This window comes from Salegentibacter profundi (genome assembly GCF_054121475.1).
Genome location: NZ_JBSYGG010000006.1, coordinates 57,672 through 172,508 on the forward strand (window position 1 = coordinate 57,672; position 114,837 = coordinate 172,508).

At 39.1% G+C, this 114,837-nt stretch carries 98 protein-coding genes, 2 tRNA genes and 1 pseudogene (1 of these 101 cut by a window edge); 50 read left to right on the forward strand and 51 right to left on the reverse strand.

Going from position 1 to position 114,837, the window contains the following annotated elements; translation table 11 throughout:
- The 12 genes from hflX to ACW6NC_RS09735 form a co-directional block, all read right to left on the reverse strand.
- A protein-coding gene (gene hflX, locus ACW6NC_RS09680; RefSeq protein ID WP_457865590.1) for a GTPase HflX crosses the window boundary here: on the reverse strand, window positions 1-248 show its start. It extends 976 nt beyond the left edge of the window; the window shows 248 of its 1,224 coding nt (coding positions 1-248); its start codon is at window positions 246-248; the stop codon falls past the left edge of the window.
- Between the two features lie 138 nt (window positions 249-386).
- Window positions 387-1,283, reverse strand: coding sequence for a DUF3078 domain-containing protein (locus ACW6NC_RS09685; protein ID WP_457865592.1), 897 nt, complete (start codon window positions 1,281-1,283; stop codon window positions 387-389).
- Between the two features lie 45 nt (window positions 1,284-1,328).
- Window positions 1,329-1,841: a DUF2480 family protein gene (locus ACW6NC_RS09690; RefSeq protein ID WP_457865594.1), complete on the reverse strand. Its 513-nt coding sequence runs from the start codon at window positions 1,839-1,841 to the stop codon at window positions 1,329-1,331.
- A 10-nt stretch (window positions 1,842-1,851) separates the two neighbouring features.
- Window positions 1,852-2,175, reverse strand: a complete 324-nt coding sequence (locus tag ACW6NC_RS09695) for an SUF system Fe-S cluster assembly protein (protein ID WP_093407639.1) — start codon at window positions 2,173-2,175, stop codon at window positions 1,852-1,854.
- 1 nt (window position 2,176) lies between these two features.
- Window positions 2,177-2,554, reverse strand: a complete 378-nt coding sequence (locus ACW6NC_RS09700) for a SufE family protein (RefSeq protein ID WP_457865754.1) — start codon at window positions 2,552-2,554, stop codon at window positions 2,177-2,179.
- A 49-nt stretch (window positions 2,555-2,603) separates the two neighbouring features.
- A complete protein-coding gene (locus ACW6NC_RS09705) occupies window positions 2,604-3,020 on the reverse strand; it encodes an META domain-containing protein (RefSeq protein ID WP_457865596.1) in 417 nt (138 codons plus the stop codon).
- The gene (locus ACW6NC_RS09710; protein ID WP_457865598.1) at window positions 3,017-4,255 is read right to left on the reverse strand and encodes an aminotransferase class V-fold PLP-dependent enzyme; all 1,239 of its coding nucleotides are present in this window, start codon (window positions 4,253-4,255) and stop codon (window positions 3,017-3,019) included. Before ACW6NC_RS09710 ends, ACW6NC_RS09705 begins: the two co-directional genes overlap by 4 nt.
- Window positions 4,256-4,300: 45 nt before the next feature.
- Window positions 4,301-5,617 (reverse strand): Fe-S cluster assembly protein SufD, encoded by a 1,317-nt coding sequence (gene sufD / locus ACW6NC_RS09715; protein ID WP_457865600.1) that lies wholly within the window; start codon window positions 5,615-5,617, stop codon window positions 4,301-4,303.
- A gap of 74 nt (window positions 5,618-5,691) precedes the next feature.
- Complete coding sequence (sufC, locus tag ACW6NC_RS09720; protein ID WP_457865602.1) at window positions 5,692-6,441, reverse strand: Fe-S cluster assembly ATPase SufC; 750 nt, start codon at window positions 6,439-6,441, stop codon at window positions 5,692-5,694.
- A gap of 42 nt (window positions 6,442-6,483) precedes the next feature.
- The gene (locus ACW6NC_RS09725) at window positions 6,484-6,870 is read right to left on the reverse strand and encodes a hypothetical protein (RefSeq protein ID WP_457865604.1); all 387 of its coding nucleotides are present in this window, start codon (window positions 6,868-6,870) and stop codon (window positions 6,484-6,486) included.
- A 20-nt stretch (window positions 6,871-6,890) separates the two neighbouring features.
- The gene (sufB, locus tag ACW6NC_RS09730; RefSeq protein WP_457865606.1) at window positions 6,891-8,336 is read right to left on the reverse strand and encodes a Fe-S cluster assembly protein SufB; all 1,446 of its coding nucleotides are present in this window, start codon (window positions 8,334-8,336) and stop codon (window positions 6,891-6,893) included.
- Between the two features lie 52 nt (window positions 8,337-8,388).
- Window positions 8,389-8,718 (reverse strand): HesB/IscA family protein, encoded by a 330-nt coding sequence (locus tag ACW6NC_RS09735; RefSeq protein WP_457865608.1) that lies wholly within the window; start codon window positions 8,716-8,718, stop codon window positions 8,389-8,391.
- 243 nt (window positions 8,719-8,961) lie between these two features.
- Here ACW6NC_RS09735 and thiL point away from each other — a divergent pair, with 243 nt between their 5' ends.
- A complete protein-coding gene (gene thiL, locus ACW6NC_RS09740) occupies window positions 8,962-10,035 on the forward strand; it encodes a thiamine-phosphate kinase (RefSeq protein ID WP_457865610.1) in 1,074 nt (357 codons plus the stop codon).
- On the opposite strand, the gene ACW6NC_RS09745 is transcribed toward thiL, so the two are convergent.
- From ACW6NC_RS09745 to ACW6NC_RS09765, 5 genes are all read right to left on the reverse strand, one after another.
- Complete coding sequence (locus tag ACW6NC_RS09745; RefSeq protein WP_457865612.1) at window positions 10,032-10,283, reverse strand: hypothetical protein; 252 nt, start codon at window positions 10,281-10,283, stop codon at window positions 10,032-10,034. The genes thiL and ACW6NC_RS09745 overlap by 4 nt on opposite strands.
- Before the next feature lie 73 nt (window positions 10,284-10,356).
- The gene (locus tag ACW6NC_RS09750) at window positions 10,357-11,127 is read right to left on the reverse strand and encodes an alpha/beta fold hydrolase (RefSeq protein WP_457865614.1); all 771 of its coding nucleotides are present in this window, start codon (window positions 11,125-11,127) and stop codon (window positions 10,357-10,359) included.
- Between the two features lie 94 nt (window positions 11,128-11,221).
- Window positions 11,222-12,514, reverse strand: coding sequence for an aminopeptidase P N-terminal domain-containing protein (locus tag ACW6NC_RS09755; RefSeq protein ID WP_457865616.1), 1,293 nt, complete (start codon window positions 12,512-12,514; stop codon window positions 11,222-11,224).
- Window positions 12,515-12,620: 106 nt separating this feature from the next.
- Window positions 12,621-12,911: a chaperone modulator CbpM gene (locus tag ACW6NC_RS09760; RefSeq protein ID WP_457865618.1), complete on the reverse strand. Its 291-nt coding sequence runs from the start codon at window positions 12,909-12,911 to the stop codon at window positions 12,621-12,623.
- Complete coding sequence (locus tag ACW6NC_RS09765; protein WP_457865620.1) at window positions 12,908-13,846, reverse strand: DnaJ C-terminal domain-containing protein; 939 nt, start codon at window positions 13,844-13,846, stop codon at window positions 12,908-12,910. Before ACW6NC_RS09765 ends, ACW6NC_RS09760 begins: the two co-directional genes overlap by 4 nt.
- 253 nt (window positions 13,847-14,099) lie before the next feature.
- Between ACW6NC_RS09765 and ACW6NC_RS09770 the strand changes: the two genes are divergently transcribed.
- The 6 genes from ACW6NC_RS09770 (at window position 14,100) to ACW6NC_RS09795 (ending at window position 20,290) form a co-directional block, all read left to right on the forward strand.
- Window positions 14,100-14,762: a succinate dehydrogenase cytochrome b subunit gene (locus ACW6NC_RS09770; protein WP_457865622.1), complete on the forward strand. Its 663-nt coding sequence runs from the start codon at window positions 14,100-14,102 to the stop codon at window positions 14,760-14,762.
- 12 nt (window positions 14,763-14,774) lie between these two features.
- Window positions 14,775-16,778, forward strand: a complete 2,004-nt coding sequence (locus ACW6NC_RS09775) for a fumarate reductase/succinate dehydrogenase flavoprotein subunit (RefSeq protein WP_457865623.1) — start codon at window positions 14,775-14,777, stop codon at window positions 16,776-16,778.
- Window positions 16,779-16,846: 68 nt separating this feature from the next.
- Window positions 16,847-17,590 carry a succinate dehydrogenase/fumarate reductase iron-sulfur subunit gene (locus ACW6NC_RS09780; RefSeq protein WP_457865625.1) on the forward strand — a complete coding sequence of 248 codons (744 nt, stop codon included), beginning with the start codon at window positions 16,847-16,849 and terminating at the stop codon, window positions 17,588-17,590.
- A 96-nt stretch (window positions 17,591-17,686) separates the two neighbouring features.
- Complete coding sequence (locus ACW6NC_RS09785; RefSeq protein ID WP_457865627.1) at window positions 17,687-18,853, forward strand: methionine aminotransferase; 1,167 nt, start codon at window positions 17,687-17,689, stop codon at window positions 18,851-18,853.
- A 9-nt stretch (window positions 18,854-18,862) separates the two neighbouring features.
- On the forward strand, window positions 18,863-19,495 hold the full coding sequence (gene pdeM / locus ACW6NC_RS09790) for a ligase-associated DNA damage response endonuclease PdeM (RefSeq protein ID WP_457865628.1): 633 nt from the start codon (window positions 18,863-18,865) through the stop codon (window positions 19,493-19,495).
- A 6-nt stretch (window positions 19,496-19,501) separates the two neighbouring features.
- Window positions 19,502-20,290: a tryptophan-rich sensory protein gene (locus ACW6NC_RS09795; RefSeq protein ID WP_457865630.1), complete on the forward strand. Its 789-nt coding sequence runs from the start codon at window positions 19,502-19,504 to the stop codon at window positions 20,288-20,290.
- Window positions 20,291-20,299: 9 nt separating this feature from the next.
- Here the strand turns inward: ACW6NC_RS09795 and ACW6NC_RS09800 are convergent, their stop codons facing one another.
- Window positions 20,300-21,658: a dihydrolipoyl dehydrogenase family protein gene (locus ACW6NC_RS09800; RefSeq protein ID WP_457865632.1), complete on the reverse strand. Its 1,359-nt coding sequence runs from the start codon at window positions 21,656-21,658 to the stop codon at window positions 20,300-20,302.
- A 131-nt stretch (window positions 21,659-21,789) separates the two neighbouring features.
- Here ACW6NC_RS09800 and mfd point away from each other — a divergent pair, with 131 nt between their 5' ends.
- Window positions 21,790-25,170: a transcription-repair coupling factor gene (mfd, locus tag ACW6NC_RS09805; RefSeq protein WP_457865633.1), complete on the forward strand. Its 3,381-nt coding sequence runs from the start codon at window positions 21,790-21,792 to the stop codon at window positions 25,168-25,170.
- A gap of 112 nt (window positions 25,171-25,282) precedes the next feature.
- Here mfd and ACW6NC_RS09810 read toward each other — a convergent pair whose 3' ends face one another.
- Together ACW6NC_RS09810 and ACW6NC_RS09815 are read right to left on the reverse strand one after the other, a co-directional pair.
- On the reverse strand, window positions 25,283-26,086 hold the full coding sequence (locus tag ACW6NC_RS09810) for an NAD(P)H-binding protein (RefSeq protein ID WP_457865634.1): 804 nt from the start codon (window positions 26,084-26,086) through the stop codon (window positions 25,283-25,285).
- A 143-nt stretch (window positions 26,087-26,229) separates the two neighbouring features.
- On the reverse strand, window positions 26,230-28,545 hold the full coding sequence (locus ACW6NC_RS09815) for a M20/M25/M40 family metallo-hydrolase (RefSeq protein WP_457865636.1): 2,316 nt from the start codon (window positions 28,543-28,545) through the stop codon (window positions 26,230-26,232).
- Between the two features lie 115 nt (window positions 28,546-28,660).
- Between ACW6NC_RS09815 and ACW6NC_RS09820 the strand changes: the two genes are divergently transcribed.
- Window positions 28,661-29,128, forward strand: a complete 468-nt coding sequence (locus ACW6NC_RS09820) for a CBS domain-containing protein (RefSeq protein WP_457865638.1) — start codon at window positions 28,661-28,663, stop codon at window positions 29,126-29,128.
- A 4-nt stretch (window positions 29,129-29,132) separates the two neighbouring features.
- On the opposite strand, the gene ACW6NC_RS09825 is transcribed toward ACW6NC_RS09820, so the two are convergent.
- The 3 genes from ACW6NC_RS09825 to ACW6NC_RS09835 all read right to left on the reverse strand — a co-directional run bounded on the left by ACW6NC_RS09825 (window position 29,133) and on the right by ACW6NC_RS09835 (window position 30,706).
- A complete protein-coding gene (locus tag ACW6NC_RS09825) occupies window positions 29,133-29,480 on the reverse strand; it encodes a hypothetical protein (protein ID WP_457865639.1) in 348 nt (115 codons plus the stop codon).
- A gap of 75 nt (window positions 29,481-29,555) precedes the next feature.
- Window positions 29,556-30,035, reverse strand: a complete 480-nt coding sequence (locus ACW6NC_RS09830; protein ID WP_457865641.1) for a hypothetical protein — start codon at window positions 30,033-30,035, stop codon at window positions 29,556-29,558.
- Window positions 30,036-30,073: 38 nt separating this feature from the next.
- Window positions 30,074-30,706: a hypothetical protein gene (locus tag ACW6NC_RS09835; protein WP_457865642.1), complete on the reverse strand. Its 633-nt coding sequence runs from the start codon at window positions 30,704-30,706 to the stop codon at window positions 30,074-30,076.
- 199 nt (window positions 30,707-30,905) lie between these two features.
- On the opposite strand from ACW6NC_RS09835, the gene ACW6NC_RS09840 reads away from it, so the two are divergent.
- The gene (locus tag ACW6NC_RS09840) at window positions 30,906-31,244 is read left to right on the forward strand and encodes a single-stranded DNA-binding protein (RefSeq protein WP_457865644.1); all 339 of its coding nucleotides are present in this window, start codon (window positions 30,906-30,908) and stop codon (window positions 31,242-31,244) included.
- A 72-nt stretch (window positions 31,245-31,316) separates the two neighbouring features.
- On the opposite strand, the gene ACW6NC_RS09845 is transcribed toward ACW6NC_RS09840, so the two are convergent.
- Window positions 31,317-32,219, reverse strand: coding sequence for a histone deacetylase family protein (locus ACW6NC_RS09845; protein WP_457865645.1), 903 nt, complete (start codon window positions 32,217-32,219; stop codon window positions 31,317-31,319).
- Window positions 32,220-32,304: 85 nt separating this feature from the next.
- Window positions 32,305-34,392 (reverse strand): methionine--tRNA ligase, encoded by a 2,088-nt coding sequence (gene metG, locus ACW6NC_RS09850; RefSeq protein WP_457865647.1) that lies wholly within the window; start codon window positions 34,390-34,392, stop codon window positions 32,305-32,307.
- 167 nt (window positions 34,393-34,559) lie between these two features.
- Here metG and ACW6NC_RS09855 point away from each other — a divergent pair, with 167 nt between their 5' ends.
- Window positions 34,560-35,129 (forward strand): hypothetical protein, encoded by a 570-nt coding sequence (locus tag ACW6NC_RS09855; protein WP_457865649.1) that lies wholly within the window; start codon window positions 34,560-34,562, stop codon window positions 35,127-35,129.
- Between the two features lie 126 nt (window positions 35,130-35,255).
- Here the strand turns inward: ACW6NC_RS09855 and ACW6NC_RS09860 are convergent, their stop codons facing one another.
- From ACW6NC_RS09860 to ACW6NC_RS09870, 3 genes are all read right to left on the reverse strand, one after another.
- Window positions 35,256-37,325 carry a M13 family metallopeptidase gene (locus ACW6NC_RS09860; protein WP_457865650.1) on the reverse strand — a complete coding sequence of 690 codons (2,070 nt, stop codon included), beginning with the start codon at window positions 37,323-37,325 and terminating at the stop codon, window positions 35,256-35,258.
- 276 nt (window positions 37,326-37,601) lie between these two features.
- Complete coding sequence (locus ACW6NC_RS09865; protein WP_457865651.1) at window positions 37,602-38,111, reverse strand: nuclear transport factor 2 family protein; 510 nt, start codon at window positions 38,109-38,111, stop codon at window positions 37,602-37,604.
- A 49-nt stretch (window positions 38,112-38,160) separates the two neighbouring features.
- Window positions 38,161-38,739 carry a hypothetical protein gene (locus ACW6NC_RS09870; RefSeq protein ID WP_457865653.1) on the reverse strand — a complete coding sequence of 193 codons (579 nt, stop codon included), beginning with the start codon at window positions 38,737-38,739 and terminating at the stop codon, window positions 38,161-38,163.
- Window positions 38,740-38,883: 144 nt separating this feature from the next.
- Here ACW6NC_RS09870 and ACW6NC_RS09875 point away from each other — a divergent pair, with 144 nt between their 5' ends.
- Entirely contained in the window at window positions 38,884-39,840 is a 957-nt protein-coding gene (locus ACW6NC_RS09875; RefSeq protein ID WP_457865655.1) for an NAD-dependent epimerase/dehydratase family protein, read from the forward strand.
- Between the two features lie 73 nt (window positions 39,841-39,913).
- Here the strand turns inward: ACW6NC_RS09875 and ACW6NC_RS09880 are convergent, their stop codons facing one another.
- The 4 genes from ACW6NC_RS09880 to aspS form a co-directional block, all read right to left on the reverse strand.
- Entirely contained in the window at window positions 39,914-40,108 is a 195-nt protein-coding gene (locus tag ACW6NC_RS09880) for a cold-shock protein (RefSeq protein WP_081210415.1), read from the reverse strand.
- Window positions 40,109-40,210: 102 nt separating this feature from the next.
- On the reverse strand, window positions 40,211-40,450 hold the full coding sequence (locus ACW6NC_RS09885) for a hypothetical protein (protein ID WP_457865656.1): 240 nt from the start codon (window positions 40,448-40,450) through the stop codon (window positions 40,211-40,213).
- 2 nt (window positions 40,451-40,452) lie between these two features.
- Complete coding sequence (locus ACW6NC_RS09890) at window positions 40,453-42,243, reverse strand: chloride channel protein (protein WP_457865658.1); 1,791 nt, start codon at window positions 42,241-42,243, stop codon at window positions 40,453-40,455.
- A 77-nt stretch (window positions 42,244-42,320) separates the two neighbouring features.
- A complete protein-coding gene (aspS, locus tag ACW6NC_RS09895; RefSeq protein WP_457865660.1) occupies window positions 42,321-44,069 on the reverse strand; it encodes an aspartate--tRNA ligase in 1,749 nt (582 codons plus the stop codon).
- Between the two features lie 227 nt (window positions 44,070-44,296).
- Here aspS and ACW6NC_RS09900 point away from each other — a divergent pair, with 227 nt between their 5' ends.
- On the forward strand, window positions 44,297-44,638 hold the full coding sequence (locus ACW6NC_RS09900; protein ID WP_457865661.1) for a toxin-antitoxin system YwqK family antitoxin: 342 nt from the start codon (window positions 44,297-44,299) through the stop codon (window positions 44,636-44,638).
- 66 nt (window positions 44,639-44,704) lie between these two features.
- Here the strand turns inward: ACW6NC_RS09900 and ACW6NC_RS09905 are convergent, their stop codons facing one another.
- The 4 genes from ACW6NC_RS09905 to ACW6NC_RS09920 are packed head-to-tail and all read right to left on the reverse strand — an operon-like array spanning window position 44,705 to window position 51,346.
- A complete protein-coding gene (locus tag ACW6NC_RS09905) occupies window positions 44,705-48,178 on the reverse strand; it encodes an efflux RND transporter permease subunit (protein WP_457865663.1) in 3,474 nt (1,157 codons plus the stop codon).
- A 1-nt stretch (window position 48,179) separates the two neighbouring features.
- On the reverse strand, window positions 48,180-49,391 hold the full coding sequence (locus tag ACW6NC_RS09910) for an efflux RND transporter periplasmic adaptor subunit (RefSeq protein WP_457865665.1): 1,212 nt from the start codon (window positions 49,389-49,391) through the stop codon (window positions 48,180-48,182).
- Window positions 49,381-50,736 carry a TolC family protein gene (locus ACW6NC_RS09915; RefSeq protein WP_457865666.1) on the reverse strand — a complete coding sequence of 452 codons (1,356 nt, stop codon included), beginning with the start codon at window positions 50,734-50,736 and terminating at the stop codon, window positions 49,381-49,383. The genes ACW6NC_RS09910 and ACW6NC_RS09915 overlap by 11 nt, the downstream gene beginning before the upstream one ends.
- Window positions 50,729-51,346, reverse strand: a complete 618-nt coding sequence (locus ACW6NC_RS09920; RefSeq protein ID WP_457865668.1) for a TetR/AcrR family transcriptional regulator — start codon at window positions 51,344-51,346, stop codon at window positions 50,729-50,731. The genes ACW6NC_RS09915 and ACW6NC_RS09920 overlap by 8 nt, the downstream gene beginning before the upstream one ends.
- Before the next feature lie 138 nt (window positions 51,347-51,484).
- On the opposite strand from ACW6NC_RS09920, the gene ACW6NC_RS09925 reads away from it, so the two are divergent.
- The 3 genes from ACW6NC_RS09925 (at window position 51,485) to odhB (ending at window position 56,726) form a co-directional block, all read left to right on the forward strand.
- Entirely contained in the window at window positions 51,485-52,459 is a 975-nt protein-coding gene (locus tag ACW6NC_RS09925; protein ID WP_457865670.1) for a polyprenyl synthetase family protein, read from the forward strand.
- Window positions 52,460-52,654: 195 nt separating this feature from the next.
- Window positions 52,655-55,423 (forward strand): 2-oxoglutarate dehydrogenase E1 component, encoded by a 2,769-nt coding sequence (locus tag ACW6NC_RS09930; RefSeq protein ID WP_457865671.1) that lies wholly within the window; start codon window positions 52,655-52,657, stop codon window positions 55,421-55,423.
- 64 nt (window positions 55,424-55,487) lie between these two features.
- Window positions 55,488-56,726 (forward strand): 2-oxoglutarate dehydrogenase complex dihydrolipoyllysine-residue succinyltransferase, encoded by a 1,239-nt coding sequence (gene odhB, locus ACW6NC_RS09935; RefSeq protein ID WP_457865673.1) that lies wholly within the window; start codon window positions 55,488-55,490, stop codon window positions 56,724-56,726.
- A gap of 251 nt (window positions 56,727-56,977) precedes the next feature.
- Here the strand turns inward: odhB and ACW6NC_RS09940 are convergent, their stop codons facing one another.
- Window positions 56,978-57,412, reverse strand: a complete 435-nt coding sequence (locus tag ACW6NC_RS09940; protein WP_457865675.1) for a retropepsin-like aspartic protease — start codon at window positions 57,410-57,412, stop codon at window positions 56,978-56,980.
- Between the two features lie 51 nt (window positions 57,413-57,463).
- Here ACW6NC_RS09940 and ACW6NC_RS09945 point away from each other — a divergent pair, with 51 nt between their 5' ends.
- From ACW6NC_RS09945 to ACW6NC_RS09985, 9 genes are all read left to right on the forward strand, one after another.
- Entirely contained in the window at window positions 57,464-58,231 is a 768-nt protein-coding gene (locus ACW6NC_RS09945) for a TatD family hydrolase (RefSeq protein ID WP_457865677.1), read from the forward strand.
- 50 nt (window positions 58,232-58,281) lie between these two features.
- Window positions 58,282-59,418, forward strand: a complete 1,137-nt coding sequence (locus tag ACW6NC_RS09950; protein ID WP_457865679.1) for a 1-acyl-sn-glycerol-3-phosphate acyltransferase — start codon at window positions 58,282-58,284, stop codon at window positions 59,416-59,418.
- Window positions 59,408-60,436, forward strand: coding sequence for an asparaginase (locus ACW6NC_RS09955; RefSeq protein WP_457865680.1), 1,029 nt, complete (start codon window positions 59,408-59,410; stop codon window positions 60,434-60,436). The genes ACW6NC_RS09950 and ACW6NC_RS09955 overlap by 11 nt, the downstream gene beginning before the upstream one ends.
- A gap of 72 nt (window positions 60,437-60,508) precedes the next feature.
- Window positions 60,509-60,596, forward strand: a tRNA-Ser gene (locus ACW6NC_RS09960).
- A gap of 78 nt (window positions 60,597-60,674) precedes the next feature.
- Window positions 60,675-61,478: a MotA/TolQ/ExbB proton channel family protein gene (locus ACW6NC_RS09965; protein WP_457865681.1), complete on the forward strand. Its 804-nt coding sequence runs from the start codon at window positions 60,675-60,677 to the stop codon at window positions 61,476-61,478.
- Window positions 61,479-61,492: 14 nt separating this feature from the next.
- Window positions 61,493-61,930, forward strand: coding sequence for a hypothetical protein (locus ACW6NC_RS09970; RefSeq protein WP_457865682.1), 438 nt, complete (start codon window positions 61,493-61,495; stop codon window positions 61,928-61,930).
- A gap of 4 nt (window positions 61,931-61,934) precedes the next feature.
- Window positions 61,935-62,543, forward strand: coding sequence for an ExbD/TolR family protein (locus tag ACW6NC_RS09975; protein WP_457865683.1), 609 nt, complete (start codon window positions 61,935-61,937; stop codon window positions 62,541-62,543).
- A gap of 38 nt (window positions 62,544-62,581) precedes the next feature.
- A complete protein-coding gene (locus ACW6NC_RS09980; RefSeq protein ID WP_457865684.1) occupies window positions 62,582-63,064 on the forward strand; it encodes an ExbD/TolR family protein in 483 nt (160 codons plus the stop codon).
- Window positions 63,065-63,163: 99 nt separating this feature from the next.
- Window positions 63,164-63,889: a porin family protein gene (locus ACW6NC_RS09985; RefSeq protein WP_457865685.1), complete on the forward strand. Its 726-nt coding sequence runs from the start codon at window positions 63,164-63,166 to the stop codon at window positions 63,887-63,889.
- Here ACW6NC_RS09985 and ACW6NC_RS09990 read toward each other — a convergent pair.
- The 8 genes from ACW6NC_RS09990 to pyrH form a co-directional block, all read right to left on the reverse strand.
- On the reverse strand, window positions 63,884-64,489 hold the full coding sequence (locus ACW6NC_RS09990; RefSeq protein ID WP_457865687.1) for a hypothetical protein: 606 nt from the start codon (window positions 64,487-64,489) through the stop codon (window positions 63,884-63,886). The genes ACW6NC_RS09985 and ACW6NC_RS09990 overlap by 6 nt on opposite strands.
- Complete coding sequence (rpoN, locus tag ACW6NC_RS09995; protein WP_457865689.1) at window positions 64,489-65,946, reverse strand: RNA polymerase factor sigma-54; 1,458 nt, start codon at window positions 65,944-65,946, stop codon at window positions 64,489-64,491. The genes ACW6NC_RS09990 and rpoN overlap by 1 nt, the downstream gene beginning before the upstream one ends.
- An 85-nt stretch (window positions 65,947-66,031) precedes the next feature.
- Window positions 66,032-66,898 (reverse strand): RluA family pseudouridine synthase, encoded by an 867-nt coding sequence (locus tag ACW6NC_RS10000; RefSeq protein WP_457865691.1) that lies wholly within the window; start codon window positions 66,896-66,898, stop codon window positions 66,032-66,034.
- A 3-nt stretch (window positions 66,899-66,901) separates the two neighbouring features.
- Window positions 66,902-68,344 (reverse strand): asparagine--tRNA ligase, encoded by a 1,443-nt coding sequence (asnS, locus tag ACW6NC_RS10005; RefSeq protein WP_457865692.1) that lies wholly within the window; start codon window positions 68,342-68,344, stop codon window positions 66,902-66,904.
- Window positions 68,345-68,436: 92 nt separating this feature from the next.
- Window positions 68,437-70,857, reverse strand: coding sequence for an efflux RND transporter permease subunit (locus ACW6NC_RS10010; protein ID WP_457865694.1), 2,421 nt, complete (start codon window positions 70,855-70,857; stop codon window positions 68,437-68,439).
- A gap of 75 nt (window positions 70,858-70,932) precedes the next feature.
- Window positions 70,933-73,401, reverse strand: a complete 2,469-nt coding sequence (locus ACW6NC_RS10015; RefSeq protein ID WP_457865695.1) for a DUF5686 family protein — start codon at window positions 73,399-73,401, stop codon at window positions 70,933-70,935.
- 118 nt (window positions 73,402-73,519) lie between these two features.
- A complete protein-coding gene (gene frr / locus ACW6NC_RS10020; protein ID WP_457865697.1) occupies window positions 73,520-74,074 on the reverse strand; it encodes a ribosome recycling factor in 555 nt (184 codons plus the stop codon).
- A 32-nt stretch (window positions 74,075-74,106) separates the two neighbouring features.
- Window positions 74,107-74,814 (reverse strand): UMP kinase, encoded by a 708-nt coding sequence (pyrH, locus tag ACW6NC_RS10025; RefSeq protein ID WP_457865699.1) that lies wholly within the window; start codon window positions 74,812-74,814, stop codon window positions 74,107-74,109.
- 156 nt (window positions 74,815-74,970) lie between these two features.
- On the opposite strand from pyrH, the gene ACW6NC_RS10030 reads away from it, so the two are divergent.
- Window positions 74,971-75,657: a zinc metallopeptidase gene (locus ACW6NC_RS10030; protein ID WP_457865701.1), complete on the forward strand. Its 687-nt coding sequence runs from the start codon at window positions 74,971-74,973 to the stop codon at window positions 75,655-75,657.
- 365 nt (window positions 75,658-76,022) lie between these two features.
- Here ACW6NC_RS10030 and ACW6NC_RS10035 read toward each other — a convergent pair whose 3' ends face one another.
- A complete protein-coding gene (locus ACW6NC_RS10035) occupies window positions 76,023-78,518 on the reverse strand; it encodes a zinc-dependent metalloprotease (RefSeq protein WP_457865703.1) in 2,496 nt (831 codons plus the stop codon).
- A gap of 182 nt (window positions 78,519-78,700) precedes the next feature.
- A complete protein-coding gene (lysS, locus tag ACW6NC_RS10040) occupies window positions 78,701-80,392 on the reverse strand; it encodes a lysine--tRNA ligase (RefSeq protein ID WP_457865705.1) in 1,692 nt (563 codons plus the stop codon).
- Window positions 80,393-80,533: 141 nt separating this feature from the next.
- Between lysS and ACW6NC_RS10045 the strand changes: the two genes are divergently transcribed.
- Together ACW6NC_RS10045 and lipB are read left to right on the forward strand one after the other, a co-directional pair.
- On the forward strand, window positions 80,534-80,692 hold the full coding sequence (locus tag ACW6NC_RS10045; protein WP_457865706.1) for a YqaE/Pmp3 family membrane protein: 159 nt from the start codon (window positions 80,534-80,536) through the stop codon (window positions 80,690-80,692).
- Between the two features lie 3 nt (window positions 80,693-80,695).
- Window positions 80,696-81,412, forward strand: coding sequence for a lipoyl(octanoyl) transferase LipB (gene lipB / locus ACW6NC_RS10050; protein ID WP_457865708.1), 717 nt, complete (start codon window positions 80,696-80,698; stop codon window positions 81,410-81,412).
- Between the two features lie 115 nt (window positions 81,413-81,527).
- Here lipB and ACW6NC_RS10055 read toward each other — a convergent pair whose 3' ends face one another.
- Window positions 81,528-83,972, reverse strand: coding sequence for a hypothetical protein (locus ACW6NC_RS10055; protein WP_457865710.1), 2,445 nt, complete (start codon window positions 83,970-83,972; stop codon window positions 81,528-81,530).
- Between the two features lie 88 nt (window positions 83,973-84,060).
- On the opposite strand from ACW6NC_RS10055, the gene ACW6NC_RS10060 reads away from it, so the two are divergent.
- Complete coding sequence (locus ACW6NC_RS10060; protein WP_457865712.1) at window positions 84,061-85,542, forward strand: SLC13 family permease; 1,482 nt, start codon at window positions 84,061-84,063, stop codon at window positions 85,540-85,542.
- Here the strand turns inward: ACW6NC_RS10060 and ACW6NC_RS10065 are convergent.
- Window positions 85,539-86,558 carry a helix-turn-helix domain-containing protein gene (locus ACW6NC_RS10065; protein ID WP_457865714.1) on the reverse strand — a complete coding sequence of 340 codons (1,020 nt, stop codon included), beginning with the start codon at window positions 86,556-86,558 and terminating at the stop codon, window positions 85,539-85,541. The two genes, ACW6NC_RS10060 and ACW6NC_RS10065, sit on opposite strands and share 4 nt — an antisense overlap.
- Window positions 86,559-87,278: 720 nt before the next feature.
- On the opposite strand from ACW6NC_RS10065, the gene ACW6NC_RS10070 reads away from it, so the two are divergent.
- From ACW6NC_RS10070 to ACW6NC_RS10135, 14 genes are all read left to right on the forward strand, one after another.
- The gene (locus ACW6NC_RS10070; RefSeq protein ID WP_457865716.1) at window positions 87,279-87,614 is read left to right on the forward strand and encodes an arsenosugar biosynthesis-associated peroxidase-like protein; all 336 of its coding nucleotides are present in this window, start codon (window positions 87,279-87,281) and stop codon (window positions 87,612-87,614) included.
- A 138-nt stretch (window positions 87,615-87,752) separates the two neighbouring features.
- A complete protein-coding gene (arsS, locus tag ACW6NC_RS10075) occupies window positions 87,753-88,808 on the forward strand; it encodes an arsenosugar biosynthesis radical SAM (seleno)protein ArsS (protein WP_457865718.1) in 1,056 nt (351 codons plus the stop codon).
- A 25-nt stretch (window positions 88,809-88,833) separates the two neighbouring features.
- Entirely contained in the window at window positions 88,834-89,445 is a 612-nt protein-coding gene (locus ACW6NC_RS10080) for a TIGR04282 family arsenosugar biosynthesis glycosyltransferase (protein WP_457865720.1), read from the forward strand.
- 3 nt (window positions 89,446-89,448) lie between these two features.
- The gene (locus tag ACW6NC_RS10085; protein WP_457865722.1) at window positions 89,449-90,261 is read left to right on the forward strand and encodes a purine-nucleoside phosphorylase; all 813 of its coding nucleotides are present in this window, start codon (window positions 89,449-89,451) and stop codon (window positions 90,259-90,261) included.
- Between the two features lie 5 nt (window positions 90,262-90,266).
- Window positions 90,267-91,235, forward strand: coding sequence for an arsenosugar biosynthesis arsenite methyltransferase ArsM (arsM, locus tag ACW6NC_RS10090; RefSeq protein ID WP_457865723.1), 969 nt, complete (start codon window positions 90,267-90,269; stop codon window positions 91,233-91,235).
- Between the two features lie 8 nt (window positions 91,236-91,243).
- The gene (locus ACW6NC_RS10095) at window positions 91,244-92,530 is read left to right on the forward strand and encodes an NAD(P)/FAD-dependent oxidoreductase (RefSeq protein ID WP_457865725.1); all 1,287 of its coding nucleotides are present in this window, start codon (window positions 91,244-91,246) and stop codon (window positions 92,528-92,530) included.
- Window positions 92,527-94,110, forward strand: coding sequence for a 4Fe-4S binding protein (locus ACW6NC_RS10100; protein ID WP_457865727.1), 1,584 nt, complete (start codon window positions 92,527-92,529; stop codon window positions 94,108-94,110). The genes ACW6NC_RS10095 and ACW6NC_RS10100 overlap by 4 nt, the downstream gene beginning before the upstream one ends.
- A 155-nt stretch (window positions 94,111-94,265) precedes the next feature.
- Entirely contained in the window at window positions 94,266-96,818 is a 2,553-nt protein-coding gene (topA, locus tag ACW6NC_RS10105; RefSeq protein ID WP_457865728.1) for a type I DNA topoisomerase, read from the forward strand.
- 3 nt (window positions 96,819-96,821) lie between these two features.
- Window positions 96,822-97,976, forward strand: coding sequence for a formimidoylglutamase (locus ACW6NC_RS10110; protein WP_457865730.1), 1,155 nt, complete (start codon window positions 96,822-96,824; stop codon window positions 97,974-97,976).
- A gap of 117 nt (window positions 97,977-98,093) precedes the next feature.
- Entirely contained in the window at window positions 98,094-99,458 is a 1,365-nt protein-coding gene (gene porK / locus ACW6NC_RS10115; protein WP_457865732.1) for a T9SS ring complex lipoprotein PorK/GldK, read from the forward strand.
- 59 nt (window positions 99,459-99,517) lie between these two features.
- A complete protein-coding gene (gene porL, locus ACW6NC_RS10120; RefSeq protein ID WP_457865734.1) occupies window positions 99,518-100,180 on the forward strand; it encodes a type IX secretion system motor protein PorL/GldL in 663 nt (220 codons plus the stop codon).
- 55 nt (window positions 100,181-100,235) lie between these two features.
- Window positions 100,236-101,798, forward strand: a complete 1,563-nt coding sequence (gene porM, locus ACW6NC_RS10125) for a type IX secretion system motor protein PorM/GldM (RefSeq protein ID WP_457865736.1) — start codon at window positions 100,236-100,238, stop codon at window positions 101,796-101,798.
- 14 nt (window positions 101,799-101,812) lie between these two features.
- A complete protein-coding gene (porN, locus tag ACW6NC_RS10130) occupies window positions 101,813-102,703 on the forward strand; it encodes a type IX secretion system ring subunit PorN/GldN (RefSeq protein WP_457865738.1) in 891 nt (296 codons plus the stop codon).
- A gap of 103 nt (window positions 102,704-102,806) precedes the next feature.
- Window positions 102,807-103,862: an NAD(P)/FAD-dependent oxidoreductase gene (locus ACW6NC_RS10135; RefSeq protein WP_457865740.1), complete on the forward strand. Its 1,056-nt coding sequence runs from the start codon at window positions 102,807-102,809 to the stop codon at window positions 103,860-103,862.
- Here ACW6NC_RS10135 and ACW6NC_RS10140 read toward each other — a convergent pair.
- The gene (locus tag ACW6NC_RS10140; protein WP_457865742.1) at window positions 103,850-104,248 is read right to left on the reverse strand and encodes a DUF983 domain-containing protein; all 399 of its coding nucleotides are present in this window, start codon (window positions 104,246-104,248) and stop codon (window positions 103,850-103,852) included. The two genes, ACW6NC_RS10135 and ACW6NC_RS10140, sit on opposite strands and share 13 nt — an antisense overlap.
- Before the next feature lie 54 nt (window positions 104,249-104,302).
- Between ACW6NC_RS10140 and ACW6NC_RS10145 the strand changes: the two genes are divergently transcribed.
- The 6 genes from ACW6NC_RS10145 to ACW6NC_RS10170 all read left to right on the forward strand — a co-directional run bounded on the left by ACW6NC_RS10145 (window position 104,303) and on the right by ACW6NC_RS10170 (window position 112,305).
- Window positions 104,303-106,222 (forward strand): ABC-F family ATP-binding cassette domain-containing protein, encoded by a 1,920-nt coding sequence (locus ACW6NC_RS10145; RefSeq protein ID WP_457865744.1) that lies wholly within the window; start codon window positions 104,303-104,305, stop codon window positions 106,220-106,222.
- A gap of 51 nt (window positions 106,223-106,273) precedes the next feature.
- The gene (locus ACW6NC_RS10150) at window positions 106,274-107,410 is read left to right on the forward strand and encodes an efflux RND transporter periplasmic adaptor subunit (protein ID WP_457865746.1); all 1,137 of its coding nucleotides are present in this window, start codon (window positions 106,274-106,276) and stop codon (window positions 107,408-107,410) included.
- 2 nt (window positions 107,411-107,412) lie between these two features.
- On the forward strand, window positions 107,413-110,613 hold the full coding sequence (locus tag ACW6NC_RS10155; protein WP_457865748.1) for an efflux RND transporter permease subunit: 3,201 nt from the start codon (window positions 107,413-107,415) through the stop codon (window positions 110,611-110,613).
- A complete protein-coding gene (locus tag ACW6NC_RS10160) occupies window positions 110,597-111,931 on the forward strand; it encodes a TolC family protein (RefSeq protein ID WP_457865749.1) in 1,335 nt (444 codons plus the stop codon). The genes ACW6NC_RS10155 and ACW6NC_RS10160 overlap by 17 nt, the downstream gene beginning before the upstream one ends.
- The gene (locus ACW6NC_RS10165; RefSeq protein ID WP_457865751.1) at window positions 111,931-112,113 is read left to right on the forward strand and encodes a CPXCG motif-containing cysteine-rich protein; all 183 of its coding nucleotides are present in this window, start codon (window positions 111,931-111,933) and stop codon (window positions 112,111-112,113) included. The genes ACW6NC_RS10160 and ACW6NC_RS10165 overlap by 1 nt, the downstream gene beginning before the upstream one ends.
- 119 nt (window positions 112,114-112,232) lie before the next feature.
- Window positions 112,233-112,305 (forward strand) — tRNA-Met (locus ACW6NC_RS10170).
- A 261-nt stretch (window positions 112,306-112,566) separates the two neighbouring features.
- Here ACW6NC_RS10170 and ACW6NC_RS10175 read toward each other — a convergent pair.
- Window positions 112,567-113,916: a hypothetical protein gene (locus ACW6NC_RS10175; RefSeq protein ID WP_457865753.1), complete on the reverse strand. Its 1,350-nt coding sequence runs from the start codon at window positions 113,914-113,916 to the stop codon at window positions 112,567-112,569.
- 245 nt (window positions 113,917-114,161) lie between these two features.
- On the opposite strand from ACW6NC_RS10175, the pseudogene ACW6NC_RS10180 reads away from it, so the two are divergent.
- Window positions 114,162-114,837: pseudogene (locus tag ACW6NC_RS10180) on the forward strand (transposase); the annotation flags it as partial.

Consider the following 114,837-nt stretch of genomic DNA (forward strand, 5'->3'; position numbering starts at 1 on the left):
ATAGCAGTACCGATTTGGTTTTCTTCAACGAACTCACGTACCTCGTTCATTTTTCCTGAACCAATAAAAGTTTTGGGATTTGGAGAGTCTAGCTTCTGGCTGAAACGCTTTGTGACTTCACCCCCGGCTGTATAGGTGAGAAATTCCAGCTCATCTAGATATTCATCCAGTTTTTCCTCATCCTGATGCTGGGTTATTATTCCTATTAGAACGGCTTTCTCGTGAGTTAAATCGGTCTTTTCAATCATAAAACAAAGTTACAGAATAGATTGCTATTGCAGTTTTTCTTCCATCTAATTCAACATAAATTTAACGAAGCCAGGAAAGTTATCATTAACTAAGACTGTCTTGAGGGTAGGTCGGTTTAAGGGCAACTGGCGTAATAATTATAGGGCATAATTGAATCCTAATCCAAACACTTCACGAATCTGGAAACCTTTTACCGCATTATCATCATAAATTGCCTGAAAGATCAAATTGGTAGATAGATAGTCGTTAATCTTCATATTCATATTCATGGTGTAATCAATATCCACATTTTGCGGTTTTTCCAGGTAGTTGGAATAAAGGTTAAGCAGATTTTCCATCGAAACGTTATCAATAATATTGTATTTGGCATAGGCTGAAATTGAAGCTCCTAACTCCCAGCGGGAAGATTTATCAGCATCAACGCCAAAATAATTCCCGTCAACATATCCAGGAGAAGAGGTAAAATCTGAATCCACCATGATCAGTCTTCCAGTTGCCGGTGAAATATTCAGGTAAAGCTCTTCGCTTTTTTTCCATAGCATCCCCGGTCCAAACTGTAAATAAGCAGGAGAAAGAATGTTGGTGTATTCTGTTCTTATGGTTTGTCCGCTTTGGGCATCTTCACTGTATTTGTAACCTTTGGTGATCTGGGTTCTGAAATTCAAAAATAGTGAATAATACCAGTTGGACTCCTTTAATTGTTTCCCTGCAATGGAATTGAATTCGAGTCTATCACTTGTTTTTCTGGTGTAATCATCACCACTCTGTTTGGTTAAACCGTAGTCTAGTATAATTTTATTTTCCCAGGTTATATCATCTCTTAAGTAATTAAAATTATAATTAAGTAAAAGATTTCCAGCAATATTGGAGGTGCCACCACCGGTCCACTCTTCATTGAATGCCGACTGGTTAAAGAGTAGGGCGAAATTGCCTTCAGTTGTCCAACCTTCCTTCTGCGGTTCCTGTTCCTGCTCCTGAGCTGTTAAATTTAAAATTCCGGCAAAGAAGGCCAGGTAAATCATAAATCTTCTCATAGGTTAGTCTTTTAATTCCTGAATTGAAGTATTTAATAAACCAAGTTATGGTTTTGTCCTTTTATAGAGAGGAACTGAGGAACAGGCTTCCCCATACATCAAACTCTTTACAATTGGTTGAAGTTTCTCGATCAATAGAAGGTAGGCGTTCTTTGGTACCGGTTTGTTGGAACAGCCTTTTATGATAACCGGTTTATCCTTAAGATCACTAGGATCCAAATTGTCTATGATCTCTGTAAAAAGAATGCTTTCCAGGGTTTCCAGGTTTCCAGTTACTACTTTTTTTGCATAAGGTTGGAGATAGGTGGCCAGGAGCATATAAGCCCAGGCTGGAATAATTGCGTCGCTTGAACAAGTCAAGGCAATATATTTTCCTTCATATTTATTCCAGTTATGCGTTTTTGCCTGTTCCCTGAAATCTTTTTCCCTAAGAACAAAACCATCCAACAACCAGTCTTTTATATCAAAAAGGACGCGTTCCCCTTCCGGATAATAATCTTCCAGATTAAAGGTGACCAATTTGCTTGAAGCAACGCGGTTAATGATTTCTTCAGACATATTAAATTTCTTAAAGTAATCCTAGTTCGAGTTTAGCCTCTTCACTCATAAGATCCTGAGTCCAGGGAGGATCAAAAGTAATCTCAACTTCAGCATCCTTTACCATATCGAGAGATTTTACACGCTCCTCAACCTCCATAGGTAAAGATTCTGCTACCGGACAGTTCGGTGTAGTTAAGGTCATAAGGATTTTTACTTCGCTATCGGTATTTACCATAACGTCATAAATTAATCCAAGTTCATATATATCGACCGGGATCTCTGGGTCATAGATGGTTTTTAAAACCTTTACGATTTTTTCGCCGAGTTCCTGTGTGTCTATTTCCTGTTCCATCTTATTTTAATTGGGTTTGGTATGCCACCGCATACATTTTAAGTTGTTTAATCATACTTACCAATCCGTTGGCCCGGGTTGGTGATAGATGTTCTTTTAAACCGATATCGTCAATGAATGATGTATCGGCATCAATTATATCTGCCGGATGCTGATTGGAAAAAGCTCTGATAAGTATAGCTACAATACCCTTGGTGATAATGGCGTCGCTATCTGCAGTGAAAACCAATCTATCCCCCTCTAGTTCAGCGTGAACCCAAACCTTGCTTTGGCAACCTTTTATGAGATTTTCATCGACCTTATACTTCTCATCAATAAGTGGCAAGTTCTTTCCTAGCTCGATCATATATTCATAACGTTGCATCCAATCCTCAAACATAGAGAATTCATCTACGATTTCTTGCTGTATTTCCTTGATATTACTCACTTTATAATGATTTTTCAAGCTTTAATAGCTCATTGTTTTCTTCAGATAAAAATACCAATTCTTCCTCTGAAATTTTTACTTTTTTAATTTTGGGAAGGATGTCCTCAAAGGTTTCTTCATACTCCATCTTTCCCTGGCAAAACATTTTTGTTCCAAAAGGCGGATTAAACTTCAAATGTTTCTTCTCAATTTCATAAGTTACTACAAAATTATTGCACCCGGTCTTCCCTGAAAGTCGTTGCTTTTTACTTTCTAATTCAAGTGTGAAGCCTTCTGAAGAGACGTCTTCTCCATCCAAATTGACCAAGTCATAGTTTCCACTTTTATTTTCCAGGTTGGAGGGATTATCATAATCCGAATCCTTTTTGCAGGAAAAAAACAAGAAGGAAAAACTTAGAACAAAGATCAATTTCTTCATGAAAGCATCATTTTTGCTTTTTTCACCCCGTCGATGAACCTGTCAATTTCGTTCTTGGTATTGTAAAAAGAAAAAGAAGCTCTTACGGTACCTGGAATTTTATAAAAATCCATAATTGGTTGTGCACAATGATGACCAGTTCTTACCGCTATACCCATTTTGTCGAGTAAAGTGCCAATGTCATAAGGGTGCAGGCCTTCAATATTAAAAGAGATCACTGCCGTTTTCTCCTCGGTGTTACCGTAGATTTTCATGCCTTCAATTTCAAGTAGTTTATCCGTAGCATAATCTAGCAGTTCCTTTTCATAAATCGCAATATTTTCAAACCCAAGTGAATTCAAATAATCTACTGCTGCTCCAAAGGCTATTCCACCACATATGTTTGGGGTGCCAGCCTCAAATTTATGCGGTAAATCCGCGTATGTTGTTTTTTCAAAACTAACCGTGGCAATCATCTCACCTCCACCTTGATAGGGCGGGAGTCTTTTGAGCCATTCTTCTTTTCCGTAAAGCAGGCCGACTCCGGTTGGACCACACATTTTATGAGCGGAAACCACATAAAAATCGACATCCAGAGCCTGAACATCCGCTTTAATATGAGGAGCAGCCTGCGCCCCGTCTATCAAAACTGCAGCTCCTTTAGAATGCGCTTTTTCGATAATGTTTTTGATTGGGTTTATCGTTCCCAGAGCATTAGATACATGATTTAGAAAAACGACTTTTGTTCGGTCGGAAATCATATTTTCAAATTCGCTGTATATTAATCCCCCTTCCTCGTTCATAGGGATCACTTTCAGAACCGCTCCAGTCTTTTCGCATAGCATCTGCCAAGGAACGATATTGGAATGATGTTCCAATGCCGAAACCAGGATTTCATCTCCTTTCTTTAAAATAGAGCCAAATCCACTAGCAATTAGGTTAATCCCGTGAGTGGTGCCGGAGGTGAATATAATTTCGTAAGATTTTTTAGCGTTAAAATGCTTTTGAAGGCTTATTCTTGCTTGCTCATATTTTTCGGTAGCTTCCTGGGATAGGCTGTGTACCCCCCGATGAATATTTGCATTATAGTTAGAATAATAATCCACAATCACATCGATCACCTGCTTTGGTGTTTGTGAGGTGGCCGCGTTGTCCAGGTAGACCAATGGGTAGCCGTTAACCTTTCTTTTTAGAATAGGAAAATCTTTTCTGATTTTTTCGATATCAAAAGTTATATTTTCAGTACCCAGGCTCATAAATTTTTTTTTAAGGTCCTTCCAATTTTGACTCAGGTGGAGTGGCTATAGATTAAAACCTACTGCAACACCAAGTTTTTCTGCAATTAGTTTGTTGATCCTTTTCTTTAGTTCAGGTATTTTAACGCTTTCCAGAACATTATTGGCAAAAGCATACGTCATAAGCCCTTGAGCCTCTCTTTTTGGAATACCACGAGATCTCAGGTAAAACAATGCATCTTCATCCAGCTGACCGATAGTGCAGCCGTGACTACACTTCACATCATCGGCAAAAATCTCCAGTTGTGGTTTTGAATTGATGGTGGCCTTATCTGTTAGTAAAACGTTATTGTTAGATTGATAAGCATTTGTTTTCTGGGCTTCTTTTTCTACAAGCACCTTACCGTTGAAAACCCCTGTGGCGTTTCCGTCAAAAATTCCCTTATAATCTTGGTGGCTCTCGCAATTGGGTTCAATATGATGTACCAGGGTATTATGATCCACGTGTTGTTTGCCCTCGATTAGAGTAACCCCCTTTAAGGTAGAATCGATATGCTCGCCTTTTTGATAAAAATTCAAATTATTTCTTGTCAATTTACCCCCTAAAGAGAAAGTATGTACCGAGCAAAAACTCTCAGACTGCTGTTCAATAAATGTGTTATCTATAAGCGAAGCTGATGCGGAATCATTTTGGATTTTGTAATAATCCACAATCGCACGCTTATCAGCAAAGATTTCTGTTACAGCGTTTGTAAGCACTGGTTTGTCAGTAAGGCTTTGGTGTCTCTCGATGATTTGAACGTGAGAATTTTCATCTACCACAATTAGATTTCGAGGCTGTAATAACATCGCCGATTCTTTTCCCGTAGAAAAATTAATGATTTGAATCGGCTTGTCCGCCATTGTATTCCTCTGGATATGGATGTAAGCCCCTTCACGAGTGAATGCCGTATTTAAAGCATTAAGCCCGGTTTTGGGAGCGATCTTATTGAAATAATTATCCACAACCGCTTTATATGGAGATTTATTTAATGCGGAAGACATCAGACATACATCGATTTTATCATGTGTGGTCTGGGAAAGATGAGAAGAATAAACTCCGTCAACAAAAACTAGATCGTAAGTGTCGATATTATCGATCAGATAATCTTTAATATCCCGATATTCGAGGCTATCATCCTTTTTGGGAAAAAAGCTGTAATCGTGTTTTAAAACTGAATTAAGGGAAGTATATTTCCAGGCCTCTTCCTTTTTTCCAGGGAAACCGATACGGTCAAAATCCTTTATTGCCTGGTTTCTTATGTTATGTAGGTCATCATTTTCACCACCGAATTCTTCTTCGAAGGCCAGAAACGAGGACACTAATTTATCTTTTAATTCCATCACAAAATTCTATTTGTTATTTTCGCAAAAGCGAGAACGGTCATTTTAATATTAAGGTTAAAAAAGCTAGGGAGTTATACCTGCTCTGGTTTCAACCAATCATAGCCTTTTTCTTCAAGTTCCAGGGCAAGTTCTTTGCCTCCGGATTTCACGATCTTACCGTCTACCAAAACATGTACAAAATCCGGTTGAATGTAATTTAATAAGCGTTGGTAGTGAGTAATTAAAAGCACTGCATTGTCCTTAGTCCTTAATTTATTGACTCCTTTGGCCACAACCTTAAGCGCATCGATGTCCAAGCCGGAGTCAGTTTCATCTAAGATTGAAAGCTTAGGATCGAGTACTGCCATCTGAAAAATCTCATTACGTTTTTTCTCACCTCCGGAAAAACCTTCATTGAGGGAACGGGAAAGGAATTTACGGTCAATCTCTAGTAATTCAGATTTTTCCTTAATAAGTTTTAACATTTCATTTGCTGGCATATCATCCTGACCATTAGCTTTTCTGTGGGCATTGATAGCAGCTTTCATAAAATTGGTTACCGATACCCCCGGTATCTCGATAGGATACTGGAAGGAAAGGAAAATACCTTTATGAGCCCGCTCTTCGGGGTCAAGTTCTGAAAGCTCTTCTCCTTCAAAAATGATTTCCCCTTGAGACATATCAAATTCCTCCTTTCCGGCTATAACTGAAGAAAGGGTGCTCTTTCCTGATCCGTTAGGCCCCATAATCGCGTGAACCTCGCCGGGATTGATTTCCAGATTTATCCCTTTTAGGATTTCCTTATCGTCTATACTTGCGTGTAAATTCTTTATTTTAAGCATATATTCTAGGTATGCATCCCGCCGTAGGCGGAACAGATTTAATTATTCTTCTATATCTTCGGAAACTTTTTCAGTCTCCAGAATTTCAATTATTTCTCTTATTTCGATGTCTTCTTCCCAGCCTTCCTGGTTGACACTAGGAACAATTTTTCCTTTTATTTTGACTGAAACCATATCAAAATCTTCTTTCTTGTATGGCTTTACTTTTTCTGCCAGGACTTGTGCCATTGAATCTATGGTAACTCCATAAACAAAACTATCTCCTCTAAAAACCGCAGCATCTCCAACATAAATGAATTCTCCACTTAGGGTTGGAATGCTGTCTTGTTCTTTCTGCCTTTGGGTGGGTTCCATTAGTTCCTGCCGACTTTCATCCTGACAGGCCACGGCTAAAATTATGAGAACAAATATGATTAAAAACTTTTTCATCGGTTTTATCATCCCATTTATTAACCTACAGACCCTTCCAGAGAGATCTCCAGTAATTTTTGTGCTTCCACCGCAAATTCCATGGGCAGCTTGTTAAGGACTTCCTTGCTGAATCCATTCACGATTAGGGCAATGGCCTTTTCGGTGTCAATGCCGCGTTGGTTGCAATAAAAAATCTGGTCTTCACCGATTTTACTAGTGGTGGCTTCGTGCTCTACCTGCCCAGATTTGTTCTTGACCTCGATATAAGGAAAGGTGTGGGCTCCGCATTTATTTCCCATCAATAGAGAATCACATTGTGAGAAATTTCTTGCATTTTCTGCACGACCATTAATTTGCACAAGTCCGCGGTAGGAATTTTGTGATTGTCCAGCTGAAATTCCTTTTGAGATAATAGTACTTCGGGTATTTTTCCCTAAGTGTATCATTTTTGTACCAGTGTCTGCTTGCTGGAAATTGTTGGTCACCGCAATAGAGTAAAACTCGCCTATAGAGTTATCCCCTTTTAAGACACAGGAAGGATATTTCCAGGTAACTGCAGAACCGGTTTCGACCTGAGTCCAGGATATCTTAGCATTTTTCTCGCAAAGTCCACGTTTGGTTACAAAATTAAATACTCCTCCTTTACCTTCTTTATTCCCAGGGTACCAGTTCTGTACGGTGCTGTATTTAATTTCCGCATTGTCGAGTGCAATAAGCTCTACTACTGCAGCATGCAATTGATTCTCATCTCGTGTTGGTGCTGTACAACCTTCAAGGTAGCTTACATAACTACTGTCCTCAGCAATTACAAGGGTGCGTTCAAATTGCCCAGTTCCAGCCTGATTGATCCGGAAGTAAGTGGAAAGTTCCATTGGACATCTTACGCCTTTTGGAATGTAGCAGAAAGAACCATCACTAAATACTGCCGAGTTCAAGGCTGCATAAAAATTATCTGTTTTAGGTACCACAGTGCCTATATACTTTTTAACCAATTCAGGATGCTCCTGAATTGCTTCTGATATAGAACAAAATATGATTCCTTTCTCTGCAAGTGTTTTTTTGAAAGTAGTGGTAACCGAAACGGAATCCATTACTACATCTACAGCAACTCCAGCCAACTTCTTCTGCTCATCAAGCGAAATTCCCAGCTTTTTGAAAGTATCCAGCAATTCAGGATCTACTTCGTCTATGCTGTTGTATTTCGGCTTTTTATTGGGTGCTGAATAATAAGAAATGTTCTGAAAATTAGGCTTTTCATAATGCACATTCGCCCAATCTGGTTCTTTCATTTTTTCCCAGGCGCGATAAGCTTCTAGGCGCCACTGTGTCATCCACTCCGGTTCTTCTTTCTTTTTCGATATTGCTCTTACAATGTCTTCATTGAGCCCAATAGGAAAGGTATCAGATTCTATATCGGTATAAAATCCGTATTCATATTCCTTTGTTTCGAGCTCTTTCTTTAAATCGTCTTCAGTATATGCCATTTCAATAATATTAATTCTAATTTCAAAATTCAAATATTGAATTTCGAATCGATTAAAGGGAGAAACTCTCCCCACATCCACATGTGCGTTGAGCGTTAGGATTATTAAACACAAATCCCTTGCCATTAAGTCCCCCGGAATATTCAAGAATAGTTCCGGCTAGATATAGAACGCTACGTTTGTGAACTACGATTTTTACTCCGTTATCCTCAAAAAGTTTATCGTCTTCTGCTTTCTGTTTGTCAAAGTTAAGTTCGTAAGATAAACCCGAACAGCCACCGCTTTTTACGCCCACCCGAACAAAATCCTGAACGCTGTCAAAACCATCTTCGCTCATTAAAGCGGTTATCTTCTTTTTTGCACCTTCGCTAACTTTTATCATAGCTTAACAAGATTAATTCTAAATTGGGGACAAATATACTACAAAACAGGCGTTTTACCATAGAGCCTGCATATGTTTTAAGAATGGCTGAATAAGCCTTGTCAATTAGAGATTTCTCAATATTTATTTGTCTATTTTGCTGATTTTCAATTGATTTTAATAATAAGAATCTCTAATTCTGTTTGAGCTTTATTCTTATAGTTAAATAATATTCACTTATTTTGCAGATTAAAATTTCACTATATGTTTGATGATAGTCCGGGAATGAAGACAAACCTTTCAGAATTAGGAGAATTTGGTTTGATAGACCACCTTACCCGAAGTTTTTCCCCAAAATTAACTTCTACTGTAAAAGCTATTGGAGATGATGCCGCAGTTTTGAATTTTGAGAATAAACATACTGTTGTGACCACCGATCTCCTGGTAGAGGGTGTTCATTTTGACCTGGCTTATATGCCTCTGAAGCATCTCGGTTATAAAGCCGTCATGGTAAATGTTTCGGATGTTTATGCAATGAACGCCAAGGCTACGCAAATAACCGTATCTATTGCGGTATCTAACCGCTTTCCTGTAGAAGCACTTGAGGAATTATATTCAGGAATTGAACTAGCCGCTAAACTTTATAATATAGATGTTGTTGGCGGCGATACAACATCCTCAAGGTCGGGTCTTTTGATAAGTGTGACTGCCCTTGGAGTTGCAGAAAAAGAAGATGTGGTTTTACGAAGTGGAGCTAAGCCAAATGATCTTCTAGTCGTTACCGGAGATCTCGGGGCGGCCTATATGGGCTTACAGGTACTTGAACGGGAGAAACAGGTATTTAAAGCAAATCCAAATGCCCAGCCCGATCTGGATCAATACACCTATCTTATCGAAAGGCAGCTTAAACCAGAGGCCCGAAAAGATATTCCGCCGCTTCTTAAAGAACTTGGTGTAAAGCCTACTTCCATGATAGATATTTCAGATGGACTCTCCTCTGAAGTCATCCATCTGTGTAAGAATTCCCAGGTAGGTGCTAACCTATATGAAGACAAGATTCCTCTGGATCCTGCTGTGATATCGGTTTGCGAGGAATTTGAAATAGATAGCACCACAATAGCCTTAAGTGGAGGTGAGGATTACGAGTTGCTATTTACGGTATCCCAGGGGGATTATGAGAAGATTAAGGCAAATCCTAATTTAACAGTAATCGGCCATATGACCGAGGAGAATGAAGGTATGCACTTAATCACCCGGGCAAATACCAAAATCCCTCTAATAGCCAAAGGCTGGAATTCTATGGAAGATAAAGATGAGGAAAAAGGAAACGAAGATTAAGAGGCCTGTGCAAAGGATTTCCCTTTCCTTTTTCTGTGAATCTTGGCCAGGTAATCATTGGTTTCTTTAAATTTTGGCGTTAATCGCGCCAAAAGGCCATTCGCGGTATCGGTCATTTCCATACCGCATTTGGCACACTTATATTCGTGAATGTGGTCGGTTACATTCTTAGATACTCTTAGCTTGTGCCCGAAAATGCTGCAATAAACCTTTCCGAACGAAAATAAGTTAGGGTTTTTTTTCTTCATAAAGGATTGATTTTCTTGTGTCTGTAAAAACTAAATTATAAAAAAAAGTTAAACTTTCGACAAAAAGTTAAAATTAATCGATGAAATGCAAAAAATTCATCAAACTATTTTTATTTTCCATAAAGGCCAGATGCCCATCAGGATAGCTCAAAAACCCGGTTTTACAGGTAGCTGAAACTTTTTTAATTTCATGGTACTCCAATATAGGATCATTCTTTCCCGCCATAATATATTTGGGAATTTTAATCGATTCAAGCAATCGGCTGTGATCAGCACGAACTTTCATTCCATAGAGTGCGGCAGTAATCCCCCCTTTTGGGAAATTAAGCGCCCGGTGTTTAAGTTCGTCTATCTGTGGTTTGAATTTTTTATTGTTTTCCGGACTTAATAAATTAGAAACTGCCATATTTACAAAGGCTCTTTTGTTCTTCGAAACCATTTGGATAGCTCTATCCCGGTTAATTTTGCGCTCTTCCGTGTCTGCCTTGGGAGTGGAATTTATTAGTGCCAAACCGGTGGGTATGGTAGGAAAAATATTCTGAAATTCCAAATTCACATAACCGCCCATCGAGTGACCGACCAAAAAAGCCTTCTTAATACTTAAGGCGTCTAATACCGCTTTTACGGCATGGGCCATCTCCTTCATAGTATGAATCTTGTCTATACAACCGGACCTACCGTGACCGGGAAGATCTATGCAGATCACCTTTCTTTTACACGAAAGATCGTCCTGAAAATCTTCCCAGATTTCTAAAGACTCCAAAAAACCATGAAGCAGGACCAGGGGTTTCCCTGTCCCTTTCGTGGTAAAATGAATTTCAGTGTTTTTATAATTTATTTTCATAATCGCCTAATACCGAATAAAAAGGAAAAGCCATGGAAACACAGTTATTTTTGTGAAGCCATGGCTTTAAAATTAAATATTTTAGAGAAAAAATTTATGAGTTCATTAGCTCTTCGATCTCCTCGATTTCTATAGGAATGTTACGCATAAGGTTAAATGGCTCTCCTTTTTCCTGGATGACCACATCGTCTTCTAACCGAATACCAAAACCTTCATCTGGCAGGTAGATTCCGGGTTCTACAGTAAATACCTGGTTAGCTTTCATAGGCTCCGTTAAAATGCCATAATCATGGGTGTCCAGACCTATATTGTGAGCAGTACCATGCATAAAATATTTTTTATAGGCCGGCCAATCTGGATTTTCGTTTTGAACATCCGCTTTATCCAGCAGTCCGAGATCCAATAATTCCGAAGTCATCAATTTCCCAACTTCCTTATGATATTCTGCCCATATGGTGCCCGGTACCAGCCATTTCGTGGCTTCTTTCTTTACCCGGTTTACGGCATTATAGATCTGTTTTTGTCTGTCTGAATATTTTCCGGATACAGGAATAGTCCTGGTCATATCGCTAGAATAATTGGCATATTCTGCGCCAGTGTCAATGAGTATAAGATCTCCAGCTTTACATTGTTGATCATTTTCGGTATAATGTAGCACATTTGCATTATTCCCACTTGCTATGATAGGGGTATAGGCAAATCCACGGGAACGATTCCGGATCATTTCATGCCAGTATTCAGCCTCGATCTCGTGTTCCCAAACTCCTGGTTTGGTAAATTTCAGGGCTCTTCGGAAAGCTTTTTCGGTGATATCACAGGCCTTTTGCATGAGGTCCAATTCTATAGGATCTTTTACCGAACGTAACCTTTGCAAAATTGGATTGCTTTTGGCCACCTGGTGAGCCGGGTATTTTTCTTTTGTTTTTTTGATGAACCGCTCATCCCGGGTCTCAGTTTGAACATTAGCCCGGTAATGCTCATTGGTATTGAAATAAATAGTATCGCACTGCGACATTAGCTCAAAAAAGATTTTATCAAAATCCTGAAGCCAGTATACGGTTTTTATGCCGCTTACTTCAAACGCTTTTTCTTTAGTAAGTTTTTCGCCTTCCCAAACAGCTATATGGGGATTGGTTTCAGTTAAGAAAAGCATTTCCCTGTGCTCTGGTTTTGGTGCATCAGGGAATAGGACCAAAATAGCTTCTTCCTGATCTACACCACTGAGGTAGAATAAATCTCGGTTTTGCTGAAAAGGCATTGTGCTGTCAGCACCAATAGGGTAAATATCATTGGCATTAAAAACCGCAAGACTCGATGATTTCATTTTATCGGCGAAATTCTTACGGTTTTTTATAAAAAGGCTTTTGTCTATTTGTTCGTATCTCATATTTAGAAGTGTTGAGACGCATAAATGCATCGATTTGAGTTCAGGTGTACAAAGTTATCAATATCTGAGAGAGAAAAAAGGAATAGCCCGATTCCCTCTTTTGCAATTATTCATATAAACCTAAGCGGTTTTTAAGATTGCGATTTTGGTGCTGTAATTCTTCCAGCTGCCTCAGCAAATGGTCTATGGCCTCCAGACCTTCTAGATTGATGTCCAGCTCATAATGTAATCGGCGTAGTTTTTCGAAATTTGTTATTTCTTCGAGGGGGACATATTGCGATTTCTTTACAGTTATGATTTTTATTAAGCCGCTTCGTGAGAGCGAATGGATGAATGTTTCTTCAACCTTGTAGCGAGTACAAATCTCTTCGGTAGGTATTAAATCTTCTAAATTCATGAGCGTAGTTTTTGAAGTTCCCTGAATAATTCTTTTTCTTTCTCGCTGAGGTTGGTGGGAAGGGTGACATTATAGGTGATGTAGAGGTCTCCATATTGATTTTCTTTTTTATATTTTGGAAAACCTTTGCCTTTTAATTTTACCCTGGTCCCTGATTGTGTTTCAGGTTTAACTTTTAATTTGACTTTCCCACTGAAGGTGTCTACGGTAATCTCCCCGCCAAGCAAGGCTGTATAGAGGCTGATGTTAATCCTGCTATAGAGGTTTTCTTTTTCCCGTTTAAAGGTGGTGTTATTGATGATTTTAAAGGTGATGTAAAGATTACCTCTTGGGCCACCTTGAACCCCTGGGCCACCATGGCCTTTAATTTTAATAGTTTGTCCATTTTCGACCCCGGCGGGAATGGTTAATCTAATATTTTTACCATTGATGGTTAAGGTTTGTTTCTGGCTAGTGTAGACATCCCTAAGATTTAGTTCCAATTCGGCATTGTAATCCTGTCCTTTGAAATGTCTGTGTCTTCTCGAACCATGTGCCCTGGCACTACTGCCAAACATTTGTTCAAAAAAATCTGAGAAAGTATCCTCGTCAAAATTACCGGAGTAGGAGTGCGCTCCTTGCCGAGGACCACCATAACCTTCAAAACCTCTACCATAGCCCGTACTGCCGGAGGCTTGTTGTTGTCTTCTGGCTTCTTCATATTGTTCGGCGTGTTCCCAATTCTGGCCGTACTGATCATATTTTTTACGTTTTTCCGGATCACTGAGGACTTCATGGGCTTCATTGATTTGCTGAAATCTCACCTGGGCATCTTTATTATTAGGATTAAGATCGGGATGGTATTTTCTAGCTAGTTTACGATAAGCCTTTTTGATATCGGCCTGGGAGGCAGATTTGTCAATCTCCAGTAATTTGTAGTAGTCAATAAATTCCATTTTTTCGGAATTAGGTTAGCTTGAATGAGTAACTGAAATTACTAAAAATTGCCTCCATTTTGCGTTAAGTTTATGTAAAAAGAAAACTGCAGTTTAAGACGTTGAATTTGAAGGGTTTCTCGTAACCAAAAGCGGGTAATAAAGAGCTTCTTTGAATTAATTCTAAATTGATGCTGAATTGGTGAGGAAAGTTTGTGAGTAAGTAATTCAAAATGTATTTTTGTTGTTAAAATCTTCATAAATAACTTAACTAATGGGTGGAATACTTAATTCTTCAATAGCAAGAAAAGTTGCTATGGCCTTATCGGGACTTTTTCTTGTACTTTTTTTACTCCAGCATTTCATAATAAATTTCACTTCTGTATTAAGCGCTGAAAATTTCAATGAAATTTCCCATTTTATGGGAACCAATTTTTTTGTTCAGTTTTTATTACAACCTATCCTGATTTTTGGAGTTATTCTGCATTTTGTTTTGGGAATTATTCTCGAATACCGAAACCGAAGCGCCAGGCCAATAAATTATGTGAGTTTCAATGGAGGCTCCAACTCTAGCTGGATGTCCAGAAATATGATCTACACCGGACTGGTAGTTTTGGCTTTCTTAGGGCTTCACTTTTATGATTTCTGGGTTCCTGAAATTGTACACAAATACGTGGAATCTCATCCGGAAGATCCTACAAGATATTACCATGAAACGGTTGCTAAGTTTGAATCTCCGGTAAGAACAGGATTATATGTGCTGTCATTCATCTTGTTAAGCCTTCACCTGTATCATGGGTTTTCATCTTCATTCCAGTCTATGGGATGGGCGAATAAATATGCTAAAGGTTTAAGGGGATTTACAGTGGCTTATGCCATTATTATTCCTTTAGGTTTTATATTTATAGCGCTGTATCACTATTTTAATAACGTTTAATACGTAAGATTTATGTCAGTTTTAGATTCAAAAATACCGGCAGGAACACTTGAAGACAAGTGGAAAAACCATAAGAACAATATCAACCTGGTAAACCCGGCAAATAAACGTAATATTGATGTTATAATAGTAGGTACAGGACTTGCCGGAGGTAGTGCCGCCGCAACTTTGGCCGAACTTGGTTATAATGTTAAAACTTTTTGCTACCAGGATTCTCCAAGAAGGGCCCATTCCATTGCCGCCCAGGGAGGTATTAATGCAGCAAAAAACTACCAAGGAGACGGAGATTCAGATTACAGACTTTTCTATGACACGATAAAAGGAGGGGATTATCGTTCGCGTGAAGCTAACGTGTATCGTCTTGCCGAAGTTTCAGGAAATATAATAGATCAATGTGTTGCTCAGGGTGTTCCTTTTGCACGAGAATATGGAGGGTTACTCGATAATCGTTCATTTGGCGGGGTGCTCGTGTCTCGTACCTTTTATGCAAAAGGTCAAACGGGTCAGCAATTGCTTTTAGGGGCATATTCTGCAATGAATCGCCAGATCAATAGAGGTAAAATAAAGTCCTATACCCGTCATGAAATGCTTGACCTTGTCATTGTCGATGGAAAAGCAAGGGGTATCATTGCCCGTGACCTTGTGACAGGAGAAATCGAAAGACATAGCGCTCATGCTGTTGTAATTGCTTCAGGAGGTTATGGGAATGTTTTTTACCTTTCTACCAATGCAATGGGGAGTAATGTAACCGCTTCCTGGAAAATTCACAAGAAGGGAGCATACTTTGCCAACCCTTGTTTCACACAAATACATCCAACCTGTATTCCGGTTTCGGGAGATCATCAGTCTAAATTAACTTTGATGTCTGAATCTCTCAGGAATGACGGAAGAATCTGGGTGCCAAAGAAACTTGAAGATGCCAAAGCTATTCAGGAAGGGCGTTTGAAACCTACAGATCTTAAAGAGGAGGATCGTGATTATTACCTTGAGCGAAGATATCCTGCTTTTGGTAACCTGGTACCTCGTGATGTGGCTTCAAGAGCTGCAAAAGAGCGTTGTGATGCCGGATACGGTGTGAACAAAACAGGTGAAGCCGTATTCCTTGATTTCAGTGCCGCCTTTATGCGCTATGGTCAGGAAGCCGCTAACACACAACACCTCAAAAATCCGACAGATGAACAGATAAGAGATCTGGGTAAAAAAGTGGTAGAGTCCAAATACGGAAATCTATTTCAGATGTACGAAAAGATCGTAGATCAAAATCCATACGAAACGCCAATGATGATTTATCCTGCGGTTCACTATACCATGGGTGGTATTTGGGTAGATTATAATCTGGAGACCACTATACCAGGATGTTTTGCTGCTGGAGAAGCGAATTTTTCAGATCACGGTGCTAATAGACTTGGTGCTTCAGCTTTAATGCAAGGTTTAGCCGACGGATATTTCGTGCTTCCATATACCATTGGGAATTATTTGGCCGATGATATTAGAACAGGCCCTATCCCAACAGATAGTCCTGAATTTGAGGAGGCTGAAAATGCTGTTCGCAGCCAGCTTGAAAAACTTTGTAATAATAACGGGACAAAATCAGTAGATCATTTCCACAAACGTCTCGGTAAGATTATGTGGAATAAAGCAGGAATGTCCCGTAATGCCGAGGATTTAAAATCCGCAGTGGAAGAAATTAAAGCACTTCGGGAAGAGTTTTGGAATGATGTGAAGATTCCGGGGGATATAAATGAACTCAATACTGAATTAGAGAAAGCAGCTCGGGTTGCGGATTTCCTTGAACTAGGTGAATTATTTGCTGTGGATGCTCTTCATCGTAATGAAAGTTGTGGAGGTCATTTCAGAGAAGAATATCAAACCGATGAAGGGGAAGCCCTTAGGGATGATGAGAACTTTATGTATGTTGCCGCCTGGGAATATACCGGCAAACCGAGTGAGGCAAATTTACATAAGGAAGATCTTAATTACGAATTTATCGAAGTCAAAACAAGGAGCTATAAATAGAATTGAGATATGGGTATTGAGAATTTTGATGCTCAATACTTACTACTCACTACTCAATACTGTACAATATGAATCTTACACTTAAAATATGGCGTCAGAAAAACGCTAAAACTAAAGGAAAACTTCAAACTTATCCGATAAGTGATGTTTCTCCAGATATGTCTTTTTTAGAAATGCTGGATGTGCTCAATGAAGGATTAATCGATAAGGGAGAAGAGCCTGTGGTTTTTGATCACGATTGCCGTGAAGGTATTTGCGGAACCTGTAGTCTCCAGATAAATGGAGAACCCCATGGACCCGATCGTGCCATCACGACCTGTCAGCTGCATATGAGGATGTTTAACGATGGAGATACAATAACGATTGAACCATTTAGAGCAGCGGCTTTTCCAGTTATCAAGGACCTTATCGTAGATAGGAGTTCTTTTGAAAGAATTCAGCAAGCCGGTGGATATGTTTCTGTTAATACTTCAGGAAATACCCAGGATGCCAATTCAATTCCAGTGCCTAAAGATAATGCTGATAAGGCATTTGATGCAGCCACTTGTATTGGTTGTGGTGCTTGTGTCGCTGCCTGTAAGAATGCAAGTGCAATGCTTTTTACGGCTGCCAAGGTAAGCCAGTTTGCCTTATTGCCACAGGGTGAAGTTGAAGCAACCAGGAGAGTTCTTGCAATGGTAGACCAAATGGATAAAGAAGGTTTTGGTAATTGTACTAATACCGGAGCCTGTGAAATTGAATGTCCTAAAGAAATCTCCCTTGATAATATCGCAAGGATGAATAGGGAATATTTGAAAGCCAGCACAAAGTAAAAAAACTGGTTAAAGAATTTATAATAACATCCCGGACTTTGTTAGTCCGGGATTTTTTTTTGACCTTACTAAGAAAGCTTTTTAAGTAAATATATTATGCCCAATTTTCAGCAGTTACCTTCCAAACTTCCCGGTGGAAAAACCAGTATTTTCTCAGTAATGAGTAATTTGGCCAGAAAGCACGAGGCCATAGATATGTCCCAGGGCTTTCCCAATTTCGAAACAGATAGAAAACTTAAAGAACTTGTTTTTAAGGCTATGAAAGATGGATACAATCAGTATCCACCGATGAATGGCATTCTGGAATTAAGGGAACAAATTATTTCAAAAATTGAAAATCTCTACGGGAAGAAGTATAATCTTAACAGCGAAATCATTTTTACGGCAGGGGCAACCCAGGCCTTATACTGTGCCATTTCCGCGTTTGTTCATCCCGGGGATGAGGTTATTGTGTTTAAACCGGCCTACGATTCTTATGAACCCGATATTAAACTGGCAGGGGGGAAGCCTGTTTTTGTCCAATTGAAGGGGAAAGATTTTACAATTGATTGGGAAGAGCTGCAGCAAAAGATAAATTCCAAAACCCGGATGATCGTCATAAATACCCCTCATAATCCAACTGGGACTATTTTGAGAGAGGTGGATATGCTAAAACTAGAGGAATTGTTGAAAGGCACCAATATTATCCTACTAAGCGATGAGGTATATGAACACCTGATCTTTGACGGGGAGCAGCATCAAAGCGCCTCTAAATATCCCGTCCTTGCCGAAAGGGCTGTCGTTTGTGCTTCTTTCGGGAAAACTTTTCATAATACCGGGTGGAAAATGGGTTATTGCGTGGCTCCTGAAGTTTTAATGAGAGAGATCATCAAATTCCATCAGGCTACAGTTTTCTGCGTTAATCACCCAATGCAGCGTGCTTTCGCCGAATATCTGAAGAAACCGGAACATTATCTAGAACTCGGTGATTTTTATCAACAAAAACGCGATAAATTTCTTGAGCTTATCAAGGATACAAGATTTAAAGCTAATCTTTCCAAGGGGACTTATTTTCAGGTTCTGGATTATTCGGAAATCACCGATGAATATGACGTGGATTTTTCTAAAAGATTGATCTCGCAATATGGTCTGGCCAGTATTCCGGTCTCGGTGTTTAATATTGATGGTAAAGACAATAAACAATTGCGGTTCTGTTTTGCCAAAACTGAGGAAACTTTGGAAGAAGCAGCTAGAATATTAATTAAAATCAGTGAGGAGCTCTAGCAGGATTGAATGGAAATCTTACTAAAAAATCAGCACTTCGAACTTCATCCCAGCGGGGTAGCTTTTTGGAAAGAAAAGGAAATTTTGCTTATTAGCGATGTACATTTAGGGAAGATCTCACATTTCAGGAAATTTGGAAGTGCCGTTCCAAATAAAGCGATTAATGCCAATTATATAAGACTGAGCGAAGTGGTTGGAAAGTTCCTCCCGAAAACTGTGTGTTTCTTGGGCGACCTCTTCCATAGTAACCTCAATAATGAATGGAAGTTATTCGAAAACTGGTTGAGTTTTGTAGAGGCCGAGGTGATTCTGATAGCAGGAAATCACGATATCATTTCTCCGCTGAAATATGAAGAGTTGGGAGTGAAGATTCATTCGGAATGGCAAGTCAATGGTTTTCTGCTTACCCATCATCCCGAGCAAAAAGAAGGATTCTTTAATATCTGCGGACATATTCACCCTGGCTATCGCTTAAACGGGAAAGCCAAACAAAGTCTTAAGCTGCCTTGTTTCTTCAGGAGAAAAGATCAGCTTATTTTTCCTGCTTTTGGAGAATTTACCGGAAACTTTATGATGGAACTAAAAGAAGGAGAAGCCGCTTATGCAGTTACCCAAAAAGAAGTAATTTTAATCAGCAAATAAAATACTATGGAAAAGCGCCTGGCAGTTTTGAATATGATCTCTGTGATCCTGGTAATCGCGGTAAGCTATATCTCCCAAACCGGAATCATTAACGGCAATACGATGGGCAGCCTAAGCGCCCAATATTACAATCTTTTCACACCCGCAAGCTATGCCTTCTCAATTTGGGGTGTTATTTTTCTTGGACTCTTGGTTTTTTCGGGATATCAATTGTATCAGGCTTTCGGTCCCCAAAAAGATCTCGATTTTCTCCGGAAATCGGGTTACTGGTTTTTTATCGCTAACCTGGCGAATGTCTTTTGGGTTTTTGCCTGGTTAAACGAGTTCACAGGGCTTTCAGTCCTATTTATGTTTCTCATCTTATTTTCCCTTATAAAAGTGATACTCAATACTTATATGGAACGCTGGGATGCACCTATAAATATCCTTGCTTTTAGCTGGTGGCCAATTTGCCTGTATTCTGGTTGGATTGCGGTGGCGACTATCGCTAATGTTTCAGCCTACCTTGTTAAAATTGGTTGGAATGCCCCGTTTTTTTCTGAAGAAATATGGACGGTTCTTCTTATCATAATTGCCGGAGTAATAAATGTCGCAATAATCTACCTTCGGAATATGCGAGAATTCGCCGCAGTTGGGGTTTGGGCCTTGATCGCTATCTATTTCAGACATTTTGGTGAGATTCCGTTAATCTCCTACGCGGCATTAATCACTGCCGTGATCATTTTCTCCAATATCGTTTACCACGGGTGGATGAATCGAAAAACCAACCCTATGTATAAATTGATAAATAAATAGAATTAAGTACTACAACATTCCTTTAATATCATTTCCCCAGGTTGGATAGGCAAAGATCATCTTTTTAACGTCTTCGCAATTCAGCTTTCCGCACATAACCATTACAAACATATTGATCACTTCTGAGGCTTCCGGACCTATGAGATGCGCACCTATCACCTGGCCGGTTGTATTGTCAATAAGGGTTTTGTAGGCATAAACCTTTTCATTGATGTGCTTTGCATTAAACCAGTCTGTTGCCAGTTTATGTTTTACTTTAAAATCGTATCCCTGTTTCCGCGCTTCTTCCTCCAGTAGTCCTATAGAAGCGAGCTTAGGTAAAGTAAATACTACGGTGGGTTGCGGAGGATAATGAGCTTTTTCGGGCTTGTCTTTGTTGAGTAGGTTAGCGGCTACCACCCGGGCTTCCTGGGAGGAAAGCGGAGTTAAAGGCAAACCTTCACTAGCCGAAACATCTCCGCAGGCATAAACGCTCTTGTTGCTTGGGCTCTGCAGATATTCGTTAACAAGGATCCCTTTTCTGTTGAATTCTACATTGCCTTTTTCCAGATCCAGCTCATCAATAGAGGGAACTCTTCCGGTAGTATTAAATATCAATTCGGCTTTTACTGAAACCTCTTTTCCATCCTGCATTGCCGTCACTCTGAAATTCTTTTTCAGTTTTTCAATTTCAGTGACTTCAGCATTGAAAATAAAATTTATCCCCAATTCTTCTTCTGAAACCTGTTGCAGGTATTTGCCCATATCCTTGTCAAAATTGTAAAGAATTCTGTCCGTCATTTCTAACATAGTGACCTTTACCCCAAGACGAGCAGCAACATGAGCGAATTCCATCCCTATATAACCGGCGCCTATGAAAATCATGGATTCCGGTAGTTTTTCCAGATTCAAAAAGTCCTTACTCTCTAAGGCGAAATTGCGCCCCGGAATGCGCAACTCCGATGTTTTGTGCCCGGTAGCGATCACAATTTTATCAGCGGTTACGGTTTTACCTTCAACCGATATGGTGTTTTCATCGAGAAATTTGGGCGATTGGTGATACATTTCAATCCCCAATTTTTTTAACTTTTTTTCGGTTGCAGCGGGAACCGCATCAACAAAAGTTTTTTTAAAGGCCATCAGATCTTCCCAGGAGAATTTCGGCCCCTGGATGATTCCTTTTCCTTCCATTTTTTTTGTGCGGTCCAGAATTTCGGTGAAACCGGTAAGTACTTTTTTTGGATCACAACCTCGGTTGGCACATGTTCCACCATATTCTACCTTATCAGCAATCGCTACCTTTAACCCTGCATCAACACATGCATAAGCCACTCTTTTTCCTGCAGTACCTGTTCCTATTACAAATACGTCAAAATGTTTAAAGCCCATAATCCTTAATTGGTATTCTGAAAGTAGAAAAGCTTAGTGGTTTTTCCTGTTAGGAAAATGGTAAATCTTTACAACGTTAAAAAAATGTTGACTAGTTGCGCGGCCCAAATTCGCGAATTATCTTTGCGCCAATGAGTAAATCTGTTATCGCCCAAAGCTTTGCACAGTCCCCGCAACAGCAGGAATTGAGGAAAACCCTTGTCTCTTCTAAAAATAATGTTTTAAAAATTCAACTTAAAGGCCTTGTTGGTTCCTCACTTTCTTTCGTGACTGCCAATGCATTTAAGGAGGTTGACAAACCTTTTTTACTGGTCTTTAATGACAAAGAAGAAGCCGCTTATTACCTTAATGACCTTGAACAGTTGCTGGGTGATAAAAATGTACTTTTTTATCCGGGGAGTTACCGACGCCCTTATCAGATTGAGGAAACCGATAATGCCAATGTTCTGCTTCGGGCCGAGGTTTTAAACCGAATAAATTCTCGAAAGAAACCGGCCGTAATCGTTACCTATCCCGATGCTTTATTTGAAAAAGTGGTTACAAGGAAGGAGTTGGACAGAAGTACTTTGAAGATTTCCATTGGGGATGAACTTTCCCTGGATTTTGTAAATGAGGTGCTTTTCGAATACAAATTCAAAAGGGTTGATTTTGTGACCGAACCCGGTGAATTTTCGGTGCGTGGGGGGATAATTGATGTTTTCTCATTTAGTAATGACGAGCCCTATCGTATCGAATTCTTTGGTGATGAGGTAGATAGTATTAGGAGTTTTGATGTGGAAACCCAGCTTTCTACCGATAAGGTGAATAAAATCTCGGTGATGCCGAATGTTGAAGACAAGCATCTGGACGAGATCAGAGATAGTTTTCTGAGGTATATATCTAATCAAACTGTGGTTTTGGTTAAAAACCTTGACCTGGTCACCGCCCAGGCCGATAAACTTTTCAGCAAGGCAAAGGAAGCTTTTCAGAAACTTTCAGAAGAAGTAAAACATAGTGAACCCGAAGCGCTTTTCTGTGACGGCCAACTAATTAAAAGTCAGTTGCAGGAATACACTGTGGTGGAACTTAGTAACCAGGCCTATATGGAGCCTGAAAAAGTTATCGAGTTTCAGACCAAGCCACAGCCCTCTTTCAATAAGCAGTTCGATCTGCTCATTGATAACCTGATTGAAAATCAGGAAAACGGTTATAAAAATTATATTTTCTGCGTTAGCCAGCAGCAGGCTAAACGTTTTCATGACATCTTTGACGACCAGGAAAAAGAAGTGAAATACGAAACCATAACTTTATCTCTTTTTCAGGGTTTTATAGACGAGGTTGGCAAAAATATCTGTTATACCGATCACCAGATCTTTGAGCGGTATCACAAATTTCATCTCAAGAATGGTTACGCTAAAAAACAGGCCATTACCCTAAAGGAACTCAATAATTTAGAAGTTGGCGATTACGTAACTCATATCGACCATGGAATAGGAAAGTTTGGGGGACTTCAGAAAATTGATGTTGAAGGTAAAAAACAGGAGGCCATAAAGCTATTTTACGGCGAACGTGATATTTTGTATCTCAGTATTCATTCCCTTCATAAGATTTCAAAATACAACGGGAAGGACGGAAAAGAGCCAAAGATCTTTAAATTAGGAAGTAACGCCTGGAAAAATCTGAAGAAAAAAACCAAAGCTAGGGTAAAGCATATTGCTTATAATTTAATTGAATTATATGCAAAGCGCCGACTTCAGAAAGGATTTGCTTTTGGGCCAGATTCATATTTACAACATGAGCTGGAGGCCTCTTTTATTTATGAAGATACTCCGGACCAGGAAACTGCGACCAAGGCGGTAAAAGAAGATATGGAAAACCAACGACCTATGGATCGTTTGGTTTGCGGGGATGTTGGTTTCGGAAAGACTGAGGTTGCAATTCGAGCAGCCTTCAAAGCTGTAGACAATGGCAAGCAAGTTGCGGTTTTAGTGCCCACCACCATTCTGGCATTCCAACACCATCAAACATTCACTGAACGCTTGAAAGATTTTCCGGTTACAGTAGATTATTTAAACCGTTTCAGGACCGCCAAAGAACGCCGTGAAACCTTAGCCGACCTGGAAAGCGGAAAGGTGGATATCATCATAGGTACTCATCAATTGGTGAATAAAGCCGTGAAATTTAAGGATCTTGGACTTTTAATTGTAGATGAAGAGCAGAAATTCGGGGTTTCAGTAAAGGATAAGCTCAAAACGATAAAAGAGAATGTTGATACACTCACCCTTACGGCCACGCCAATTCCACGAACGCTTCAGTTTAGTTTAATGGCCGCGAGAGACCTATCTACCATTTCCACTCCGCCACCTAACCGCTATCCCATTGAAACCAATGTGATAAGATTTTCCGAAGAAACGATAAGGGATGCGATCTCTTATGAAATTCAGCGTGGAGGGCAGGTTTTCTTTATTCATAACCGGATTGAAAATATAAAGGAAGTTGCGGGAATGATCCAGCGCGTGGTGCCCGATGCGAAAATTGGCGTGGGTCACGGCCAGATGGAAGGTAAGAAGCTGGAAAAACTGATGTTGAGTTTTATCAATGGCGAATTTGATGTGCTGGTTTCTACGACTATTGTGGAAAGCGGACTCGATGTGACCAATGCGAATACGATCTTTATTAATAACGCGAATAATTTTGGTGTTTCTGACCTGCACCAGATGCGGGGGAGGGTAGGCCGAAGCAATAAAAAGGCTTTTTGTTACTTTATTACGCCACCTTTTTCAGCAATGACCGAAGATGCCCGTAAGCGAATAAGCGCGCTGGAACAATTTTCTGAACTAGGAAGCGGAATAAACATCGCGATGAAAGATCTTGAAATTCGTGGCGCTGGAGATCTATTGGGCGGTGAGCAGAGTGGATTCATCAATGAAATAGGCTTTGAGACCTACCAGAAGATCCTTAATGAAGCCATTGAAGAGCTGAAGGAGAACGAGTTTAAGGATTTATATTCCGGCGATGAGGATATTGAAGATAAGACCTTTGTAAAAGAAACCCAGATCGACACCGATTTCGAGATCCTTTTCCCCGATGATTACATCAATAATATCACTGAAAGGCTGAATCTTTATACCCAGCTCAATAAGATCACTTCGGAAGAGGATTTACAAAAGTTTGAAGCAGAACTCACAGACCGCTTTGGAGAACTGCCCGTGCAGGCAGTAGATTTATTAAACAGCGTGCGCATCAAATGGATCGCATCAAAAATTGGCCTTGAAAAAGTAGTGCTGAAACAAGGGAAAATGATAGGTTATTTCATTGCCGACCAGCAATCGCGTTTTTACCAAACCAATAATTTCACCCGTGTGCTGCAATATGTGCAAACCCATCCGCAAAGCTGTACCATGAAAGAAAAGAAAACCCGCAGCGGGTTGAGGTTATTACTGACCTTTGAAAAGGTTAATTCCATAGACCAGGCTTTAAAGGTTATGGAGCCTTTGGACTTTAAGGCGAAAGTGGAGGTAGAGGATAAATAATATCTCGTAAAGATGGTATTTTGAGAGGTTTTTTAAAGCACCAAACAGGTTATCCATTTCGAAACAGGTTATTTTTAATTAGATGTTTTCAATGCCTGGTGCCTTATTGTTTTTAGATATCCTTCTTGAATTGATACCCCAACATTTCCTCTAATCTCACTGAGCTTATCTTCTTCCCCTTGGAAACCTTGTTTTGGTCAAATTTTGGAGGATTTAGATTCTGGTCTTTGGCTGCCCGGGTATAGTAATTCTCTTTGGTTGGATGTTTAGGGTAAGTGGCATTAAATGTTATGTTCCAAATATCATTTTTAATGATTTGCAGAATGATTTCTATACAATCTTCCTGCCTGATAAGATTTACCGGGGCTTTCGGGTTATTTATTCCTGTCTTACCGGCCAGGTATTTAACCGGATGCCTGCCGGGGCCAAGTAACCCCCCAAAACGAACAACCGTGGTTTGAAAATGCTCATTCTTCAGTAACATTTTTTCTGAGGAGGTTAATTGTCTGGCTGCTTCTGAGGTGCCGTTTGCTTCGTCTTCCTCAGTGTATTCGGGGAGATCTTCCCGGTCTTCATAAACCGAAGTAGAACTTACGAAAATTACCTTTTCTACAGGGGATTTCTCCACATAATCGATGATACGGCCTATTTTGCTTACAAAATCGGCTTTAGGATCACTGCGAAGTCCAGGTGGGATGTCGATGATTAAAACTTTAGCATGAGCTAAAAAGGAGGTGAGATCGCCCTGTACGCCTTCAATAAAGATCTTGATGTGGTAGGGAGTAATTCCTGCCTGTTGCAGTTGCTCCATTTTTTCCCGCCGGGTGACCGAGCCTTTAACAATGTGATCAGCTTCTAAAAGTGCTTCGGCCAGGGGCAAACCAAGCCAACCGGTTCCTAATATTGATATATTCATAAGTTCCTTTCCTGCCTCCCTAATGGAGAGATTTTATTATTTTAATATATAAGCTTTAATCATTGTGATGAGATTCAATCAATCCCGATAAATTTCGGCAAAGAATGACGAATCTTTGCTGCTCAAAACTACAAAATACAAGCTTACTCTAGGCTTATGGTTCTTTTAAGAATTACTGCATCATTTACTACAAATGGCCTTGGGATCATACTTTCAGATCTTTCCGGGACATTTAATTTTTGATTTTCCAGGAGATCGAAGCTGGATTCATACAGGGTGAATTCTGGATTTTTATCACTTTTCAGACTGAATTCAACACGTAAGGTATCTCTTGCTGAAACATGCCAGGTCAGGAGTCGGTCGTGCCATCGGCGAGTATGTACATTAAATCTGTTTTTTCCCAGCCAGGTGTCATCAGCTTGGAGCCCGTTCACTGTAAAGGCTTCAAAATCCACACCGCGATCGGCGAAAAGCTCCAGGCGATGAATTTTCCGGTTGGGGGCGATCTTCAATGAGTAATGAGTAATTTCATTTGCTGTATCCAGGCTGTCAAAAATTATAGCAGGAGCCTTGAGGTTTATGGAAGGTGCTTCAGCACTCCAGGTGAAATCGGATCCATATTTACTGTTGAAGGTTTTTTCGCTGGTTGGGATGATCACCGGTTCTTTTCCAAAGAAATTTTGAGTCCATTTATCAGTCATTTTATCGTAAGAACGCCAATGGGCTGTATTTTCATCGGTATCAAAAAGGTAGACCAGGGAATTAGGTTTTGGCCTTTCCTTATCAAATTCAGAGTTGAAATGCGCGAAAAAAAAGAGAATATTAAAGATGAGGAAACTAAGCACTGCCAAAGCTTTCTTCCTTTTAAAATAAGCGAAAACCGGGAGCATTAATGTAAAAAGAAAAACGCAGAGCAGGGCAGAGACAAAAAGGATCTTTAAGCCCAGAGCCACCGGAAATTGAACAAGAAGCGGTAGAAAAATGACAATCGCCGGAAGGCTTAAAAAAGCCATAAAAAGATTGTTTGGCTTTTTCTGTCTTATCATCACAAAGAACTGAAGCAAACCAAAATAAACCAGGATGATAAAATAAGCAGCCCCTTTCAGGTAAAAAGCCAGGAGGGTGCAAAGCAAAATCCAGAAAAATAGTGGAAAAACAAAAAGAGAGGCCTTGCTGGTGTTTTTATGATACCGGTGGTAGGTGAAAAAGGCCACCGTAAGACTCAGAAAAAGAAAAGCGGCGATATAATAATATCCGTTATAGGTGAAACCCTGTTCCATTTCCGAATATTCCGGGTAGATATAGAGGTTGAATTTCCAGAGAAGATAAACCAAAAGCCCCCCAAAAGTAAAACTGAGTAAAAATGCCAGAAATCCCTTAAAAACCGATCTGCTTTCGAGACTATTTCGGGAAAATCCATAGACCAAAAGCAGGATAAAGATCACCACCGCGATCAATAACATAGGGGTGATCCAGGAAAAAGGATAACTTATCACTGCCCCTCCCGGCAGACTGAAAAATACCAGGTCTTCCTGAGTTTCAAAATCAGAGAGGTTAGCATCTTTAAAAGTTGCGAGCAAGGGCATAAGATAATTGCCTTGATGCGCAAGACTCTCTTTATCGAGGTTTTCGGGTGTATCAGTGGCCGTGTGATAATCGTAGTGGTCATCGATAAAAGCGAAATTAAAACCTTGAATATTTGCCTGTTCACGAAGGACCGTAAGATCGGTATCGTTTGGAAGCATTTTGTAAATGCTATACACAAGGGAGTTGGTGACCGGATATTCGGGGTTTGCTTTCTGGAAAGCTTTTACCAGTTTAGCATTTCCGGAATTGGTTTCGAGAAACATAAAGGAATCACCTCCGCTCCCCCGGGCTTCGAAGTTTAGTACAAGTGCGGCATCCCGGGCCCAGGGATGATCTTTCACAAAGAGCTCTGCTCCATTGAGTCCAACTTCTTCAGCATCGGTAAAAAGGATGATGATGTCGTTTTCGTGGGATATGTTTTCAGCTAAAAAAGCGCGAATTCCTTCCAGGATAGCAGCTACACCACTGGCAGCATCGCTGGCGCCCAGGGAGGAATGTGGATTGCTGTCGTAATGAGACATCAAGACCAGCGCCTGGCCATCGCCATCACCTTCAATTCGGCTTAGGATATTTTGAGGCCTTACCAGGCTTCCATGTTTATTTAAAGTATAATCTTCCTGGGTTTGCACCAGCAGATCCATTTTTTGAAGTTCATTTACTATATAATTCCGCACCCTGCTGTGCTCAGTAGTCCCAATATAATGAGGCTGCTGAGCCATTGCTTCAACGTGTTGGAACGCGCGATGGGTAGAAAACTCCGTTTCAGGTAAATCTTCATCAGTTATATTTTCAGGCTGGCTATTATAGAAAGTAAACCAGGCAGCAACGGCTATAAGAAAAAGTGAAAAAATGGGAGGTATTCTTTTTAGCATAAGAGACCTTGAAATATTCAGCAATAAAGATAATCAAGATTTTAAGATGAGCACCGCTTTAGCCCTAATTGGAAATTTCTTATATTTAAGAGATTAATACATAAATTTTTATGCTATGGCTATCAAAAGTTATCAAGGAAAGCAGGCGGCTCCCGAAAAACCGGAAGGTACGCCAATGCTGGTTAAAGACTATATGACTACTGACCTGATTACATTTAGGGAAAATGAGAATATTATGGATGTTGCAGAAAAGCTTCTCAAACATAAAATTTCCGGGGGCTGTGTGGTGGATGAAAAAAATAATTTAAAAGGAATGATCTCTGAGGGGGATTGTATGAAGCACGTTTCAGATAGCCAATATTATAATATGCCCCTGGATGATACCACAGTAGGAAAACGTATGAACTGTAGGGTAGAAACCATCGACGGGAATATGAATGTGATCGATGCCGCCAAAAAATTCATCGAGAAACGTTATCGAAGATTTCCAATTGTTGAAAATGGTAAACTTGTTGGGCAAATTAGTCAAAGTGATGTTTTACGCGCGGCGACTATATTAAAAAGTAACAACTGGCATTCTTAAAAACTTAGGTTCTCTTGACCAGAGCATAAAAACCGTTGTCTAATGGAAGATAACCCTGATCATAAACAAAATAATAAATTTTGCCACTTTTGGTGGTGTAGATACTTGTGATATAATCGAAGTTGAATCCTTTTGCCAGGAGCTTGTTTTTTGTTGTCGTGGTCTTTTCGGTAGGATTGCATTCTTCCAAAATGCGATAATTTTTGCGTAGGCGGTTATTGACATTTCTAACCAGATTTTTTCGGTCCTTGTTAAGGTTGTTGTGATATGCATTACGACAGTAATCGCTGCAGAATTTTTTATCTACGCGGCCTAAAACTTTTTCTCCACATTGCAAACAGGCTTTTTGCATATCCTAAATATAATAAAATGCTTCAAAATATCTGATCACCAATTATTTAAGAGCTTGGTTTTTTTGAATCATAAATTAATCCAGGCCAAAGTTTGCTATTAATAGCCGGTAATCATACTGCAGATCCTCGTGGAGCTTTTGCAATTTAGTATCGATAAGCCGCATTTGTCGCTCATAAAGTTTTTGTAGGGTTTTATTACGATCTATAGGTTTTGGAAAAGATTTTAATTTGGCACAAAAGTAAATAAGAAGCTCCACCTCGGTTTCTATTTTTCCTGAATAACGGGCGTACTTTTTTACATCCTTTAGAATTTTCCTTACGCTCTTTTTTATAAAATACCAGGTACTGGTGTTGATACCGGCAAACTGCTCGTCTATTTCTTTTTTTACTTCGGAAATAAATTTTGCTTCATTCTCGGATTCAAACAATAAATAGGTGAGCAGCTCTTTGTTCTCTTTTTTAAATTTTGAGAGCCTTAAACAAAACCCCAGGAGTTCGTCTTGAGACCTAAAGGAGAGTTCTTTTTTTAGCTGACTAACACTGGCTGCTTTCATGAGTTTTAAGATCGAGGTGAGATAATAAAAATAGGTATTTAATTTCCAATAAGTTCAGGCAATTCTTTCTCAATGAAGGTGTCTTTAATTCCTGTTTTATTTTCCAGGTACTTTTGAATTTCTGAAGGAGCCAGCTTGTAGGTTTGATTTAATCCTTCTATAATAATCTTTAAATAATGCTCGTTCGGAGCATTGATGTCGTTTTCAAGATATTCCTCATTGGTAAAAGTAAAAATGGGATGACCTTGGTCATCACCCAGGTAAATAATTTGCCCATACCAGGAATCGTTTCTCATATTCAAAGAACCTTCTTCTATAACTTTTTCGAGATCTATATTAAAATTCCCTTCAAACTTTATCTCTTGCTGCACCAGGTCAATAAATTGCTGGCGGGTTATATGATACATACGTCCCAGGGTTTTTACATCTTTATTAACTTCTGATCTTATAAAAGCAGCGCCTCCACCATTCCAGGTTTTTGAAATTTTCGCAAAATACATTTCCCGGTTAATCGTAAGAGGCTTGGTGTGGGAAGGAAATGTCTTGTTGGTACATCCGGGATAAAGGCGATTTGCACCTTTTGGCTGGCCGCCACTTATATAACAACGAAAACGCTCCTCTAATAGGTTTGAGCCATAACAAGCATACCAGACTTTTCGTTCTTCCATCATTTAACTTTTGTGCTAAGTAAAGCTTTCCCTTGGATTAGCCAAAAAAGGTCTATAAATTTTTCCACTAAGGGTATTCAAATGTTTACAAACGCCTATAAACGAAAACAAATAATTCCTAACCGAATAGAATTGGCAATCACCTCTATGTTTGTTGTGCTGGAATGAACTAACGATTTTCAGTGAAATAAAATACGAAGTTATGAGTACTTTAAGAAACAAAGTTCAATTAATCGGAAATGTAGGATCAGAGCCTGAGATCGTCAATTTGGAATCTGGAAAGAAAATTGCAAAATTTTCTATTGCGACTAATGATTATTACAAAAACAGTTCTGGTGAAAAAATCACAGAAACCCAATGGCACAACATAATTGCCTGGGGAAAAACAGCTGAGTTGGTGGAAAAGTATGTCGGCAAAGGTAAAGAAGTGGGCATAGAAGGAAAATTAACCAGCCGAAACTGGGAAGATAGTGAAGGTAAAAAACACCTAAGCACTGAGGTAGTTTGCAGTGAACTTTTGCTTATGGGAAATAAGAGTTAGACCTATGGGAAATAAGACTGCCAATTATAAAAAAGAGATTTGTATCAATTATATAGATCTCTTTTTTTATTGCTAAAAGTAAATTTCTTGTGCTAGTCGGTAAGTGTTCGCGTGAGCTTCAATTATTGTTTTAATATCGGGAGAATATCCTCCGCCCATACTGCACTGGACTGGAATCTTGAGGTCTCGAAGGATTTGCAGTACAAAACGGTCTCGTTCTTTACAGCCTAAAAGACTGCAAGAGAGTTTTCCTAATTTATCTGTTTTTAAAATATCCACACCACTTAAATAAAAAATAAAATCCGGATCCTGTTCCTTGATTAAGCTCGGAAGCTTTTCCTTGAGGACTTTCAAGTAGTTTTCATCATCGGTGCCATCGGGTAATTCTATATCCAGATCAGATTGCTCCTTTCTAAAAGGATAGTTGTTTTTACCATGCATAGAAAAAGTAAAAACTGAAGGATCATTTTCGAAAATTTTTGCGGTACCATTTCCCTGGTGGACATCCAAATCGATGAAAAGAATTTTATCCGCCAGTTTTTTTTGTTGAAGATACCTTGCGGCAATAGCCTGGTCATTTAATAAACAAAAAGCCTCTCCATGGTTGGAATAGGCGTGATGCGTACCTCCTGCTATGTTAAAAGCGATTCCATTTTCCAAGGCGAAATTACAAGCCTTCATTGTTCCATCGGCAATTATTAGTTCCCTTCTTACAAGTTCCGCAGAAAGGGGGAATCCGGTTTTTCTTTGAGCTCTTCTGTCCAGGCTTAGCTCTTTAAGATTTGAGAAATACTCAGCGTTGTGAACGGCCAAAATATATTTCTCTTCCGGCAAGCCGGGTTGGAAAAAATTGGCTTCCACACAGGTGCCTTCATGTATGAGTTGTTTGGGAAGCAACTCGTATTTTTCCATAGGGAATCGGTGTCCCTCTGGTAAAGGATGCTTATAAATCTGATGAAAAGCGACTTTAAGCAATTTGAATTAAATTATATTGGATTCCAGGGCCTATGAATTGTTTCAATAGGAATTGATTAATGATCCAGTCGATGGGCGCAGATAATTAGTTAATTGTCGCTCCATTCTCAACTTCGGTTTCATCAGGATTGACAAAGATGAGCTTGCCCTGGGCATTTTCTGTCATAAGAATCATACCCTGACTTTCCACCCCCCGAAGCTTTCGAGGAGCCAGATTAGCCAAAACAGTAACTTTCTTTCCGATAATCTCCTCAGCCTTGAAATGTTCTGCAATTCCTGAAACCACTGTTCGCTGATCCAGTCCTGTATCAACCTTAATAACCATAAGTTTCTTGGTTTTGGGCATTTTATGAGCTTCAATGATTGTGCCCACCCGGAGATCCATTTTTGAGAAATCCTCGAAGCTTGCGGTTTCTTTTTGAGGAACGATTTTGGTGTTTTCTGCGGCATTTGCGGATTTGGTGGTTTCCAATTTCTCCAGTTGTTTCGCTATTTGTTCATCTTCAATTTTGCTAAAAAGCAACTCTGCCTTTCCAATTTGGTGACCTGCCGGTAAAAGTGCTTCCCGAGTCGCAATTTTGTCCCATTGGGATTTTTCAAAACTTTCCAATCTGTTTTCACTAGCAGAAAATTTCAGCATCCCCTTGAGTTTCACAGAGGTAAATGGTAAGAACGGTTCGCATAAGGTAGCAAGAGCGGAGGCAATCTGCAAAGCCACATACATTATGGTCTGCACCCTGTCGGGATCGGTTTTTATAAGTTTCCAGGGTTCTTCATCGGCTAGATACTTATTTCCAAGTCGAGCCAAGTTCATAAGTTCGGCCTGAGCTTCGCGAAACCGATATTTTTCAATGGAGCTTGCAATTACGCCCGGATAGGCCTTTAATTCGGCAATGGTTTTTTCGTCTAGTTCTGTGAGCTTTTGTGGTTGGGGGATGAGTCCGCCGTAATATTTATTGGTGAGTACTACTACCCGGTTTATGAAATTCCCAAATATTGCTACTAGTTCATTGTTGTTTCGGGCCTGAAAATCTTTCCAGGTGAAGTCATTGTCTTTGGTTTCAGGGGCATTTGCCGTAAGCACATAACGTAAAACATCCTGCTGACCGGGAAAATCTTCAAGGTATTCATGCAACCATACAGCCCAATTTTTGGAGGTTGAAAGTTTCTTTCCTTCAAGATTAAGAAATTCATTGGCCGGGACGTTTTGGGGTAAGATAAAATCACCGTGAGCCTTCAGCATTACCGGGAAAATAATACAATGAAAGACGATATTATCCTTTCCGATAAAATGGATGAGTTTGGTGTTTTCGTCTTTCCAGTAGGACTCCCAATCCCTACCTTCACGCTCAGCCCATTCCTTGGTCGATGATATATATCCAATAGGGGCATCAAACCATACATACAGTACCTTCCCTTGGGCACCCTCCACAGGAACTGGTATTCCCCAATCCAGATCGCGGGTTACCGCACGGGCTCTCAGGCCATCATCTATCCAGGATTTAACCTGACCGTAAACATTGCTTTTCCAGTCAGCTTTATGACCTACCAAAATCCATTCTTTGAGCCAGTTTTCATATTGATCTAAGGGCAAGAACCAGTGACGAGTTTCCTTTAATGTAGGCGTTGCTCCTGAGAAAGTGGATTTTGGATTAATAAGATCCGTGGCATTGAGGGAAGTCCCGCAACTTTCACATTGGTCCCCGTAGGCTTCTTCACTTCCACATTTCGGACAAGTTCCGGTTACAAAACGATCAGCTAGAAATTGCTTGGCCTGGTCGTCATAAAGCTGTTTGGTGGTTTCCTCAATAAATTTGTCATTTTCATACATTTTCCTGAAAAAAGCAGAAGCTGTATCGTGGTGAACCTTAGCTGAAGTCCTGGAATAATTGTCAAAAGAAACTCCAAATTCTTTAAAGGATTTTTTTATGATGCCATGATATTTATCTACTATGTCCTGTGGCTTAACACCTTCTTTCTTTGCCTTTATGGTAATTGGCACACCGTGCTCATCACTTCCACAAACAAAGGCTACATCGTGCCCCTGCATTCTTAGAAAACGTGCATATATATCGGCAGGTACATAAACCCCTGCGAGGTGGCCTATATGGATCGGGCCGTTAGTATACGGTAAGGCTGCTGTTATAGTATATCGCTGTTTTGATTCGCTCATTTAATCTGAAACTTTTTTGGAAGCCGTAAAGGTAAGCAACTGTTAAATAATACGCGTTAAATTCTTGTAAAAGACAGGCCTTGTCTGTAGAATCTTCCTGAATTTAGTATTCTACTAATACCGGAGTGTTTTTTAGATAATGCGCTGTGAAAGAAAATCAATTTAAAATGAAAAAAATACTAGTAGTCATAAGCCTTCTAACCCTTATCGCCTGTGGGAGTACAAAAAATACCGTATCGAAGGATAAATTTGTAATCGAAAACCTTCAGAATTATTCCTCCCAAGCCCTTAAAAGCGAATATCCAGATGCTAACTTAAAAGAGGACGTAGGGATGTTTGAGGAAGGCACAGTAGAACGTGCTTATTCAATACTTTATCCGGATACCCCAAACGAACTTCATATTACCTGGAAAGATGAAGATCGAACAGAAGTACATGATATTAGATTTGATGCAGACGGAAAATGGAAGTCTTCAGAGGGAATTAGAATTGGAACCACCTATGATGAACTTAACAGGCTAAATGAAAAAGAAATATCCTTTTACGGATTTGGCTGGGATTACAGTGGAGCAGTAATGTGGAATGATGGGGAGCTTGAAAATTCAGGACTGCGTGTCTTCCTGGCTCCTCAAAATGAAGCGGGTAACGAGTTTTACGGTGATCGGTTAATTAAGGCAAGTCCTGAGAAAATAGAGGCATTGGATCTTAAAGTGGAAACTATCATCTTGATTAAATAGTTGGATGCCCAATTGCCTTTTTGGAATTAAAGAGGAAAGGATCATTCCGAAGCGTCTTCTATTATAAAAAAAAGACCTGCTAAAGAATTCAGCAAGCCTTTTTTTACTTTAATCTATTTTAGTAATCTACCAGATAATCACACGATCTTCGGGATCTACATACATGTTGTCGCCTTCTTCAATTTCAAAGGCTTCATAGAAAGCATCTATGTTTTGTAACGGCACATAAGCGCGGTACATTCCTGGAGAATGTGGATCGGTCTTGATCTTATTTTGTAAGGCTTCATCACGCATTTTAGTTCTCCAAACGGTCGCCCATGACATGAAGAAACGTTGTTCAGGGGTGAACCCATCTATTTTACCCGGGCTTCCGTGTTCTTCCAGATGGATCTGCAAACCATCGTAAGCGGCATTAACCCCCCCGAGATCACCAATATTTTCACCTAAGGTAAATTGACCGTTGATATATACGCTATCCAGAACTTCTATTTCACTGTATTGGTCGGCCAGGTCGGCTCCAAGTTCCTCAAAAGCTTCCAGATCTTCATCGGTCCACCAGTTATTGAGGTTTCCTTCTGCATCAAAACGAGCACCACTATCGTCAAATCCGTGAGAGATCTCATGACCAATTACGGCTCCTATACCACCATAATTTATAGCAGCATCTGCTTTGTAATCGTAAAATGGCGGTTGAAGGATAGCAGCAGGAAAAACAATCTCATTATAACTTGGATTATAATAAGCATTTACTATTTGAGGAGGCATAAACCATTCAGTTTTGTCCACCGGTTCTCCCAGTTTGGCCATATTATCGGCCGTTCTCCATTTACTTACATTCATCATGTTTTGGAAATAAGAACCATCGTTTTCTCCTCCAGCAATTTCCAAATCACTGTAATCTTTCCACTGATCGGGATAACCAACTTTAATAGTGGTGGTTCCCAGTTTTTCAATAGCTTTTTTCTTGGTATCCTCACTCATCCAATTCAAATTATTGATCCTGGATTCGTAGGCTTTAATGATATTTGCGATCATTTCTTCAGCTTGCTCTTTAGCTTCTGCAGGGAAATGTTCATCTACATAAAGTTTACCAAGTGCTTCTCCTATGGTCCAGTTGATTGTCTGAAGAGCACGTTCATCACGTGGACGTTGTTCTTGTGCTCCCTGCAGGGTTTTGTTATAAAATTCCCAGTTTGCCGTCTCAATCTCAGTGGAAAGCGTATTGGCAGCATCGTTAAAAATGCTCCATTTCAGATAGGTTTTCCAATCTCCTACCTTATTCTCAGTGAAGATATCCTGTAAGGCATTCATGTATTTTGGTTGAGCCACAATAATAGTATCAAGTTCTTCTGCACCAATTTCATTGAAATACTTTTCCCATTCTAATGCCGGAACTGAATTTTGAAGTTCAGCAACTGTCATTGGATTATAGGTATTACGAGCATCTCTACGTTCCACTTTGTCAAGTTGAGGTTCTGCGAGCTTGGTTTCAAATTCCAGAATGGTTTGGGCCGCCTTGGAAGCCTCTTCCTGCGAATAATCTATATACTGGAGCATTTTGGTAATATGCTCTTTATATTTTTCACGTTTTTCTTTTGAATCGGGATCATCCGCCACATAGTAATCCCTATCAGGGAGTCCTAATCCAGTAGGATAGAGATAAGCAGCATTTTGGTTCGAATTCTTGGCATCAGCTCTTACCCCGAAAGAAAAGAATCCTGCTCCACCATATTGCTGCATGTCAGTAAGAAACCCTTGAAGATCCTCTTTGTTTTGGATAGCATCAACTTTCTTGAGGTAAGGCTCCACAGGAGTCACCCCTTGCTCATTTCGACTCACCGTGTCCATTATGGTATTGTAAAGGTATACGGCCTTGGCTTTATCGCTTTGAGGATCCAGGTTTTCATTGTTAGATGCTCCTTCCAGTAAAGTAAGAGCATCAGCATCGGTAGTTTGTCTTAACTCCATAAAACTACCCCAGGTAGTCTGGTCCTGGGGGATTTCCGTAGAATCTACCCATTTCCCATTCACAAATCTAAAGAAATCATTTTTTGGGCTTACGGTTGTATCCATATAAGCCAGGTTAATCCCGTGGATTTCTTCTTTTTCAACGCTGTCTTCTTTATCACTTTTACAACCACTTACTATAGCAGCTCCTAAAATGGAATAAAACAGCACATTAGTTATTTTCTTCATTTGTTAAAAAAATTGTATTTAGATCAGGCTAAAGTACTAAAAAGTAGCACATTTAATCAAAAATTATAAAAGCTAAGCAAGGATTTGAAGATGAATCTCAGTAAAGGACCTTTGAAGCTTATGTGTTTTTTAAATTCCCGTGTTTATTAAAGCTTCGATAATGAAATAGAACTGAAAAACCTCCTACCACATATTAATTTTTTGTGGTGAGGTGGATAATTCTCGTGGTTATATTTAACTGTAGCAGATAAAAAAAATAAAGCCAGTCGGTAAGATTTATTTATCAGCACTTTTATTTTCAAGGGTCTCAATCAAGTTTTGATCGAATTCCTTCTTCATCTCAGTAAGCCTTTCTACGTTTTCATTCGGCACGGCAATAGAGAGCACATAATGAGCGATTTTCCAACCATTTTTGGTTTGATGAAGTATCCCCGAGCCCCGACAAATTCCCATTTGTGTGTCCAGAAGTTCATCAAACCAGGCGATAGTCCTATTTTCATGAAAATAAACATTGCGTTCCAGGCTTTTGAAATTCCATGCCTTCCCACGGTCAAAATAAGGTTTTGAAAATCTCCGAAACTCTTTGTTGGTCCAGTTTTCGGTAGCATCGGTACCTATAAAAACCCCTTCTTTTGTCATTAAACTGAAATACATATCAAAATCGGCTTGAGAAGCAGCCTTATGCCATTGATCAACGATATGGTTGATTTTCTCTTCAGAGTTTTCCTGAGAAAATATATGAATGGAGAGGAATAAAAAAAGCAAGCTGAGGAAAAATTTATTCATTTTTATAAATATTTATTTTAAGAAAGGGTATGCCGTAACCAGCCTGGTTCTAAATAGAATCCTCAATCTGCCTAGTAGGACTGGTAGCCTTAGATATGCTATCCTGTTCTTGTTCAAGTTGGTCAAGTTCACGTTCAAAATCTTCTAGACTTTTTAAGAACAGTTCATTTAGCTGAAGTTTGAAATTGTTAAATTCTATCGGGATTTCCTGGGCGGTTTGGGATATTTTCTCCAAATTTTTATTTCGGCGGGTTGCAAGTTGCTCCAAGACCTGCGATTTGGTCGCCAAAACGTTTAATCTGGCAATCACCGCTTTTGATTTTAAGGTGTCAGGTACAGTGGATTTTAAGGATTGCATTATCTGAGAGATAGGTTTTGCATTTTCAATAATCTGATTAAGATTGTCTGATTTTAGATTATTGATTTCGTTTTGAGCAGTAATATAATTTACCCATTGCACAGCGTGTTTGCGGGCCTCAGGAAGCAATTCCACTTCAGTATCAGGCAATCTGATATTTTTACTCAATAAGGTACTGTCCAAAACGGTTTGCCCTTTGGCTTGGGGGTTAACATCGGATTTGCATCCGCCCAGTATCCATAAAGAAAGAAGAGGCAATAAAAGTTTCATACAAATACAAAGTTAAATGAAAATAAACTCTTCAGAATGCAAAAAATTGTTGGATTAACAGATATTTAAGTTGAAGAGAGGTTTTGGAGGTTTTGTTACGAATACCTTTGTAATATTAAATATATTTGCTAAAAATTGAAGGACATGGCGGAAAAAATTTTAGTCATAGGTGCCAGTGGGCAAATAGGAACCGAGTTATCCTTAAAACTTCGGGAGATTTACGGAAATGATAGGGTTGTCGCCAGCGATATTAGGGAAGGGAATGATGAATTGATGGCATCTGGTGCTTTTGAAATCCTTGATGCTACCAAACGTTCCGAAATAGAAGCCATTATTGAGAAATACGAGATTAAGCAGGTTTATCTTATGGCGGCAATGTTAAGCGCCACAGCAGAAAAATTTCCAATGAAGGCCTGGTCTTTGAATATGGATTCTCTCTTTCATATTTTAAACTTGGCTAAAGAAAAGAAAATAGACAAGGTTTTCTGGCCTTCAAGTATAGCAGTTTTTGGACCTACAACTCCTAAAAAGAACACCGCTCAGACTACGATCATGGAGCCTTCTACGGTGTATGGTATTAGTAAACAAGCTGGTGAGCGATGGTGCCAATATTTCCATGACAAATATGACGTAGATGTCAGAAGTTTGCGGTATCCAGGGATAATAAGTTACAAAACCCTTCCGGGAGGTGGGACTACTGACTATGCCATAGAAATATTTCACGAAGCCCTAAAAAATAAAGCTTATACCTCTTATCTGGGTGAGTCTACCAGTTTACCAATGATGTACATGGATGATGCTATTAAAGCAACAATAGATTTAATGGAAGCCCCATCAGAAAAAGTTAAAATAAGATCGTCCTACAACCTAAGCGCAATAAGTTTTACCCCTGAAGAACTTGCTAACGAGATAAAGAAACATATCCCGGAATTCAAAATGAATTATGCCCCTGATTTCCGGCAAAAAATTGCTGATTCCTGGCCATCTGACATTGATGACTCTGAAGCCAGAAGGGACTGGAATTGGAAACATAAGTTTGACCTAGGTGCACTTACTGAAAAAATGCTTTCGGGGGTGGCGGAGGCTTTCGAAATATCCTAAATTTCAGGATAAGACAAAATAAAAAAGCCGCTGATTCAGCGGCTTTTGTAGTTTCGAAAATAGGATAATCTATTTATTCAATAACGCGCACTTGGCTAGCGTTTACTCCTTTTCTTCCTTCTACTTCAACGTACTCCACCTTGTCACCTTCATTTAGAGTTTCCCCGTCAAGACCGGTAACGTGTACGAAGATGTCTCTTCCTGTTTCGTCGTTGGTTATGAATCCGTAACCTTTAGATTCATTGAAAAATTTAACTGTACCTTCCATTGTAAAAAAATAAATAATTAATAAAGTACAAACTTAATATAATAATATTGACAAGCCCATAAATTTTTAGGAATTATTTTGAACGGCTTTAAAATCAGCCTGTTAATCCAGGCCCTTATCCCGCATGCGATCCATGTTTTCTTTGGTTAGGGTGTAATCTTTGAGCTTCTTTCCATTCCATCGTACGTATAGAAAAATAGGCATTAGGATGAATGCACTGGCAAGAACAGCTAGCCCGATTATAACATCACCCAGGGCTTTATCATCAAAAGTTCTTATATAAAATCCGATTCCAATGGCAATGAGAATTGCGATTCCCAATATTTTCATTATTGTCTTCATAGCTAAACAGTTACCTCAATTAATTTTTGACGATAAGCCGTGAGTAATTTTGATTTAGAAATAAAACCCACATATTTACCATCTTCTACCACGGGTAGATTCCAGGCATTACTCTCCTGAAACTTCCTCATGATTTCCTTCATTCTATCTTTGCCCAGATCAATAATTTCCGGTGCACGCTGCATAATTTCGGTGACTTTCACCTCATCATACATTTTTTGCTCAAACATTATAGGTCGTATATCATCTAACAGGATAATACCCATGAAATTGCCTTCCTCATCAATAATAGGAAAAATATTTCGAGTGGATTTTATCACCCCTTCTTTTATAACCTCTCCAAGGGTTTTATCTACATGGATTGGAATAAAGTTTTTTTCAATTACCTGCCGAATATTAAGTAACGTAAGAACTGCTTGATCTTTATTATGGGTAATTAATTCACCTCGTGCTGCCAGATCCATAGTATAAACAGAGTGAGGCTGGAATTGGGAGGTGATTATATAAGCAATTGCAGCGGTGATCATTAAGGGCACGAAGAGTTCATAGCCACTGGTGAGTTCAGCAATAAGAAAGATTGCGGTAAGAGGAGCGTGCATGATACCAGCCATTAATCCAGCCATTCCCACAAGGGTAAAGTTACTTACTGAAATAGGGTTGTTCAGAAAGCCTAAGTTATTTACGATAAGAGCAAAACTATGCCCCATGGCACTACCCATAAAAAGTACAGGTGCGAAAATCCCGCCAATCCCCCCGGCACCCACCGTTAAGGAAGTTGCTATAATTTTAAAAATCACAAGCCCTGATAACAACCCAATTACCACCCAGATGTTATCCATATACTCATCAAAGAGGGACGTTTGAAGCGCATACATATAGTTTTCTTGCAGTAAATTATTGATCACATCGTAGCCCTCCCCATAGAGCGGTGGTATGAAGAAAATTAAGATTCCAAGGCCAAAGCCACCTAAGAGTAATCTATAGAGCTGGGATTTTATTTTGCTAAAAAAATTAGTGAACTTAAAATAAATCTTTGTAAAATAAATGGAGCACACAGAGGCTAAAACTCCCAGTAAGACATAAAATGGAACTTCAGAAATATTAAATTCATCGGTTAATTGGTAGTGTAAGATAATATCTGAGCCAAAAAAGAAATAAGAAGTAAGTATTGCTGAAATGGAGGCAATTAGTAAAGGGATCATCGAAGCCAGGGTGAGGTCTAGACTAAAAATTTCAATTGCGAAAATAATTGCTGCCACTGGAGCTTTAAACAATGAGGACATTGCTCCGGCAGCGGCACAACCAATTAAAAGGGTTCGAGAGGCCTGATTCATTTTGAATAACCTTGATAAATTGGAGCTAATGGCAGAGCCAGTAGCTACTGTTGGTGCCTCGAGTCCCACCGACCCACCAAAACCCACAGTTAACGGAGCGGTTAAAAGAGAGGCATAAGCCTGAAACTTTCGCATTAAACCTTGACGCTTCGAAATAGCATGTAGGGTGGTTGGAATTCCACTGCCGATATCTTTTTTAATGCCAAATTTGACAATAAGGATAGTAAGAGCCAATCCGATGACTGGAAAGATAAAATAAAAAGCATTGTGGTAATTGGCTATAAATTCATCTTCTAGTAAAAGTTGAATAAAATGGGTGAGATTTTTAATAGTAACCGCTACAAGACCTGCAAGAAAACCAATTATGGCACTTAAAAGCATGAGGAATTTCTGATTGCTTAAATGCTCATTGGTAAACCTTAGGAGTTTACCCGGTATTGTGCTGATAAACTTATTCACTAGGTAAGTTTAAGGTTAATTTTTAGTGAAGATAAAAAATCCCGCACTAAAGCAGGATTTTTCTTGTTTCTCATAACTTATAACTTCAACTGGAGGTGCAATTCATCCAATTGTATTTTATCCAGCTTGGCAGGCGCGTCAATCATCACATCTCTGCCATTGTTGTTTTTTGGAAAAGCAATAAAATCCCTGATGCTTTCCTGACCACCTAGAATAGCGACTAGCCGGTCAAATCCGAAAGCTATTCCACCGTGAGGAGGGGCACCGTATTGGAAAGCATCCATTAAGAAGCCGAATTGTTCTTTAGCCTCCTCAGGAGTAAAACCAAGATAATCAAACATCTTAGCTTGAGTTTCTTTATCGTGAATTCTTATGGAACCACCACCGATTTCGTTTCCATTAAGGACAAGGTCATAGGCATTAGCACGTACTTTACCAGGTTCTGTTTCCAGCAAAGCGAAATCTTCCTTTTTTGGCGAAGTAAAAGGATGGTGCATGGCATGGTATCGGTTGGTTTCCTCATCCCATTCCAACAGCGGAAAATCTACTACCCAAAGCGGAGCAAATTCATTTGCTTTTCTAAGGCCAAGTTCGTTCCCCAAATGCATTCTTAATGCGCTTAGCTGAGTTCTGGTTTTGCTTGCATCGCCGGCCATTACCAAAATCAGGTCACCCGGTTTTGCATTGGTAGCTTTAGCCCAGGTTTTCAGATCTTCTTCAGAATAAAATTTATCTACTGAAGATTTTAAAGTTCCGTCGGTGTTGAATTTCGCCCAAACAAGTCCGTTGGCGCCAACTTGTGGTCTTTTAACCCAGGATATTAATTTATCGATTTCTTTCCTGGTGGAGGAGGCTGCTCCCGGAACCGCAATTCCAACAACCAATTCCTGTTGGTCGAAAACATTGAAGCCTTTATTCTTGGCAAGATCATTTAATTCGGCAAACTCCATCCCAAACCTGATATCGGGTTTATCATTTCCGTATTTTTTCATTGCCTCAGCATAGGTCATTCTCGGGAATTTTTCCACATCCACGCCGTTGATCTCTTTCAATAAATGCCGGGTTAAACCTTCAAAAATATTGAGGATATCCTCTTGCTCTACAAAAGCCATCTCACAGTCAATTTGCGTGAATTCAGGTTGCCTGTCGGCCCTAAGATCTTCATCCCGAAAGCATTTTACGATCTGGAAATATTTATCCATACCGCCTACCATAAGCAATTGCTTGAAGGTTTGTGGCGATTGTGGGAGCGCGTAAAACTGACCTTCGTTCATTCGGCTTGGGACTACAAAATCACGGGCCCCTTCTGGAGTAGATTTTATGAGATAGGGAGTTTCCACTTCAATAAAATCATGGTTAGAAAGATAATTTCTAACTTCCATCCCTACTTTATGGCGAAATTTCAGCTTATTTTTAACCGGATTTCTGCGTATATCCAGGTAACGGTATTTCATTCTTAGGTCTTCCCCACCATCGGTATCTTCTTCGATAGTAAAAGGAGGGGTTAGGGAAGTGTTCAGGATATTCAATTCTGAAACGAGTACTTCAATTTCACCTGTTGGTATATTAGGATTTTTTGATTCCCTTTCAATCACTTTTCCATCAACCTGGATTACGAATTCACGCCCCAGTTTCTGGGCTTTTTCCATGAGGGCTTTTGAAGAGCGTTCCTCATCAAAAATAAGCTGGGTAATGCCGTAGCGATCACGCAAATCTACCCATACCATAAAACCTTTATCTCTTATTTTTTGAACCCATCCCGAAAGCTGGACCTTTTGGTCAATATTTGAAGTATTTAATTCTCCACAGGTGTGACTTCTGTACATAATTTTCCTTAAGTTTTTGTGCCAGCAAAAGTAAGAAGTTCTGGTGGCTTAACAGCTAATTTTTATTTGAAAATCCCCCACTTGAGGTAAATTTTAGATGCAATTAGGAGTTTTATAGACTACTGATTATTAGCACTTAAACCAGCCAATGTTAAGTAAAGGTTATGCAAATATTGCCAAAAAGTAAATTAATTGCTATATTTGTAAAGTTAAGGTTATCCAGACAGATGAAAAGATTTAAACAAATAGTGATAGCCGCGGTTTTATTTTCCAGTGGTCTGATAATGGCCCAGGATAATCCAAAACCGCGTTTTGAAAATGACGGAAACCTTATAAAAGGAACATTTTATTATGAAAACGGAAGTATTAAGCAGGAAGGTACGTACAAGAACGGGAAACTCCACGGGAAATGGGTTTCTTACAACCAGAGAGGTGAAAAGGAAACAATCGCCCAATATGCCTTTGGTAACAAGACTGGTAAATGGTTTTTTTGGCATAACAGCCAATTAACCGAAGTTCATTATAAAGAAAATAAAATAACCAGAGTTATTAGAAGAGATCGAGATTGAGCGCTTGACCTTAATTAAATTATATACGTTAATAAAAACCCCGAAGTTGTTCTTCGGGGTTTTTATTTAAGCATTTGCCTCTAATTTGCCTTGTTTTCGAGCTTCGATTTTATCCGCTGTCTTAACTTTTGCACGATTTACCAGGTAGAACATTACTGGTACGATAACAAGGGTTAAGAAGGTCGCGAAAACAAGCCCGAATATAACTGTCCAGGCCAATGGCCCCCAGAAGATCACATTATCTCCACCGATATAGATTTTAGGATCATAGTCAATAAAAAGGCTGAAGAAATCAATATTCAGTCCTACAGCTAAAGGGATTAGCCCTAACACAGTGGTAATAGCGGTCAAAATCACCGGTCTTAACCTAGAAATCCCACCTCTTACTATACAGTCGAAGTACTGTTCCCGGGTTAATAGCTGATCATTTTCTAATCCCAATTCATTCTTCTTTCGGTCTATTAGGATCTGCGTGTAATCAACAAGAACGATAGCATTGTTGACCACAATTCCCGCAAGCGAGATAATTCCCATCATTGTCATAATAATAATGAAGTCCATCTGGAAAATAATCAAACCAAAAAACACACCTACTAAACTCAACATCACCGCCATGACGATAATAATTGGTTTTGATATCGAATTGAATTGTGCCACCAGAATCAAAAGGATACCACCTATTGCTATAAGTAGTGCTTTTAGAAGAAAGCTCATATTTTCTTCCTGTTCTTCTTGTTCTCCGGTAAATTCTAAAGAGATTTCCTTTGGAAGATCGTAATTCTTTAACTCGGTTTTCAGGCGTTCTACAATCTCGTTGCCATTATAACCTTCGAGGACATTGGAATATAAAGTAATGACTCGCTTTAAATCTTTCCTCTTAATGGAACTGAAAGAGGACGCTTTTTCGGTGGTAACCAAAGAGGATATAGGTACCTGCACTATTTCCCCGGTATTCTGATCCATAAAGGTTACCGGTTGATTGAAGAGTGCATTTTCATTATAACGGAATTCGTCCATGAAGCGCACATTAACTTCATAATCGTCATCGCCATCTTTATAGGTAGAAACCTCTTCACCATAAATAGCTCTTCTAAGTGTTTGTCCTACTGCTGAAGTTGAAACACCAAGCTGGCCGGCTTTTCTGCGATCCACTTTTACATCAAGTTCAGATTTTGATTTGTTGACATCAATCTTGAGATTTTCTATTCCCGGGATACTTAGTCCCTGGATATATGCTCGCATATTTTCTGCTTCAGCAAGCATTTGCTGATAGTCTTCTCCCTTTAGTTCCATATTAATAGGGTAACCGGAAGGAGGACCAGCCTGATCTTTTTCTACAATAACCGATGCTCCGGGAAAACCTTGTACTGCATCACGAACCTCGCTTAAGACCTTACTACTTTTTACACCACGCCTTTCATTGAATTCCCTCATAGAGAGGGTGATCTTGGCTTTATGAGGCATCTCATTTTGCTGCCCGCCATCGGTCATAGGGTTTCCTGCTCCTTCTCCTACCTGTGAGATAGCCGATTCGACCATAAAATTATAGCCGTCTTCATCTTCATACTTTTTGATGACATCAAAAACTTGCTTCTCTATTTTTTTAGTGAGTTCGTTGGTTTTGTGAATATCGGTGCCTTCTGGATATTCAATATATGTAATGATTTGTTTGGGTTCATTTTCGGGAAAAAACAAGACCTTAGGTTGTACCAGGGCGATCAAAATAAAAGATACGAACAGCAGGAACAGCGTTCCGAAGAAAAAGAAATAGGCCTTTTTGCCACGCAAGGCATAAACAAGTGTTCTCTGGTAAAAATTTTCCATTTTTTTGAGAGCTCTCATCTGAAAGAAATCTACAGCTTTTGAAATAAAATATTTGTAAGCCCAAAGCAAAATTACTGCTAGGATCAGGATGTTACCTATAGCTCTTAGTACTCCTGCTTCAAATAGAAATCCTAGAACAAGAAGTAAAATACCTGTAACTCCCAGAATTATACTTAGCCGAACCAAGCGTTTTTTGGAAAATAATTTTTCCTCTGTTTTCATAAATTGGGAGGTAAGCATTGAATTGATTATCAAGGCTACAAATAATGATGATCCTAATACTATGGATAAAGTGATAGGGAAAATCATCATGAATTTCCCTACAAGACCTGGCCATAATCCTAGAGGAAAGAAAGCTGCAAGGGTAGTAGCAGTTGAAGCGATAATAGGCCAGGCAATCTCTCCCAAACCTTGTTTCGCGGCTTTAGTTCGTGACATTCCCTGGTCCATGAGAGAGTAGACATTCTCCACCACAACAATTCCGTTATCAACCAACATCCCCAGTCCCATTACCAGGGCAAATAGCACCATGGTATTAAGAGTATAACCCATGCTGGAAAGGATGATATAGGAAAGAAACATAGAAAGTGGGATGGCGATCCCCACAAACAAAGAGTTCCGGAAACCAAGAAAAAACATAAGTACCAGAACCACGAGAATTACTCCAAAAATTATGTTGTTAACCAAATCATCCACCTGGTTGATGGTCTGGGTAGACTGGTCGTTACTCAGGCTTATGTGTAAACTCTCGGGGAGGTAATTCTCCTGTTCGGTTTTGACAATCTCTTTAATGCCTTCTACTGCCTCAATCATATTCTTCCCTGCGCGCTTTTTAATGTCCAGCATCACGACGGGTTGGCCATATTCCCTTGCGAAGGTGGTGGCGTCCTTTTCTTTGAAATTGATTTGGGCAATATCTTTCAGGAATATAATACCACCATCACGTTTGACCACAACATCCTTTAATTCGTCGGGGTCTTCAATTTCTCCTATGATCCTGATGTTTTTCTGTGCTCCGCTGGTAATGATGTTTCCACCGGAAATAGTCCTGTTCTCAGCATTTACTGAATTCACTATATCATCAAAACTTACCTTGGAAGCCGTCATTTTATACACATCAACAGCGATTTCGACTTCCATCTCTTCGGCTCCTCTAATTCCCGCCTCCTTAATTTGTGGGAGAAGCTCTATTCGTTCCCGAAGATATTCGGCATAATCCTTTAACTGCTGTACGGTATAATCTCCCGTAAGGTTAATATTAAGGATAGGCATTTCTTCGGTAAGGTTCAGATCAAAGACATTGGGCTCTACTTTTGCACCGTTATCCAGAGTTGGCCAGGTGGTTTCTGCTTTTACAAGGTCTACCTTATCTTTGACTTTCTGCCTGGCAATATCCACCAGGACATCCTCTTCAAACTCAACGATTACCAGGGAATAATCCTGAAGCGTATTTGAGGTAATTTCTTTTACTCCTGCAATATTATTGAATTCCTCTTCCAGAGGTTCTGTAATAAATTTCTCTACATCTTCGGCAGAGTTGCCCGGATTAACTGAACTTACATAAATTTTGGTCTCTATGACTTCCGGGAATGATTCACGTGGCATATTGTAATATGACATCAGTCCGCCTACCATAATTATCGCGATAATCACGTAAACGGTCATCTTATTGCCAATGGCCCAGGAAGAAAGTTTAAATTCCTTATCTAATTTCATTTTACTCCTCGTTTCTTATTTTAACTTCCTGACCTTCGCGTAGGTTCTTAGCACCTTCTACAATAAGGATTTCGCCTGGTTGTAAACCATCGGTAATCTCTATCTCATCCTGATACACATAGCCGGTTTTCACAATCTTTTTACGGGCGATCCCTGATCCATCTTCAGCATCTTTTTCCAGGATATAGACAATATTTTCTCCCAAGGCATTTTGCTGAACCGCATTTTCAGGAATGACCACGGCGTCCTCTGCGCTATAATCGTTAAGTTTTAGAGTAGCAATCTGGTTTGGTTTGACCAGGCCCTCCTCGTTAGGCAAGGCTACCTGAACCCTGAAGGTTCGGTTGTTAGGGTTAATATAGCTTCCTACCTGTCTCACTTCACCATCATACTCCCGGCCTATTGAACCAATTTTAATTTTTACCTGGGTGCCTTTTGTAATATTGTTGAGATAATTTTCGGGTACCGCAGCATCCACATACATATTTTCCAGGCTCACCAGTCGAAATAACGGACTCTGGCCGGGGTTAACCACCTGACCTTCATCGGTAATGACCTCATCAATAACCCCATTAAATGGTGCTGTGACTACAGTTTTGGCTAGGCGGGATTCTAATTGTTCTTTCGATCTTTGGATAGCTTCATAATTAGTTTTGGCTTCCAGATATTGCATTTCTGAGCCTATGTTCTGTTCCCATAATCTGGCTTGGCGTTCAAAAGTAGTTTTAGCCAGAGCTTCCTGGGTTTCAAGTTGAGCAAGCTCACTTGAAAGACCACCATCATCTATGATAGCCAGAGTTTGACCCTTTCTGACATTTTGACCTTCATTTACTCTGATATCGGTCAGTACACCCGAAAATTCAGGGTAAATTATAATGTTTTCATCGGTAGCAACATCACCCTGAACCTCTGCAAAGTGTTGGAACAAAGTGTCCTGAATAACTTGTGTGGTAACCAGATCTAATTTTCTATTTTTATCAAGCTGATTAATGGCTTCATCCAACTTGTCTATTTCTGCTGTTAACTCACTTTGCTTTTGGCCTAATTCAGTTTTCTTCTGCTTTATCTCTGTTAGGTTGCCGCTTTTTATGATTTCTTCTACGGATTGTTCCTCTTTCTTTCCGCAGGAAAAGATGATAAAGCTTATCGTTAATAGAACTGCTATTTTTCTCATCGGTGTAGTATGATTGCTGGTTTTTAGTTTAGTTTTCATCAGGATATTTTGAGGTGTCGAGAAGATTTTCTAACTCAGCTTTATTGTTAATTACAGTGAGCATTGCCTGAAGGTAATCCTGCTGGGCTGTATATAGCTGTCTCTGTGCTTCACTTAATTCAAAGCTACTTCCAACCCCTTCAAAAAATTTGATCTGATTTTTTCTTTCAATTCGCTCGGAGAGTTCCAGGTTTTTCTTTTGGGTCTGGAAATTTTCGAGGCTATATTCATATTCGATCTTAGCCGAATTTATCTTTCTCATTACATCATTTCGGGTTTCTTCCAGTTCCAGAATGGCCTGCTGATAGGCTATTTTCTTTTGTTGGGTACGTGCCCCTCGCATCCCGCTGCTAAATATAGGTATGTTTAAAGAGACCCCTAAAATCGATTGCCCAAAGTATTCCTGGTCACTATTAAAAAAGGTGAATTCCTGGTTAAAACCCTGCACTCCGTAATTAAGGAATCCATTTAAGCTTGGAAGCGCTTTGGTTTTTTCAAGTTTAACTTGAATCTCGGCAGATTGGGCCCGGTTTTCAGCAATCCGGTAATCGATATTTTCTTCAACTGGGATTTGCTTTTCGAGTAAGCCCAGGTCAAAATATTCCATTGCCAGCTTATCAAGGTTGTCCGTAAGGGTCACAGGTGTTTCTACAGGGATGCCCAAACTTAACTTGAGTACGTCGTATGAAATATCTTGCATTCTTTGACTACGGTTAAGATTGTTTTTTAGTCGAAGTAGAGTGATCTCTAGTTGTTCCACATCTTCCTCCTCAGCAAGACCATTTTTATAGATTTCCTTGGTTTCATTGTAATTTTTTTCAACATTCATAACGTTCTTCTCCAGGATTTCTACACTTTCTTCTGCAACAAGTACATTCCCATAGGCATTAATAATTGCTTTTTTAACCTCGTGGTTGGTTTTTGTCTTAGCATTTTTGGAGATCTGTAGTAATGTTTTAGCCGATTGGACCCCTACGATATACGAGCCATCAAAAATAAGCTGGTTCCAGGTGGCTGTAGCATTAAGGTTGTGTTTGGTTCCAAATACTACCGGAACAAACGTACCTGGTTCTTCTCCGGCAATTTCACCAGGTAGAAGGGTTACAGGTTGTTTAAGGTAATTCTGGTAATCTGCAACTGCGCTCAACTGGGGTAGCCCCTGCGCGATGATCTCCCATTTTTGTTTAATAGCTACGTCAATATCTCTTTGGGCATTAACAGAGCTATAATTGTTTTCCAGTCCGAACCGGATAGCTTCTTCCAATGAGAAACTATATTGGTTTTCGATTTCCTGAGCTTGAATTCCTGCGGAAACCAGAAAGATGAGCATAAGAAGTTCACGCATGATTTATGTTTTTTCGTTTGTTTAAAAATTCTTGTAGTGCTTTAAGGCCTTTAGGGGTAGAGATTGCCCGGATGTGATATTCCACAAAATATTCCATTAATTTGGCGTTGCTGTACTCTTCGATAGGAAAGAGGTCCTTATCCTTTAAGCCCATCATGCCGGTAAAATGAATCCGACTTATGAAAGAAATAGGGATATCGCTGCGGTAATGTCCCGAAGTGATACCGGATTCCAAATTTTCTATAACACAGCATTGAACTAGTTCATATTGCTTACTACTTATACTTTGGTATATCTTTGGATAATACTTCTGAAGCTGATATTGAGGGGAGGTCTTTTCGTCTTTGAGGTATTTCATTGAAAGGCTTTTTATCTCGTAAATTTCTTCAATGGGGTTCATATGTTTGGCCCTGATATCCCTGATGCCCTGATTTATACTTTCAAACAAATGGTTGGTAACAGCCTGCACTAATTTGGTTTTGGTATCAAAATGAGCATAAATGGTTTTTTTTGATATTGCCATTTCACCGGCGATATCATCCATAGTTACACTTTTAAAACCGAGGTTTAAGAACATTTCGGCGGCGGTGTATAAAATCTTATCTCTCACAGATTAAAAATTTGGCTGCAAAAGTAAGTTTTGGAAACTTTATATACAAGAAAAGTTTCCTTAGTTTTAGATTAATTTAACTTGAGCTTGAAATTTGAATTACATTCTATTATGGTATTTTAGCCAAAAAATTGATACATGAGGTCCATTTCTAAGTACCGGGAAGAATTTTTGGAATATTTAGAGACAAAAATTGAAGTAAAAGAACCAAGGAATCTTTACGAGCCTATGCGTTATATCCTGCACTTAGGCGGGAAACGATTAAGACCAGTATTGGTGCTGATGGCCACTGAGATCTTTGAGGGCGATTACCGTAAGGCTCTGGATGCTGCACTGGCCATAGAAATCTTTCACAATTTTTCTCTTGTGCATGACGATATAATGGACGACGCGCCATTAAGACGTGGTAAGAAAACCGTTCATGAGAAGTGGGACATCAATACCGGTATCCTTTCAGGGGATGCGATGTTGATCAATGCGTACCAGTTATTTGAAAATTATGAGGATAAAATTTTTAAAGAATTAGCTCAATTATTTACAAGAACGGCAATGGAAGTTTGTGAGGGGCAACAGTATGATATGGATTTTGAGGCCCGTGAAGATGTGCAAATTGAAGATTATCTTAAAATGATAGAATACAAAACTGCTGTCTTGGTAGGCGCATCACTTCAGATGGGGGCAATAATTGCAGGAGCCTCCAACCAATGTAAGGAAGCTATATATCAGTATGGAAGGTTACTCGGAATTGCTTTTCAGCTGCAAGATGATTACCTTGATGCCTTTGGTAATCCTGAAACCTTTGGTAAGCAATCAGGAGGTGATATCATTGAGAATAAAAAAACATTCCTTTATTTAAAGGCTCTTGAAGCTTCAGGAAAAAGAGAGGCGAGACAACTCCAGCATCTTTACTCCATAAGTCCGGTGGAGAATTCTGGTAAGATAGAGGCAGTTAAAGCCTTGTTTGAAAGCAGTGGAGCTGCTGAACTCACACGGTTCGAAATAGAAAAATATACTCAAAAGGCCTTCAAGGTTCTGGAGAAGATCGATTTGCAGGAAGACAAAAAAGCACCCTTGCGTGAATTTGGAGAAACCTTAATGGAAAGACAAGTCTGAGTTAAGCTTCAAGAGAATTCTGAAAAAAATGTAAAGTATTTTTAAATACTGAAATTACCCTGATAATACACAGGTTTACTATGTTAAATTTCTTATAAGGCATAAGATAAATATATGGTTTTCTATTAGCCCTTTTTCTAAAAATTGTATTTTTGTCCTGTTTTTATGATTTTAAAGAAACATTAGTTTCCACTTATGGATAGATTCTCATTTCTAAATGCTGCACATACAGCATATTTCGCCGAACTTTATGACCAATACCTTCAATACCCCGATAGTGTAGAGCCCAGTTGGAGGGCTTTTTTTCAAGGCTTTGATTTTGGAATGGAGCAAAACGGTGTGGCTTCGGATATTCTGGAAGATGCCCCCGTAAGCTTCAAAGAGGGGGAGATACCCGAACACGTGATCAAGGAATTCAGGGTGATCCGGTTAATAGATGGTTACAGAACCCGGGGTCATCTATTTACAAAAACCAATCCTGTAAGGGAGCGTCGAAAGTATTCACCAACTTTGGATATTGAGAATTTTGATCTTTCGAAACAAGATCTGGATACCGTGTTCAATGCAGGAGACGTTTTGGGGATAGGACCAAATACCCTAAAAGTAATCATTGCTCATTTGGAGAATGTCTATTGTGATTCCATAGGAATCGAATATATGTACATAAGAAAACCAGAGGAAATTTCCTGGATTCAATCTAAACTTAATGTAAATGAAAATCATCCTTCTTTTTCCTCAGAGGAGAAGAAGCAAATCCTTAAGAAACTCAATGAAGCTGTTTCCTTTGAATCTTTTCTACATACTAAATATGTGGGTCAAAAACGGTTTTCTTTGGAAGGAGGGGAGAGTCTTATTCCGGCTCTTGATGCACTAATTGAAAAGGCAGCTGAGATAGGGGTGCAAGAGTTTGTTATGGGTATGGCCCATCGAGGGAGGCTAAATACCCTAACCAATATTTTCGGCAAAAGCGCTAAGGATATTTTCAGTGAGTTTGATGGAAAAGATTATGAGCAGGATATTTTTGATGGGGATGTGAAGTATCACCTTGGATGGACATCCTGCCGTATTACAGATAAAGGAAAGGGGATAAATATAAATATTGCTCCCAATCCATCTCACCTTGAAACCGTAGGACCTGTGGTGGAAGGAATTGCCCGTGCTAAACAAGACAGACGTTACCAAGGCGATTCCAGTAAAGTATTGCCTATTCTGGTTCATGGTGATGCTGCTATTTCTGCTCAGGGAGTGGTTTATGAAGTAGTTCAAATGGCTCAGTTAGACGGTTATAAAACCGGGGGTACTATTCATATTGTGGTCAATAATCAAATTGGCTTTACCACCAATTATTTAGATGGTCGTTCATCTACATATTGTACCGATGTGGCGAAGGTCACTCTTTCCCCTGTTCTTCATGTAAATGCCGATGATGCTGAGGCTGTGGTTCATTCAATATTGTTTGCTCTTGAGTTCAGGATGAAATTTGGCCGCGATGTATTTATCGATCTGCTGGGATATAGGAAATATGGACATAATGAAGGGGACGAACCCAGATTCACTCAGCCTAAGCTTTATAAGGCCATTGCAAAGCATAGCAATCCAAGGGATATTTATGCAGAAAGACTTAAGAAAGAAGGGGTAATCGAAGATGACTATGTAGGAAAATTGGAAGAAGAATATAAAGCCAGGCTTGATGAGGACCTGGAGGACTCCAGAAAGGAGGAAACTACCCGTGTGACTCCTTTTATGCATGATGAATGGGAAGGATTCGAGTCAGTACGGCAAGAGGGAATGATGGAGCCGGTTGATACAAGTGTAGATATGAAGAGGCTTGATGAGGTAGCCGAGACCATATCAAAACTGCCGGAGGGTAAGAAATTTCTTCGAAAGATAAATAAGATTATTGAAGGGCGGAGGAAAATGTATTTTGACAATAATAAGCTTGACTGGTCTATGGCTGAACATCTTGCTTATGGTACTTTAATGGCCGAAGGTTATAATGTTCGTCTTAGCGGGCAAGACAGCGAAAGAGGTACTTTCTCTCATCGGCATGCGGTTTTAAAAGTTGAAGAAAGCGAAGAAGAAATAATCCTTCATAATAATATTCCCGAAAGAGATGGGGATATATTTATATATAATTCTCTCTTATCTGAATACGGTGTTGTAGGTTTTGATTATGGTTATGCGATGACCAGTCCTAAAACGCTTACTATTTGGGAAGCTCAATTTGGAGATTTTGTAAATGGTGCACAGATCATGATTGATCAGTACATCTCTGCGGCAGAAGATAAATGGAAGTTGCAAAATGGATTAGTCATGTTTCTTCCACACGGCTATGAAGGACAGGGTGCAGAGCATTCCTCAGGTAGGATGGAGCGTTTTTTACAGCTATGTGCCCGAGACAATATGTTTGTGGCCGATATAACTACTCCAGCCAATATGTTTCATATTCTAAGAAGACAGATGAAGGCTGGGTTTAGAAAACCCCTTGTGATCTTTACACCGAAAAGTTTGTTACGACATCCAAAAGTAATTTCTACCAAAGAAGAATTTGCTACAGGTAGCTTCAAGCCATTTCTTGATGATCCAGGGGCCAAGGTTGAGAAGGTTAAGACCCTTGTTTTCTGTACTGGGAAATTCTATTATGACCTTTTGGAATTTAGGGAAGCCAATAACCGCGATGATGTAGCCCTGGTAAGGCTGGAACAATTATTCCCTCTACCTGTTGCTGAGATGAAAGCATCGCTTAAAAAATATAAAAATGCCGAGGATATTGTTTGGGCACAGGAAGAACCGAGGAATATGGGGGCCTATGGCCATTTATTGCTTCATTTTGATGAAGCAAAGAATTTCCGTGTTTGTAGCAGAAAATTTTATGGATCACCGGCGGCCGGGAGTTCAGTGAGATTTAAAAAGCGTCACGAAAAAGTGATCGCTTGTGTATTTGATAAAGATTTAAAAGATTAAATAATAAGAAGTATATTCAAAAAGATCTCTGTTTTTTAGAGATATCAAAATAAAAATTAAGAACATGGCCTTAGAAATGAAAGTTCCTTCTCCGGGAGAATCGATAACCGAAGTAGAAATAGCCCAGTGGCTTGTTGAAGACGGAGATTACGTTGAAAAAGACCAGGCAGTTGCCGAGGTTGATAGTGATAAAGCTACTCTGGAATTACCTGCAGAAGCTAGCGGAATAATTACCCTTAAAGCCGAGGAAGGCGATGCCGTAGCAGTAGGTGAAGTGGTTTGCTTGATTGATACTGATGCTCCAAAACCAGGTGGTGGCGAAGATAAAAAGGAGGATGAATCTCAAAAGGAAACCGCCACGGAAAAGGAGGAACCTAAAGAAAAAGAGAAAGCAGAGGAGCCTAAAGAATCTTCTAAGGAAACCTATGCTACAGGTAGTCCTTCTCCAGCGGCTAAGAAAATTCTTGATGAGAAGGGGATTGAGGCAAAATCCGTAAAAGGAAGTGGAAAAGACGGGCGAGTGACAAAAGAAGATGCTGTTCAGGCAAAAGCTTCTATGGGAACTCCTGGTACTGGAAAAAGAGGTGAATCTCGTAAAAAGATGTCTATGCTTAGACGAAAAGTAGCTCAACGTCTGGTTTCGGCTAAGAATGAAACAGCGATGCTCACTACTTTCAATGAGGTTGATATGTCTCCTATTTTCTCACTTCGAAAAAAATATAAAGAAGAGTTTAAAAATAAACATGGTGTGAGCCTTGGATTTATGTCCTTCTTTACTTTGGCTGTTGTAAGAGCTTTGGATATGTTTCCCGATGTGAACTCGATGGTAGATGGTGATTATCAGGTAAAATATGACTTTAAAGATATTAGTATTGCCGTGTCAGGACCAAAAGGCCTAATGGTTCCGGTAATAAGGAATGCTGAAAACTTGAGTTTCAGAGGGGTAGAAGAAGAAGTGAAGCGTCTGGCCACGCGTGCAAGGGATGGCGAAATCACGGTTGATGAAATGACCGGGGGAACTTTTACCATAACCAATGGAGGTGTTTTTGGTTCCATGCTTTCCACTCCCATAATTAACCCTCCTCAAAGTGCTATTCTGGGGATGCATAATATAGTAGAACGTCCAGTTGCTGTAGATGGCCATGTAGAGATCCGGCCGGTTATGTACGTGGCATTATCCTATGATCATAGAATTATAGATGGTAAAGAGTCCGTTGGTTTTCTGGTAGCTATAAAAGAAGCTCTTGAAAATCCTGAAGAACTATTGATGGATAATGACACAAAGCGGGCTTTGGAGCTTTAGATGATGTCTTTTCGTTGTAATTAAATAAAAAAAGGAGGTCCAAAGGCCTCCTTTTCTTAGTCCAATAACAAATTAAAATAAAACGAGGGATGCGATGTTAAGAGATAAAACCCCTATGATTGCTATGGCAAGGATGATAAAAATTACTATAGAAAGGGTCTTATTTTTAAACAAAACAGGCATCATCTAACATTAGGAACCCAAATTTAGATTATAGGATGCGTGGTGACAAGGGGAAAAATCCCCTAAAATTATTTGAGATACAAAGATTTATTTTTGTAATCTATAATTGCTTTTCCTTTTCTTAAAATATCCGCTCCAATTATACCATGGACTTTTTCCGCTTCATGATTGATAAGAGCCTCATTAACATGGCGCAGATCAAAAAGTACCAAATCCACCTTCTTTTTTTTCCATCCTTTTATTTCTAATTTGTTTTTCTGTGCAATTTGGGTGAGCATATTTGTGGCTCCTGCTCCTGCAGCTTTGATATCGCTCTCTTGGGCAAGAAGCTGAAAATGTGCCACAGCCTCCATCCCTACACAGGTGCTGGAAGCACCGGTATCCAGAATAAAATTTCCTTCAATATTGTTTATTTTCGCCACCAATTCCAGGTGATTGGTTTTGGTTATTTTTAATTTAATGCGCTTATAACCTTTCTCTTTTAGCAATTTCTTAAATGACATTCTTTGTTTTTTGACAAAGATAGGTCTTCAAAATAAATTAATTTTACATTTATGATTTTAACCGATACCCATATACATTTATATAGCGAAGCTTTTCAGGAAGATCAAAAGGCTATTATTGATGAAGCTATAAAAAATGATATCAGAAGATTTTTTCTGCCTGCAATAGATTCAACGTATGTTCCGGCCATGTATGAATTGGAGAAACATTACCCGGAGCATGTTTTTTTAATGGCCGGTTTACACCCAACCCATGTCAAGGATAATTTTGAGGAGGAGCTCCTAAAGGTTGAGCATCAGTTGTTGGAAAGGCAATTTGTGGCCATTGGGGAAATAGGAATTGATTTGTATTGGGATAAAAGCACATTGAAAAATCAGAGACTGGCCTTTAGAAAACAGATTCAGCTGGCAAAAAAATATAAATTACCTATAGTGATTCATTGTCGTGAGGCATTTGATGAAATTTTTGAGGTACTGGAGAGTGAACAAAGTGATGACCTGTTTGGGATTTTCCACTGTTTTACCGGAAACTTTGAGCAGGCCCAACAAGCTTTATCCTATAATATGAAACTCGGAATAGGAGGGGTGGTTACTTTTAAAAATGGTAAAATTGATAAATTTTTAAACCAAATTTCTATAGAGGATATTGTTTTAGAGACCGATGGGCCTTACCTGGCACCAGTACCCTATAGGGGGAAACGTAATAAACCTGTATATTTAAAAAAGGTAGCGGAAAAAGTGGCAGAAATTTACGAACTTCCACTTGAAGAAGTGGCAGCAATGACCACTAAGAGTTCTAAAGATATTTTTAAGATTTAAGGGGTAATAAATTTTAAATTTGTTCATTTGCTAAGAAAACAAGACTTTTTGTGAAGGAATTTGAAGATATAAGATTTTACCATGACGATGAGGTTCAACCAGCCTTAAAGGAAAATATAAAGCATCCAATGATAAAGGCGCTGCTACAGTTCACTTTTCCTGAAAAAGATTTTGCTGAAATTGAAAAGATTACCCTTGGCTGTACCTCTATCAGGGAGTTTCAAACCAGAGTGATTTACCATTCAGTGCAAAAAGTTCTGGAGCGAAGTACTGAAGGTTTGTCTTATTCAGGTTTCGAGAAACTCAATAAAAATGAGTCTTATTTTTATATTTCCAATCATCGGGATATTGTATTAGATACCTCACTTCTGAATAGTACCTTATATGAGAATGACCTGGTAATGACGGCTTCAGCCATAGGGGATAATCTGGTGCAAAAACCATTTCTGATGTTGCTTTCTCGTCTTAACAGAAACTTTTTAGTTAAACGAGGTTTAGGTCCCAGGGAAATGCTGAAAAGTTCACAAAATCTATCTAATTATATTAAACACCTTCTACTTAATGAAGGGCGCTCGGTGTGGATGGCACAACGAGAAGGGCGGACCAAGGACGGCAGTGACCATACCCAACAGGGAGTTTTAAAAATGATCGCTATGGCCAAAGGAGACCTTAGTCTAATCGAATATCTTAAGAAACTTAAAATAGTTCCAGTAGCAATTTCGTACGAATTTGATCCCACTGATAGGTTAAAAATGCCAGAAATCATGGCTAAACATATGCAGGAAACATATGTGAAATCGGCTAATGAAGATTTTATTAGTATTATGCAGGGAGCCTTAGGCAATAAAGGTCGTATCCATATTAGTGCAGGGGACATATTAGGAGAGGAGGTTCTTAATGGTATTGAGGAAAACGCTGTTTCGGTAAACGAGCAACTGAAGATTGTTGCCACTAAAATTGATGAGGCGATTTATAGAAATTATAAGCTCTGGCCTTCCAATTTTATTGCTTTTGATCTTTTGAATAACTCCAATAGATATTCTGATAAATATTCAGAAAAGGAGAAACGACAGTTTGAACGAAGAATCTCTCGGAGGATAGATATGAAAAATGCCCTCGAGGTAAATAGTTACCTGTTAATGTATGCCAACCCGGTAATCAATAAAGAAGCGCTTAATGAAGAATAAGGCTAATATTCTCCTTATTTATACCGGTGGTACTATAGGTATGATTAAAGATTACGATACCGGGGCTTTGAAGGCTTTTAACTTTGATGAATTGCTTCAGAATATTCCTGAGTTAAAGATACTTGAACATAATATCGAGACTTTAAGTTTTGAGGAGCCAATAGATTCCTCAAATATGGATCCCGAATGCTGGATGCAAATCGCCAGTACGATCAACTCTAATTTTGAGAGATACGATGGTTTTGTGATTCTCCATGGCAGCGATACTATGGCTTATACCGCCTCAGCTTTAAGTTTTATGTTTGAAAACCTGACCAAGCCTGTTATTTTTACCGGATCCCAGCTTCCCATAGGAGACCTAAGGACCGATGCCAAAGAAAATCTCATAACCAGTATTCAGATCGCAGGACTTCAGAAAAATGATCGGCCAGTCATAAGTGAGGTGGGATTATATTTTGAGTATAAACTCTACCGTGCCAACCGGAGTACTAAAATAAATGCTGAACATTTCCAGGCTTTTGCTTCAATGAATCATCCGCCATTGGCGGAATCTGGGGTTTATCTATCGGTAAATTACAATGCGCTATGGAAGCCTAACAGGAAACAGCCCACAAAGCTTCATACTAATTTTAATGACGATGTGTTAATTCTGAAAATATTCCCTGGAATTAGTGAAAGCACCATAAGGCATATTTTATCTAAAGATAATTTAAGAGGTGTTGTGCTGGAAACCTATGGAAGTGGGAATGCTCCCAGCGCTCCATGGTTTATTGATATATTAAAGGAAAAAATTGCTCAGGGTTTGTGTGTAGTTAATGTGACCCAGTGTATAGCTGGAAGTGTAAATATGGGGCAATATGAAACCAGTGTTAAGTTAAAACAGATAGGGGTGGTCTCCGGAAATGATATCACCACCGAAGCGGCTGTAGCCAAATTAATGTATTTGTTAGGAAAAGATTTAAGCCCTGAAGTTTTTAAAACTATCTTTGAAACCTCTCTGCGAGGGGAAATGTCATAAAATTAACGCCAACAACTTGATTGAGTTTATTTTTTTTTGTTATTTGGCGCACCGTTTAGAAAACGTTAAAAAAGAGAGGTGGCCGAGTGGTCGAAGGCGCACGCCTGGAAAGTGTGTATACGCCAAAAGCGTATCGAGGGTTCGAATCCCTTCCTCTCTGCTAAATTTATAATATTTTTATTAAAATTTTATTTTTATATCTTTAACCCTTTAACTAATTAAATTAAGACAAACAGCAATGAAAAGATTATTTTCTATTTTGGTAATCGCCGCGGTGATGGTGCTAGGAGCCGGAAACCTGAATGCGGCCAATAATGTGAATACATTACCTGAGACAATCGTAAATTTTGTACAGGATGATGAGGCTGCAGCTGCCGCTGACGAGGTAGAGGAAGAAAGCCTTGGTTTTCACCAGGAACTTAAAAAACGTTTTATAGAAGGTGGTCCAGCTTTTATGGGGATCGTTCTTTTGTGTTTAATTCTTGGTTTGGCTGTTGCCATTGAGAGAATTATCTTTTTAAATCTTTCCACGACCAACACCAGAAAACTGGCTCAGGATGTTGAAGATGCATTAAATAGTGGTGGAGTTGATGCTGCTAAAGAAGTATGCCGAAACACAAAAGGACCTGTTGCCTCAATATATTACCAGGGACTTGATCGAGCAGACGAAAGCATTGAAGCTGCAGAGAAAGCGGTAGTCGCTTACGGTGGTGTGCAAATGGGTCAATTGGAGAAAAATGTGTCCTGGGTATCTTTATTTATCGCCATTGCTCCTATGCTTGGTTTCATGGGAACTGTAATTGGTATGATTACTGCCTTTGATAGAATTGAAGCTGCTGGAGATATGCAACCATCACTTGTTGCTGGAGGTATTAAGGTGGCCTTACTTACTACCGTATTTGGTTTGATCGTGGCCATTATCCTTCAAATCTTTTACAACTATATAATCGCTAAGATCGATAGCATCGTAAACGATATGGAAGATGCTTCTATTACCCTTATCGATATGCTAGTAGCTTACAAAAACAAAAAAAGAATCTAAGACCAGATTAAATTATGACTTTACATAAAATATTAAAATATATAGCGCTCGTTATTGGTGTTATAGGTCTTGTCCTGCTCGGAAGGATCTTGGCCGAAAACGATGATGCTATCGAGGCCTCAGCCGATCTGCAGAACAGCCTTCTTGATCCGTTTATGTGGGTAGCTTATCTGGTATTGGCCATTGTGTTAGTACTGGTAGCCATCTTTGTACTAAAAGGCCTTTTTAAAGGAAATATTAAAAATACACTTATTTCTCTGGGCGCATTTTTGGCAGTTATCGTGATTGCCTATGTGTTAACGGAAGGTTCGCAGATGACTCTAAAAGACGGAAGTATTCTTTCAGCCAGTGGAGCGCATTGGATAAGTGCAGGATTAGTAACATTCTATATCCTTGCAGGAATTGCAATTTTAGCAATGATTTTCTCTGGAATTAAAAAATTAATGAAGTAATAATATGGCAAGAAGATCAGCACCAGAAGTTAATGCCGGCTCGATGGCCGATATTGCTTTCTTGCTTCTAATCTTCTTTTTGGTAACCACAACCATTGAGACAGATAGCGGGATTAGTAGGAAACTACCCCCGTGGCAGCCAGAAGAGCAGGAGCCGCCGGTAATTAAGCAGAGAAACATTTTCACTGTACTTGTTAATCGTAATAACGAGTTGCTTGTTGAAGATGAGTTTATGGAGATTGAAGAATTGCGTGAGGCAGCCTTCGAATTTTTAGATAATGGAGGAGGTACTGGTGAAGAGGCTTGTGATTTCTGTCAGGGCCCTGGGGATCCATCTTCATCTGTGAATCCACAGAAGGCTATTATTTCATTGGTTAATAACCGAGGTACCGAATACGGAACCTATATCGCTGTTCAAAATGAACTGGTAGCGGCTTACAACCAATTGAGAGATAGAGAAGCTGAACGTATGTATGGAAAATCCTATACCCAGATGGAAAAGGAATATAATGATCCTAACTACACCGGGAATAAGGATAAACTGAAAGAACAAATTGAGGTTATTAAAGACATGATACCTCAAAAACTTTCTGAAGCAGAGCCAACAAGTTAACAGGCTTACAAACAAAACTTAAAATTTGAGACTTAATTATGTCTAAATTCAAAAAGAAAACAAACGAAGGACAACCTGCTATTAGTACAGCATCCCTGCCGGATATTGTGTTTATGTTACTGTTCTTCTTTATGGTGGTAACCGTAATGCGCCAGAACACATTGATGGTGCAGAACAAATTGCCATATGCTGATCAGGTTGAAAAACTTGATAAAAAGGATTTGGTGATGTATATCTATGCAGGAAAACCAAGTCCGCGTTATCAACAACGTTTTGGAACTGAAGCCAGAATCCAGTTAAATGATAAGTTTGCGGATGTAAGTGAAGTTCAACAGTTTATTTTCTCTGAAAGAGAAACTAAACGTGAAGAATTGATTCCCTATTTAACTACCGCCTTAAAGGTGGATGAAGAAACAAATATGGGATTGGTTTCAGATATCAAACAGGAATTAAGAAAAGCCGAAGCGCTTAAAATTAATTATACCACATTACAAGGCGATGCTTTAAGAAACATGGAATAACGCAAAGCCTTTGATCTTTTCAAAACTGTAAAAACATCCTGCCTTAATTAAATTTTGGCAGGATGTTTTTTTATATTTAATACTTAATTATTCAATCAGATGGATTGGTTTAGGCTTTTTTTCTTTCTTTTTCTTTTGATGCCCTCAATGCTCACTGGTCAGATAGATGAACAGGATCAAACAAAAAAAATCCCGGATTCCGTTCCGTCAGTCATTGATAGTTTATATCGTGAGGATCAGTTTTATATTGGGCTAACTTTTAACCTAATTGATCAAAAGCCTTCCACTATTTCCCAATCGAGTTTTTCCGGGGGACTGCACCTTGGTTTTATACGAGATTTCCCCATTAATAAAGAAAGAGATATTTCTTTGGGGGCAGGTTTAGGCTGGTCACTAAATAGTTTCGGACATAATTTATTTATCGGTCAAACTGGAAATGGGGAAAGCATTTTTAGAAGCCTAGACAGAAACTTTGATTACGACACAAACCGATTTACCACTCAACTTATAGAAGCCCCTATTGAATTTCGTTGGCGTACTTCTTCGGCTGAGAGTTATAAATTCTGGCGGGTTTATACAGGACTAAAATTTGGTTATATCTATAAATTCAAGTCGAACTTTGTCCAACCGGGTAACCAGGTCGTACAATATGACCTTCCCGAATTAAATCGATTCAGGTTGGGGGCCAACCTTACCTTTGGCTATAATACTTTTAATTTTCATTTTTATTACAGTCTCAATCCTCTCTTTAGCGATGCTAAGGTGGATAATTCTGAAATTGGGATGCATCTGGTTCGTATAGGCCTTATGTTTTACATCCTATAGCCAGAATCTCCATAGAATTAATTGAGGCAAAAATCCTGTCAGAACTCCGAGTAATAGTTCTGCCGGAGTATGAGCCTTGTAATATAGTCGGGAGGAACCAGTTAATCCGATCGCCAGAATTAAAAAAAGGATGCTATAAACAAGGTTTATACGGTAATGAATACTAATGCCTGCCAGGAACATGATAAGGCCAGCCAGTCCCATCATATGGAGGCTTATTTTTATTTTGAAAATGGTACAAAGATATGCTACTACTGCTGAAGCCAATATCCCGGCAAAATAGTAGAATAGGGCAGGATAATTGTATGCATTTAGAATCTGGTTTAGTATCATTAAAAGCAATAGGATAAAGAAAAAAAGAGGCCATTTCCGTTCTTTTGTTTGCTGCATGAAGATTCCTCCTACCTTTCCCAGATTACGAAGTAAGAAATAAAAGACGATTGGGATAAAAATGGTGAGAATAGCAATGGCTAGTAATTTAGCCTGAATCACCCCCAAAGGAAAAAATCGAGGGGTAATTAAGAAGTAAAATAGGCTTCCTCCCAGTGGCATCCATATAGGATGAAAAATATAGGACGCACTTTTTAATAGAAAATTCATTAAATTTCCTTTCGTAAACGTGCCACCGGAATATCGAGTTGTTCCCTGTATTTAGCTACCGTGCGACGGGCGATAGGATAACCTTTATCCTTTAATACTTTAGCTAGTTTCTCATCCGTTAATGGTTTTTTCTTATTTTCTTCTTCTATTGACATTTCAAGGATCTTTTTTATCTCTCGAGTCGAGACATCTTCACCTTGGTCATTCTTCATCGATTCAGAAAAAAACTCTTTTATAAGTTTTGTCCCATAAGGGGTATCTACATATTTACTATTAGCTACCCTGGAAACTGTAGAAACATCCATACCAATTTCATCGGCGATATCCTTAAGAATCATTGGTCGGAGATTACGTTCATCCCCAGTTAGGAAATACTCCTTCTGATAGTTCATTATAGCACTCATTGTGACCATAAGGGTTTGCTGGCGTTGTTTAATGGCTTCAATAAACCATTTTGCTGAATCCAGTTTCTGCTTGATGAACATCACCGCATCTTTCTGGTCCTTGGTCTTTTCTTTCGATTCTTTATACCCTTTAAGCATATCACTGTAATCCCGGGAAACATGCATTTGAGGTGCGTTTCTTCCGTTCAATGTTAATTCTAGGTCTCCATCAACAATTTTAATGGTAAAATCGGGAATAACATGTTCCACTATTCTGGTATTCCCTGAATAAGAACCTCCGGGTTTGGGGTTCAAATGCTCGATAACGTCGATGGCTTCTCTTAATTCGTCCTCGCTTATGTCATGTCGGGAAAGGAGTTTCGTATAATGCTTTTTGCTAAAGAGATCAAAGGATCTTTTCAGGATATCGGTTGCAAGCTGAACGGCCTTAGTAGGTTCGCGTCTGTCTAATTGAAGTAACAAACATTCCTGTAATGATCGGGCGCCAACTCCGGCAGGATCCAGAGCCTGGACTTTTTTGAGCACATTTTCAATAGTTTGTTCATCGGTGTAGATGTTTTGAGTAAAAGCAAGATCATCAACCACATCTTGTAATTCTCTCCTGAGATAACCACTTTCATCTATACTTCCTACAAGAAAATCTGCGATCTCTTCTTCATTATCGTTGAATCTTAAAGTGGATAATTGGGTTTTTAAATATTGTGTAAATGATGTTCCCGAGGCATAGGGCACACTTTTCTCATCATCATCTGCACTGTAATTGTTTGCCTGAAGTCTGTAATTAGGGATTTCATCATCACTAAGGTATTCATCTACATCAATTTCTGTTTCAATAGTATCATTGTCGTAGTCTTCCTCATTTTCAGTCGAAAAATCTTCTTCATATTCATCTTCATTTTCTATTTTGCCATCTTCCAGGGCAGGGTTTTCCTCCAATTCTTCCTTTACCCTTTGTTCAAAAGCCTGGGTGGGAAGCTGTATAAGCTTCATCAGTTGTATTTGCTGAGGAGAGAGCTTCTGTGAGAGTTTTAGGTTTAATTGTTGTTTGAGCATAATCATAATTTTGCCTTAGTACAAAAATAAGCAAAACAAGCCAACACTGGGGTTTGGCATAGTAAATGATTGTGGTAAAATTTTGTTAAGTAAGTCTACTTAATCCTTCGATATTTATGAATTTTTTGGGAAGTGGAGCTACAATATTTAACCATTGGCACGTTACGGGATGTTGAAATTCCAGGCTGCTGGCAACTAGGAATAATCCATCGGGTTTAAACGCCCTAATTTCATTGCCATACAATTTATCCCCTACGAGAGGAAACCCTGCTTTCATTAGATGAATCCTGATCTGGTGAGTTCTTCCTGTCTTTGGACTAGCAGAAACTATAGAAAAATATTTTCCCTTGATCTGAAAGCTTTTTATTAATGAAATCTCTGTTTGCGATCCTTTACCTTCTATTTTAAAATGAAGATCTTTTTTCTCCGGAAATTTTCCTTCCACTAAAGCCGTATAGGTTTTCTGAATCTTCTTCTCTTCAAAATCTTTCTGAAGCTTACGAAGGCTATTCCCGGTTTTTGCGATTAGTAGTAAACCTGAAGTGGGATTGTCCAGCCTGTGAGCCGGTTGTGGCGTAGGAAGAGCCGTTGCAATTTTTGAGGGTTTTAAATTAAAAGGTAGCGCATTGGCAATGGTCTTAAAATAGTTACCGCTAGTTGGATAGCCTGGCGGTTTATTTACCACGGCGATATGATCATCTTCAAAATGCACTTCCAGCTTTAGACTGAAAATTTTTTGTGGGACTTCCTGTTTAAAGAGTTCTATTTTTTGCCCTTCCTTAATCCAATCTCCGGTATTGGCAGGCTCGCAGTCAATTTTTATTTCGCCACGTTTAATGGCCTTTTTAATGCTGCTTTTGGTGGGGGCAGTCTGGAAGATGGAAACCGCATATTCCTGCAGCCGAATATCTTTTACGCCTGCAGGAACTATATGAGTTTCAATGAGTTTCAAATATTAAAATTCAGCGTTTTGCGGGGTTCTCGGGAAAGGAATTACATCTCTGATGTTGCCCATGCCAGTAACAAACTGCACTAAACGTTCAAATCCAAGACCGAAACCGCTATGGACGCAGGTCCCAAACTTTCTGGTATCCAGATACCACCAAAGTTCATCCTCGTCTATGTCGAGTTCTTTCATTTTGTTTTTCAATACCTCGAGACGTTCTTCCCTTTGTGAGCCACCAACGATCTCCCCGATTCCGGGGAAGAGAATATCCATAGCTCTCACGGTTTTTCCGTCCTCATTAAGACGCATATAAAATGCCTTGATATTTGCCGGATAATCAAACAAGATCACGGGACACTTAAAATGTTTTTCAACCAGGTAGCGTTCGTGTTCGCTCTGAAGATCGGCACCCCAATCCTCAATAACATAATTAAATTTTTTCTTTTTATTAGGCTTACTGTTTTTCAGGATCTCAATGGCCTCGGTATAGCTTACTCTTTTAAAGTTATTATCGAGAACAAAATGAAGTTTTTCCAGCAGGGTCATTTCACTTCGTTCTTTCTGAGGTTTGGTTTTGTCTTCATTTTGAAGCCTTTGCTCTAGAAATTCCAGATCATCTTTGCAATTCTCAAGAATATATTTCAGCACATATTTGATAAAATCTTCAGCTAAATCCATATTCCCATCCAAATCACAGAAAGCCACTTCAGGTTCTATCATCCAGAATTCCGCCAGGTGTCTTGAGGTATTGGAATTTTCTGCTCGAAATGTCGGTCCAAAGGTATAAACCTGGCCTAGTCCAAGGGCATAGGTCTCTGCTTCCAACTGTCCTGAAACTGTTAAGTTCGTTTCTTTTCCAAAGAAATCTTTTTTAAAATCAATATTGCCATCCTCTTCTTTAGGTGGATTTTTTAAATCAAAGGCAGTCACCTTAAACATTTCACCGGCTCCTTCTGCATCACTACCGGTTATTATAGGTGTATTTACATAATGGAAATTATTTTGCTGAAAATAACTATGTACGGCAAATGATAATTTAGAACGTACACGCATTACGGCACCAAATGTATTAGTCCGTACCCTTAAATGTGCTTGTTCGCGAAGTTTTTCGAGGCTGTGACGTTTGGGTGAAAGGATGGTTAGCTTTACATCTTCCGGGTTGGCATCTCCCAGTACTTCCAATTCCTTTACCTCTATTTCCACACGTTGTTGGCTGCCTTTACTTTCTATAAGTGTACCAAGAACTCGAATAGATGCTCCTACACTAACCCTTTTTAAGAGATCCTCATTGAAATTTTCGAAATCTACAACACATTGTAGGTTGTTGATAGTTGAACCATCATTCATCGCGATAAAACGATTGCTTCTGAATGAGCGTACCCAACCTTTTACTTCAAATTCCTGTAAAAACTGATTGCTGGCTAATATTTCAGCAATTTTTGCTTGTATCATTTATGTTAGATTTAGAAAGAAACAAAGATAATTTTTCCGTTTATGCTTAGCAAGTAAGCGCTTTATTTTGAAAGCTATTCGACTTAATAATTTTATTTGGAGTGATTCTTCTCTTCATTTATGATCTCCTGTTCATCCTCTTCGCTTTCAATGATGTTCATTGCGGGTTCCTTCATTACCTCCTTATTGGCTATACTTCGTTCCAGAGACAATAACAGTGAAGGCAACAATAATAAATTAGAAAGCATAGCAAAAAGTAAAGTTGCAGAAACCAGACCGCCTAGAGCTACTGTCCCACCATAGCTACTGATCATAAAGACTGAAAACCCAAAGAAAAGAACAATAGAGGTATAAAACATACTTACTCCGGTTTCTTTCAATGCGGCATAAACCGACCGCTTAATTTTCCAATTATTGGCCTTGAGTTCCTGTCTGTATTTTGCTAAGAAATGTATGGTATCATCTACCGATATTCCAAAAGCAATACTAAAAACAAGAATGGTAGAAGGTTTTATAGGGATACCTAAGAAACCCATCATGCCTGCCGTTACCAGTAATGGCAGTAAATTAGGAACCAGAGAGATTAATATCATCCTAAATGATCTAAATAGCCATGCCATAAAAAGGGCAATAAGCAATATGGCCAGGGACAAAGAAATAACCAGGTTTTTGACCAGGTAATTTGTTCCTTTTTGAAAAATGAGTGCTTTTCCTGTCAGGGAAACATCATATCGTTCCTCGGGGAATATTTTATTGATTTCAGGCCAAAGATTCTCTTCAATCCGTTCCATCTTGTCGGTTCCAATATCTTTCATATAGGTTGTAATTCTGGCATACTGACCGGTTGAATCCACATAGGAATTCAAAAGTTCTGCTCCCGAGGACATACCCTTGGTATAAGGCATAATGAAATTTTGTTCCTGCGATGTGGGAAGTTGAAAGTATTTAGGATTGCCGTTATAATATGCCTGTTTGCTGTATTTCACCAATCTTACTACGGAAAGGGGTTTGGACAGTTCAGGGACATCGGTGATTTCCTCTTCCAGGCGTTCTAGTCGTTTCAAAGTGGAAAGTTTCAATACTCCTTTAGGACGCTTTGTATCAACAAGAATTTCCAGGGGCATTACTCCATCGAATTCTTCTTCGAAAAATTTAATATCCTGGAAAAAAGTGGCCTCCTGAGGCATGTCCTCCAGAAGACTCCCCGAAATCTTAATAGTGTAAATGCCGATAATACTAAATACCAGTAAAAAAACTGAAATGATATATATTGCAATCCTGTGATGGCGCACCATCCGTTCCATCCAGTCCACAAACCCTCCTATCCACCTTTTGTTAAGGTGTTTTAGATGTTTGTCTTTCGGAATGGACATATAGCTATAGATAATGGGAATAATAAGAAGACTTAGCACAAAAATTGCCAAAATATTTATGGAAGCCACTAAACCAAATTCCTTAAGCAAGGTGCTGTCAGTGAGGATGAAAGTTGCAAATCCAGAGGCAGTAGTCACATTGGTCATTAGGGTGGCATTCCCCACTTTTGTAATTACCCTTTGTAGTGATTTGGCCTGATTACCGTGTTTTTTTATTTCCTGTTGATATTTATTGATCAAGAAGATACAATTGGGAATTCCTATTACTATAATAAGTGGTGGAATTAAAGCGGTAAGTACCGTGATCTCATAATGTAGTAATCCAATCACGCCAAAAGCCCACATTACCCCGATACATACGGTTATCATTGAAATTACTGTAGCCCGTACCGACCGAAAGAAGAAAAAGAAAATCAGGGACGTTACACTTAGGGCAGCAAGAATAAAAAGTCCAATTTCATCAATTATATTTTGGGAGTTAAGGGTACGGATATAAGGCATTCCGGAAACTTTAACGTCAATGCCGTGCATTTCCTCAAACTCCCTAATAAGAGGCCTTAATTTTTTCAGAACAAAATCTTTCCTTTCTACCGAATTAACTATTTCCTTATTTATATAAAGGGCAGACTGAATGGTGTTAGAATGCGAACTGTAAACGAGATTTTCATAAAAAGGAAGCGCAGTGAAGAGTTCGTTCTCATAGGCATTGAGCTCTTCCTTATCGGGTTTGTCCTCTTCGATAAATGGAACCATTTCAAAACGGTTCGGATCGTTAAACTTTTTTAGCTTTTTTAAATTGCTTATAGAGATCACGTGATCTACCTCAGGGTAATTTTCAAGCTCCTGGTTAAGAGCTGTCCAGGCCTGAAACTTTTCAGGGGTAAACAATGAGGAATCCTTAACCCCAAGAATCACGAGATTGCCTTCTTCTCCAAAAGTATCGAGAAAGGAATTATAAGTTAAATTAGCCTGGTGTTCATCAGGCAATAAATTGGCTTCCGTATAAGAAAACTTCATGTATTTCCATTGGGTAGCCAGAAATGCAGTGGCGGCCAATACCAGGAATATTATAATAATTCTATTGCGAAGAATTAATCTTGCAACAGAATTCCAGAAGCCAAAGCTGAAAATTTTGGACATGGGTGAGATTTAAACGAGCGCAAAGGTATAAAAAGCCACACTAAATAGCGGATTAATAACTGTAAAGTATAGGCTTTAGATCTTTAGCTGGAAAGTGAATTTAAATGCGAAGTTCTGTTTGAAACCCGGTAGGTTATAACTACCATAACGGTAAGCACTTCCCAGGCCAAAACCAGCCAGAATATTATTCACCTCGACTCCCACTTCTGAATATAGTTGATCCAGGGTTTTAAACGAAATATTTGCGTGATTTTCAGGATTTTTAAATGTTCCGATGGCGTGACGGGATATCAGTACAATTTCCGGTTTGCTAAACCTGTTGAGTTCGATTGGTCGGAATTGATGCTTAATATGAAGCATTACCTGGCGGTCACTGAAGAATTCATTGTAATACATGGTTTCAAAGCTTGTATGTCCGGCTACTGAGAAACGCTCTAAGATTTCGCTTTGATTACCATTATTAGGGTAGGCGTGAAAAGCATGGGTGAGCGGCAGGTCCCCAGTAGCATAATTACCTTCCAGAATAAATTCGGTGCGGGACTTATCTAACCTCCTTATCTCATGTTCTATTTTTAATCCGGCCTTGAAGAAATTGAAATCACCCTTCATAAATCCAGAAAAAGCCTGGGTGAGCTGTCCAGTGAATTTCGGGTATCCCTTTTCTATCAGGATATTTTTTGTTGGGGTACTTAAAAAACGTGCAAATGGACGCCATAAAAAAGAAAAGGTGGCCTGGCTAAGCTTATAATCTTGCAATTGTTGCTCATTGTGGATATAGGCGTACTCCCGAATATTGGTGATATTACTTTGACTTATTTGTAATTCACTATTTATCGAAGGGGTAAACCTATGGGTGAGGCTTCCACTAATGGTTTTATCAGTATAGAAAAAACTGATGTTCACAAAACGAGGTTCAATTACTGAGAATTCATTAACCCCTTGCAGATAATTGAAACTACCCACTTCAATAATATCGCTCGAATAGTTAAATTTCAAGTTAGTTCCACTTGGTTTAAAAAGTGCTATTTTGGTGCCTACACCATATTTTAGAACTTCATCTTTAAAACCATATACCGAGTAAGCGTTAAGATTGAATTTATCTGAAAACCTATTGTTAGTTTTTCCTCCGACTCCCAGACGTATTCCTTCGTAGTTATTAAATTTCAAAAATTTCCCTAGGTCAAAATCCCAGAAACCCACTGGAAAGTATCCCGTGCCAATGGTGTTTTTGATTCCGATCCGGCGTTCCACATCTTTTTTCTTAACCAATTCAACTACTCTTTCTTCTAAATTTTTATCTGAATAAGTAAAAGGCTGCTGTCGGTTTTCTTGCCAGAATTCTTTATCTGGATTAAAGGCTTCGGGAGCAACCTCTACCTGGGCAGAGATACCTTTAATGTTATTTTTGGTGTTTAATTGAATTTCATAATTTGTGCTGGTAGAGTTAAGATAGAGTCCGGATTCAAAATCCTTACCTGCAATAACGGTACTGATTATGTCTCCACCGCCCTGAAGTCGGCCGGTAGATATGACTCCTCCAAAAACCGAAATGTCTTTGCCTCCTCTACCTGGTCTTATCCGGGTAACTTGCTTCTTTGGGAACCAAAGATTTTCTTTCTCAAAATATTCATATTCCTGATCGATTTCCAGTTTAATCGCACCGAGTAGCTGTGCTTTGGCTTTTTGAATGGCGAAACTTTTGGAGTCCAGATATAAGATCCCTTCCAAACCTGCAACGGCATGCTCTCTTTTTGGCTTAAAGTGCACCACGATGGCTGGTCTTGCACCTGTGGTAGTATCTATAATTTTAAAATCATAATTCCGGAAAGCTTTTTTGGAAAGTGGTCCTGCGTATTGAGTCTCAAAAATGGTATAATCCTTTTTATAGAGTGAGAAGGGATTTACGGAAAGCGTAAGTATCTCATATACGGGTTTTTTAAAACCTGCATTTTTCATTCCTAAAACTAATTCTTTTAGCCCCCGACCCTGCTCAAAATGATATTGAGATACTTTTTCTGAAAAATAAGCTGCCCCGGTTTGAATAATTGTCTCTACTTCAGCCATAGTGCTGTCAGTCTCCAGGCTAATTTGGTTATTTTCATTATCGATGAGGAATTTATTGTAGCTTCTGAAACTAAATGAATTTAAAGCTTTTTCAGGATCATTCTGATTTCTTTTAGAAATTGCTTTTCTGATAAGGCTGTTTGCTGGATTTTCTTCTGAATTCAAAAAAACGGCCTCCAGATTTTCAGTAAAAGGTCTCAACCTGATAAAGATGAATTCTGTCGCAGCCGAAAGTTGGATAGTTCTTGAAGAAAAACCAACATAAGAAAAAGTGGCTTCAGTTATAGTATCTCTCAGGGTAATTGAAAATGAACCGTCAATATTGGTAAGACCTGGCGGCTCATCCCCAACGGAGATTTTTGCATAGGGAAGTGGCTCCCCCGTGGCAGCGTTTACTACCCGGCCGGAAATTGTATGCTGAGCAATAGCACTAGTAAAAGAAACAATACAAACGATAGCAAGTATAAGGCATAGACGCATATTATCTCTTTACAGGTGAGGTTAAATTTCTGGAATTTAGTCCTAAAATAAAAATTGTCTGACAGGCTTGGGCAAGCCGATCAGACAATTGTATGTTAAATTATTAAAAGCCGCTTTGCTAGACGGTCATGATCTCTTTTTCCTTAACCTCTAGGATTCTATCGACCTTGGCAATGTAGGCGTCTGTTAACTCCTGAACTTCATCCTCAGAAGTTCTGAGAAGGTCCTCTGAGATATCAAGTTTTTTAAGTTCGTTGTTGGCTGATTTTCGATCGTTACGAACTCCAACCTTTGCATCTTCGGCTTCAGCTTTTGCTTGTTTTGTAAGTTGCTTTCTTCTTTCTTCAGTTAATGGTGGTACACTTATTATTACATTTTCACCATTGTTCATGGGGTTAAAACCTAGATTGGCCTGCATGATCCCTTTTTCGATCTCACCTATAAGGCTTTTCTCAAAAGGTTGAATGGAAATGGTCCGCGCATCGGGGGTATTCACATTGGCCACCTGGTTAAGTGGTGTTTGTGAACCGTAATATTCTACCATTACACTTCCAACCATCGATGGACTGGCTTTTCCGGCCCTGATATTGGCTAGTTGTTTTTTTAGATGGGCTATGGCTTTTTCCATTCCCTCTTTGGCACTATCAATAATAAATTCAATTTCGTCTTCCATCTTTATAAAGTTTAAAATGCAGGTTTTTTGAACTATAGATTTACTTTGGTTCCAATATTTTCTCCGGTTACAACTCTTAGAAGGTTACCGGGGGTATTCATGTCAAAAACAATAATGGGTAATTCGTTTTCCTGGCTTAAGGTAAAAGCCGTCGTGTCCATCACCTTTAGACCTTTACGGATCACATCATCAAAGGTAATATAATCAAATTTGGTTGCTTTGGTATCCTTTTCGGGATCCGCGGTGTATATTCCATCGACGCGGGTTCCTTTTAGAATGACATCAGCGTGAATTTCTATTGCTCTTAAAACGGCTGCGGAATCGGTTGTGAAGTAAGGATTTCCAGTACCTCCACCAAAGATGACAACCCGACCTTTTTCAAGATGTCTAATCGCTCTTCTTCTGATAAATGGTTCAGCGACTTCATTGATGTGGATGGCTGATTGCAGGCGGGTTTGCACCTCGGCATCTTCAAGTGCACCCTGAAGTGCTAGGCCATTAATTACGGTAGCAAGCATTCCCATGTGGTCTCCCTGTACGCGGTCCATGCCTTTACTTGCTCCGGCGACGCCTCGGAAAATATTTCCACCACCAATTACAATTGCGACTTCAACACCTTTATCTGTTACCGATTTAATTTCTTTAGCATATTCTGCCAATCTAATTGGATCAATGCCATATTGGCGGTCTCCCATTAAAGCTTCACCCGATAATTTTAAAAGTATTCTTTTATACTGCATAGCCGGTTTTTGATTAATTGCTGCAAATATAGGTATAATCTTAAATTGATAAATAAGGTTTTTCAATGGATTCATGTTAAATGCCTTCCCCGAAAGCTAATAGGATGTGGCTAGGTTTTTGCTATATTTGAAGTTCGAAAAAAAATAAAAGAAGAAATGATAGGATATTATATAATTGCTGGAGTACTCTTTATCGTGAGCATGTATGTGAGCAATAAGTTAAAGAGTAAATTCAAAAAATATTCTAAGGTTCACCTGCAAAATGGAATGAGCGGGAAAGAGATCGCGGAAAAAATGTTGAGTGATAATGGCATTTATGATGTAAAGGTTATTTCAACCCCCGGAATGCTAACCGATCATTATAATCCACAGAAAAAAACCATTAACCTTAGTGAGGGGGTATATACCCAACGTAACGCTGCTGCTGCGGCAGTGGCAGCTCACGAATGCGGGCACGCTATTCAACATGCTCAGGCCTACAGTTGGTTGCAAATGCGTAGCCAGCTGGTTCCTATTGTAAGTGTAGCTTCCAGGTTTTCCCAGTGGGTCATCTTTGGAGGTTTGATGCTGATGGCCACTACGGCTATGGGAAGTACTATTTTGTTGATAGGTATTATTCTTTATGGTATGGGGACCCTCTTCAGCTTTGTGACACTACCGGTTGAATACGATGCCAGTAAGCGAGCTTTAGTGTGGTTGGAAAATGAAAATATGCTGTCTACCCAGGAACATGATGCCGCTGAAGACTCATTAAAATGGGCGGCACGGACTTATGTTGTGGCTGCAGTGGGCTCTTTAGCTACATTGTTGTACTTTCTTAGCATTTATATGGGCAGGGAATAAATCTTTTTTGAGTCCCATAAGTAAAAAGGCCGTCAAATCAAGACGGCCTTTCTCGTTGGCAAAGAAGAAATCTTCTGTATAGCCTGGCTTAAGCTTATTTAGATCTTCGGATCTTCCTTGCCTGCTCAAACAAACTAAAATTATAGGCTTTATAAATTTATACCTGACATTGCCGAGGGCTTATTAAGTAACCATCATGGAATTTTAATTAAACTTATTTCCTTTTTCGACAATTCATGAACCATAGAGCCCTAGACTATTTAAAAAAGACTTATAAAATATTCAGTGATTTAAAAACAATAGGAGCCGGCCGGAAATTCCGACAGGCTCCTTGACAATTAAACGAATGTTTAAAAAATTCACTCTTACTTTATAGGGTTTAGAATAAGATCAATCCTTTCCAAGGCATCCTGAAGGTGATACCTTGTTAGAGTATCTCCTGTTCTGCCGATAGCATTTCGTATCTGGCGTTCCAGGGTTTTAAGTTCCCCACGAACCACGGGCCGAATATCACTTTGCGCCACATTTATATCACTCCTTGAAGTCCATGCGCGCATACGGGCTGGTATTTCAGATTGTTCCTGAGTCATTAAGTATTCCATTCTATCAATATAGGCACGTTGAAGGTTTCTGCGATACCGGTCAATTCTTTTTCCACTAGATAATTCGCTAAATAGGCCTTTGCGAAGGTCGCCCATCATCTCTAGAAGTGAATAAGCCTCCCTACCATTTACCTCTTCATTTTCCATAAGACGTGCCATTCTTCCAAAATCCAGGAGGTTATTTAAGGTCCGTACCTGGTAGTTTCTGATGCGTTCAATATTTCCATCGAATTCAATTTTGTTGAAAATTTCTTGGTCGATGAGCCATTCCGGGGTCGAAAAAAGTTGATCCTGTAGAAACTGCATTGCATTCTTCTGGTGAGCAGGCCGTACGTGGGTATAAACTGCTCCTTCCTGGTCATAGGTCTTGTAATATTCATAGACCCCGCCGATGTTAGCTGTCACATGACCCATGTATCTATTATACTGGCTGAGAACCTGTGAATACAAGTCATCGAGATCTTCGTAATTTTTACCGGTTTCTGCAGTCCACTCTATAAGATTTGGAACAATTCGTTTAAGGTTTTTGATTCCGTATTCACTGGCAAGAATAGCATCATCTCCTAGATCTTCTGTCTGAGAACTTGGGTCAATAACTCCACCTCCTTGCTGTCTTCCAAATCGATAAAGTGGGTCTCCCGCTTTTTCCAGTATCCATTGATCGAGAATCTCCTTTTCCTCTTCAGGGGTTTTATCAAGAATAGGCTTGTAGCCCCATTTGATTGCATATTTATCATATGGACCGATATTTGGCATTAATGCTACATCTCCATCTCCTGGCTGGGCGATATAATTGAAGCGTGCATAATCCATAATAGATGGAGCAGTTCCATATTTAGCAGTGAACTCCGGATCACGCAGTTTTTCTACAGGATAAGCTACACTACTACCCATATTATGAGGTAAACCGATGGTGTGACCTACTTCATGGGCTGATACAAATCGGATTAAACGTCCCATAACTTCATCCTCAAATTGTGGCATCTGGGCATCTTCGTTGATCGCGGCGGTTTGCACAAAAAACCAATTTCTTAAAAGGGTCATAACATTGTGATACCAATTAATATCAGATTCCAGGATTTCTCCTGATCTAGGATCACTCACATGTGGGCCATTAGCATTAGGGATAGGGGAAGCAAGGTATCTTACTACCGAATATCGAACATCTTCAGGACTCCAGTCTGGATCCTCCTCTTTGCTAGGCGGATCTTTGGCAATGATTGCATTTTTAAAACCAGCTTCTTCAAAGGCCACCTGCCAATCTTCAATTCCTTGTTTGATAAAAGGTCTCCATTTTACCGGAGTTGCCCGGTCGATATAATAAACGATGGGTTCTTTGGGTTCTACCAGTTCACCGCGTTTAAATTTTTCCCTGTCTTCTTCTTTAACTTCCAGTCTCCAGCGATCAAGGTATCTAACTTCTTTGCTTTTATGATCCTCTCTTCCGTAGTCAACCTGCCCACGAGCAAACCATCCTACCCGCTGATCGAAATAACGGCGTTCCATCGGTACTTTAGGGAGAAGAATCATGGAGTTGCTGAATTCTAAGGAGATCGATCCGGTGCTGGCGTTTGATGGAGGTTCTCCTGCATTATAGGTTTTTACGTGGCGAACCTCTATATTTTCGGGATAACTTCTAATGGTATCTATATAAGATCGGGCATCGTCCAAACGTGATACCTTATAGCGCTTCCGTGTTCGATCGGGAAGTCCAAGAGCCATAACATCTTTGGTATAAAGCTCAGTAACATCAATGACGGTAGTTTTGTTTACCGAATCATTCCCGTAGGTTTTAATAGGAAAGCGTTGTAAAACAGGTTCGAAATTTGAATTGACGACTGCCTCGTGAACGGGCAGGGAATCAGCTGCATAGATCTCGTGAGATACTACCCTCAGTAAGACGTTACCGTCTTTTTTTTGCCAGCGGTGAACCTGGGTGTTTTGTTTTCCGCCTCCAAAACCTATACCTGAAGCGGTTTTTGCAATTCTGGTTACCGTAAGCATTTCGCGATTAAAAAGGCTATCAGGAATTTCGTAGAAATATTTGTCTTCTACACGATGAACTGTGAATAGGCCTAAATCTGTTTTGGCGTCTTTAGTGATCACCTTTTCATAAGGCTTAACTCCATTGCCATTTTTTTTGGCTTCATCGGTTTTGCTAGCGGAGGCGCTATCTTCTTCCGGTTGAAAAACAGCACAACTGCTAACCGAGACCGAGAGGGCGAGAAGGAGCAGTTTGTGCGAAAATTTTTTGTTCATAAAAAGTAGTTTACTTTGTTTAAGATATTTGATGGTGTAATTATTTGAGCAGTGGCCAAAATATAAAAAAGACCACCATCAGGCAGTCTTTAGACGAATATTTATTAAAAAGGTTTAAAAAACAAGTTAAAAATAACTTAATTTAATCTTTGTTCAACGACAAAGCACCAAACATTCCAAGGTTAACTCGCTTTGATTTTCATCGTTTCTCCATCCTTGAAAACATCAATCATTTTATGTTTTCTTAAAGATTTCAGAGCTTTATCCCATTTTTTGTTGCTCAATCCCGATTTGGTTTTTACTTCCTCTAAATCGTGAATTTCGTTATCTTTCAGAATGCTGAATACTTCTTTTTCTTCCTCACTAAGTTCCACAGCCTTTTTCTCTGGTTTCATTTGTGGGAAGAACAATACCTCCTGAATCGATCTGTTATTGGTGAGAAACATTATCAATCTATCCATTCCAATACCCAGACCTGAAGTAGGTGGCATACCATATTCCAGGGCTCTTAGAAAATCCTGATCAATAAACTCAGTCGCTTCATCATCACCTTTTTTAGCCAGTTTTAGTTGCTCTTCAAAACGTTGGCGTTGGTCTATAGGATCATTTAGTTCTGAATAAGCATTTGCTATCTCCTTACCACATACCATTAATTCAAAACGCTCGGTTAACTCTGGATTTTCACGGTGTTCCTTACATAAGGGGCTCATTTCCTTTGGATAATCAGTGATAAAAGTAGGTTGGATGTAGTTCCCTTCACATTTTTCCCCAAAAATTTCATCGATAAGTTTCCCTTTTCCCATCGTCTGGTCAACCTCAAGGCCCATATCTTCTGCTGCCTTTCTAATTTCCGCTTCAGATTTGCCAGTGATATCGAAACCTGTGAATTCTTTTATAGATTCGGTCATGGTGACACGTTTGTAGGGCGCCTTAAAATCTATTTTATATTGACCAAAAATTGCTTGGGTAGTTCCGTTAACTTGCAGGGCGCAGTGCTCCAAAAGATTTTCAGTGAAATCCATCATCCAGTTGTAGTCCTTATAGGCTACATAGATTTCCATAGCGGTGAATTCAGGATTGTGGGTGCGATCCATTCCTTCATTTCTAAAGTTTTTGGAGAATTCATAAACCCCATCAAATCCACCAACAATAAGTCTTTTAAGGTATAGTTCATTGGCAATCCTTAAGTATAGCGGGATATCAAGAGCATTATGATGCGTTATAAAGGGTCTGGCAGCCGCACCCCCGGGTATGGATTGTAAAATTGGGGTCTCGACCTCAAAGTAACCCTTTTCATTAAAGAAATTCCGCATAGCATTAAATAATTTGGTGCGCTTAATAAAAATTTCCTTAACATGTGGATTTACTGCAAGATCGGCATAACGCTGGCGATATCGTTGTTCAGGGTCATTAAATCCATCATGGGTGTTACCATCCTTATCTGTTTTTGGAAGCGGAAGAGGACGAAGTGACTTGCTGAGCAAGGTGAAATCTTTGACCATCACTGTCATTTCACCCACTTGAGTTTTGAATAGCTCTCCTTCAATACCTATAAAATCCCCTATGTCCAATAATTTTTTGTAGAGAGTATTGTATTTATCCTTGTTTTCGCCAGGGCAAATTTCATCACGGTTAAAATAAACCTGGATTTTTCCTTCAGCATCCTGAAGCTCAGCAAAAGAAGCTTTTCCCTGGATGCGACGTGACATTAGACGCCCTGCTAGCACCACTTTTTTTCCGACCTCAAAATGCGATTTCAATTGTTTAGTGGTGTGGTCTACCGGGAATAGTTCGGCCGGATAGGGATTTATACCCTCTTGGCGAAGGGCTGCGAGTTTGTCTCGACGTATTATTTCCTGTTCAGATAGGTGCATGATAATAGTTTGAAATTTAAATACCTGCTTTTTCTGCAAGGCGGATGCAAATATAGTGAGTCTCAGGCTACCAACCAATGGAGTGGCAGGCCGAATTTTAATCTTATCTTTGCAATAAAATCGGTTTAAAAATCTTGAATTATGAGTATCTGGAGGGTTTTGCTTTCTATTTTATTTCCACCTCTTGCGGTTTATGACCGCGGCTGTGGATCTATTCTCATTGTCTTGCTTTTGACCTTATTAGGATGGATACCCGGTGTTATTGCCGCACTTATAATTTTGAACAATCCGCAGAGGTAGAAGATGAATAAGAAAATTGAATTACAAAAACTAGGCTTAAAAGATTATAAAGAAACCTGGGATTACCAGGAGGAGCTCTTTAAAAGTATTCTGGATCTTAAAATTCAGAACCGACGTGAGGACCTTAAATTAGAAACTCCTAACTATTTTCTTGTGGTGGAACATCCACATGTATATACTTTGGGTAAAAGTGGCGACATTAAACATCTCTTGGTTTCCGAAGCGGAACTTGAAAAAAGAAATGCCAAATATTATAAAATAAATCGAGGAGGAGATATAACTTACCACGGTCCAGGACAGCTCGTAGGATACCCCATTCTTGACCTGGAAAATTTCTTTACCGATATTCATAAATATCTTCGTTTACTAGAGGAAATGGTGATCCGGACGCTAGATGAATATGGAATAAAATCGGAACGAAGTCCTGGAGAAACGGGGGTATGGTTGGATGTGGGCACCCCCTTTGCACGTAAAATTTGCGCAATGGGCGTAAGGGCCAGTCGTTGGGTGACCATGCATGGTTTTGCACTCAATGTTAATGCAAACCTGGGTTATTTTGATAATATTGTTCCTTGCGGAATTAAAGGTAAAGCGGTAACCTCTCTAAATGTCGAACTGGGGAAAAAAGAAATTTCAATGGATGAAATTCAGGAGAAATTATTGAACCATTTTTCTGAACTTTTCGAAGCAGAAATTAATCAGTTAACGGACCTGGATTGATTACTATGGTATCAACCTAAAGGTTAAACATTTATGGTGTACCAAAAATAGTCTTTTCCTTAATTTATAAGAATGCTCCGAGGATTATAGTTAAACTCCCTTTACACCATTAAATTTAAAAACTATAAATTAATAATTCGCCGGTGTCGCCTTTAACTACAAACTCAGGATGATCATCATCATTGCTGTTTGTTAAATCAATAGCAGAGGTGCCATATACTGGGAAACCAGGCAATAACTCCGCATTACTGTCGAAAACATACACCTTTTGAGTTTGTAAATCAGTAATACTTATGTAGTATTTGTTGTTTTCCAAAAAAATTTGAGGTTCGGTATAAAGTCCAAAATCTAAAGCGAGCTCCTTGTCTTTGATTGTTAAGGTATTTTCAGAAAAACTAACCAGTAAATTATGGGTGGCGTCTATTTTATGATTTTGAGCAAGCCTTAAATCTTTATCTGAAAACCCTCCGTTTTCATCTATTAATACAAGCTCTCCTACCTCGTTGCTAGAAATAAAATGACCATTATATTGGTACCATCCATTATCAGAAAAGTTAAAGCGTTTATTAACTTTCACCCGGTGACGTCCCTGGCGGGATAGAATATTGAGTTTGCCGGAGTTTTCAGCAATAACAATATAATCTTTGGTGCCTATTCGAATGTGTTTTGGAGGGAATAATATTTCTGAGTTGGTCTTGTTGAATTTAAAACCATTTACTCTTCTTCCTTTTGAATTGTACATATAAAGTTTGTTCTCCTGGGTAATTAAGAATCGGTAATTACGATTATTATCGTAATCGAATAGTGCTAAAGACTGCGTGATCTCATCCTGGAATTTAAGAGGAAAAGGATTCACAGGATTTCCGTTTCGATCAATTATCTCAAGTCGGTTTTTAGTTACAAATGCAAGTTGGTACTTTCCGTTTTTTAAGATATCAACTTCCTTGATTTTACCCCGAATAGGGCCATCCAATTGTTTTTTCCAATAGATTTCCCCTTTATTAGAGATAAGATAGAGTACATTATTGATGTCCTGGACGGCGATATCCTTTTGGCCGTTTTTATGATTACTGAAGAAAACAGGGTTTCCCAGAATTTTCTCATCCAACTTGACCGAAAGAAGCTGTTTGGTTTTTTCTGTATGAATTGATCCCTGGGTTCTTTGATAAATTCCATGAATATGAGAAAACTCCCTGTCAGCGACAATCTGAATAGCTGAGAGATTATTGGGTTCGAAATTCAGTCCGGAAATGTCATCTTTAAACTTGTTTGACCCTAAATTTTTTAAATTATCTTTAAAATTCTCATTATTAGCAACCAACAAAATATTTGAAGCTTCTGATAGATGTGCAGAGGCTTGCCCGTAAGTCACGTGTTGAGCAAGGACTTTCTTATTCACGAAAGCCGTAATCACATCTTTGAGAAGTTCTTCCGAATTGGCGAAGATGACAAAATTTTCCAGGGTGGTATAAAATTTCAAATTTACCTGGTTAATTAATGGTTTGAGGTTTTCCACAAACAGTGATGAATTATCGAACCGATAGAGGGTGCTATTTCGGAATTCTTTACCATCTCTACTAAATCTTGCCAGATTTTGTTTGGCAAGATTTACATCGATATTATTGAGTACTAGTAATTGATCTGATGGGTAAGTAATAACGCCTATTTCTGAGACATTCTTAAGGATTTCCTTTTCATATTCAGAGAATTCCTTTTGGAAAAAAATCTTGAAATTCTGATGAAATTGTTCAAAATTATCATACCCAAATGAGGAGAAACCTGAGGCTGTAATAGGAACAACCCGGGGGATCTGGTTTGGCGAGGAACCAACTTTTTTAAAAATATGTTGGATGCTGGCTTTCTCAGGCCAGAGACTTACTCCATTAAAATTGAGAGATCCGTTTTTGTGATTAAGATCAACGGCGTTCCAGGTGGCAAAATTAATCAGGCTGGAGTCTGTAGCGGGGAACCATTGCTTAAACTTCTCTCCAACCCGCTCATTGTGAAAATATATTGAGGTTTTCTTTGGATCAGAAGCTTTAAAGGCTTTTTTAAATTCCGAATCGTTCAAAATGCCTTTATTTTTCAGGATAGTTTTTAAACCTTTAAGAGAATTTGCTGCAAAGAATACACCGTCTTTCCTACAGGTAAAAAAGACGTTTCCTTCAAGGTTTAACTTGTTTATCTCAAAATCTTCAAATTTCAAGCGTTCCACCGATTTGTTCCTTACGGAGTCCAGTTTAATTTGTGGTTGACTTTCACTAATGATGGTAAATGAAAAGGCCTCTTTTTTTAGGTTAGAAAAAGCGATCAAAGAATTACCCAGGTTTTCAATATGATTTAGGAAATTGAGGTTTTCCTCAAGTTGATTCTTCAACCTAAAGTCATTTTCTTTAACAAAAGCTAATGAAGAAAGATCTCTAGAAAGCGCCTTCAGGTCGTGTGATTGAACCACCACAGCTGATTCCTGTGGTAACCAGGAAATGAGATCTTTTTTTTGAGCTTTCGGCTGGCAGGCCAAGAGTAGAAAAACGATTACTCCCGTGAGCATTCTTTTCATGATATCAGGAAATTTATGCTAAAATTAGTAACTTCACTTGAATTTGGAAGCTAACCAGCCGTTTTCCCGTGAATAATTCTCTTTCTATATGAATAAAAATGCAAAAACGGTGGTTTTACTCGCCGGACCTCTTGTTTTTCTACTTCTTCAACTGGTAGGAAAACCAGCTTCAATGCCCGGCCCTGCATATGATGTGCTTTGCATTACGATTTGGATGGCGTTATGGTGGGTGACCGAAGTGATTCCTATCGCTGTTACTGCATTAATGCCTATAGTTTTATTCCCGTTAACAGGAGCGCTTTCCATCGAGGATACAACAGCTGCTTTTGGGCATAAATATGTGTTTTTGTACCTGGGTGGATTTTTACTGGCCATAGCGATAGAAAGATGGAATCTTCATAAACGAATAGCGCTCTCTATAATTAGGCTTATTGGAACTAACATAAAAAATATTATCCTGGGATTTATGCTTGCTACGGCCTTTCTTTCCATGTGGATATCCAATACAGCTACTTCAGTGATGATGTTACCAATTGGTGCTGCAATAATCTCACAATTGAAAGAAACACGCGGTACCTTGGAAGAAGCCAGTGGTCCATTTGGAAAAGCTTTAATGCTTTCTATTGCCTATAGTGCTTCTATTGGGGGTATTGCCACCCTAATTGGAACTCCGCCTAACCTGGTGTTTGCTGGGATCATTGAAGAACTTTATGGGATAGAGATAAGTTTTCTCAAATGGATTTTACTGGGTTTCCCGATTTCGATTTTTCTACTTTTCATTTGTTGGAAATATTTAACCAGCTATGCTTTCAAGTTTGGCCAGGAAGTTATTCCTGGCGGAAAAGCGGAGATCAATCGACAACTTAGATTATTGGGGACCATGGGGAAAGGTGAGAAGAGAGTGTTAAGCATTTTTGCTGTAACGGCATTTTTTTGGATAAGTAGATCCTTTTTCCTCCAGCCTTTACTACCCTTTGTAGATGATACCATAATTGCTATTGCTGCAGGAGTTATTTTGTTTGCCTTCCCGGCTGGCAAAGGGAAAGGCCCATTGTTACAATGGGAAGAAGCCGTAAAACTTCCCTGGGGAATAATACTGCTTTTTGGAGGTGGGATGGCCTTGGCTAGAGGTTTTGGTGATTCTGGCCTGGCTGTGTGGTTTGGAAATCAGTTAACGCAACTTGAGCATTTACCCTTGTTTTTGGTAATCCTGATTTTGGTAGCAACAGTAAATTTTTTAACTGAAGTGACCTCAAACTTAGCTACCACGGCTATGTTGCTTCCAATTTTAGCTCCAATGGCTCTCGCTCTCGAGCTTCATCCTTATTCTCTTATGATAAGCGCTACCCTGGCTGCTTCCTGCGCTTTTATGTTACCAGTTGCGACTCCCCCAAATGCTGTGGTTTTTGGTTCTGGATATCTGCATATCCCGGACATGATAAAAACAGGGATTTGGATGAATTTGTTTTCCATCCTGTTGGTAAGTTTTGTAGTATACTTCGCCTTACCGGTTTTATGGGATTTTGACCCTGAAATTGTTCCTGAAATCTTTCAGAACATTGACATCTAATCTTGTTTGTTTCGGGTCTTTAAAAAATATTTGGGGTTTACGCCATATTTTTCTTTGAAGATCTTAGAGAAGTAACTTCGATTATTGAGGCCAATAGAAACCACGATTTCAGAAATATTTTTCTCTGAACTCATCAACATTTCTTTAGCGGCCTCCAGCTTTTTATGCTGCATATATTTATTTACCGTGAGGTTGTAAACATATTTAAAACCTTCCTGAAGTTTATTGACATTGGTGCCTGCTTCTTTAGCAAGGGCTTCAACAGTATGATTGCTGCCTAGATCTCCCTGAATACGTTTGACTACATAATTAACCTTTTCAATATCCGATTTTCGAAGTATCTGTGGAAGTTTATCTTCTGCTTCATCATCCTGGTACTGGGCGATCTGGATAACCAGCATTTCAAAAGCTTTTCCCTCAAGAAATAACGACCGTAAAAACCCTGTATAATTACGAGTGTCTATTTCCTCCATCAAATCAGCTGCTTTTATGCTGTAATTCCCCTGATAGTAGAATTGTTTTTCAGAAACATCATCTTTAAAAAGATCTTTAAGTGTGGGGTCAAGATCCTTGAAGTTATGATTGGAACGGGAAGAAAACGCGGACCTTATAATTTCCAAACTGGAAACATGGGTGGGAAGATTAGCCTTGAAAAAAAGTACGTGCCCGTCATACCCACTGCTGGAGACAATGATATTTTGATAAGTTTCTATGGTATTAATCTTTTCCTGAGATTGAAAGGAATGTCCAACATGACCTTCTGAACAAAAGATGAATTTTAATGGATGTACCGTATTAAGAGAAAAATGGATTTCGACATCTTCATAGAACTTGCAATTATAGGTAATGACCCCCATTCCATTATCAAAACTCGCACCCCGTATAAAACCTTCGCCTAGATTTTCAGGGATGTCCATGACATATTCGCCATTACTATTTTGTACCTCTACTCCAATGACCGCGGCTATATCTTCAATAATATCAATAACCGGGAGTGTTTTAACATCTATCCTCATAAATAAATTTCACAATAATAATGATACGCCTAAATTAAAACCTATGTTGTTAAATTCTTTGTAATTTAAGAAACCTTAACGCCCTGGAATTCCCCGTAAAATTAAAATTTTAACGTTTGTTTTAGGGTTTAAATGGCTAATAGGCTAATAGTAGTTTTAAAAACGTTAGAATTTGGTCGAGGGGTTGAAAAGTTTGGCCTTTTCTTTTGCTGGGTTTTTATAACTGGCAAGATTAGTTTTTATAACGTCAATCCAAACTGATTAATTTTCAGAGATTTACCGTTTTGAATTTTAGAGCCCTTCTCTTATTCGGTTCTTCTAATTATATTCTTATGGAATTAATATATGTTTTTTTAGGACTGGAAATCCTTTTTATTCTTGGGGCAGCGATTTTTTTAATCCGAAAATTGATTAATTCAAGGCGTGACCGTAAGGATAGGATTTAATCCCTGATATTGTTTTCTCCCTTCATTTCTAAATCTCTGTTTACCTGGTGGGTTTCTTTTCTCTTGTGTGAGGTCCTGTTTCCTTGATAAATAAGGCAATTTACTATCAATGGTTTCTCTAAATTGTAGTTGAAAATCAACTAAAGTTTGTTACAGGTTTTGATATGGACAATAAAGCAGGATGGTTTTGTTGATCTATTCGAGAAGCTTGGAGTGGACTAGGATGGTCTGGTATTCCACAAAGAAAACCCTATCTTTAGCGAAAAAATTAGAAATGTCAAAATCTTATTATGACCCAACCGATCTTCGGAAATTTGGTGAAATTAACCAATGGAGTGAGGAGCTTGGAGAGAAATTCTTTGATTACTACGGAAAGGTATTTGAGGAAGGGGCTCTTTCAGCCCGTGAAAAATCACTGATCGCCTTGGCGGTTTCCCATGTTGTGCAATGTCCTTATTGTATTGATGCTTATACCAAAGATGGTTTGGAACGCGGGATTGAAAAAGAAGAAATGATGGAAGCCGTACATGTTGGGGCTGCCATAAAAAGTGGAGCCACTCTTGTTCACGGGGTACAAATGATGAATAAGCACAAGAAATTAAGTATGTGAAATCTTTCTATTAAGAACAAAGTATTAAATGGGAATTTTTTTACCCTGGTACAGATCGAATTCTTAAATAAAGAGCCGTGTTGACTCATTATTAGATGTATCTAATTAATTATTACTCCTTTTAATTGAACCAAGAATATGTCCAGCAAATCATTATCAGCTAGAAAAGACAGCCTTTCTAATCCTGAAAGACAATTGGAGATCCTGGATGACGGTCTCTTTAAGGAAGCTGAGCTTCCTAGGTTTAGAGAAAAACTTGCCGAGACAGGTAATTTTCCTTTAAAACCGGGAAAGTTGGAGGTGCTTCAACTCAATCTGGGTTATATGTGTAACCAGGTATGTTCCCATTGCCATGTTGACGCAGGGCCGGACCGCAAGGAGATCATGACCAGGGAGACAATGGAGCAATGTCTTGAGGTAATCAGGAAAACCAGTGCACATACTTTGGATCTCACAGGAGGAGCTCCTGAGATGAACCCTAATTTTAGATGGTTTGTAGAGGAAGCCGCCAAAGCAGGGGTAAAGGATTTTATAGTTCGGTCCAACCTTACAATAATTGTGGCCAATAAGAAGTATCACGACCTCCCTGAGTTCTTTAAAAAACACAATGTTCATGTTGTTTCATCCCTACCTTTTTACAAAAAAGGAAAAACAGATAAACAGCGTGGAAATGGTGTTTTTGATAAATCCATAGATGCCCTTCAGAGGCTAAATGAAGTAGGTTATGCTCAAAGTGGATCCGGTTTAAGGCTTGATTTGGTTTATAATCCTGCTGGTGCATTTTTACCTACTAATCAGGAGCTGATGGAACGAGATTTTAAAAAGGCATTAAAAAATGATTTTGATATTGATTTCGATAGCCTCTTTGCCATTACCAACTTGCCTATCAGCCGTTTTTTGGAATATCTAATTGCATCAGAGAACTACGAAGACTATATGTATGAACTTGTCAATGCCTATAATCCGGAGGCGGTTAAAAATATAATGTGTACCAATACTATATCGGTAAGTTGGGATGGCTGGTTGTATGACTGCGACTTTAATCAGATGCTAGAGCTGAAGGTAGCTTCCAATGTGAACCATATTAGTGCTTATAATGAGGATGTGCTGAAGGAACGTGAGATAAGGATTTCTCAGCATTGTTATGGTTGCACTGCTGGTTCAGGGAGCAGTTGCCAGGGAACAGTCGCTTAATTTTCTTAATTTAAATAGATTTAGCTTGAGAAAAACCTCCGAAGAACTACTGATAATTTTCGCCAAAAATCCTTTAAAAGGGAGGGTGAAAACCCGTTTAGCACAGGAAGTCGGCAATAATGCCGCTCTGGCAATTTATAATTTTCTTTTGCACCATACCTACGAGGCTACGAAAAATCTAAAGGTAGATAAGGTTATATATTATTCAGAAGCCTTTCCGGAGCAGGAAATTTTTGATTCCGAGAATTTCCGTAAAGAATTACAACGAGGGCAGGATTTAGGCGAAAAGATGGAAAATGCTTTTTGCGATGCTTTTGAAAATACCTATCAACGAGTTATTATTATAGGAACGGATCTTCTTGAAATTTCACAAAAAGATATTAAAGATGCATTTGATCATCTAAAGAAAGAAGATGTGGTAATTGGTCCTGCAAAAGATGGAGGATATTATTTATTAGGAATGAAATCACTAAATTCGAAGGTGTTTAGAAATAAGGCCTGGAGTACAGATTCGGTACTTAAAAATACGCTACAAGATTTTAAAAAGGATAAGGTTAAAATCTTGAAAAGCTGTAATGATATCGATGTTTTAAGCGATATACCCAGGGATTCAGAATTAATAAAATTCATAGATTAAACAATGGTAAAAGAACTGGATGAATCTACTGATTACCTGGTCTCCCGTGGATTTGATAATCCGGATATAGGAATTATCCTGGGAACGGGATTGGGGAAATTGGTCGAGCAAATTGAGATAGAAGTAGAGGTGAGTTATAATCACATCCCATACTTTCCAACTGCAACGGTAGAGTTTCATAAAGGCAAATTAATTTTTGGAAAACTTGGAGGGAAGAAAGTGATAGTAATGCAGGGGCGCTTCCATTATTACGAAGGTTACGGTCTAGGGGAGATCACTTATCCTGTAAGGGTGATGAAAAGGCTGGGAATAAAGAAGCTGCTCGTGAGTAATGCCTCGGGTTCCATTAACCTTGATTTCAAAAAGGGGGAACTCATGCTTATTGATGATCATATCAATTTATTGGGTGATTCCCCACTGGCTTTCCATGGAGTAGAAAAATTAGGCGAACGTTTTGTTGATATGAGTCAGCCTTATGATCCTGAAATGAACCAGATCATAGAAGAGGCGGCAAAGAATTATGGAATTGTTTTGCATAAAGGGGTCTACGCGTCAGTTCTGGGTCCCCAACTGGAGACTCGTGCAGAATACAGGATGTTAAAGATTCTGGGCGCCGATGCCGTAGGAATGAGTACGGTGCCTGAAGTTATCGTGGCTAATCATTTGAATATTCCTGTTTCGGCGATTTCGGTAATTACCGATGAAGGTGACCCTGATAATCTTGAGCCAGTAGATATCAAAGAAATTATTGAGATGGCGGAAAAAGCTGAACCTAATATGATTACGATTTTTAAAGAGGTTATTAAAAATATATAGAAGAGATGAGTTATCTGGAAACCACAAATGATATCTATCGGCAAGCAGCAGTAATTCCTGATGTGGGCCTTTGTTGTACCACTAATCCTATTTGGGAACTCCCTGGACTTAAAATTCCACAAATAATGCAGGAAATGAATTATGGTTGCGGTAGCACCGTACATCCACGTGACCTGGTAGGTGAACCTAAAATTCTTTATGTCGGAGTGGGAGGTGGAATGGAATTACTTCAATTCGCTTACTTTTCACGTCAAATCGATGGGGTGGTCGGGGTAGATTCTGTGAATGAAATGCTTGAGGCCTCAAGGAAGAATTTCATCGAGGCAGAAAAGCAGAATCCGTGGTTTAAAAATGAATTTGTTGATCTTCGAAAAGGGGATGCCCTATCCTTGCCTTTGAGCGATGAAAGTATTGATGTGGCAGCACAAAATTGTCTTTTTAATATATTTAAAACAGATGACCTAAAAAAAGCTTTGAAGGAGATGTACCGGGTTTTAAAGCCTCACGGGCGTTTGGTAATGAGTGACCCTGTTTGCGAACAGCCTATCAATGATGAACTAAGAGAAGATGAGCGTTTGCGAGCTTTGTGCCTTAGTGGAAGCCTTCCGCTCAAGGAGTATGTAAAAGCGCTCACCGAAGTGGGGTTTGGAACTATTGAAATAAGGGCCAAAAAGCCATACCGAATATTGGATCCTAAAAACTATTCTACATCTGAATTGATAATTGTTGAGGCAGTGGAGCTTGCTGCCATAAAAGATCCTATGCCTGAAGATGGCCCTTGCGTTTTTACTGGTAAAGCTGCTATCTATTATGGAAATAATGATTATTTTGACGATAAAAAGGGCCACATTTTGTTGAAAAATCAACCTTTAGCTATCTGTGATAAAACGGCCAACGAGCTAGCAAAACTAAGCAGAGATGATATTTATATTAGCGAATCGACCTATCATTATGATGGCGGGGGCTGCTGTTAAATTTAATTATGGAACATATTGTCATCATCGGAAACGGGATAGCAGGTATAACCTGCGGACGGTATATCAGAAAGTTATCTGATAAACGCATTACCGTGATCTCTGCGGAAAGCGATTATTTCTTTTCCCGCACTGCCTTGATGTATGTTTATATGGGCCATATGAAATGGGAGCACCTTAAACCTTACGAGGATTGGTTCTGGTCGAAAAACCGAATAGGGCTCAAGCGAGCCTGGGTAGATGAAATAGATTTTCAACAGAAGAGGCTTGATTTTTCTTCAGGAGAGACCATGGAATATGATAAACTTGTGCTAGCTACCGGCTCGGTTTATAATAAATTTGGTTGGGAAGGACAGGATTTAAAGGGTGTACAAGGTTTGGTGTCAAAACAAGACTTGGAGCTTCTGGAAGAAAATACCAGGAACTGTAAAAAAGCCGTTATTCTTGGTGGAGGGCTTATAGGTGTGGAACTTGCCGAAATGCTTATGACCCGAAATATTGAGGTTACTGTCCTAATCAGAGAGAAGGCCTTTTGGCAAAATGTGTTACCGATGGAGGATGCCAGAATGATTTCAGCACACCTGAAGTCACATGGCGTTGATCTCCGTCATGAAATTCAACTCGATAAAATTGTAGGAGATCAAAACGGTCGCGTGAATGCTGTAATTACAGAAACCGGTGAAAAGATAACATGCCAGCTGGTTGGTCTTTGCGTAGGGGTGAGACCTAACATAGACTTTTTAAAGAATTCAGCTCTCGAAACCAGTAGAGGAGTTTTAGTAGATCAATATTTGCAAACTAACATTGAAGATGTTTACGCTATAGGGGATTGTGCAGAGCTCAGGAAGACACACTCTGGGCGAAATGCGATTGAAGCTGTGTGGTACACAGGTAGGATGATGGGGGAAACCCTGGCAAAAAATCTAACTGGGAATTTAAAAAAATATGATCCTGGTAATTGGTTTAATTCAGCTAAATTTTTTGATATTGAATACCAGACTTATGGAAATGTTTCAGCAAACCCAGGAGAAGGGGAAATGCATTTTCGTTGGCAACATAGAGATAACACCAAGGCCATTACAATTGCTTTCGATGCTTCGGATAATAGATTTTTAGGGATCAATACTTTTGGAATTCGGATGAGGCACGAGGTTTTTGACCGATGGTTAAGCGAAAAGCAAAGTATTCATTTTGTTTTAAAAAATTTAAAGCAAGCTAATTTCGATCCCGAATTTTACGATAGGTACGAAAAAGAAATTTTCAAGGCATTTAAAGAAAATATAAAGCAGGTATGAGTAGAATTCAGAAAAATATGTCATTAGCTGGCCAGGCTCCTGGTGCACTTTCAGGTACCCAGAAACTGGCTAGTGCGATTGGGCTGATTGGTTTGTTTATTCTTTTGCTGGCTTTAGCTAACGTGAATTTTCCAAATAAAACGCTTTTTCTCAGCTTATCTCTTGTATTGATAACTGTGGGGACGGTGATCTTTGCCAACGATCTATATCGCGGGAAGCACCCGGGAGTAAAGAATGATGGTATCTGGTTTAAATCTATGACAGGCCGTGGTCTTTGGGCCTGGGTCACCGGGATCGCCTTAACGCTATTCTATATTGTACTTTACTGGTTTCCTCAGTTTTTAGGGCTTACAAAGGAAGGTCCCAATACCGGAATTATATCTCTTTTCGACCCATTGAGTTATCTTATTAATGGCGGTCCGGCGAGCCAGTGGTTTGTATATGGCACACTGTATACTCTTGCTATATTTATCTTCGGTTATAAGTTTATTCTGAAGTACAGAACTAACCGCTATGAGGTTCTGCGTACATATTCCGTCATGTTCTTTCAGCTTGGATTTGCCTTTTTGATTCCTGAAATTCTTATTCGGCTAAACCAACCCTATTATAATCCTGCTAATATCTGGCCACTCAATTACGATCTTTTTGCCGGATACAAAGTCAATGAGTTCCTCTCTGCGGGAAATATTGGAGTATTTATGTTGGGTTTTGGGTTAATTTCCATTTTTGTAATTACCCCAATTTTGACTTATAAATATGGTAAACGCTGGTATTGCAGTTGGGTTTGTGGATGCGGGGGTCTTGCTGAGACTGCAGGAGATCCATATCGTCATTTGTCGGATAAATCGCTTTTTGCCTGGAAGGTGGAACGCTGGGTGATACATAGTGTGCTTGTTTTTGTTACAGTGATGACTATTGCGGTGGTGTATTCATTTTTGGGAGAAAATACCGGGGAATTCTGGTTGACCCGAAATATCTTTCTATGGGGTGCTGCAGGGTTTCTTACCTTATTGTTCGCGGCTATTATGATATTTAAACGTCAGGAATTAGCTAAGGATGCTAAATATGGTGCCATAGGTTACCTGGTAGTGATTCTTTCTATAATTGGAATTAATTATTTCAGTGGGAATGGGAATATCTTCTTCTTTCCCGGGTATCAGCTTAGGGAATGGTATGGTTTTTTAATTGGAGCAGCTTTTTCTGGGGTAATTGGTGTTGGCTTTTATCCTATCTTCGGGAACAGGGTTTGGTGTCGGTTTGGATGTCCTATGGCGGCAGTTTTAGGAATGCAACAACGTTTGTTCTCCAAATTCAGAATTACCACCAATGGGGGGCAGTGTATTTCCTGCGGTAATTGTTCTACCTATTGTGAGATGGGTATCGATGTACGCGCTTACGCGCAGAAAGGAGAGAACGTTGTGCGTTCGAGTTGCGTGGGCTGTGGAATTTGCTCGGCAGTATGTCCGCGTGGGGTACTTAAATTGGAAAACGGTCCCATGGAAGGACGAATTAATTCCGAAGAGGTTTTACTCGGTGATGATGTGGACCTTTTGGATTTGATCAATCAAAAAAGCCGTTAAGCTCCCTGACTTTCCAGACTTTTTAAAAGAAATTTTATGAACCCTGAGAGCTTCTGTATACTGGTTTATTAGCGAGCAATTGTTGTTGTTTTGTGAAGACATGCTATGGGTTACAAAAAAATTGATATACTTTTGCAACTTCAAAATGCAGTGTTATGGCAAAAAATTTAGTGATTGTTGAGTCCCCGGCAAAGGCAAAAACCATAGAAAAGTTTCTCGGAAAGGATTATAAAGTTGCTTCGAGCTTTGGGCATATTGCCGATTTACCTACTAAAGAGTTAGGGGTAGATACCGATGGAGATTTTACGCCTAAATATATTGTATCCAAAGATAAGAAAGATGTTGTAAAAAAATTAAAGAGCCTGACAAAGGATGCTGATATGGTTTGGCTGGCAAGTGATGAGGACCGGGAAGGAGAAGCCATAGCATGGCATCTTGCGGAAGAACTCGATCTAAAAGATGAAAAGACTAAACGAATTGTATTTCATGAGATCACAAAATCGGCAATATTAAGGGCGATTGAGAACCCTCGGGGTATTAATTATAATTTGGTAAATGCACAACAGGCCCGACGGGTTTTAGATAGACTGGTGGGTTACGAACTCTCCCCGGTACTTTGGAGAAAGGTAAAAGGAGGGCTTTCAGCAGGAAGAGTTCAATCAGTGGCAGTTAGGCTAATCGTTGAACGGGAACGAGAGATTCAGGATTTTAAGGCAGAAGCCTCTTTTAGAATTGATGCTGAATTTACCACAGAAGACGGAAAATCTTTCAAAGCCAAACTTCCAAAAAACTTTGACACCCGTGAGGAAGCTGAAGCCTTTTTAAAGGAAAACCTTGAGGCAAAATATAAAGTTGCCGATCTTTCTACTAAACCTGCTAAAAAATCACCAGCACCACCTTTTACAACTTCTACTTTGCAACAGGAAGCTGCCAGAAAGCTTTATTTTTCTGTGAGTAAAACAATGACTATGGCTCAAAGACTTTATGAAGCTGGTCATATTACCTATATGAGAACGGACAGTGTGAATCTTTCGGATGATGCCAAAAAGGGTGCTAATGCCGAAATCATCAAGGCCTATGGTGAGAAGTATGCGAAAACACGTAATTACAAAGGTAAAACAAAAGGTGCACAGGAAGCCCATGAGGCTATTCGTCCAACTAACTTCCAAAGTCATAGTGTTAATGCGGACCGGGATCAACAGCGCTTATATGAGCTAATTTGGAAAAGGGCTATCGCCTCACAAATGAGTGAAGCTCAGCTGGAACGAACCAATTTGAAAATTGAAGCTGATAAACACGATAAACTGTTCACGGCAAGCGGAGAGGTTATCAAGTTCGATGGGTTTCTCAAGGTTTATCTTGAAGGTCATGATGAAGAAGAGAGGGAAGAACAAAGCGGGATGCTCCCGGCTTTAAAGGAAAATCAGAGGCTCCTAAATAAATACATAACCGCCACCGAGAGGTTTACACGTCCGCCATACCGATATACCGAAGCCTCTCTTGTTAAAAAATTAGAAGAATTAGGAATTGGCCGTCCTTCAACCTATGCACCTACGATTTCTACCATTCAAAATAGGAATTATATCGAAAAAGGATCGGTAGAAGGTGTAGAACGGAATTACCTTCAATTTGTCCTTTCCGCCTCCAAAATATCGGAAAAAAAATTAACCGAAACCGTGGGCAGTGACAAAGGCAAACTTGTTCCAACTGCGGTTGGTATGGTAGTAAACGATTTTTTGGTAAACCATTTTTCGAATATTCTGGATTATAATTTCACGGCAAAGGTGGAACAGAATTTTGATGACATAGCGGAAGGAAATGAGGAGTGGACCAAGATGATGAAGAATTTTTATAAAACCTTCCATCCACAGGTAGAGGACGTTGCCAAAAATGCAGAAAGGGAAGTTGGTGAACGTATTCTTGGTGAAGATCCGGAAACCGGCAAACCGGTGAGTGTGCGGTTAGGAAAATTTGGTCCAATGGTTCAAATTGGATCGGTTGAGGATGAAGAAAAACCCAAATTTGCAAGTTTGAGTCCAGATCAGACATTGGATTCCATAACTTATGAGGAAGCGATGGATTTATTCCAGCTTCCCAAACATCTTGGGGAGTATAAAGGAGAAGATGTTGAAGTGAATAATGGTCGCTTCGGACCTTACGTAAAGTTTGGGAAAAAATATGTTTCGTTAGCCAAGGGGGAAGATCCGTTAAGTGTGGATTTTGATCGAGCTATGGAGCTCATACAAGAAAAGGAAAAGGCTGATGCGCCAATTTATGAGTATGAGGGAATGCCAGTGCAGAAAGGTGTAGGCCGATTCGGCCCTTATCTAAAGTGGAATGGTATGTTTATTAACGTCAATAAGAAATATGACTTTGACAACCTCTCTGACAACGATATTGAAACCCTTATTGAAGACAAAATCAGAAAAGAAAAAGAGAAAGTTATTCACAACTGGGAAAAGGAAGGGATTAGAGTTGAAAAGGCGCGTTGGGGTCGCTCTAATATCATAAAAGGGAAGACTAAAATTGAACTTCCTAAGACTGTTGATGCTAAGGAGCTTAGTTTAGATGAGGTTAAAGACATCCTGGAAAAAAAGGGTGGAAAAAAGAAGACTGCAAAGAAAAAGGCACCGGCAAAAAAAACAGCAGGGAAAAAGTCTACAACCAAAAAGACTACAACCAAGAAGAAAACTACCAAAAAGAAATAAATTATGGATTTAGAGTTTCTGAGTCCCGTGAGCCCTGATCTGCTTGAGGAATTTTCGGAGGAAACAGGCCAGATTCTTCATGAAAATCTGGATATACATACTGAAAGTTCAGGCTTGCCAGAATTGGAAAATGTTCAGCTGGCCTTGGTAGGAGTAAAGGAAAACCGACTATGCGAAGAAGGAGAAAGCTATCTTCATTTTGATAACATTAGAAGAGCATTTTATAAACTTTATCCTGGCAATTGGCACCTGAATATTGTAGACCTGGGGGATATCGAGAAAGGCGCTACAGTAGAGGACACTTATTACGCGCTTCAACATCTGGTATCGGGTCTTGTGAAAAAAGATATTATTCCGGTGATTATGGGAGGAGGACAGGATTTAATATATGCCCAGTACCGCGCGTATGATACCCTGGACCAAATGGTAAATTTGGTAAATATCGACCATAGATTTGATTTGGGAGATGCCGAGCAACCGATAAATAATCGGTCCTATGTGGGTAAAATTGTAGTGAATCAGCCTTATAATCTTTTTAACTATTCGAATCTAGGCTTTCAAACCTATTTCAATTCCCAGGATGAAATAGAATTGATGGATCGCTTGTTTTTTGATGCATATCGTTTGGGGGAAATCGTAAATGATATCAGTCTTGTGGAACCCGTTATGAGAGATGCCAACTTGGTAGGAATCGACCTGGGAGCGATGGATTCTGCAGTTTTAGGGCTAGGAGACTCTCCAAATGGTTTTGACGGGAGGGAGATCTGTGCCTTATCCAGGTATGCCGGAATAAGCGATAAAGTTTCCTCTTTTGGGATTTATGAATACACACCTGGAGCGGGGGAGAGAAAAGATATGCTGGTTGCGCAGGTCCTTTGGTACTTTATCGAAGGGGTAAATTACCGTACTAATGAAAATACTATTTCGGCAAGAAAAGAGTTTATTAAATATCAAGTGCCAATAGATGAGGAGGTTTTAGTATTTTATAAGAGTCCATTAAGTGGTCGATGGTGGATAGAAATACCTTTTCTTGCCAAGGTCAATACTAAATTAAAACGTCATACGTTATTACCTTGCAGCGAAGAAGATTACATGGATGCTTGCAACCAGGTAATCCCTGAAAGATGGTATAAAGCCAAGAGAAAAAACGAAGTTTAAACAAATTTCAGACACTAATTGTATTTACTGTATTTTTACCGAAATTATTGTTTTTTAAAAAATAAATAGATAGGTTTACTGCCGTAAAAGCAATATGTCTTAACCTTAAGAGAAATTATGAAGAAGTTTATTTCGCTAATTGCTGTTCTAGCCTTGCTTTTTAGTTGTGGTCGGGGAGACCGGGGACAGCTGGTGGGTGCGAAAGGGAAAAAGTGGAATCCGGAGAAGCCTTACGGTATGACATTAATCCCAGGTGGAGCTTTTATCATGGGGAAATCTGATGATGATCTAGCTGACCAAAAGAATGCCCCTCCAAAAACGGTGACCGTTCGGTCCTTTTATATGGATGAAACCGAAATCACTAATGCGGAATACCGTCAATTCGTAGACTACGTGAAGGATTCTATTATCAGGGTTCGCCTGGCAATTATGGCTGAAGATATGGGGGAGACCCCTGGCAGTGGCGGAATAGGGGAATATGCTTTTGCAGATGCAGATACCGATGATCTTACACCTTATGAGGAATATATGCTAAATTCCTATGGTACCGGAGGCCCAACAGACGATTATGAGAATCGAAAACTAAATAAGGATGTTGATATAATCTGGGACACTGAAGATTATCCCGATGTATATTATGCCGAAGTTATGGATACTATGTATATTCCCATGGAAGAGGTGTATAACGGGCAGCGCACCATCGATGTTAAAAAGCTAAAGTTTAAATATTCCTACATGGATATACAGAATGCGGCAAGGACACAGGGGAACCGACGTGATTTTATTGAGAATGAGGAAATTGCGATTTATCCTGATACGACCGTATGGATTAAAGATTTTAATTATTCATATAATGAGCCTATGCATAATGACTATTTCTGGCATAGTGCTTTTGATGATTATCCCGTGGTAGGAGTTTCCTGGAAACAGGCGAAAGCCTTTACTCAGTGGAGAACTTTTTACCATAATGCTTACAGGCGATCCAAAGGAGATCACAATGTACCATCCTATCGTTTACCTACGGAAGCCGAATGGGAATATGCAGCCCGAGGAGGCCTTGAAGGAGCGACCTATCCCTGGGGCGGGCCTTATGCCAAAAATGACCGTGGTTGTTTTATGGCAAACTTTAAACCTTTACGCGGAGATTATGCAGCAGATCAGGCTCTTTATACTGTAGAGGCAAAATCTTACGATCCTAATGACTATGGACTGTATAATATGGCTGGGAATGTTTCAGAATGGGTCAACTCCTCTTATGATCCAGCATCTTATCAATACATGTCTTCAATGAACCCTACGGTAAATAACGAAGAAGATATGCGAAAAGTCGTACGTGGAGGATCCTGGAAAGATGTTGCCTATTTCCTTCAGGTGAGCTCCCGAGATTATGAATATGCAGATTCTGCTAGAAGCTATATCGGTTTTAGAACAGTTCAGGATTACTTGGGTACCGATGTAACCCTTAACCAGAACAACCGTTAAAATACCCTAAACTATTTAACCTATTTATAAAATAAAGAAAATCTAAATCTCTCTTAATTATGGCAAATTCAAGATCCACAAAAAAAATAACCAATATGGTGTACGGATTAGGTGCATCTATTGTAATATTGGGAGCCCTTTTTAAATTGATGCACTGGCCTGGTGGTAATCCAATGCTTATTGCAGGACTTATTGTTGAAGCCTTGGTTTTTGCTTATTCGGCCTTTGAACCGGTAGACGATGATCTTGACTGGTCTTTGGTATATCCTGAACTGGCAGGTGGAACTGCTGCGGATAACAGAAAGCAATCTATGGTTATCGAAGAAGAAAAGGAAGCAGAAGGCCTTTTATCTAAGAAGCTCGATGATATGCTTCGAGACGCAAAAATAGACGCAAGTCTTATGAGTAGTCTAGGAGAAAGCATCCGTAATTTTGAAGGAGCTGCTAAAGGAATTGCTCCTACGGTGGACGCTATGGCTTCTCAAAAGAAATACAGTGAAGAACTAACTATGGCTGCCGCTCAAATGGAAACTTTAAATAATATTTATAAAGTACAGGTAGAGTCAGCTTCACGTCAGGCGGAGATCAACGAAGAAGTTGCAGAGAATGCCGGCAGACTTAAAGACCAAATGGATTCGCTAGCTAATAACTTATCTTCACTCAATGGCGTATACGGTGGAATGCTAACCGCGATGAATGGTACAAGGGTGACCACTAATTAGTTTAATTAAACCCAATACGTTATCCGAATTTTTAAACAACAAAACTAATTAGCACATGGCGTCTGGAAAACAAACACCAAGACAAAAGATGATTAACCTGATGTATCTGGTTTTCATCGCGATGATGGCATTAAATATGTCTAAGGAAGTTCTTACGGCTTTCGGACTTATGAATGAAAAATTAAATGCCTCTAATATATCAACTACGGAACGTAATAATGCTTTTATGGCAGGTCTTGAAGCCAAAGCCGATGAGCAACCAGAAAAATATGTTTCCATAATGGAGGATGCTGAAAGAGTCCACGAACTTTCACAAAATCTCAACGATTATATTGAAGGTATTAAGAACGAACTTTTGGCTGATTATGATGAGGAAGGAAAAAAAGATTACGAAGCAATGGACAGGTCAGACCGATTGGACAATATGTTCTTTGCTAGTGGAAGAGTTAGCCCAAAAGGAGAGGAATTTCTGGAACAGATAAGAATTTACCGGGAAGGAGTAATAGACATCATTGGAGATGAATATTCTCAAATCGCCGAAGAGGTCGCAGAAGAATTTTCAACAGAAGAGGTAACCAACAGAGAGAACGTCACCCAGCCATGGCTTATGTACCATTATCAGGGATATCCTTTAATCGCTTCTCTTACTAAAATGACCCAAACTCAATCTGATATTAAAACTACCGAAAATGATATTCTTTCGGCTATGTTATCCGGGCAATTGCAAAGTGAGGTAGCCATGACTAATTATACAACTTTGCTCGAGACTCCTAGATCTGCTTACTACCAGGGAGAAACTTTTGACGGGTCTATTGTTTTGGGAAGAAAGGATGCTACAACCAAACCGAATAGGGTCGAATTAAGCCTGGATGGGCGGGAATTAAGCGATTCTGATTACTCTATTGAAGATGGACGGGTCGTACTTAATGTAAATGCTGGAAATGCCGGGCAACACAAACTTGAAGGTAGCCTTATTTTTGTTGAAGATGGTGAAGAAACCGTTGTTCCCGTTGATCAGGAATTTTCTGTAATTCCAAAACCTAATTCAGCGACCATTTCTGCTGATAAGATGAATGTGCTTTACCGAGGTGTTCAAAATCCCCTTACCATTTCTATGGCAGGTGTACCGGATAATAATGTTAGCGCATCAGCTCCAGGATTAAGAAAAACTTCGGGCAGTAGCTATATGATGGACGTCACAAATCTTCAAGCCAGAGAGGTTAAGATTAATGTTACTGGAACGATAGATGGTGAAAGCTATCCCTCGAGTTCGACTTTCAGGATAAAGGATATTCCTCGACCTGTGGGTACAGTGCGTGGGGAGGACGGTGCTGTGAAAATGCAACGAAATAGTCTGGAGGTGTCAACAATTGGAGCCACATTACCTGATTTTGATTTTGATATTAATCTAAATGTTTCTGGATTTAGCTTTAAGGTTCCCGGACAACCAACCATCCAGGTTAATGGAAGTCGTCTAGACGATAGAGCAAAAGCTGCCTTGAGACGTGCGGGTAGAGGAGAAAATGTTACAATATTTGACATTAATGCGCGTTTATCTAATAATTCCGGATATATGCTGAAAAAGGTAGCTCCCGTAGTAATTGAGCTTACTAATTAATAAAATTTATGACCATGAGCTTGAGAGGATTATTTGCAATAACATTGGTGCTATTAACCACAGTTTCCTTCGGGCAGACAAATATATTGAATGCCAAAAGCCCTGAAGATATCGGTAAACAAACCGAAGCTCAGCGCTTAAGTGATATGAATGACGAGCCTTTGGAATATGGCTATATTGAGGACAGGGATGTGCTTTGGTCTAAAAACGTATGGGAGATAATAGATCTAGACGAAAGAGTGAATTTTCCGCTGTTCTACCCTATCGACACAAATAATATTGGTGGAAATAGGCGTTCTCTTTACGATGTTCTTATGAAAGGAATTAAAGATGGAACTATTGAAAATATATATGCCGATTCCTATTTTACAGAGAAACGTTCCCTTAAAGATATTGAGGCTACCTTATCAAAAGTTGATACCACAGATTTAGGGATTGAACAATATAACGCTGGAGAAGAGGTGGATGAGCAATTTATTGATAGAAGGGATCTTAGTTCTGCTGATATTGCAGAATATCATATCCGTGGGATGTGGTATTTTGATAAAAGGCAAGCTGAATTGAAATATCGTTTACTTGGAATTGCTCCAGTTGCTCCTGATGTAAATTTTATTGATTCCGGTCAGACAGACCTTGTTGAACTTTTTTGGATTTGGTTTCCAGATGCCCGGGAACTTTTACATGAACACAAAGCATTTAGTGGGGGAAATAGTTCACAAAGTATAAGCTTCGATCACTTGCTTAATGCCCGGCGATTTAACGGAATAATCTATCAGGAGGAAAATGTCCATGGAGACCGCCAGATCAACGATTACATTGTTGATAATGCATTTATGCAACTGCTGGAGTCTGAACGAATTAAGGAACAAATTCGCAACTTTGAACAAGATATGTGGAATTATTAAAAAAACCTATAAAGAAAAAATTTTAAAGCGTCCATGATGGGCGCTTTTTTAATGAATGGATGCTTGGTTTTTTTAATTTCCACAGAAGTTTTATTTTTAAGTTATGTTAGACTATTTAGTAGTAGGTTTAGGCTTAAGTGGGATTTCTGTATGTGAACGTCTTGAAGAAAACGGCCATAGTTACAGGGTTTTTGAGGGAGGAACGCAAAGAGCTTCTCTGGTGGCTGCTGGCCTTATTAACCCAATAGTCTTAAAACGTTTTACGCTTGCCTGGAACGCTTATCAACAATTGGATTTGGCAATCCCCTTTTATAAGCGTATCGAAGAAAAGTTGAGAGTAAAGCTGTTTTATAATATTCCGATTTTTAGACGCTTTAATTCTGTAGAAGAACAAAATAATTGGTTTTCCGCTGCTGATAAACCTGGACTTGCCGATTTCCTCAATACTGATCTTAGGTCAAAACTAAATCCCTGCATTAAATCAGATTATGGCTTTGGGGAAGTCTTGCACACCGGTACGGTTAATACTGAACTGATGATCTCCGAATATGGGAATTATTTAAAAAATCAAGGGAAGATCTGTTTTGAAAATTTTGATTATGGGCGTCTAAAAATTTCAGATCACCAAGTTGAATATAAAGGGCTTATTGCCAGTAAAATAATATTCTGCGAAGGCTTTGGTCTAAAGAATAATCCTTTCTTCAAATATTTGCCTTTAACCGGGAATAAAGGTGAATACATTACCATTTATTCTGAAGAACTCCAGTTGAAGGAAATAGTTAAGGCATCTGTTTTTATTATTCCGATAGGCAATAACCTTTATCGTGTAGGAGCAACATATAATAACCGGGATCATTCCCCAGATCCAAGCTTGGAGGCTCGGGAAGAGTTAACTCATAAGCTTTCAACTATTATAAGCTGTAAGTTTGACGTTGTGGATCAAGTGGCCGGAATTAGACCGGCTAGCAAAGATAGAAGACCATTAGCCGGGCAACATCCGGAGCATAAAAATATCTTTTGTTGTAATGGTTTTGGTAGCAGGGGTATGTTGATCGCTCCAATGCTTTCACAGGAACTTATCAAACTAATTGAAACTGGTAAACCATTATCTCCTGAGGTAGAATTAGGTCGATTTACCAAAAAATATTATTCAGGCTGATGAGCTTTAACTATGTCCTTGTTATAACTCATAAAGAAATTGATCCATATATTTCTTGATAGCCTCATAATTACAGGCATAAATACAATTAAAGTCCCGATAATTGCCCAGAAAGAGATCATTAATCCTGCGCCAAAAAACAAATGGGCAATAATAAAAGCGGCAACAGCAAAGGCAACACCCACAGCATAGCTTACATACATGGCTCCGTAAAAAAAGGAAGGCTCGATTTTATATTTTGTACCGCAATAAGAGCAGCGTTCGTGCATCTCAAAGATGCGGTTAAGTATATATGGGTTTTTTTCCTTGTACATACTTTCCTGGTGACATACGGGACAAACACCGAATAAAATACTATATAACTTTTTGCCTTTCAGGAACTTCATCGTATTTTTTTTGCAAGGTAAATTTAGGCATATTTGCAAAAATAAAAACAATAAATGCTGAATATTCATAATCTGTCCGTTTCCTTTGGCGGCGAGTACCTTTTTGAAGAAGTAACTTTTAGATTAAACGGTGGGGATCGAGTTGGTCTAATTGGAAAAAACGGTGCCGGGAAATCTACTATGTTAAAGATACTTGCTGGAGAACAGGAATATGATCAAGGACAGATAGCTAAGGATAAGGAACTGAAGATTGGCTTTTTAAAACAGGATATAGATTTTGTTCAAGGTCGAACTGTAGTGGAAGAAGCGCAACAGGCTTTCGAGGAGATAAAGAACCTGGAAAAAAAGATAGACCACATTAACAGCCAGCTCGCCACAAGAACAGATTACCAGAGCGATTCTTATTCTGACCTTATTCAGGAACTCAGTGAAGTCACCCATCAATATGAAATTATAGGCGGTTATAATTATCAAGGCGACACAGAGAAAGTACTACTGGGACTTGGTTTTACAAGAGATCAATTCGACAAGATAACAGACACCTTTTCTGGAGGCTGGAGAATGAGGATAGAACTTGCTAAAATCCTTCTTCAGAATAACGATATTTTATTGCTGGATGAGCCTACTAACCACCTTGATATCGAGAGTATTATATGGTTGGAAAGTTTTCTGAACAATTATCCGGGCTGCGTGATTATTGTATCCCATGATAAAATGTTTCTCGATAATGTGACAAATCGAACCATTGAAATTTCTCTTGGAAAAATCTATGATTTTAAAAAACCCTATTCACAGTATTTGGAGCTCCGGAATGAATTAAGGGAGCAACAACTTGCTGCTCAAAAGAATCAGCAGAAGGAAATAGAGCGTAATGAGAAGCTCATAGAGAAATTCAAGGCAAAGGCATCTAAAGCCTCAATGGCACAGTCGCTTGTAAAAAAGCTTGATAAATTGGATCGTATAGAGGTAGATGAAGATGATAATGCGGTAATGAGCATCAATTTTCCTATTTCAGTACAGCCGGGGAAGGTGGTGATTGAAGCTGAGCATATAGGAAAGGCCTACGGGGAAAATCAGGTTTTAGAGGATATCAACCTGTTGATTGAACGAGGTAGTAAAATAGCCTTTGTAGGACAAAATGGTCAAGGTAAAACCACCCTTGCCAAAATAATTATAGATGAAATATCATATACAGGTCAGTTAAAATTAGGGCATAATGTCCAGATAGGATATTTTGCGCAAAATCAGGCAGAGTATCTAGATGGGGAAAAAACCGTACACGATACCATGATCGATGCGGCCAACGAAAAGAATCGGAGTAAGGTAAGAGATATACTGGGCTCTTTTCTCTTTCGAGGGGAAGAGGTTGATAAAAAGGTAAAAGTTCTTTCAGGTGGTGAGCGAAATCGCCTGGCATTAGCAAAACTAATGCTTCAGCCATTTAACGTTCTTGTGATGGATGAACCTACCAACCATCTTGACATTAAATCCAAGAACGTATTAAAACAAGCACTAAAGAATTTTGAGGGAACTTTGATTCTTGTCTCTCACGACAGGGATTTTCTTCAGGGACTCACAAAAACAGTTTACGAATTCAAAAACAGGAAAATAAAGGAGTATCTTGGCGATATAGACTTTTACCTTGACCAAAGGCAGGCTGAGAATATGCGTGCTATTGAAAAAAAAGATGAGTCCCCGAAGGGAACAAGGAATAATTTAGGAGATCAGGGAAAACAATCCTACAAAGAGCAGAAAAAAGTAAAGTCTCTTAAGAACAAACTAAGCAATACCGAATCCAGAATAGGAAAACTGGAAAAAGAGATCAAGAGAAAAGACGAAGAGCTCGCATCAAATTATGAGAAAGTTATGGCCAGGCCAGATTTCCTTGAAAACTATAAAAGGAGCAAGCAAGAACTGGAGGAATTGATGGCAAGATGGGAGGAACTTCAGGAAAAACTTGACCGTTATGCATAATTTATAAATTGTTGATTAAACTATTTGAGGCTTTTTAAGTCTAAATGCCGTATGGATTTAAGGAAAATTATTCTTTCGATAATGGGAGTATTGCTTATAGTATTAGCAATATTTGGAGCAAAAGCAATTATAAATAGTAACGTGCAAGAGGTTCCCGCGGCCAGAAAAACCGTAAAAAAAGTGTTTGTGGATACCGTTAAAAATCGTACGGTTCCTATTGTTATTCCTGCCAACGGGAATGTAACCGCTCTTAAAAAACTTGAATTATTTTCTGAGGTCCAGGGGGTTTTCCGGTCAAGCAGTAAGGATTTTAGACCTGGACAAAAGTTTTCCCGAGGTCAGGTTCTTCTTACTTTAGATTCGGAAGAATACTACGCGGGAGTTCTCTCAGCCAAAAGTGAATTGTTCAATACCATTACCTCAATAATGCCGGATTTACGCATGGATTATCCTAAGGCGTTTGAAAAATGGCAGAATTATCTCACCGAGTTTGATGTAAACAAAACTACGCCGCCCTTACCTGAAATGGATACGGAAAAGGAAAGGTATTTTATTACAGGTCGCGGAATTACTTCAGCATATTACGAAATAAAAAACCTGGAAGAGCGTCTTAGCAAATTTACAATACGAGCTCCATTTAATGGAGTGCTAACAGAGGCCTCAGTAAACCCAGGAACTCTGGTACGGCCCGGTCAGAAGCTTGGGGAATTTATAGATCCTACAGTATATGAACTGGAAGTCGCAGTACCTAAAAAATTTGCCGACTTTCTTAAAGTTGGGGAGAATGTATCTCTTGAAAACTTAGAAAAGACCAAGAATTATGAAGGAACGGTGAGCCGTATTAATGCGAGGGTAGACAGGCAATCCCAAACCATTCAGGTGTTTATAAAAGTTACGGATCCCGATATTCGTGAAGGCATGTATCTAGAGGCGATGCTTGATGCCAGAGATGAAGAAAATGCCATTGAGATCCCCAGAGAGCTATTAATAGATCGCTCTAAGGTATATGTGGTAAGAGACAGTATACTCGCTCTTGAAGAAGTTGATCCTGTCTATTTTGCCTCCAAGAGCGTGGTCATAAAAGGTCTGAAAGATGGTACTCAACTGATTTCGGCCCCCGTTCCCGGAGCTTATCCCGGCCAGGTTGTTGAAATTCAGCAGGAAGAAGGCTCAACGGAAAATCTTTAGTTTTGAGAAAATTAATAAGTTACTTTATAAAATACGAGGTGGCCGTAAATGTGGTCATTCTCGCATTTGTAATTTTTGGTCTTGTAGGAATTTTCAGCCTGAATTCATCTTTTTTTCCTTTGGAGGATTCCAGGATCATAAATATTAATGTGAATTATCCTGGTTCAGCACCTGAGGAAATTGAGGAGGGAATTATTCTTAAGATAGAGGATAACCTCAAGGGTCTTGTGGGAATAGATAGAGTGACCTCTGTAGCTCGGGAAAGTGGTGGCTCCATCACCGTGGAGATAGAACAGGATGAAAATATTGATGTGATGCTCACCGAAGTGAAGAACGCGGTGGACCGCGTTCCCACTTTCCCCGGTGGTATGGAGCCTCTGGTGGTTTCAAAACAAGAAAGGGTCCGTCCTTCCATAAGTTTCGCAATAAGCGGGAAAGGGGTTCCATTGGTAACTTTAAAACGTATTAGCGAGCAAATAGAGAATGACTTAAGGAGGATAGATGGAATCTCCCAGATTGAAATTTCGGGTTTTCCCCAAGAGGAGATTGAGATTGCCGTTAGCCAAAATGATTTACTAGCCTATAACCTGACTTTTGAAGAAGTTGCGCAATCTGTTAGATCAGCGAATATCCTGAGCACAGGGGGTACTATTAAAACCGATGCAGAAGATTATTTAATTAGAGCAAACAGTCGTTCCTACTATGCCGACGCCCTTAATGACTTGGTAGTGCGATCTTCTGAAAGTGGCCAAATCATCCGGCTCAGTGATGTAGCTACAGTACGAGATCAATTCAGTGAAACGCCCAATGCCTCATATTTCAATGGAAATATTGCGGTAAATGTTTCCGTTAGTAACACCAACAATGAGGATTTATTATCTGCAGCTTCTGCTGTTAAAAAATATATTGCAGATTATAATTCAAAAAGCAGTAATATTCAGTTGGATGTGGTCTCAGACTCCTCTATAACTTTAGGCCAACGCACCCGCTTACTTATGGAAAATGGAGCGATTGGTATTCTTTTGGTAATCTTCTTTCTTGCACTTTTTTTGAATATTCGCTTAGCATTTTGGGTAGCCTTCGGACTACCAATAGCTTTTTTGGGGATGTTTATTTTTGCAGGCCAATTTGGGGTAACAATTAATGTACTTTCTCTTTTCGGAATGATCATCGTTATTGGAATTTTAGTCGATGATGGAATTGTGATCGGAGAAAACATATATCAGCATTATGAAATGGGGAAACCACCCATTCAGGCAGCTCTCGATGGCACAATGGAAGTGGTGCCTCCAATTATCTCGGCCATAATCACTACAGTACTGGCTTTTTCAGCATTTCTTTTCTTGGATAGTCGTATTGGTGAGTTTTTCAGTGAAGTCTCTACCGTGGTGATCCTTACTTTAACGGTCTCCCTTGTCGAGGCGCTCATTATTCTTCCGGCTCATATCGCACATTCGAAGGCGCTACAACGACGCAAATCAGAAGTACCGAATAAGAAAAATTCCGGCTTTTTTAGTAGAATGCGGGAAATTAATAAGCTTGGAGATCGGATTATGCGTTATAATAGGGATAAATTTTATAGTCCAGCTTTGAAATTCGTATTGAGACAACAGGTACTTTCCTTAGGCATTTTGGCTTCAATTTTAATTCTTACAATTGGGGCTATAGGAGGAAATTGGATTAGGGTTACTCTCTTTCCCAGTATTGCCAGCGACAGGGTGAGTATTAACTTATTAATGGCAGAAGGGGTTAATCCCGCCCGTACAGATTCAATTATCTCGATGGTTGAAGATGCTGCCTGGCGAGTGAATGAAGATTTTACGGCAAGACAAACCGATAATATTCCTGTAATCGAGAATATCATAAAAAGGGTTGGTCCCGGGAATAATAAGGCTTCCTTACAGGTAAATCTTTTACCAGGAGAAGAAAGGGATTTTAGTTCTCCCGACATAACCAATGCGATAAGGGAAGAAGTAGGTCCTGTTTTTGGGGTTGAGAATTTGACCTTTGGATCGGGTGGAAATTTTGGCGGTGATCCGGTGTCGGTTTCCCTTCTCGGAAATAATCTTCAGGAACTTGAAGCTGCAAAAGAGGAATTAAAAACAATTTTTGAAAACAACCCACTTCTAAAAGACGTAAAGGACAATGATCCTAAGGGCATAAAAGAAATCAATATTCAGCTCAAAGATAATGCATATGCTCTGGGTCTTGATTTAGGCGAAGTGATGCGGCAAGTTCGAAATGGGTTTTTTGGAACCCAGGCCCAGCGGTTTCAACGAGGACAAGATGAAATAAGAGTTTGGGTGCGCTATAATCGTGAAAACCGATCTTCTATCAATGATCTTGATGACATGAGGCTTACTACGCCCTCTGGGAACCGTGTGCCTTTTAATGAAATTGCAACTTATGAAATTATAAGGGGAACAGAATCAATAAGTCATCTTGATGGCATGCGGGAAATACGAGTAAGTTCGGATATGGAAGATCCTAACGGGAGTTCGACAGAAATTCTATCCGATATTAAGAATAATATAATGCCTGAATTATTGGCTAAATATCCAAGTCTTGGAGTTTCTTATGAAGGTCAGAATCGTGAAGCAAGTAAATTGACTAATTCTGCTAGGAGTGTGCTGCCGGTAATACTATTTCTGATCTATGCTACCATAGCCTTTACCTTTCGAAGCTATAGTCAACCTTTTTTATTGATGTTAATGATACCTTTTAGTGTGATAGGTGTAGCGTGGGGACACTGGATTCATGATTTTCCTGTAAATGTTCTTTCAGCCTTGGGAATTATTGCTCTTATTGGTATTATGGTTAATGACGGTTTGGTACTTATAAGTAAATTCAATGGAAATCTACGATCCGGAATGAAATTCGAAGATGCTTTGTATGAAGCCGGAAGAGCCCGATTTAGAGCTATTTTTCTTACCTCGGTTACCACTATAGCAGGTATGGCACCTTTGCTACTGGAAAAGAGCAGACAGGCCCAATTTCTAAAGCCTATGGCAATTTCTATCTCCTATGGGATCGCTATAGCTACCGTTTTAACTCTTTTATTGCTGCCTTTATTGCTTTCTATCAGCAATAATATCAAAGTAGGAGGGAAATGGCTCACAACAGGGAATCGTGTTGGTAATGAGGAAGTAGAACGTGCAATTAAGGAACAAAAAGAAGAGAAAGAGCATGAAGAAAGAATTTAGGTTTACTCTTATTATCGTTCTTTTGTTTGTATTCCAGGCCTCATCTCAGGAAGAGGAGGTTATTACTAAAGATGAGGCGGTAGCAAGAGCCCTTGAGAAGAATTTTGGTATAAAAATAGCCAAAAACCAAGTGGAAATTGCGGAGAATAATCAAGGGATTTTAAATTCTGGCTATTTGCCAAGACTTAGGGGTCAGGCCGGTGCTGGTTATGATCTTAATGACCGCCTGACAGAGCCAGAAGACCGTGAAAATGTTGATCAGAAGGGCATTGAAAGCAACCGATATAATGCTGCCATTAATGTTGATTATACTTTATTTGACGGCCTGGGAAGACTATATAATTATAAAAGCTTAAAGGAGCAATACGACCTTTCACAACTTGAAGCTAGGGAAACCATAGAGACTACTATCCTACAGCTCATGAGTGTTTATTATGAGATAGCTCGTCTTACTCAAAATATTGAAGTCCTGGAAAGCGTTTTAGAAACCTCTAAAGAGCGAGTAATTCGTTCACAATACCAGTTTGATTATGGACAGACCAATAATCTAGCGGTTTTAAATGCCAGGGTAGATGTAAATAACGATAGTATTAATCTGCTAGAAACACGACAGCTTCTTTATAATACAAAACGTGATTTGAATGTATTGTTAGATAGGGAAATTACAGATAAAGAATTTGAGGTAGATACCACGGTTAGTTTTATTCCTGAACTTCAACTGGAAGCATTCGTGGAAGAGGCATCCCTAAATAATGTATCGTTATTGCAAATGGAGAAAAACCTCAATATTAGCAAATATAATATCAAGATAAATAAAGCTGGTTATTTACCTACAATTGATCTAACCGGGTCTTACGGGTGGAACAGGAACAGAAGTGCCGCGACGGCATTTTTTCCAGGGAGCACTACTACAACAGATGGTATTTCGGCTGGGGTTAGCCTTAACTGGAATCTCTTTGATGGAGGAAGAACTCACGTCCAGATCCAGAATGCTAAGATCAATTACCAGAATCAGGAGCTGCTCAAAAAACAAATAGAACTTGAAGTAAGACGAAATATTGCAAATGCCTGGGGTAATTATCAAAATAAGCTTTACATATACCGTGTTCAGGAAGAAAACGTCGCTACTAATAGGGATAATTTTGAACGTTCTGAAGAACAATTTAAGCTTGGACGTATTACATCTATAGAATTTCGCCAGGCCCAGGTTAATCTTCTAGATGCCCAAACCAGTTTAAACCTTGCCAAATATGATGCAAAACTTGCAGAATTGGAACTACTTCAGCTTACTGGTCAGTTACTAAATATTGAATTATAATGTTAGAACATTTTTTCCAATGTCCATTCTGTTGGCAGGAAATTTCTGTACTGTTAGACCCTTCCGTTACTCATCAGAATTATATTGAGGACTGTGAGAATTGTTGCAATCCTATTGAGATTAAAGTCGAGTTTTCCGGAAATGAACTCCAGAATTTTGAAGCTTTAGGAATTGAACAATAACTTTTTTTCTAAGAGGTTGTTTTACAGATATTGATAACTACGAGATTCATAGTGTGCTAATTTTTCTTCAAAAAGCTTTGTGAGAACTTAAATTCTGTCTTATATTTGCAGTCCAATATCGCGGGATAGAGCAGTAGGTAGCTCGTCGGGCTCATAACCCGAAGGTCACTGGTTCGAGTCCAGTTCCCGCTACTAGTAAAATCAAGGCTTCACAGAAATGTGGGGTCTTTGTTTTTTCCAAGGGGTACAGAATAGGTACAGAATACTGGTTCTTTTCATTAGAGCATATATATCTGTACTAATTGTAATTAATTGAAATCAAATCCTATTATTTTTAATTTCTCCGAAATAATTATCTATAACTTAATTTTATTTTTTTGAATAAACATTCGAGAGAATATTAATAATTTTGAGCACCTGGTTATATTAATTTAATCCCCTTTAGACCTTCAATTATTTGATTTCACCTTGAATTGATAAAATGTAATCAGTAAGATCTCCTATTATCTTATTCTTTGAATAAGTAAAATTTCCTTCAAGAAATTCTTTAATATTACTTTTAAATTCTTCTGTGGTTTCTACTTTATTTAGATGTCTTTGTATATCTGTACCATACTCCTTTTCAATTTCTTCTAACCATTGGTTTTCTAAACTATTTTTTTTACTAAGTCTATTTCTATATTCTGACAATTTCCAGACATTAAACATCATTTGTGAAAACGATTCTGCATTTTCGTTTATAGGTATAGTCTTTAGAGTTATATCGTTTAATGAATTCAACATTGATTTATCAACGTTTATAGGCATTGGGTTGCCATAATCGCTTTCTTCAAACTCTCCAGTCTCGATAAAACTTTTAATCCTCTCAAAAAACACTTTTTGAACCCTAAAACCATTACTTATTGCTTTTGAATCTTGGATATTGATAAAATTAAAGAAATCGATTTCTGTAGAAGATAAATCTACTAAACCTTCAATTAGATATAAAGAGTCTTCTTCAAAATTTTCAAGGGTTAATCCAGTTATACCAATTACTACTTCGCTTAAAGTCTCTGTTTCTATTACTCTATTCGGTAGGTGAAATGAAAAATATGATTCATTTTCAGATTCTTTAAGTATATGATGTATTCCTTCTAATCTATTTTTATTATATGTTTCCCACCAATTTCTTATAGTTGTCCTAGAATTAAATAGCTTACTTCTATTAGAACCTATAAAGTATGATACATAATACGAGACAGTAATAAGTAATCTATCATACCAGATTTGTTCTTCTTCTTTTAATTTAGATATGTCATAATACACAAAAGAAGACTCTGCTACATTATCAAATGATTGTTGCATTGGTATTAACTTGTGAAAAACTGCTTTTAAATTTATAAATGCTACATTCCTGTCATTATCCTTTTTAGGTTCAACAATGTTAGCTAATTGATTGAGAGTGTTTCTTAAGGAAGAACACCAATCATTTATTACTTTTTCGTGTTCTGAAAATTGACCTTTATCAAAATATTTTCTTGACTGACGATTATATCCTTTTGTATTGCTTAATAAATTAGTTAAGGATGTAATTTGCTCTATTAATCTATTTAAAGATGACTTAAATTTGGATTGATTTCCTTCCATTGAGGATTCAAAATACCTAACATATATTTTTGCAAAATTCAATGATTCTTCTCTTAATTTTATATACTGACTTTGCCATTCATAACTGGAAGATGAACGATACTTATCAAGAATTGTATTGTTCCATATTTGATTGATATGCACATCAAAAGTATCTACAATATTTACTTTAGGCATTGCTTTAATTGAGTTTTGCAGGACTATTTTATAAATTTCTTCATTAGGAAAAGGAAGAATAATAGCTTTAGTGCAATACTTACTATAAATAGGCAATAAACTAAAAACGGTTTGAATCCTATAAACGCTAAATTCATTAGCCTTGTCAGCATCTTTATCTAATAAATATTCTATATGTATATCTTTGTAAGCTTCCCTTAAAACCGAACTGTTTAAAAGTAGAATAATTCTTAATTTTAAACAGTATGAAAAAAAGTAAATTTTCCCCTCAGCAGATCTCTAAGATCCTCAAAGAATTCGATAACGGTAAAACAGCTGCCGAGATCAGTCGTGAATATGGTATTAGCACCGCTGCCTTTTATAAATGGCGTGAACGTTATAGTGGCATGAACGGTAAAGAACTGAAGCGCTTAAAGGAACTCGAAGAAGAAAACCGACGGCTCAAGCAAATGTATGCTACCCTTTCTCTGGATCACGAGATGGCCAAAGAGATCATCGAAAAAAAGCTTTAAAGCCTTGCCGTAAGAGAACAATAGCTAAAGAACTTGCTCATTACGGTATAAGCAGGGCGTGCCGTGTTTTAAAAATGAGCAAGAGTGTGTTTTATTATACTCCTCTCCCTAAAGATGATAAGCCTATAGAAGAAGCCTTACAGCAGAAGGCAGAGAAATATAGTGAAGAAGGCTTCTGGATGGCCTATGAGCGACTACGCAAAGAAGGCAAGTCGTGGAATCATAAAAGAGTTTATCGTGTATATAAGAATCTTGGTTTAAGCCTAAGGCGTAAAGTGAAGAAAAGACTACCAGCAAGAATAAAAGAACCCTTAGAAGTACCTCAAACCCTTAACCATACCTGGAGTATGGATTTTGTAACAGATGTTCTGGATAATAAGAGAAGGTTTAGAGCCTTTACCATTATTGA

Coding starts and splice junctions, on each gene's coding strand:
- pyrH (WP_457865699.1), bottom strand. CDS start 74,814: ATGCAGTATAAAAGAATACTTTTAAAATTATCGGGTGAAGCTTTAATG.
- ACW6NC_RS09885 (WP_457865656.1), bottom strand. CDS start 40,450: ATGAAGACAATAATGAAAATATTGGGAATCGCAATTCTCATTGCCATT.
- ACW6NC_RS10135 (WP_457865740.1), top strand. CDS start 102,807: ATGTTAGACTATTTAGTAGTAGGTTTAGGCTTAAGTGGGATTTCTGTA.
- ACW6NC_RS09945 (WP_457865677.1), top strand. CDS start 57,464: ATGATTTTAACCGATACCCATATACATTTATATAGCGAAGCTTTTCAG.
- ACW6NC_RS09880 (WP_081210415.1), bottom strand. CDS start 40,108: ATGGAAGGTACAGTTAAATTTTTCAATGAATCTAAAGGTTACGGATTC.
- ACW6NC_RS10110 (WP_457865730.1), top strand. CDS start 96,822: ATGGATTTAGAGTTTCTGAGTCCCGTGAGCCCTGATCTGCTTGAGGAA.
- ACW6NC_RS09840 (WP_457865644.1), top strand. CDS start 30,906: ATGAGTACTTTAAGAAACAAAGTTCAATTAATCGGAAATGTAGGATCA.
- rpoN (WP_457865689.1), bottom strand. CDS start 65,946: ATGCTCAAACAACAATTAAACCTAAAACTCTCACAGAAGCTCTCTCCT.
- ACW6NC_RS09815 (WP_457865636.1), bottom strand. CDS start 28,545: ATGCTAAAAAGAATACCTCCCATTTTTTCACTTTTTCTTATAGCCGTT.
- ACW6NC_RS09860 (WP_457865650.1), bottom strand. CDS start 37,325: ATGAAGAAAATAACTAATGTGCTGTTTTATTCCATTTTAGGAGCTGCT.
- ACW6NC_RS09765 (WP_457865620.1), bottom strand. CDS start 13,846: ATGGAATTTATTGACTACTACAAATTACTGGAGATTGACAAATCTGCC.
- ACW6NC_RS10060 (WP_457865712.1), top strand. CDS start 84,061: ATGAATAAAAATGCAAAAACGGTGGTTTTACTCGCCGGACCTCTTGTT.
- ACW6NC_RS09795 (WP_457865630.1), top strand. CDS start 19,502: ATGGAAAAGCGCCTGGCAGTTTTGAATATGATCTCTGTGATCCTGGTA.
- ACW6NC_RS09905 (WP_457865663.1), bottom strand. CDS start 48,178: ATGAAATTAGATAAGGAATTTAAACTTTCTTCCTGGGCCATTGGCAAT.
- sufD (WP_457865600.1), bottom strand. CDS start 5,617: ATGGAATTAAAAGATAAATTAGTGTCCTCGTTTCTGGCCTTCGAAGAA.
- ACW6NC_RS09800 (WP_457865632.1), bottom strand. CDS start 21,658: ATGGGCTTTAAACATTTTGACGTATTTGTAATAGGAACAGGTACTGCA.
- ACW6NC_RS09940 (WP_457865675.1), bottom strand. CDS start 57,412: ATGTCATTTAAGAAATTGCTAAAAGAGAAAGGTTATAAGCGCATTAAA.
- ACW6NC_RS10065 (WP_457865714.1), bottom strand. CDS start 86,558: ATGAGGATAGATGTTAAAACACTCCCGGTTATTGATATTATTGAAGAT.
- ACW6NC_RS09785 (WP_457865627.1), top strand. CDS start 17,687: ATGCCCAATTTTCAGCAGTTACCTTCCAAACTTCCCGGTGGAAAAACC.
- ACW6NC_RS09910 (WP_457865665.1), bottom strand. CDS start 49,391: ATGAAAACTAAACTAAAAACCAGCAATCATACTACACCGATGAGAAAA.
- ACW6NC_RS10055 (WP_457865710.1), bottom strand. CDS start 83,972: ATGAAAAGAATGCTCACGGGAGTAATCGTTTTTCTACTCTTGGCCTGC.
- ACW6NC_RS09775 (WP_457865623.1), top strand. CDS start 14,775: ATGTCAGTTTTAGATTCAAAAATACCGGCAGGAACACTTGAAGACAAG.
- ACW6NC_RS09990 (WP_457865687.1), bottom strand. CDS start 64,489: ATGAATTTTCTATTAAAAAGTGCGTCCTATATTTTTCATCCTATATGG.
- porL (WP_457865734.1), top strand. CDS start 99,518: ATGGCAAATTCAAGATCCACAAAAAAAATAACCAATATGGTGTACGGA.
- ACW6NC_RS09830 (WP_457865641.1), bottom strand. CDS start 30,035: ATGAAAGCAGCCAGTGTTAGTCAGCTAAAAAAAGAACTCTCCTTTAGG.
- ACW6NC_RS09745 (WP_457865612.1), bottom strand. CDS start 10,283: ATGAAGAAAAAAAACCCTAACTTATTTTCGTTCGGAAAGGTTTATTGC.
- ACW6NC_RS09975 (WP_457865683.1), top strand. CDS start 61,935: ATGGCAAGAAGATCAGCACCAGAAGTTAATGCCGGCTCGATGGCCGAT.
- ACW6NC_RS09820 (WP_457865638.1), top strand. CDS start 28,661: ATGGCTATCAAAAGTTATCAAGGAAAGCAGGCGGCTCCCGAAAAACCG.
- ACW6NC_RS09750 (WP_457865614.1), bottom strand. CDS start 11,127: ATGAAAATAAATTATAAAAACACTGAAATTCATTTTACCACGAAAGGG.
- porK (WP_457865732.1), top strand. CDS start 98,094: ATGAAGAAGTTTATTTCGCTAATTGCTGTTCTAGCCTTGCTTTTTAGT.
- arsM (WP_457865723.1), top strand. CDS start 90,267: ATGAGTTATCTGGAAACCACAAATGATATCTATCGGCAAGCAGCAGTA.
- ACW6NC_RS09855 (WP_457865649.1), top strand. CDS start 34,560: ATGAAAAAAATACTAGTAGTCATAAGCCTTCTAACCCTTATCGCCTGT.
- ACW6NC_RS10095 (WP_457865725.1), top strand. CDS start 91,244: ATGGAACATATTGTCATCATCGGAAACGGGATAGCAGGTATAACCTGC.
- ACW6NC_RS10175 (WP_457865753.1), bottom strand. CDS start 113,916: ATGCCTAAAGTAAATATTGTAGATACTTTTGATGTGCATATCAATCAA.
- porM (WP_457865736.1), top strand. CDS start 100,236: ATGGCGTCTGGAAAACAAACACCAAGACAAAAGATGATTAACCTGATG.
- topA (WP_457865728.1), top strand. CDS start 94,266: ATGGCAAAAAATTTAGTGATTGTTGAGTCCCCGGCAAAGGCAAAAACC.
- ACW6NC_RS09810 (WP_457865634.1), bottom strand. CDS start 26,086: ATGAATATATCAATATTAGGAACCGGTTGGCTTGGTTTGCCCCTGGCC.
- ACW6NC_RS09930 (WP_457865671.1), top strand. CDS start 52,655: ATGGATAGATTCTCATTTCTAAATGCTGCACATACAGCATATTTCGCC.
- porN (WP_457865738.1), top strand. CDS start 101,813: ATGAGCTTGAGAGGATTATTTGCAATAACATTGGTGCTATTAACCACA.
- ACW6NC_RS10160 (WP_457865749.1), top strand. CDS start 110,597: ATGAAGAAAGAATTTAGGTTTACTCTTATTATCGTTCTTTTGTTTGTA.
- ACW6NC_RS09685 (WP_457865592.1), bottom strand. CDS start 1,283: ATGAGAAGATTTATGATTTACCTGGCCTTCTTTGCCGGAATTTTAAAT.
- ACW6NC_RS09725 (WP_457865604.1), bottom strand. CDS start 6,870: ATGAAAAAGTTTTTAATCATATTTGTTCTCATAATTTTAGCCGTGGCC.
- asnS (WP_457865692.1), bottom strand. CDS start 68,344: ATGATACAAGCAAAAATTGCTGAAATATTAGCCAGCAATCAGTTTTTA.
- sufC (WP_457865602.1), bottom strand. CDS start 6,441: ATGCTTAAAATAAAGAATTTACACGCAAGTATAGACGATAAGGAAATC.
- sufB (WP_457865606.1), bottom strand. CDS start 8,336: ATGGCATATACTGAAGACGATTTAAAGAAAGAGCTCGAAACAAAGGAA.
- odhB (WP_457865673.1), top strand. CDS start 55,488: ATGGCCTTAGAAATGAAAGTTCCTTCTCCGGGAGAATCGATAACCGAA.
- ACW6NC_RS09915 (WP_457865666.1), bottom strand. CDS start 50,736: ATGCGTGAACTTCTTATGCTCATCTTTCTGGTTTCCGCAGGAATTCAA.
- ACW6NC_RS10035 (WP_457865703.1), bottom strand. CDS start 78,518: ATGAACAAAAAATTTTCGCACAAACTGCTCCTTCTCGCCCTCTCGGTC.
- ACW6NC_RS09870 (WP_457865653.1), bottom strand. CDS start 38,739: ATGAAACTTTTATTGCCTCTTCTTTCTTTATGGATACTGGGCGGATGC.
- ACW6NC_RS10165 (WP_457865751.1), top strand. CDS start 111,931: ATGTTAGAACATTTTTTCCAATGTCCATTCTGTTGGCAGGAAATTTCT.
- lysS (WP_457865705.1), bottom strand. CDS start 80,392: ATGCACCTATCTGAACAGGAAATAATACGTCGAGACAAACTCGCAGCC.
- ACW6NC_RS10150 (WP_457865746.1), top strand. CDS start 106,274: ATGGATTTAAGGAAAATTATTCTTTCGATAATGGGAGTATTGCTTATA.
- ACW6NC_RS10015 (WP_457865695.1), bottom strand. CDS start 73,401: ATGCGTCTATGCCTTATACTTGCTATCGTTTGTATTGTTTCTTTTACT.
- ACW6NC_RS09955 (WP_457865680.1), top strand. CDS start 59,408: ATGAAGAATAAGGCTAATATTCTCCTTATTTATACCGGTGGTACTATA.
- thiL (WP_457865610.1), top strand. CDS start 8,962: ATGTTTGATGATAGTCCGGGAATGAAGACAAACCTTTCAGAATTAGGA.
- ACW6NC_RS10010 (WP_457865694.1), bottom strand. CDS start 70,857: ATGTCCAAAATTTTCAGCTTTGGCTTCTGGAATTCTGTTGCAAGATTA.
- metG (WP_457865647.1), bottom strand. CDS start 34,392: ATGAGCGAATCAAAACAGCGATATACTATAACAGCAGCCTTACCGTAT.
- ACW6NC_RS09900 (WP_457865661.1), top strand. CDS start 44,297: ATGAAAAGATTTAAACAAATAGTGATAGCCGCGGTTTTATTTTCCAGT.
- ACW6NC_RS09705 (WP_457865596.1), bottom strand. CDS start 3,020: ATGAAGAAATTGATCTTTGTTCTAAGTTTTTCCTTCTTGTTTTTTTCC.
- pdeM (WP_457865628.1), top strand. CDS start 18,863: ATGGAAATCTTACTAAAAAATCAGCACTTCGAACTTCATCCCAGCGGG.
- ACW6NC_RS10030 (WP_457865701.1), top strand. CDS start 74,971: ATGATAGGATATTATATAATTGCTGGAGTACTCTTTATCGTGAGCATG.
- ACW6NC_RS09925 (WP_457865670.1), top strand. CDS start 51,485: ATGAGGTCCATTTCTAAGTACCGGGAAGAATTTTTGGAATATTTAGAG.
- ACW6NC_RS09835 (WP_457865642.1), bottom strand. CDS start 30,706: ATGATGGAAGAACGAAAAGTCTGGTATGCTTGTTATGGCTCAAACCTA.
- arsS (WP_457865718.1), top strand. CDS start 87,753: ATGTCCAGCAAATCATTATCAGCTAGAAAAGACAGCCTTTCTAATCCT.
- ACW6NC_RS10070 (WP_457865716.1), top strand. CDS start 87,279: ATGTCAAAATCTTATTATGACCCAACCGATCTTCGGAAATTTGGTGAA.
- ACW6NC_RS09970 (WP_457865682.1), top strand. CDS start 61,493: ATGACTTTACATAAAATATTAAAATATATAGCGCTCGTTATTGGTGTT.
- ACW6NC_RS10145 (WP_457865744.1), top strand. CDS start 104,303: ATGCTGAATATTCATAATCTGTCCGTTTCCTTTGGCGGCGAGTACCTT.
- lipB (WP_457865708.1), top strand. CDS start 80,696: ATGAATAAGAAAATTGAATTACAAAAACTAGGCTTAAAAGATTATAAA.
- ACW6NC_RS09755 (WP_457865616.1), bottom strand. CDS start 12,514: ATGAGATACGAACAAATAGACAAAAGCCTTTTTATAAAAAACCGTAAG.
- ACW6NC_RS09690 (WP_457865594.1), bottom strand. CDS start 1,841: ATGTCTGAAGAAATCATTAACCGCGTTGCTTCAAGCAAATTGGTCACC.
- ACW6NC_RS09965 (WP_457865681.1), top strand. CDS start 60,675: ATGAAAAGATTATTTTCTATTTTGGTAATCGCCGCGGTGATGGTGCTA.
- ACW6NC_RS09735 (WP_457865608.1), bottom strand. CDS start 8,718: ATGATAAAAGTTAGCGAAGGTGCAAAAAAGAAGATAACCGCTTTAATG.
- ACW6NC_RS10100 (WP_457865727.1), top strand. CDS start 92,527: ATGAGTAGAATTCAGAAAAATATGTCATTAGCTGGCCAGGCTCCTGGT.
- ACW6NC_RS09875 (WP_457865655.1), top strand. CDS start 38,884: ATGGCGGAAAAAATTTTAGTCATAGGTGCCAGTGGGCAAATAGGAACC.
- ACW6NC_RS10045 (WP_457865706.1), top strand. CDS start 80,534: ATGAGTATCTGGAGGGTTTTGCTTTCTATTTTATTTCCACCTCTTGCG.
- ACW6NC_RS09710 (WP_457865598.1), bottom strand. CDS start 4,255: ATGAGCCTGGGTACTGAAAATATAACTTTTGATATCGAAAAAATCAGA.
- ACW6NC_RS09770 (WP_457865622.1), top strand. CDS start 14,100: ATGGGTGGAATACTTAATTCTTCAATAGCAAGAAAAGTTGCTATGGCC.
- ACW6NC_RS09825 (WP_457865639.1), bottom strand. CDS start 29,480: ATGCAAAAAGCCTGTTTGCAATGTGGAGAAAAAGTTTTAGGCCGCGTA.
- ACW6NC_RS09865 (WP_457865651.1), bottom strand. CDS start 38,111: ATGAATAAATTTTTCCTCAGCTTGCTTTTTTTATTCCTCTCCATTCAT.
- frr (WP_457865697.1), bottom strand. CDS start 74,074: ATGGAAGACGAAATTGAATTTATTATTGATAGTGCCAAAGAGGGAATG.
- ACW6NC_RS09700 (WP_457865754.1), bottom strand. CDS start 2,554: ATGTTTGAGGATTGGATGCAACGTTATGAATATATGATCGAGCTAGGA.
- mfd (WP_457865633.1), top strand. CDS start 21,790: ATGAGTAAATCTGTTATCGCCCAAAGCTTTGCACAGTCCCCGCAACAG.
- ACW6NC_RS09980 (WP_457865684.1), top strand. CDS start 62,582: ATGTCTAAATTCAAAAAGAAAACAAACGAAGGACAACCTGCTATTAGT.
- aspS (WP_457865660.1), bottom strand. CDS start 44,069: ATGTACAGAAGTCACACCTGTGGAGAATTAAATACTTCAAATATTGAC.
- ACW6NC_RS09760 (WP_457865618.1), bottom strand. CDS start 12,911: ATGAATTTAGAAGATTTAATACCTACCGAAGAGATTTGTACTCGCTAC.
- ACW6NC_RS09695 (WP_093407639.1), bottom strand. CDS start 2,175: ATGGAACAGGAAATAGACACACAGGAACTCGGCGAAAAAATCGTAAAG.
- ACW6NC_RS10140 (WP_457865742.1), bottom strand. CDS start 104,248: ATGAAGTTCCTGAAAGGCAAAAAGTTATATAGTATTTTATTCGGTGTT.
- ACW6NC_RS10085 (WP_457865722.1), top strand. CDS start 89,449: ATGGTAAAAGAACTGGATGAATCTACTGATTACCTGGTCTCCCGTGGA.
- ACW6NC_RS09780 (WP_457865625.1), top strand. CDS start 16,847: ATGAATCTTACACTTAAAATATGGCGTCAGAAAAACGCTAAAACTAAA.
- ACW6NC_RS09985 (WP_457865685.1), top strand. CDS start 63,164: ATGGATTGGTTTAGGCTTTTTTTCTTTCTTTTTCTTTTGATGCCCTCA.